A 115343-nucleotide genomic window follows, 5' to 3' on the forward strand; every position below is an offset into this window, starting at 1 on the left:
TGAAATATTATTCTCTGATTTTTTTAAATTAAAACCTATAAAAACATCAGCAGAATCGTGACTGTGAAAGCTTGAAGAAAACAGCGCAAAAAAGTAGATCCCAAACATCAGCTTAGAGATAAAAATTTTCAGATTTCTGCTTTCTTTAAAAATCATTTGGCAAAAATAAGAATAATATTTTAAAGCTTTTTAAATAAAGATTAAATTATAGTTATTTAATGCTGATTGTATTCTTTAATATACAAACGTATCGCTCCTACGGAGCTCAAATCATTGTTATACTATTTACAAACATGACGATGCTATGGAGCTTCACCTTTTTAAAATAAATCCTCACATTTATAATCTGGAAATCACTTTATTTATAAATTGGGTATGTGTAAAAAGCACAACTTATCCCAACAAAAAAAGATGAGTGATTAACCCATCTTTATTGTTTATATCGAATAGAAAATTAACCTAGTTGTGTTCCCAGATACTCCCATTCCTGCAAAGCGGCATCAAGGTCTTCTTTCGTTTTGTTGTATTTTTCTAAAGTTTCTTCAGAAGGATTTTCAGTCGTAAATGAAGCTTCCATATTTTCGATAGCTGTTTCCAACTCAGAAATTTTTTCTTCTACTTTTTTGATTTTATTCTGAATATTCTTTTGTTCTTTGCTTACGATGACAGTAGATTTAATTTCAGCTTTGGCCTGCTTTTCTTCAGCTTTAGCTTTTTCTACAACCTTAACCTCATCATCATGAAGTTTCGCTTTTTCGGCAGAGATTTCTCTAATGGATTCTTTTTGTCTGAATTCAAGATACTCATTCACACTTCCTAAGAATTCTTTCATTCTGCCATCACGGAATTCGTAAATCTTATCACAAAGTCCTTGCAGGAATTCTCTGTCGTGAGAAATCACAATCAAAGTACCTTCAAACTTCTGTAATGCCAATTTGATAATCTCTTTAGACTGAATATCCAAGTGATTGGTAGGCTCATCCATAATCAACGTATTGAATGGACGAAGCAATAATTTACACAATGCCAAACGGTTTCTTTCCCCTCCGGAAAGCACTTTGGTCTTTTTATTTACCGCTTCCCCCTGGAATAGGAAAGAACCCAATAAATCTCTTACTCTCGGTCTTGTTTCTTCGGTTGCAGAATCTTCCGCTTCTTCCAAAACGGTTTTATTTGGAGTTAAAACTTCTTCCTGATTTTGGGCGAAATATCCGATATTGACATTATGACCCAAGTTCCAGGTTCCAGAATAATCCTGAATATCTCCGGCAAGAATTTTCGCCAAAGTTGTTTTCCCCTGTCCGTTTTGTCCTAGAAGAGCAATTCTGTCGCCTCGCTGAACGATGAAATCTACCTCATCGAAAATCTGCTTTTTACCATAAGCTTTACCTAAGTGTTCAGCTTCAAAAATTACTTTCCCGGGAACAACAGATTGTACGAAACGAATATTGAATTTCGAAACATCTTCATTATCAACCTCAATACGGTCAATTTTATCTAATTTTTTAATAAGCGACTGCGCAAAAGATGCTTTGGTAGCACTTGCACGGAACTTATTAATGTTATCTTCCATTTGTTTGATCTCCGCATCCTGATTTTTTTTTGCCTGAATTAGTTTTTCACGGCGTTCTTCGCGCATCACCAAATATTTGGTGTAGTTGGTTTTATAATCGTCTACTTTTCTGTTATTCACATCAAAAGTACGGTTACAAACTGCGGTCATAAACTGTTTGTCGTGACTTACCAAAACGATTGCACCGGGATAATCTTTCAAAAAGTTTTCCAGCCAGATGATCGATTCCATATCCAGGTGGTTGGTAGGCTCATCGAGAAGCATCAGGTCATTTTTCTGAAGAAGCAGTTTTGCCAATTCAATTCTCATTCTCCAGCCCCCGGAAAATTCGTCTGTTATTTTTTGGAAATCATCTGCTTTAAAACCTAAACCAAACAATACTTTTTCAATATCCCCTTCCAGATTGTAAGCGTCATGATGCATTAAAATATCGTTCAGCTCCGTCATTTTGTTGATGATGTCTGTGTAAGCATCACTTTCGTAATCGGTTCTTGTTGCAAGCTGATGATTGACTTCTTCCAATTCATTTTTCCATGCATTAATTTGCTCAAAAGCCTGCATGGTTTCATTCCAAACGGTTCTTCCTTTTACAAAATCAAGATCCTGTTTCAGAAAACCGATGGTAATATTTCCTTCCGGAACCACCAAACCTTCATAAAAAGTAATTTCTTTGGAAAGCATTTTCAGCAAAGTGGATTTTCCCGCTCCGTTTTTACCAACCAAACCAATTTTATCATCCTTTTTAATGGTGAAATTCACGTTTTGAAACAAGTAGTTTCCCGAATGATGTAAGCCTAAACCTTGAACCGAAAGCATCTTTATGAGTAATTAATGATGAATAATGTCTACCGAATATTTTTCGGGTGCAAAAATACGGAAAATAAAGGACTTTAAATTTAATAATTCTTAACTGTGACGTGAAAACAGCTTTGCTGACGTTCTTTAATGTAAAAAATACGCCCTGCATCAGCATAATATTTCAAAACTTTTTCTAAAGCTGCCTCTAATTTTGGGTTTGTTTTAAGTTTATTATTAAACCTCACGTACGAAATATCAAAGGAGTTCCCATAATTATGCGAACTGATTCCCATTGAGGCATTAGAATTAACTTTTCTTAATCTACATTGGTCTTCGAGTGTTCTGGTGAGGGATGAAACAGTAAATGTATGTCCTTTACTTTCTTTACTGAATCTTGAACCTATTTTTTCTAAAGTCGCTTTGGCTTTTGAAACTAAATAGGGTCTGCTGTAATCCAGTTTTTGAACTCTATATCCCTTCCCTGTTTTTTTTACGGTATGGAATTTACCTTTATTAATATATTTCTGAACTTGCGAAGTATTTTTAAGAATATTCACATTAAAACTTTTGGCTGCGGCTAAATGCGGTTTGTACAAAGGAGTGGGTTCAACTTTCAAAACTTCTGTTAAATCATAGCACGATGTAGGTTTTTTTAAGACCTGACCATTAGAAAAATAATAAAAAAAGAAAAGCAGAATACAAAGCAACTTTCTCATTAAGTACAATTTTGAAATTAAATATAAAATAATTGATTGTGCAATTCCAAAGATATTAAATTAATGCATTCTCATAATATTTTATGAATAAAAGCTTTATCATAAAAAAAGTTAATAAATTACATAAATCTCACTAATTTTTAAATATCATAAATAATAATTTATTTAACATCAATTAAGTTTGAATAATTAATTTTTGTACATTCGCTGAACAATTTAAAAATACATTAAAGATGATTTCAAAAACTTCAAAATTCGTGGCTGAGATGCTCGGCACAATGGTACTTGTTCTCATGGGATGCGGAAGCGCAGTGATTGCAGGTGCAGATGGTACAACAGGAGTAGGACTCCTGGGAATTTCTTTCGCATTTGGTTTAAGCGTGGTAGCAATGGCTTATGCAATAGGCCATATTTCGGGATGCCATATCAATCCTGCCATTTCAATAGCTATGGTTGCAGCGGGAAGAATGAAAATAGATGAAGCATTTCGATACATTATTGCCCAAATCATTGGTGCAATTATCGGTGCAGGAATCCTATATGTGATTTTCACCAATCACCCGGGTGCGGAAATAGCAACCATGGGCATTGGGATCAAACGGATGGGGCACAGGATATTTGGATGCTTACAATACCACAGCTGCATTTGTTGCTGAATTTATTTTTACTTTTATTTTCCTAATGGTGATACTAGGTTCAACTTCTACGAAAAATATCAACGGTGGATTTGCAGGTTTAGCCATTGGCTTTTCTTTGGTCTTGATTCACATTGTCGGAATTAAAGTAACAGGAGTTTCTGTAAATCCGGCAAGAAGTATTGGCCCGGCGATTTTCGCAGGTGGTGAGGCACTTTCACAACTATGGCTATTTGTTGTTGCACCGGTTTTAGGAGGTGTTACAGCAGCTTTCACTTACAATGTATTAATGGAAAGACCAGAATCTACAAAATAAACTTCACAACAATATATCAAAAATAAATCCTGTCTTTCGGCAGGATTTTCTATTTCGGTTTCTTTATTTCGAAAGGATTTTTAAAAATAAGTTCTTCGTGTTTTCCTTTTATTTCTAATTTTCTCTGTAATAAATTGAGTGCCATTTTCCGGATAAAAAGATCTTTATCATTCAGTTTCCAATAAGAATCTTCGTGTACTTTTTTGGGTGAACGGATCAAATAGAATGCTGTATCCCAACTATCTGCATTGTGATAAAACTCAATAATGCCGCAGTGTTCGGGAATTTGAGAATGCTCAATCATCCCCATCGGAAGTAGAAAACTAAATGCATTACAAGGATAGTCACCACAACAAATTTTGTCATGCTTCAGAAATTTTTCTCCGGTTTTTGTATTGATGTAGGATTTTTTAAAATCGTTTTTAAAATCGCTCTTTGAAAGTTTGATTTCAATTTCATGACTGAAACCTTCAGAATCAATAATCAGCATATCTGCTTCCCAATCTGAATGAAAGTGATTGCTCAACACGATTTCCTTCTCAAAATCGCAATTCGCATGAATGTAAGCGTGAACCAATTCTTCTATTTTAAGCACGTTTTAAGTTTTTTTTATTTAAACGCAAAGTCCGCAAAGATTTTCTTAATATTATTGAGCATATTTTTCGTTCGCAAAAGCGTTGCACTTAGCAAAGGTCTCAAACCCTAAAACTCTCCTACCTTCAAACCTATTAACTCACTAACAGACTACATCCACGAATATCCGAATGATCTATCCTTCCCAACACCTGAAATTTCTTCTCATCTTCTGTCAACAATTTACCCAAATCCTGTGTTGCAATGAATGCACATGAGTGAATATTTGCCAGATCGATAATATTAATTGCTCCCGTTTTTCCGGCAGCTTCATAACTAAAAGGATCTTCTACATTTCTGATTAAAACCCTCATCCAATTTGGACATTCGTAAACATTACTGCCTAAAGAATAAGCCTGGGAAAGCAATTCGGTCATCGAATATTCCGAGTATATTTTCTCAGTTTTAAAACCGTCCTGAAGAATTTTCAACAGTTCATCTTTCGTCATTTCTTCTTTACGCCCTTTCATTCCGCCCGTTTCTATAACGGTCAGATTATTATATTGTTGGAGTATCGAGGAGTTTGATTTACAATAATCCAGAAAATCCAGAAGCGCAAAAGAAACTCCGAAAAGAATGACTTTCTTATCTTTTAATTCATTTAAAAGCTTCAATAAATCTGCGTGATTGTAAAGAAAATATCCATTTTCTGGCTTGTCTGATTTTTTCATCAGAAAATCCACCATATAAATCAATGATGAGTTTTGTTTTTCGAGATAACTTGGAAGCAAACCTAAAAATATGAAATCTTCAGGCTTTCCGATGAACCGGTCGAAGCTTTTGTAAATGCTTTCCTGATATATATTTTCGTTTGTAATGAAATGTTTAGACAAATTCATCTGCGTTGTTCCGGAGCTTTGAAAAAACAGATCTGTAGAAATATTCTGATCTACAATCTTATGATTTTTAAACATCTCTATCGGCAAAAAAGGAATTTTATCTAATGACTTCACACCTTCAATGTCGATATTCAGATAATCTACAAATTTTCTGTAAACCTCAATATTTTTGTATTGATACCGAAAAGTTGTCAGTGCCACATCCAAAAATTCTTGTTCGCTCTGTATGTCAAATATACTTTTCAATTTAATTTAAAATAACTTTATTGCCTTATTGATTCATTTTGAATCATATAGGAAATTTGATTGTAGTTTTAAGAAATAATTAATTTAAAAACTTAAAAATTGGTTAGGTTATTGCAATTCAGTCTTCAGAATATGGATTAGATATAACAGCCGTAGAAACTGTTATTCAGGAATTACCTCTTTGGAGGTAATTTTTTATTTATGCTCAAAAGTTTTCAATTCAAAGTTATTTTCAAAAACTCCGTACGTAAAATAAGAAATCCAGTCTCCAAGATTGATGTATTTTGAATTTTCATTTAAATCTAAAACCATCGGCAAATGTCTGTGACCGTAGATAAAATAATCGATTTTTTCTGTTTTCAGCTTTTCTTTTGAGTAGATGATCAGAAACTCTTTTTCCTCGCCCAAAAAGGATTTGTCTTCATCTCCGGAAATCATTTTATTTTTCTGCGACAGATACAAAGCAACTTTCATTGCAATATCGGGATGAAGCCATTTAAAAAACCATTGTGCAACAGGATTTGTAAATACTTTCTTCATTCTTTTATAGCCTTTATCTCCGGGTCCCAAACCATCACCGTGAGCCAGCAAAAACTGTTTTCCTGCAATCTCAAAATATTGCTTTTTGTAGAAAACGGTGCATCCTATTTCTTCTTCCAGATAATCTTTCATCCAAAGATCATGATTTCCGACGAAAAAATAAATATGAACACCCCTATCTTTTAACTCAGCAATTTTCCCCAGAACACGCACATACCCTTTCGGAATTACATGCTTCCATTCATGCCAAAAATCGAACAAATCACCCATCAGAAATAAAATCTGAGCATCTTCTTTGATCTCATTCATCCAACGGATAAATTTCTCCTCACGAAGTTTGCTTTCCTTGGGATTTGGCGCTCCAAAATGCTGGTCTGAAGCAAAATAGACTTTCTTTCCGGGCTCTAAATGAATGGTAGTTTTCAGCACGTCTCTAGTTTAAATCAGGAAATATTATTGATTGTCTTCTGCATACCATTCTCCGTAAGAGTTTTCTGTCTCATGAAGTTTCAGATAAGCCAAAGAAACATCAGCCGGAAGTTTTGATTTTATTTTTGCAGCGATGGCGTACAACATATTCTCGCAGGTCGGCTGAAAATTGCAGTAAATTACTTTCTGACCTTTATTTTCTAATTCTTCACCCATTTCTCTGTGTGGAGAAGCACCGTTGATCAATACAGAATGATCCCAGACATCAACAATTTCAGCTTTCACAATTGCTTTAATATCTCCGAAATCTACCACCATTCCGTTTTTGGGGTTTTCCAGATCATTGATGGGTTTTCCTTTTACGGTAACGAAAAGTTTGTAAGAATGTCCGTGCATATTTTTACATTTCCCATCATAATTGTACAAAACATGAGCAGTCTCAAATGTAAAAATTTTTGTAATACGTATCATGGTGCAAAGATAGAGAATTTGATTATAAAATTGGAATTTCAATTGTAGTGCTTATGTATTGAAATTTTTATTAATTTTATCTTTAAACACACACAAATGATTTTAGACTTATTCTTCCCAAACCGCTGCATTGACTGTAATAGAATTATCGATGGCGATCTCATGGTTTGTAACATCTGTTTTGAACAGATACACTTTACCCATTTTGCTTACTTTTCCGAAAACAGTTTAAAAGAAAAATGCAAATTGCTCTTTCCTATTGAAAATGCGTATGCTTTAATGCAGTTTGAGCAGGAAAATCTCAGCCGAAAAATCATTCACCAGTTAAAATACAGAAATCGTGAGAAAACAGGTAAAATTCTTGCAGATTGGGTAACTGAAAATTTAGATTTTAAAAATGAAAAGCCAGATTTGTTGATAAGCGTTCCGCTTCATCCAAAGAAAGAAAAAGAAAGAGGTTACAATCAACTTCATTTATTTACTGAAACATTGTCTGATTTTTATAAAATCCCTTTTGACCACAGTTTACTAAAACGAAACCATTATTCTAAAGCTCAGGCTTTAAAAGACAGACAACACCGTCTGGAAAATCAAAATACATTTTCTTTGACTCAAAACATTTCAAATCAACATGTTTTACTGATTGACGATGTTTTTACCACAGGAAATACCTTGGCTACGATTGCTTGGGAAATTTTGAAAGAAAGGAATAATAAAGTGAGTGTTCTGGTCATGGCGATGGATGAGTGATTGATCGTAACAGGGATAAAAAATGTTTTCATTTGAAATATTTTTATTAATTTTCCGCAAAACAATGACTATGAGAAACCTTATTTTATTACACGGAGCATTAAGTCACAGCGATGTATTCACTCCGAATTTAGATCAGCTTTCAAAGTATTTCAACATTTACAGCCCTTTGTTTTCGGGGCACGGAAGTAAAGAGTTGCCGCTAAACGGAATTACTATTGAAAAATACACACAAGAATTAGCAGAATTTATTGAACAGGAAAATCTTAATAACGTTGATATTTTTGGACATAGTATGGGTGGTTACGTTGCACTTTATTGTGCTTCAAAAAATCCCGGAAAAATAAATTCAATAATGACATTGGGTACAAAATTCAACTGGACGGAAGAACAGGCTTTGAAAGAAAGTACAATGCTCAATCCCGATATAATCACAGAAAAAGTTCCTAAGTATGCAGAATTATTAGAGCTTCAACATGGTACAAAATGGAAAAAACTACTTCCTGCAATTGCTGAAATGATGATTTCTTTAGGTAAAAATCCGCCTTTACAGGATGATGTTTTAGAAAATATAGAAATTCCTGTTCAGATCATGGTGGGAGATCAGGATCATATGGTCACCATTGAGGAAAGTACAGAAGTCTATAGAAAACTAAAAAAAGCAAAACTAGCCGTACTTCCCTATACAAAGCATCCTGTGGAAAAAATACGACCTGATTTATTATTTGATCTGATGAAAGATTTTTGGAATCTGTATTGATTATCTCTGTAATTTTTCACCATAACTCAAATCTCCCGCATCGCCCAAACCTGGCGTGATGTACCCTTTTGAAGTTAAATTTTCATCAATCGCTCCGACCCAAATTTTCGCCTCCGGATAAGCTTTTTCGATGGTTTCGACACCTTGTTTCGATGCGATTGCCGCAACGATGTGTAATTGGGAAGGTGTCCCATTGGTCAGCAAATCTTTGATGGCTTCAATTAAAGAAGCACCGGTTGCCAACATAGGGTCTGCCACAATTAATGGTTTTCCATCGATATTCGGACAGGTTAAATAATCCTGTTTGATAGAGAAATAATCATTCGCATCATGTTTTCTGTAGGCTGCTACAAAACCGCAATCGGCTTTGTCGAAATAGTTTAAAATACCTTCAAATAAAGGAACACCGGCTCTTAAGATTGTTGTAATGACAGGCTGTACTGCAATTTCCTGAGTTTTGATGGTGTCTAACGGAGTTCTAATTTCAACTTCTTTTGTTTCCAAATCTTTACTGATTTGAAAAGCGGCAATTTCTCCGATACGCTCCATATTCCTGCGGAATCTCATTCGGTCATGTTGAATTTCTACATTTCGAAGTTCGTTAATCCATGAATTTACTAAAGAAAAAGTTTTAGAAAGTTCTACCGTCATAATTTTGATTATTCTGATAGCAAAATTATGAAATATAAAATAAATCCCTCTCAGAAATTACTGAAAGGGATTATATTTTTATGATTTTAAATCGAGATTAATCCGATTATTTTTGTCTGAAATATACTTCAATAGGAACTCCGGTAAATCCGAATTCTTTTCTTAACTGATTTTCTGTAAACCTTTTATACGCTTCTTTCACATATTGCGGCAAATTACAGAAAAATACAAATTGTGGAGACGGCGTTGGTAGCTGTACACAATATTTGATTTTAATAAATTTTCCTTTATTTGCCGGTGGAGGTGTACGTTCGAAAATAGGAAGCATGACTTCATTTAGTTTTGAAGTTTTAATTTTCTTTTTACGGTCTTCATAAACAACCATAGCCATTTCCACCGCTTTCAAGATTCTTTGCTTCGTTAAAGCTGAAACAAAAAGAATTGGAATATCACTGAACTGACCTATTTTATCTCTGATTGATTTTTCAAAATCTCTGATGGTATTGGTATGTTTATCTTCAACCAAATCCCATTTGTTAACCACAATTACGATTCCTTTTCTGTTTTTCTGAGCCAAACCGAAAATATTCATATCCTGAGATTCCCATCCTTGAGTAGCATCAACCATGATGATCACCACATCAGAAAATTCTATCGAACGAATCGACCTCATGACAGAATAAAATTCCAGATCTTCGTTTACTTTAGATTTACGACGCATTCCTGCAGTATCTACCAATACAAACTCATGTCCGAATTTGTTGTAAAGCGTCTGAATACTGTCTCTTGTAGTTCCTGCAACATCAGTTACAATATTTCTGTCTGCATCAAGCAAAGCATTCGTCAAAGTAGATTTTCCTACGTTTGGACGACCCGCAATCGTGATTTTGGGAAGACCTTCGAATGGATCTTTGTAATCTGTCGTCGGAAAATCTCTAACTACATCATCCAGAATTTCTCCCGTCCCTGAACCGGTAGCAGAAGATAAAGTATAGTATTTTTCGATTCCTAGCTGATAAAATTCTGTAGCATCTACTTCTTCTTTAGCAGAATCTACTTTGTTAATCACAATATATACAGGTTTGTTGGATCTTCTGAGCATTTCATGAATTTCGTAATCCGTATCTGTAAGACCTTCTTCTACATTCAGCATAAAGATGATAGACGTAGCTTCATCAATTGCCAACTGTACTTGTTTTGAAATTTCTTCCTGAAAAACGTCTTCGCTATTTACTTCATACCCCCCCGTATCAATTACGGTAAAGTCTACCCCATTCCAGTCAGATTTTCCGTAATGACGGTCTCTGGTAACTCCGGAAGTAGAATCTACGATAGCTTCTCTTCTTTCAAGCAAACGATTAAAAAGTGTGGATTTTCCTACGTTGGGACGCCCAACGATTGCAACTATATTTGACATAAAAAATGTTTAATAACCCTTGAGATTGCACTCAGGATCAGATTATCAATGGGTTACTTCAACTATTGAAGCCCAATTTTTTTGCAAAGATAGGGTATTATTATTTAGCAGAAAATGCTGGTGACGATTTTATCGCCCAATTACTATCCAGCCAACGCCGTCACTCTGAATCTGATATCTCTGACTTCCGCTAATTGTTGTAATATTGGTATTGGTTACATCATCATAAATTCCCGCTCCCGAAACTGTAGTGATTGGTTTTGATGTAATTCCGTTACTGCCTATCAATATATAAATTCGTCCTTTACAAGTGCTTGCATCGGGAAGGGTAATCCCGGTATTACCTCCGTAGATTCTTAATGTGTGATGTTTATCATTAAGTAATAAATTTCCTGAATTTGGAGTTTCATAAGGAGTTGAAAATGACTTTAAAGCAAGGTTTCCGGATACTACTTTAACCCATTTATTAACAGAAGCATCTCCATCAAAATAATAATAACCTGCAGAAGTGACATCTATTGTTTGACCATTGGGTGAAGGATCTGCAACGGTAACATATACCAGCGAGCCAGATTGTGCAGCAGTGTAAAGTTTTATCTTTAATTGAGTAGCCTCAATTCTGGGAGCTATAATCCCATCTAGCTTATTTCCATCAGAAGGATACCCTACTACATCTAAAGTCGCTTTTGGATAATCTGTATTAATCCCCACCTGTGCATTAAACAAAAAACCAGAGAACAATAGAACTGATAATAGATTTTTTTTCATACATTTAATCTTTGTTATTACAAATATATATTATTTTATGAAAATAACAATATTTATGAAATAATTATTCATTTAGATCAAAATTTATGAAAAAAATACTTATTGTTTTGCTCGTTGCATTTATAATCATTCAGTTTTTCCCTATTGATAAAACCAATCCACCTGTAAATAAGGGAATGGATTTTTTGACCATTAAAAACACCCCACCTGAAATGGCAAATATAATTAGTACTTCGTGCTACGACTGTCATTCAAACGAAACAAAATATCCTTGGTATTCCAGCATTGCACCCTCATCCTGGTTTTTGAAGAATCATATTAATGAAGGACGACAGCACTTAAACTTCTCTATATTTGCAATGTATGAACCTAAAAGGCAAATTCATAAAATGGAAGAATGTATCGAAATGATTGAAAAAAAAGAAATGCCGTTAGAATCCTACTACATTGGTCATCAGGATGCTAAACTGAGCGACCAGCAAAGAAAGCAACTTGTTACCTATTTTAAAAAACAAATAAAAGACACGCAGATAAAAATGCAATAAATTTAAGAATCATGCAGGAAAACTGGAAAGATAAACACATTGTATTTTTTGACGGAGAATGTGGCGTCTGTAACTTTTGGGTGCAATGGATTTTGGAACGAGACAAAAATGACCAATTTATGTTTGCATCACTGCAATCTGATTTTGGACAAAAATTTCTCTCAGAAAGGGGTCTTGAAACCAAACAATTCAATACCATGTATCTTTGGAAGCCCGACGCATATTATTTGATAAAATCGCGAGCAGTTCTTAAGATTGCAGATTTATTAGGTGGTATTTATAAATTATCTGCAGCAGGAAAATTGCTTCCCACTTTTTTGAGCGATAAGATTTATGATAAAATATCTGAAAACAGAATGAAGCTTTCTGCTCAAAAATGTTTTTTACCCGATCAGCATCAGAAGAAAAAATTTATTGAAGTTTAATTTAAATAAAAACTGCCTCAATCATGAAGCAGTTTTTTAATTGAATTATTGATTGAGTGACCAAACCGAGTAACTGTTTGGCGGACATTGAATTTTCACCCATTTATCTCCCTGTGTTGTAGGGTACCAAGATGAATGACCTGTGAAATCTTTAATCTGTTGACTGCTCCAGTTTGTCTGAATCCATCGTTCCTGCCAATGAGAAGAACTGTTGATATAAACCACTAATCCCGGGTTTCCGTTGTATCCGTTTCTTCTGGCAATATATTCATCGTTATCTGTATAAAGAATGGATGTATTTCCTGTTGCTTTATTATTATGAATCCAAATCAGATTATTAAGCCTTTCTTTGTTCAGCCATTCCTCATAATCCCTGTAAAACATCGTAGGATAACCTTCATGAGTCAGAATATAGGAATATGCCAACATTTTATTATTAATAATATCCGTATCATGATTGGCAACGAAGGTCACAGCTTTGTAGGGATTTCTTTTCCACATCATATCATCATTTAGAACGTTTAGATTTCCATTGTCAAATGCTTCATCCATTTTGTAGTAAGCAGCAAAATCAAACACAGAACTGTTTGCGTTGTTTGCCCACCATTCTAAAGTATTAACATTAGAATCCCATAATTCACCAACAGAAAATCCACCAATGTTTGCATTCCATGTATTGACAACCCAAGGGCCAAAACCTTTAACGTAATCAAATCTCCATCCGTCAAATTTCATTACATTTTTATAATACTTACCTACAGAATCTTCACGCTCCCACAACCAATTTTTTACATAAGGATTTGCATGACAAAGATCCGGGAAACCTCCAAAAGCTCCTTCATCATTATTTCCGTAAGAATTTTTGTAAAAATCATTGTAGCTTCTTTGAAACTTACCTGATGCAACACCTGAAAAATCTGTCCACGTATTCGTTCCGGTAAAAGGATTGGCTTGAGATTGCCTGCCGCTGTTGTGATTCAGGACAATATCTGCATATACCTGCATGTTTTCCTCATGCGCTTTTGTGATGAGTCCTTCAAGTTCAGTTTTTGATCCGAAACGGGTTTCCACGGTTCCATTCTGATCGTAATTACCAAAATCAAAGTAATCAGTAGGATCATATCCCATAGAATAAGGTCCATTCTGCGCTTTTGAAACAGGCGGCAACCAAATAGCACTCATTCCTGCATTTGACCATGCTGGTAATTTATCTTTAACAGTATTCCACCATACTCCGCCATCCGGAACATCCCAATAAAAACCCTGCATCAGAACTCCTCCTCCGGGTCCTGAAATAAACTTTCCGTTTACAGAATTATTTCCTGTACTAAAAGGTCTACCATCATGATTCGTTACCAGAACGATTTTGTCATGAATGTTTTGTTGTAGTGCGTTTTCAATCTCTACCTCTTCATTACTTTGACAGGAGGTAATCAGACTTAATACCAGAAAAGAAACTAAATAATGTGTTTTTTTCATTTAAAATGTATTTAATTATTAAACTGATAACAAAAATACACTTTTCGCGAAATAAATTTCAAAATTTTAAGAAATTTATAGGTATCTAAAATTAAGGCGTATTTAATTGTTATTTTTTTGATAAAAAAACATAAACTTTTCAGTTTTTCAATTCATTATTTCTATTAATCCATATATTTGCATATTATGGAATACAATACCCAAAGAACTCAGCTTAATATGCCGGAATACGGCAGAATCATACAACAATTGGTTGAGCGTTGCAAAGAGCTTCCTTCAAAAGAAGAAAGAAACGAAATGGCAATGGCAATCATTGATTTTATGGGTCAGAGAAACCCACAACTACGAGACGAAGACAACTACAAACATAAACTTTGGGATCATTTATATATTTTAGCAAAGCATGATCTTGATATTGATCCTGTTTATCCTTTCCCTACCAAAGAAGAATTAGAGGAAAAACCCAAAAGAATGGAATATCCCAAGCTTCAAGGCGATTTTAAATTTTACGGAAAAAGTATTCTTCAATTAATAGAAAAAGCCATCGAACTGGAACCGGGAGATGAAAAAGAAGCCCTGATTGAGGTGATTGCTAACAATATGAAGAAATCTTACAATGTTTATAATAAAGAACATGTTACTGATGATGTGATTTTCCGTCATTTGAAAGAATTGTCATCAAACAGGCTCGATTTGACGAATATTGAATCTCTTGACAAGAGTAAGATTTATTACGCTACCGCCAACCGAAATAATCTGAACAAGAATAACAACAATAGAAATCAAAACAGTACTAACAATAATCTTAACAAAAGAAGATTCACCAATAACAACAACAACAACAACAACAACAATAAGAACAGAAGATAATGAGTGGGACGTTTCAAATAAGAGGAGGGAAAAGACTGCAAGGTGAAATTACTCCACAAGGGGCAAAAAATGAAGCTCTTCAAATCTTATGCGCAGTTTTATTAACAGATGAAGAGGTAAGAATAAAAAACATTCCGGATATACATGATGTCAACAGACTGATTGAGATTTTGGGAGATTTCGGGGTAAAAGTGACCAAAAACGGTCATGGCGACTTCACTTTTAAAGCAGACACTGTCAATTTTGATTATATTAAATCTGATGAATTTAAAAAAGACGGTGCAAAATTAAGAGGCTCAATCATGTTGATGGGACCTATGTTGGCTCGTTATGGTGAAGCTTACATGCCGACTCCGGGAGGTGATAAAATTGGCAGAAGAAGATTAGATACGCATTTCCAAGGATTGGTAGAATTGGGTGCAGAATTTAACTACGATGAGAACGAATATTTCTATTCATTAAAAGCTACAGAGCTTAACGGAAAATTCATCCTCCTCGAGGAAGCCTCCGTAACAGGAACTGCCAATATTGTGATGGCAGCGGCTTTAGCCAAAGGAAAAACAAGAATCTACAACGCAGCCTGCGAACCTTATCTGCAACAGCTTTGTAAGATGCTGAACAGAATGGGTGCTAATATTTCAGGCATCGGATCAAATTTATTAACGATAGAAGGGGTTACTCATTTGAACGGTACAGAGCACACGATGCTTCCCGATATGGTAGAAATCGGCTCTTGGATTGGTCTTGCAGCCATGACAAAATCTGAAATTACTATTAAAAACGTCAACTGGAGTCAACTTGGCGTTATTCCAAATACTTTCAGAAAACTAGGAATTGAGCTTGAGCAAAGCGGTGATGATATTTACATCCCGTCTCAGGAGCATTATAAAATTCAGAAATTTATCGATGGATCTATCCTTACGATTTCCGATGCGCCGTGGCCAGGATTTACTCCGGATTTACTTTCCATCATTTTGGTAGTGGCAACACAGGCAAAAGGAAGTATTCTGGTACATCAAAAAATGTTTGAATCAAGATTATTTTTCGTTGATAAACTGATTGATATGGGAGCACAGATTATATTATGCGATCCTCACAGAGCAACCGTAATCGGTTTGAATCAGGAATCACCACTTCGTGGAACTACGATGGTTTCTCCGGATATCAGAGCCGGAAACGCACTTTTAATTGCTGCATTATCAGCAGAAGGAAAATCGATTATTCATAATATCGAACAAATTGACCGTGGTTACGAAAATATCGACGGAAGACTGAAAGCGATTGGAGCGGATATTGAGAGAATTTAATAAGAAGGAAGTTGGTAAGTGGATGATGGAAGTTTTTGAAGTCTACAAAGCCCACTATACTTTTTAAACAAAATACAAAAGCGTTTAGAATTAATTTTCTGAACGCTTTTTTGATGAATTAAAACAAAAAAAGCGTTCAATAAATTGAACGCCCCTCAAACTATATGGACTTATAGCTCTAAGAATATTTTCTGCAGGTATAATCTACAGTTGTATTCAAGAGTTTGTTATTATTCAGAAAAAATTCAAGTTCCTGAGATTCTTCTATTGTAGCATTGACATGTAACTGAAATGATCCAAAATTTACTCCGTTCATATACTCCAAATTTACACTTAAAACTTTATAACAAATTCCCATTTGCTGGTAAATAGCATTCAAAAGATGGTCAAACTCCATTTTTCCATTCAGTTCCACTTCGATGATGATATCTCTTTTGAGAAGGTGTATATTTTTTGACAAAGGCTGCAAATTTGGCGTTATCATAACTACAATTTTTGATTAAGAATACTTTTCTGAATTACATATTTTAAAATATTTACTCATTAATTCCTGACAAAAATATAAAAAAATATTAGTCTACCAAATTAGTAGGGTATTAATTTTTAATTTTAACAAAAAAAGAGAAGCTTTTAAACTTCTCTTGTATATTATAATTCTTTAATTCTTTGGAGTTTATCGGAAGTCGCTAATCCATTTGGGTTGCATCCGGGTTCGCCTTCAGGAACTTTCAGATTTTTTTCAGCGTAAAACTTTTCCCAAAAAACATTTGTTTTTCCTGTTTTTGGATCAATGAACGTCATTGGTTCCAGTTTAAAAATATGATTTTCTTTAAATGATCTTTCAATATAATCTGAACAGTAATAAGAATTTTCGTCTAAAATATAATTGAAATTGTATGGTTTTCCCAACATTGAATTCGCTTTTACAATTGCATTAGGAATTGTATTTTGAAATTCAGGCTTTAATCTGTAAATCACCACTTTTTGTCCGTCACTCGCCTGATCTTTCAGAAATTCTTTTAAATTCTGCTTTTGAGATCCGCCATTCGGTGCAGCGTGAAGTACGAAAACACCCATTTTATCCTTTTGTAAAATCCCGATGTGATCAAATGATGCATTTTTCTGCTTTTGGGTAACATTATTAATCGCTCCAGATAAGCCACTTTCTTTTGCCGTCACAAAAAGCAAATCTCCATTTTTCAAATCTGAAGTTACTGAACTTTTACATCCCGATAATAGCACAAAAATATATGCGATTGCAAATATTTTTAAAGAAAACTTATTTTTTAAATTGAGTCTCATAAATCGTAATCCATTCATCAACAGTCATTTTTTTGCTTAGTTCAGCAATTAAATCAAAAGGAATTTCTTCTATTTTCTTAAAACGGATACATGATTTTCCCATATCCAGTTTTCTTTTAGAATGCTTGGGAAATTCTGCTACAAACCAATCTAAGAGTTCTGGTTTTGTATAAATTCCCATGTGATACAGTGCAATGAAATTTTTCTGAGAAGCCAGTCCCATAAACGGCAACGGAGAACCCGGCGTACAGTGGTAACCAGCAGGAAAAGTTTCTAAAGGAACATCCCATCCCACCATACCGTAACTTACGCCTTTTTGAAAACCTTTTGGTAAATTTTCGGTAATGGTATCAAACAGTTTTGTGAAAACTGCCTGTCTTTCTTCAGGAATTTTTGAGATATAATCTTCTACAGATAGAGCAGGAATTTGCATAGATTTTAATTTAGTTTTGAAAAACAAATTTAAAGTTAATCTCATTGAAATACTAATAATTTTAATATTGAAAAATTTAATCCTATTTTTGCCATACAAATTTTAGAACAATGCCGAATATCTCAAACAGAGCACAACAGATGCCACCTTCACCGGTAAGAAAACTGGTTCCATTCGCACTTCAAGCAAAGCAGAGAGGAACGAAAGTATATCATTTAAATATCGGACAACCTGATATCGAAACGCCGGAAACAGCTCTTAATGCTTTAAAAAATATTGATTTAAAAGTATTGGAATATGCACTTTCTGAAGGAAATATTGAGTACAGAAAAGCATTAACAGAATATTATCATTCGTTAGACTTTACAGATTTGACTCCTGATCATTTTATCGTAACCAACGGTGGTTCTGAAGCATTGAATTTCGCAATTTCTACATTATGTGATGATGGTGATGAAGTGATCATTCCGGAGCCTTATTATGCAAATTACAATGGTTTCACCAGCACTTTTAACGTAAATGTAGTTGCGGTACCCTCAACTATTGATACGGGATTTGCACTGCCTCCGATTGAAGAGTTTGAGAAAAAAATCACGGCAAAAACGAGAGCGATTGTTATCTGTAATCCAGGAAATCCTACAGGTTACTTATATACGAGAGAAGAGCTACAGCAATTAGCAGATATCGCTTTAAAATATGACATTGTAATCATTTCTGACGAAGTTTACAGAGAATATGTTTATGACGGAAAACAGCAAATTTCAATGCTTGCTTTTCCTGAATTGAGCGAAAACTGCATCATCATCGATTCAGAATCTAAGCGTTATTCAATGTGCGGTGTGAGAATCGGATGTCTACTCACTCGTTCAAAGAAAATTCACGATGCGGCGATGCTTTTTGCACAGGCAAGATTGAGCCCTGTTCTTCTAGGACAGATTGCTGCAACAGCAGCACATCAAAATGACGGAGCTTACATCAGAGCTGTAAGAGAAGAATATACCCACAGAAGGAATGTTTTGGTAGATTTACTGAATGCAATTCCAGGGGTGATTTGTCCGAAACCAAAAGGAGCATTTTACTGCGTAGCCGAACTTCCGGTTGACGACACCGAGGTATTTGCGCAGTGGTTACTGGAAAAATATTCTTTAAATAATGAAACCATCATGGTTGCTCCCGCAGGAGGATTTTACAGCAATCCGGAATTAGGTAAAAAACAGGTAAGAATTGCTTATGTCCTTAAAGAAGCAGATTTAAGAAAAAGCGTTGCAATATTGCAAGCCGCTTTAGAAAATTACAATTCTGATATAAGATTTTAATATAAATAATATCATGTCAACAGTAAAAACAGTCGGTTTGAAAGTATTCTTGTCTATGTTTTTACTGTTGACATTCTTTTGTTGTGGTGAAAAAACAACCGATACTAAAAACTCATCACGAGATCCTGAAGAAATCACTTTTATCGGATTATCTCATGTAGGCGGAGAATTAGGAAACTATAGCAGTTTTAAAGTAACCAAAGATTCTGTTCATTTTGAAAGCGGAACGACAGGCAACAAAAAACACAACGAATGGCACAAAGCGATCACACCAAAAACCTGGAAAAATCTTATTTCTTCATTTAAAATACAACATCTGGGTATAATTAAAAGTTCACCCAGCATTCAGCCTATTGATGGAATTGACGAAACTTTTCAAATTAAAACAACAAAAAAATCACACGTTTTTGTGAATGCTTACAGTGATGTTCATTACAAACAGTTTGAAGAATTCAAAATCAAATTAGAAAGTCTTTCTCCTGAGCAACGCTAATTCGGATCTATCTTCCAGTTAAATTAATTCTAAATATTTTCCCTTCAATGCACGAAAATTTTTCTTTAAAACCTTATAACACTTTCGGTGTAGAAGCTAAATCCAGATATTTCGCAGAAGTAAATTCTGTAGAAGAATTAATCGAAACACTCAAAAACGCACACGATCAAACTCTCCCACTCTTATTCCTCGGAGGCGGAAGTAATATTCTGTTGACGAAAGATTTTGACGGATTGGCAATTCAGCTCAATTTAAAAGGAATTTCAGAAGAAATCATCAGCGAAAATGAAGTTTTAGTAACTGCTAAAGCCGGTGAAAACTGGCATGAATTTGTGCTGTTTTGTTTACATAAAAATTATGGCGGATTAGAAAATCTTTCCTTGATTCCTGGCAACGTCGGGACTTCGCCCATGCAGAATATCGGTGCTTACGGAACCGAAATAAAAGACATTTTCGTTAACTGCCAAGTTTTAAATTTAGAAAACTCTGAACTTGAAAATTTCAATAGTGAACGATGCAGATTCGGGTACAGAGATTCTGTTTTCAAGCAGGAAGGAAAAGGGAAATATGTCATTCTGGATGTGACTTTCAGATTGACCCGAGAAAATCATTTGATCAAAACTGAATATGGTGCCATCAAATCTGAACTGGAAAATTTGGGTATTGAAAACCCAACCATTCAGGATATTTCAAGGGCTGTGATCAACATCAGACAAAGCAAATTACCCGACCCGAAAGTTATTGGAAATGCAGGAAGTTTTTTTAAAAACCCTACGATTCCTTTAGCTCAATTTGAAGAATTAAAGTTGAAATTTCCAAATATTCAGGGCTATCCCAACGGAGATTTTGCAAAAGTTCCGGCAGGCTGGCTCATCGAACAATGTGGCTGGAAAGGAAAACAAATCGGAAATGTAGCTTCACATCAATTACAGTCTTTAGTCATCATCAACGCAACAGGAAATGCAACCGGAAAAGAAATTTTTGATTTTTCTACAATGATTATTGAATCTGTGAAGGAGAAGTTTGGGATTGAACTTGAAAGGGAGGTGAATATTATTTAAAAAAATATTGTAAAATTTCAATTTAAAAATCAGAATTCACTATTTTTAATGATTACCAATCTTTAAATTTAGAAGTCACCTAAAAGACTTTAACATAAAAACAACACACAAATGAAAATCGCCATCATCGGAGCCGGAAATATGGGCTTATCTTTTTCTAAATCTTTTCTGAAATATGAACTGATAAAACCCGAAAACCTTCAGCTCATCACCAGAAACCGCTCAAAAATCCAAAAAATATCAGAAGAATTTCCAAAATCTAAGATTTCAATTTTTAATGATGTCGAAGAACTCGATGCAGATTTAATTATTATTGCCGTAAAACCTCAGGATTTCCAGCATGTTGCAGAAAATTTCAGGTTTAAGCTTAACGAAAAACAAATGGTTCTCTCCATCATGGCAGGAATCAAAATCGCAAAAATTCAGAAATTACTGAATCATCCTTTAGTTGTAAGAGCCATGCCCAATTCTCCTACTCTTTTAGGAATGGGAATCACAGGATACACGTCTGCAGAAGGAATTACATTTAACGAATTAATGAATGTTGAACGGCTATTAAACAGTACAGGAAGATCTGTATATTTGGAAAACGAGGATTTATTGGATGGTGTTACGGCACTTTCCGGAAGCGGACCCGCCTATTTTTACTACATCGTTGATGCCATGATCAAAGCCGGAACTCAAATGGGAATTGATGAAAACCTTTCTAAACTTTTTGTAAAACAAACGATGCTCGGAGCTTACCATTTAATCAATAATTCTGAAAAAAATCTTGAAGAACTCATCAAAGATGTTGCTTCAAAAGGTGGAACAACAGAAGCTGCCCTGAAAACATTTGAAGAAAACAATTTTAAAGAAATTTTACAGAAAGGAATTTTAAATGCTGAAAAAAGAGCGAAGGAACTGAACGGGTAAGATTTTAGAGTTTTAGAGTTTTAGAGTTTTAGAGTTTTAGAGTTTTAGAGTTTTAGAGAAAAATTAAATCATTAGTTACATTCACACAACTAAAAATTTAAAACGCATTTCGATAAATTTACACATTTGCCAACCCAAATAAACCCCAAAAGTATTGAGGATAACATCATCCACCTCAAAAATACCCATTCTTGAAAAATACTGAAGTGCTTCTACAATCACAATTGCAGAAACAAATGTCATAATGGTATTCTTCAGGTCTTTAATCTGAGGAAAAACCCAACCTAAAAAACCAAAAGGAATAAACATCACGACATTCCCCAAAACAATTCGAACAATATCCCACCAACGTATTGTATTCTCAATAAAACTTAATGTTGAGAATAAAGGCTCTACCCGAATCAAATTTTCGTCGTACTGAAACCTCCCCATCCCGAAAAACATCAGATAGAGCAGAAAAATTATGTACGGTAAAATAATGAATTTATAAAATTTCTTTAACATCATTTGCAAAGTTATTCATTTCAAAATCATTAAATTTGTGTGTTAAAATAATTTAATGAAATACGTTTTACTTACGCTCATTTCAGCGATGCTTTTGTCCATATCATGGCCTACATACGGAATTCCGTTTTTTATATTTTTTGCCCTCGTTCCGCTTTTAATGATGGAACATGGCGTTTCAAAATTCTCGCAGTTTAAAAGAAAAAGCTGGGTTGTTTTCGGGCTTTCCTACCTCTGCTTTATCATCTGGAATATCGTAACAACAGGCTGGTTGTACGGCTCTAAAAATCCTGACGGAAGCCACTCAATGATGGCTGTTTTGATTCCTATTTTAGCCAATTCATTTTTATATTCTTTGGTATTTCAATGTTATCATTGGTACAAAAATGCTCAGGGAAGTTATTGGGGATTAGCATTTTTCGTGGCAATCTGGATGAGTTTTGAGAAGTTCCATCTGAACTGGGAACTCACATGGCCTTGGCTGAATTTAGGAAATGTTTTTTCAGATTATCCTGAATTGATTCAATGGTACGACACTTTAGGTGCAACCGGCGGAAGCTTCTGGATTCTATTAATTAATGTTCTGATATTTTATACGATTAGAGTTTTTGAAGCAGGACGGAAAAGAAAAGATTTGATAAGAAATTCATCGATTGTTGCTTTGCTGATCATTCTTCCTATGATTATTTCGGTGGTTAAATTTAATAATTTTGATGAAAAACCTATTGGTCAGGTTAAAGTTTTAATGCTACAGCCCGCTCTTGATCCGTACGCAGAAAAATATTCCAAAGACAGCGTTACCATTGTAAAAGAACTTCTTGCACTTGCTGAACAAAATACCAAAGGAAAAATAGATTATTATATTGCTCCGGAAACTTCAATCCCGGGAAGAGGTTCTATTTCTGAATCTGCATTTGAAAAAAGCGTACTTCTGAATGATGTGAAAAGTTTTCTGGTGAAACATCCAGGCTCCGTCTTCACCACCGGAATTTCATCGCATCGATTTTATAAAAGTGATAAAAATTTACCTAAAGAAGCCTATCAGCTGAATCCTCAACTATGGGTGGAAAGCTATAATTCTGCAGTACAAATTATTCCTAATCAGAAAGTGGAAGTGTATCACAAAGGAAAACTGGTTCCCGGTGTAGAAATATTTCCATACATGAGCGTTTTAAAACCGCTTTTAGGCGATGCGATGATCGATTTAGGAGGTACTGTAGCATCATTGGGAACAGATAAAGAACGTGTAGCTTTTTCGAATCCTTTCAATAAAGGAAAAATTGCTCCGATTATTTGTTATGAAAGTATTTATGGGGAATTTGTTACTGAATATGTAAAGAAAGGAGCCAACTTCTTAGCAATTGTAACCAACGATTCATGGTGGGGCGTTACGGAAGGTCACAGACAACTTTTGTCTTATGCAAAACTAAGAGCCATCGAAACGAGAAGAGAAATAGCAAGATCTGCCAACAGCGGAATTTCTGCTCATATCAATGCGAAAGGTGAAGTTCTGGAAGACACTTTTTATGGTGATAAAACTGCCCTTTTTGCAAAAGTAAATCTTTATGATAAAGAAACATTTTATGTAAAAGCCGGGGATTTGATGACGAGATTTTCAATATTTTCTTTAGGGTTTCTTCTGTTTTATTTTTTGATTAAAAAGTTTCAGAATAAATTAGAGAAAAAGAAAGTTTAAGATACAGATCCGAAAACATTTAGAAACAGCTAAATACTGCTCTATTAAACAATTATTAAATTTAAATCGGTTGAGAATAAAAATAAAAGACAAATATTTATTACAAAAGTTTTGTAGAAAACTTGTCTGTCTAAAAAATTATTCGTTATTTTGCAACCTCAAATATTATACAAATAAGAACATCGAGATATGTCAAGAATTTGCCAGATAACAGGAAAGCGTGCAATGGTTGGTAACAACGTTTCCCACGCTAATAACAAAACGAAGCGTCGTTTTGAAATTAACTTATTGGAAAAGAAATTTTACCTTCCAGAGCAAGACAAGCATGTTACGCTTAAAGTTTCAGCTCATGGATTGAGAGTTATTAACAAGATTGGAATCGAAGAAGCTATCGCAAGAGGCATCAGAGAAGGATTGATTAAAAAGAACTAAATCATGGCAAAAAAAGGAAATAGAGTTCAAGTAATTCTTGAATGTACAGAGCACAAAGAAAGTGGTATGCCGGGAATGTCTAGATACATTTCTACAAAAAATAAAAAGAACACTACAGAAAGATTGGAATTGAAAAAATACAATCCGGTTCTTAAGAGATCTACCCTTCACAAAGAAATCAAGTAATTTATAAATATAATTTACCATGGCAAAGAAAGTAGTAGCAACCCTACAAAGCGGACAGTCAAAAAAAATGACTAAAGTGGTGAAAATGGTGAAGTCTTCTAAATCAGAAGCTTACGTTTTCGAAGAAAAAGTAATGAATGCAGACGAAGTTGACGCTTATTTGAAAAAATAATCAGTCACTTTATTTACAATACGGAAACTACTCATATTTTGGGTAGTTTTTTTGTTATCTTTGTTTGTACAAGACAAAGTAAGCTTATAAAAATCAAAATTCTAAGATGAGTTGGTTTAAAAATATTTTTAAAAAAGAAGAAAAAGAAACGCTGGATAAAGGTCTGGAAAAATCAAATCAGGGGTTCTTTGAAAAAATGACAAAAGCCGTAGTCGGCAAAAGCAAAGTAGATGACGAGGTTCTTGATGATCTTGAAGAAATACTTATCGCTTCTGATGTAGGCGCTTCTACCACCATCAAAATCATCCAGAGAATAGAAGAACGTGTAGCAAAAGACAAGTACGTGAATATAAGCGAACTTGACCGTATTCTGCGTGAAGAAATCTCCGGATTACTGCTAGAAAACCCACAGGCAAACACCGGGAACATAGACACTTCAAAAAAACCTTACGTCATCATGGTTGTAGGGGTAAACGGTGTTGGCAAAACCACAACAATAGGAAAGCTGGCTCATCAGTTTAAGTCTGAAGGAAAAAAAGTTATTTTAGGAGCAGGAGATACTTTTCGTGCAGCTGCTGTAGATCAGCTGACTATTTGGAGTGAAAGAGCCGGAGTTACAATTGTAAAACAGGAAATGGGTTCTGACCCTGCTTCTGTTGCTTTTGATACGGTACAAAGTGCCGTTGCTCAGGATGCGGATGTGGTAATCATCGATACTGCAGGAAGACTTCATAATAAAATCAATCTGATGAATGAGCTTTCTAAAATCAAGAGAGTCATGCAGAAAGTGATTCCCGACGCTCCTCATGAGATTTTATTGGTGTTGGATGGTTCAACAGGTCAGAATGCTTTTGAACAGGCAAAACAGTTTACCGCAGCAACTGAAGTAAATGCTTTGGCGGTAACAAAATTAGACGGAACAGCAAAAGGCGGTGTGGTGATCGGAATCTCTGATCAGTTCCAGATTCCTGTAAAATATATTGGTGTTGGCGAGAAGATGCAGGACCTGCAATTATTTAATGGTATAGAGTTTGTAGATTCATTCTTCAAGAAGAGATAAGTCATCTTTATTTCTTGAAAATAAACCAAATTTATTAACATTAAAAATTTAAACTATGGGAATTTTAACATGGATCATTTTCGGTCTTATCGCAGGGGCAATCGCAAAAGCATTACATCCGGGAAATGATCCTGGAGGCTGGATTGTAACAATCATCATCGGTATTTTAGGAAGTATGCTTGGAGGCTGGATCGGATCAATGATATTCGGAGTAGATGTATCAGGATTTAATCTATCAAGCTTTTTAGTTGCAATTGCAGGATCAGTTCTTTTACTGGCTATCTACAGGATGGTAACTAAGAAATAGAAACCATTAAAAAAATAAAAAGCCGGATTTGAAAATTTCAAATCCGGCTTTTTTATGAACAATATAATTTAGTTTATCTTGATCTGATAAGGCATTTCCATTTTCACCTCAGACTTCAGCTTTTTATCTGTAACCTGTTCTAAAATTTCATAATTTGCTTTACCAATTTTATTTTTAATTACTCTTGCAGAGATATCGTCTTCATTTAAATCTTCAAAAATCTGCTCAAATGCGGTCATTTTTTTAGGATAAGAAGAAACATTGTAAGATTTAATATTTGCTTTTTGTGCCGCAAATTTTACAGCATCTTGTAAACTTCCCAATTCATCTACCAAACCGATTTGTTTTGCACGAGTTCCGCTCCATACTCTACCGCCACCAATTGCATCGATATCTTCAAAAGATTTTTTTCTGTTTTGAGTAACAAAGTAAACGAATCTTTTGTAAGTTCCTTCAACACTTCTGGTCATCAGGTTTACTCCGTAAGGTGTCAATCCGTTTAATGAAGAGTAATATGCTGAATTGGCATTGGTCGCAACAATATCAGAACGAACTCCGTTTCTGTTGGCTAAATCTTTAAAATATGGCATCACTCCAAAAACTCCTATAGATCCTGTCAATGTATTGGGTTCAGAATAGATTTTATCTGCAGCCATTGCAATGTAATATCCTCCCGATGCCGCATAATCTCCGAAAGAAACCACCAATGGCTTTTTCTTTTTCAATTGCTGGAGTTCAAATAAAATTTCGTCTGAAGCATTTGCACTTCCACCCGGAGAATTGATTCTTAAAACTACAGCTTTTACTTTTTTATCATCCTGAAGTTCTTTGATGTATTTGATGTATTTTTCAGAATTAATATCACTGTACTCATCGCCATTATTGATAGAGCCGGAAGCATACAAAACTGCGATTTTCTCACCAGAAGTATCTTTATCAGTAAAAGAATCTATGTATTTTGTAAGAGAGATTTTATTTAATTTATCATTTTCCTTTAAGCTCAGCTTTGTTTTGATTATTTGATCATATTCTGTTTTCTGAATCAGTTTATCTGCCAGTTTATTTTTTAAACTTAAATCCGGAATCATGCCGTATAAACTGTCAACCACAGTTTTGAATTGATTCACATCCATTTTTCTGGATGCGGCAATTTTAGAAGCTGTATTATCCCAAATATCATTAAGAAGCGTACTTAGCTGTTCTTTGTTTTCAGGAGAAATATCATTTCTTAAAAACGGTTCAACCGCAGATTTAAATTTCCCATGACGTATAACCTCAATTCCGATACCATACTTTTCTGCAAAATCTTTAAAGAAAGTAACTTCTGTAGAAAGACCTTTCAATTCAATTCCTCCTGAAGGATTCAGATAATACTGATCAGCCACAGATCCTAAATAATAAGAAGACTGCGAAACCATATTACCATAAGCGTACACAAATTTTCCGCTTTTTTTAAAATCCTGAATTGCCGCTCTCAAGTCATCAATCTGCGTGATCCCAGCATTTAAGTTATCAACTTCAATGCTGATCCCTTTAATATTATCATCGTCTTTGGCTTTTCTCACCGCTTCCAATACATCATATATAAGTACACTGGTGTTTTTATTATTAACATTGAAAATACTTTGTTGATCTTCTGTAGGGCTGTCTATAATATCTGTCTTAAGATTAATCGTTAGTACAGAATTTTTCTTTACACTTACAGATTTCTCACTGCTCATCGATCCAAATGCAATCATGATGATGAAAAAGAAGAAAAATACAACACATAGTACCACAATAGCTACTATATTTGCCAATACATTTTTAAAGAAACTCTTCATAAAATAATCATTTTCTAATATGTCGCAGCATAAGGTCGTTTTGTTACTCGGAAGTAATATTGGTGATAAAAAAAACAATCTGGATATCGCTTTAGATAAGCTCAAAAGCTTAGGAGAAATATTAAAAAATAGTGAATATTTAACATCCGAACCTGTGGAGTTTGTCAGTTCCAATAATTTTTGTAATATTGCAACAGTAATATTTACGCATTTTTCGCCAATTCAGTTACTTAATTACATAAAAGAAATTGAAGCTGAAATGGGGAGAATTAATGATAGTAAAATATCCGGATGCTATACAGATAGGATTATAGATATTGACATCGTTAAGTATAATGATTTAAAATTCATTTCAGAAAAGTTGGTGCTCCCTCACAAAAAACATCTTTTCGAAAGAAAATTTTCTAAAATATTATTAAAAGATTTTATTTAATCGAAACATAAAACATATTGTATGAAATTAGGTTTATTACTATTGGCAACACTGCCTATTGCGTCATACGCACAGGACAGTATTTCTGTTAATACTTCAGATGAGTATCCCAATACTTTTTCTTCAGGTTCTGCAAATATTCAAAAATTTGATAATAAGGCAAGAAAATTCAATGATTGGTCGGTATCAGTAGGAGGAGGTCCAGCTTTCATGACTTTTGCAGATGTCACTTCATTCTATGGTGAAAAAATTAATTGGGGATGGAATGCTTATGCGAGTATCGACAAGCAAATATCTCATACTTTTGGTCTTAGTTTGCAATACTCGATGGGTAAAACTAACCAACAGGCAAAATTACCAAATAATCCTGCTGCAGGAGTAGGTACAGCCTGGACTGAATTTAATCAGGTATCACTATTAGGAGATGTCAACTTCTCAAATTTACTTAGAAGAGTTGATAATAAGTCACCTTACAGATGGGCATTGCATGGTTATTTAGGTGGTGGTTTTATGGGATATAAAACTGAATTAATTGATAGTGATGCATCAAGATGGAGCACAAATCCTCCAAGAATTCCTATCATGATAGATCAAAAATTAGGAATTGCATCGTTTTTCATGCAGGCTGGAGTTGGTTTAAAATATAATGTATCAAAACTTATTGATATTGAGGCAAGAATGATGTATATCAATAGCTTCGATGAAGAATTTGACGGAGGTGGCGAAGGGAGAGCTCTTGAAACGCTTGCGGGAGACAGAATCAATTATAATCTGATTAATGATAGTTATTCTGATGCGATGATGTCATTCAATTTAGGTCTATCATTTAAGTTAGGTAAGCATCAGACTCATTTGTCATGGCATGATCCTTTACAAGGAATATATTACAGAACTCATGTATTAGAAAACACTGCTACCGAACTGGTTGTATGCGAGAAAGGAGATAGTGATAACGACGGGGTTTGTGATGACTGGGACAGAGAATTAAATACACCTTCTGGAGCAAGAGTTGACGGTTCTGGTGTAGCACTAGATATGGATCTTGATGGGGTAATAGACTTATATGATAAGTGTGTTACTGTAGCATGGACCAACAGATAACAACGGTTGTCCAGAATAATCCGGTGAACAATAAATAAACAAATCATTTAATTAACTAAATAAAAAAATAATACACTATGAAATTAAGTTTAGCAATTGTAGCATTTGCTTTAGCAGTTCCTACTGTAGCGTTTGCACAAGATTCAATAGCAGTAGTTTCAACTGAAGGATATCCGAATACATTCTCATCTGGATCTGCTAATGTGTCTCCATTCACACAACAGTCTAAAAGATTTAATGATTGGGCAATCTCATTTGGTGCTGGTGTACCACTCGTTCAGTCCGGAGATTTAACATCTATAAAAAACGGAAACGGTAACGGTAAGGATCTTTTTGGTTATTCAGCTTATGTGAGTATTGATAAAGCTATTACGCATGCTTTTGGTATTAACCTTCAGTATGACAGAGGGGAAACAAGACAAGGATGGTTCAACACCAAAGATAACTCTCCGGCAGGTTCTACTTACCAGCAAGTAGGTGCAAGAACGCAATATGATGCAATATCATTATTAGGTGATGTTAACTTTTCAAATCTTTTAAGAAGAGTTGATAACAAATCTACTTTTAGATGGGCACTTCATGGATATGCTGGTATAGGTACTTTAGCTTACAGAGCTTATCAGGAAGACCTTTCAGGTCAAAGATTAGTAACTGAAGTTAAGCCTTTCAAATTTGGTTCATTCTTCGGTCAGGCTGGTGCAGGACTTAAATTTAAAGTAAACAGAAGAATTGATCTTGAAACAAGACTAATGTATGTTTACACCGGTGATGATCAATTTGATGGTGGAGGTGCACAGTATAGTGATATCAACAAAAGAGAGGATCAGATTTCTGATAACTTCTTTAATGCTACTTTAGGTTTATCTTTAAAATTAGGAAAACATGAATCTCATTTAATGTGGCACGATCCGTTGCAGGAAATTTACTACAAATTAGATGTTTTAGCTGATAAAAACCAAGATATTGAAGTTTGTAAAAAAGGTGATGCTGATAACGATGGAGTTTGCGACGATTGGGACAGACAGCTTGATACTCCTGCCGGTGCAAGAGTAGATGGTGCAGGTGTTGCTCTTGATGCAGATTTAGATGGTGTTATCGATCTTTACGATAAGTGTGTAACAGTACCTGGAACCTGTAGAAAACAATGGTTGTCCTCTTACTGCAACCACACCTGTTGGACCGGTTGACGAAACTGTAACTAATATGGAAGGAATTGAATTTGATTTAAATTCTGACAGAATTTTACCTTCAAATACACCAATCCTTAATAATGCGGTAAACTATATTAACTCTTCAAATGGTGCTTATACCGTGATTGGAGCTACAGATACCAGAGCTACAGATGAATATAACCAAAAGTTATCTGAAAGAAGAGCAAACAGTGTGAAAAACTATTTGATTAAAAATGGTGTAGATTCTTCTAAACTGAACGCTGTTGGTAGAGGTGAAAAAGACCTTAAATACCCAGAGTGTGAGCCTGCTACTAAATGTCCTGAATGGAAAAACAGAGCAAACAGAAGAGTTTATTTCGAAGCTAAATAATAAACTTATCATATATTTATAAAAGTCACGCACTGCGTGACTTTTTTCGGTAAATTAGTTTCTATATTTTTACAACATGATTTCTTCTCACGATTTTCAGGAACTGAAAAATAAAACCCTAAAACATTTTTGGGGTTATGATACATTTAGAGATTCTCAAGGCGAAATCATAGACTCAGTAATTACCGGAAATGACACTCTGGTTCTTTTACCGACAGGTGCAGGAAAATCTTTGTGCTATCAACTCCCTGCTTTGCTAAGAGAGGGAGTTTGCTTAGTGATCTCACCATTACTAGCATTGATGAAAGATCAGGTAAATCAACTTAAATTCAGAGGTATTGAAGCAGAATATCTCTCTTCAGAACTCGATGATTTTGATGCAGAAGTTATTTACAACCGTTGTAAGGACGGAATAACAAAGCTTCTGTATATTTCACCAGAAAGATTGACAAATTTTCAGTTTATTCAGCAGATTGAAGAAATACAATTGTCATTTATTGCTGTTGATGAGGCACATTGTATTTCAGAATGGGGGCAAGATTTCAGACCGAGTTATCAAAATATTAAAGATTTCAGAAAAAGCAATCCCGAGATCGCCTGTTTAGCTTTAACGGCTACGGCTACACCGAAAGTTTTGAATGAAATAAAAAATAAGCTTGAACTAAAAAAGCCCAATGTATTTCAAAAAAGTTTTAAAAGAGATAATATTAAGATTTTCTCTGAAGAAGTTTCTGATAAATACCAAAGAATTTTTAATATTTTAAAATACGCTAAAGAATCCGGAATCATCTATGTGAGAACCAGAAAAGATGCCGAGTTGCTCACCGAATTTCTTCACAAAAACAAAATAAACAATGTAGATTATTTCCATGCTGGATTAACTACGAAAGAAAAAAACGAAAGACAGAACTTCTGGAATAACAGCGATCAAAGCGTATTGATTTCTACCAATGCATTCGGGATGGGAATCGATAAGGATAACGTGCGTTTTGTCATTCACTTCTCCCCTTCTCAGTCGATAGAAAACTATTATCAGGAAATTGGTCGTGCCGGCAGAGATGGAAAAAAAAGCTTTGCTTTTATGCTTTGGGACAAACAGGAAATTTTAAATTTTGATCAGATTCTAAGGAATCAAATTCCAAATAAAGCTGAATTTTTGAAAATTATTTCCTATTTATATTCTAAATTTCAGGTGGCAGAATTTGAACTTCCTGAAAAAGTTTTTCAATTAAATATTTCCGGAATTCAAAATTTTACAAAACTTTCAAATGCAAAAATTAAAAATGTGTTGAATTTCCTGCACAATCAGGAAATCATTTATTACAACAGCAACAAAAGCTTATCATCAATCGAACTTTTAATAAAAGCAGATGAAATCGATCAGCTTCCACAAAAAGATAGTTATTTCATTGAACTTCTCCTCCGCTCCATTTCCGGAATTACTACACATAAAGTGATGTTCAGCGAACAAAAAGTGAGTGATAAAATTGGTGTGAGTATTCATTTAATTAAAGAACGGTTAAAAGAACTGCAGCAGAAAAACTATCTTGATTATATAGACGGAGCCTTGGCAAGTGTAAAATTCCTTAAGCCGAGAGATGAGAAAGTGATCAATAGTAATTACTGGAAACTTTTTGAACAAATTCAAAAAAGCAAAATTCAGAAGTGGGAAGAAATGAAATTTTACATTGAAGATTCTACATACTGTAAAATGAAACTGATTCTTGCCTATTTTGGTGAAAAAAACTCAAAAAACTGTGGAAAGTGTTCTGTTTGTGAGAAAAACAAGCAATCTATTTTCGGAAAAAACATTTCATCTGAAATTGTTAATTTATTATCCGAAAAACCCTCTACTATCGATGAACTTTCAATTCGGCTAAATTTCCATGCAAAAGAAAATATTTTAGAAAATTTGATTTTCCTTCTTGATTCAGGAAAAGTAAAAATGCTGAACTTTAGAACGTATGCGTTGACATGAGGAGGTTTGATATTTGATGTTTGATAAATAAATTAAGATTTCTGATTTTCTGATCTTTTAATTTTCTAATAAAATCAAAGACCTCTATCTTTGCAAAATGAAATCATTGAAAGTCGTTTTTTTTGGCACACCAGAGTTTGCGAAGACAGCATTGGAAGCTATTCATCAATCAAATCATGAAGTGGTTGGCGTTGTGACAGTTGCAGATAAAGCAAGCGGTCGCGGACAAAAGATCAATCAATCTGCTGTAAAAGTGTATGCTGTTGAAAATAATTTAAACGTTCTCCAGCCTGAAAAACTTAGAAATCCTGAATTTTTAGAAGAAATAAAAAGTCTGAATGCGGATGTATTTGTTGTTGTTGCGTTCAGAATGATGCCGAAAATCTTGTTTGAAATGCCTGAATTGGGAACTTTCAATCTGCATGCTTCTTTACTTCCCGATTACCGTGGTGCAGCGCCAATTAACTATGCGGTAATTAACGGGGAAGATAAAACCGGAGCTACGACTTTTTTCATCAATGAAAAAATTGACGAAGGAAATATTTTACTTCAGGAAGAAATTGAAATTTTACCGGACGAAAACGCAGGAAGTCTTCATGACCGTCTGATGGAAATGGGCGCAAAATTAGTCGTGAAAACACTTGATGGATTATGTGAAAACTCAATTACAGAAAAACCTCAGCCAAACGTTGAACATCCGAAAAATGCTTTTAAAATATTTAAAGAAGATACTAAAATAGACTTTAGTAAAAGCTCAAAAGAGGTTCATCAGTTTATCTTAGGAATGTCACCTTATCCTGCAGCTTTTACCACTTTAATAATCGGAGAAGAAGAAAAAGGACTGAAAATCTATGCAGGAAAATTTGAAGTTTCTGAGCACGGAAAAACTTACGGAACCTTAGATATTTCTAAAAACGAATTTAAAATCTACACCAGAGACGGAATTTATTATCCTTTAGAATTACAGCTGGAAGGGAAGAAAAGAATGAATGTAAAAGATTTTCTGAACGGGTTCAGAAATTTCGACGAAATAAAAATGGCTTGATAAATCAAGCCATTTTTATTTCGTCGAAGTCAATTGTCAATTGTGAATTTGCTTCAAAGTCAATTGAATGTAGTGAAAATTCACTTACGTAACAAAATAGACCATTCACTATTCATTTTAAAGCTGAACCATCTCAGTAACCTCAACTTCATAACCACCAACCTGAGGTTTTACATTAGGATTCTGAGTAATGACTTTAAATTTATTGATTCCTAAATTCTTTAAAATCTGCGTTCCGATACCGTAGTCTCTGTAATTGAATGCTGCAGTAGGATGCTTTTGCTGTCCGTCTTGATAATTCAAAAACTGTTGTAATTTTCTCAATGTATTTTCGGAATTGGATACATTATTGATAAAAATAATTGCTCCTTTTCCTTCTTCATTGATCATATTGGTTACTTTCTCCAAAAGAGGTTTTTCACCGTTATTCAATCTCGTTAAAACATCAAAATAAGAATCCGAAGACTGCACTCTCACCAAAACAGGCTCATCAACCGTCCAAGATCCTTTGGTTAAAGCAAAGTGAATCTGATCGTTAGAAGTTTCTCTGAAAGCTAAGAAATCAAAATCACCGTAAGCAGTTTTCACTTCTCTTTCTTCAATTCTGTCAATCAAATTTCCTTTTTTAAGCTGATAGTGGATCAAATCTTCAATAGAAATGATTTTCATATCATGTTTTTGTGCAAAAGCGTACAATTCCGGAAGACGAGACATACTTCCATCCTCATTCATAATCTCACAGATAACTCCACCCTCTTTCAAACCTGCAAGACAGGTCAGATCAATTGCAGCTTCAGTATGTCCGGCTCTTTTCAAAACTCCACCTTTCTTGGCACGAAGCGGAAAAATATGACCGGGACGCATAAAATCTGTAGGTTTTGCCTTGTCATCCATTAATGCTAAAATTGTTTTAGCTCTGTCTCCTGCAGAAATTCCTGTAGAAGTTCCGTCACCCAGAAGATCGACAGAAACGGTAAATGCAGTCTCTTTAGGATCACTGCTTCTGCTCACCATGATATCCAGACCAAGCTCATCACATCTTTTTTCAGGAAGCGGCATACAGATCAGCCCTCTTCCGTGGAAAGCCATGAAATTGATTAACTCAGGCGTTGTCAGTTCGGCAGCACATAGAAAATCTCCTTCATTTTCTCTGTCTTCATCGTCTACCACTATGATTATTTTACCATTTTTAAGGTCTTCAATTGCCTCCGGAATAGTATTTAATTTAATATCAGACATTTTTACTTTAAATTTTCGCAAAGATACTTACAAAATAAGCATCAGCCAATTAATATGAATGGTTTGTTAAGCTTCGGATAATGAGTCTGTAGCTCTTTTAATAATTTCGTATGATTCTAATCTTTTCTGATGGTCGTAGATGTGAGAATTAATCATCAATTCATCCACCTGATATTTTTCCTGAAAATCACTAAGTTGCTCTGCTATTTTAGTCTGATCCCCTACAAAACTGAATTTCAACATTTTTAAAACCATCGCTTTCTCCATTGGCGACCAAATGTCATCCATATCATGAACAGGTAGCGGAAAAGGTTTTCTGTCGTTTCGGATGATATTGATAAATGCCTGAAATAATGTGGTAGAAAGGAAATTCGCTTGTTCTGATGTTTCTGCTGCTACTCCATTTACACAGGCAATAATGTAAGGTTTATCTAAATATTGGGAAGGCTCAAAATGCTCTCTGTAAATTTTAAACGCCATTTCCATTTGCTCGGGAGCAAAATGACCTGCAAACGCATACGGCAAACCGAGCTCTGCAGCCAACCATGCACTGTCTGTACTCGAACCCAACATATACATCGGGATATCTAGTCCTTCACCGGGAATTGCACGAACGGGCGAATTGGAATTTTCTTTAGAAAAATACCTCTGAAGTTCAAGAATCTGCCTTGGAAATTGCTCGTTGATCATCGCAGGATTTCTTCCTAAAGCTTTTGCAGTCAAACCATCCGTTCCCGGAGCTCTTCCTAAACCAAGATCGATTCTTCCCGGAAAAAGTGATTCTAATGTTCCGAATTGTTCGGCGATAACGAGTGAACTATGATTCGGTAGCATGATTCCTCCGGAGCCGACTCTGATTTTCTTTGTTCCGTTGGCAATGAAACTAATGAGAACTGAGGTTGCAGAACTGGCAATACTTTCCATATTGTGATGTTCGGCCAACCAGAATCTTTTATAATTTAAATTTTCAGCAAAGTTTGCCAGAGACAGACTATCCTGAAATGTATCGTGAATCGTTTTTCCCTGCTTTACGGGAGCAAGGTCTAAAACAGATATTTCAAAATTTTTCATATTGATTTATTTTTTCTTCAAAAGTGATGCTTAATCTCTTTTGTCAATTTCATTTAAAATTAATTTGAAATACAAATTTAAAGCTATTAAACTGCATTAGTTACTTTTTGTAATTGATAGGAATAATGGTTGTGGTGTGGGAAAAACTATTGAAAAATAATTTCGAAATCCTTATTATGTATATTTGGCTATCCATTAATATTAAAACAAATGAAATTTCTATATACAGCAAGAGGAAAATATGATAAACACAATTATGATAATTTTTCTTGGAATGAATATAAAGAGTGGTCAAAAATTATTCATCTAGAGGAACTTGTTTCATTAGATGGAATGTTAAATGAAATCTTAGTTGAACCCGATTACAATAATGAAGAGGATTGGAATTTTATTCATACATATAAAAAGTATCAAACTGGTTTTTTCACAGATTTAGATTTTGTATTTAAGCGCTTAATTAAAAAAGAGGATTACAATCTTCTTGCAGTCGTTATTGAACCCACTAAGCCATGTGAAATTATTGAATTAGAAAATTATGAATTTATTGGATATGATTTATTGGATCAGGATTTTTCTATTAGTGCTTTAACAAATTGCGGAGGTTTTGATGAAACATTTCTGCCATTTGAGCTTAACACAAAGGGTTTGCTTAATGATTACCAAAAAGCATATTACATAAAAGAAAAATTATTAGAAAACAATCCTTACGAACATCATGCGGATACGAATGTTATTGCGGTTTGGCGTCATAAAATAATTGGGAACACAAAAAACAATTGATTAAATGGATCTATCAAAAGGTAATATTGAATTCAAAATAAAAAGCCAGAATTCTGAAATAAATCAAGAAAAACATTATTCACAATAAAAATTCATTAACATTTAGTCACATATAATTTATAAAAATATTTTTTAATTATATTTAGCCATGCAATCAAAGATAATGTACATCGAAAACAAATCTCAAGGTCATCACGGATTGGCTTGGATTGGTTTTGTAGAATTTTCAAAATCTGGTCAAACGGTTTATTTTAATGGAAAAGGATTGAAAAAACTGAAAAACTCAGGAAATAATGCCAATCATTTTGACATCGAAACAGGTGAAGAATATTGGGTTTCTGGTGTTAAAAAGAATGGACAAGATAGGCATTGGTGCGGTGGGGGAAAAATTATGATCGATAAAAGTTCGATTGATGAATACTTAAAATTGGTCGATTTCACTACAATTGACGAAAAGTATTTTACAGTCATTGAATTTATTAAAACTGATAAGATAAGATTTAACGAACTTGAAAATTCAGAGACTGAATTTAGAGACGAAAGCCGTTCTGCTAGCTTCTGGGACAATAACAAGAGAAAGTTAATCTTAGATTTAGTCTAGCTTTAATTTAATTTTCCAGCCAACTTTACATTTTTGCTTAAAAATATTTTATGAAAAAAATTCTATTCTTACTCTGTTTAATATTATTAGTAAGTTGTTCTTTCAATCAAACGTTCTCCAATAGAGAATCTGATAGAAATGAAGCAGAAGAGATTTCCAATAAATTTTATTGGGAATTATCTTATGGAGGAAATCAAGATAATCTTTACAAACTTTTCGGGGATCAGTTTTTCGAAGTAACAAGTAAGGATAAACTTAATGAAATGAATCTTACTTCTCAGAACGAAATAGGACAGGTTCAGGATTACAAGTTAGTGAAATGGGAAACTTTTGTTGTAAAAGGCAGTAATGCCAAAAGTGAGTATGTATTGACCTATGATGTAAAAAGAGAAAGAGGAAAAACGCAGGAAACATTCTCAATGAATAAAAAAGATGGGGAAATAAAAATAGTAGGTTATCGGATAAATCAGGACTTATTGGATAAATAATTGTTAGGTAATGTAAAAAAGGTTGTTATCACAACCTTTTAATATCATTTCCCTTTCTCCTTCAAAAAATTAAAATGATTAATCAAAATTCTGATTTCATTAAAATCAAAATCGTTGGGTAATGCCGTTTTCCATTCGTTTAAAGTTTCTTTTGGATCAGTTTTAAATGCTTTTTCGAAGGTTTTGATTTTATCTGAAGTGATTACTCTCGACAAATCAAGCAAACCCTGTTCGGCAAATCTTGCCAGATGTCCCAAAACCGTTTCTTTGACCAAGCCTCTTTCCAAAGCAATTTCTGAAATTGTTTTTCCCTGTTCAAACAATTGGAAAGTCAGAACTTGAGAAGGAACTTTCGCAATCTTCATGCTGACTTCTTTATCGTTTTTTTCGTCTAAAAGTTTAGTTTCCAGGAGATGAGCGGTTTTCAGACCATTCAGATATTCTTCAATATCTTCCAACCAGCTTCGTAGTTCTTCATTATAATTTTTCAGACCTTTTACGCCTTTTATTTCAGAGTAAAACTCTTTCAACGGACTGAATATTTTATCTTTCACTTCATTAAAGAAGAAATTGACGGCACCTTTGGTTTTACTTTCAATCTCGCTCCACTCTTCAGTCTGACTGATGAAATTGTTAACTTTCTGAAAAATAATTCTTTCTAATTTTTCGAAAATTTTACCAAGATTAACAATGTCACGTTTTAATTGAAGATACAACTGTTTAGATTTTGAATGGTCAATACTTTTGGTGGTTATCGAAAGATTATTCCAAAGTTCAACTTCCTTTAAAAGCCATTGAGAATCGACCGAACGAAGCACTTTTCTGATGCTGTAATCGTATTTCTCTTTATTAATAATATCTTCTACATGATCATTGGCAAAAGTATCACCCTGAAACTGAAGAATTCTATTGTCTTTAAAGATAACTTCAGGAGTGATTTTAGATTTTAAAACAATTCCTTCTAAAGTTCTGCAACGAGACAGAGCCACGTAAACCTGACCTGCTGTGAAACTTTTTCCGGCATCAATAATCACTTTATCAAATGTTAAACCCTGACTTTTGTGAATGGTAACCGCCCAGGCTAATTTAATCGGGAACTGTTCAAAACTTCCTAAAACCTCTTCTTTAATATTTTTTTCGCTGTCTAAAGAATATTTTTTCTGTTCCCAGACTTCTCTTTTTACGGTAATTTCTCTTTCGCTTCCGTCAAGAATAACCTTGATTTCTTTTTCGTCTAAAGCAGAAATTTCTCCTAATTTTCCGTTAAAATATTTTTTCTCACCAGATATATCGTTTCTGATAAACATCACCTGAGCACCAATTTTTAGTTCTAAAAATTGTTCGTTGGGATATTGGTTCTCTTTGAATTCACCAAAAAGTTTTGCTTCAAACGTAGCCGGAGAAACTTTCAGTTCCGCTAATTTTTGCTGATTGATATCGTCTGCCAATTTGTTGTGCGAACAGAGATAAATGTAAGATTCTTCACCCGCATTAAAATCAGGGTTAAATCTTTCATTTAAATGTTCAAAATCGATATTGGCAACGTCACCGTCACGGATCGCATTTAAAATTTCAAGAAATTCTTCATCAGTCTGCCGGTATACTTTCGTCAGCTCAATCGTCAGTAAAGGAATATCTTTTATGGCAAGACTGTCAAAAAAGAAAGGCGAATTATAAAACATTTTTAAAATATGCTCATCTCTCACCACGGGCGGAAGTTGATACAAATCTCCTATGAACAACATCTGAACCCCTCCAAAACGCTGATTATTTCTTCGGATAAAACGCAGAGAAAAATCCATCATATCCAAAACATCCGCTCGTAACATCGAAACCTCATCAATAATCAGAACCTCGACCTCACGCAAAAGTTTGAGTTTGTCTTTTCTGTATTTGAAATGCGACATCAGATCGGCAATATTGTTTCCTAAACTGCCATCAATTCTATCTGTCGTCGGCAAAAAAGTACGCAAAGGCAACCCAAACATCGAATGTATGGTTACTCCACCAGCATTAATTGCTGCAATACCTGTAGGTGCTACAACAATATGTTTCTTTCTGGTTTTTTTTACAAATTCGTTTAGGAATGTTGTTTTTCCGGTTCCTGCTTTTCCGGTAAGAAAAACGCTTCGGTTGGTATGTTCTATTAAGTCAAAAAAATGATTATTCATCGCTGCAAAATTACGAAAAATGAAAATAAGGAACGAAATTTGATGCCCACTAAAAAAATTAATTATGCAAAATTGGTTGATAAAATTTCCGGCAGTTATTTTATTTGCAAGTCTAACAATAGTTTCGTGTAAATCGGCACAAAGCAATGATCCTGCAGAAATGCCTAAAGATATTTCAGAAAGACCTGCAGATGAAAGCGCTCAGAAATATGATGAAGCGCAGTTTGATAAGTTAAAAGCATCAATAGAATCAACAATTTCTAAAGAAAAGTGTACCAATGCTGCAGATTGGACATTTTCACCAATAGGAACCAAAGCTTGTGGCGGACCGGTCTCTTACATTGCTTACCCTAAGAAAAATGAAACAATCATTCTTCCAAAAATTGAAGAATACACGCAGAAGATGTCTGAATTTAATAAGAAATACAGCATTGTCTCAGACTGTATGCTGGTTGCAGAACCAACAGGTGTAAAATGTCAGGGAGAAAAAGCGGTTTTAATTTATCCTTAATTTATAAGTTTTAAATATCATAAAAGCTCTGACTAAATGTGGTTCAGAGCTTTGTTTTTATTTGGCATACCTATTAAGTTTTGGCTAAAGCCGTAAGATGATTCTTTCATTGAAAATGGGCTACAGCCCATTTCTATTCAATGAGTGGAGGAATTTCTGTGAAATAACTATTCTTTATACCAAGAAGAATATTTCACATAATTATTTGCAATTCTATTCACTTCTCCCTCTAATAAAGCAGAAGAAATATCTTTTATCTTTCTGGCAGGTACTCCTCCCCAGACTTCGCCCGATTTGATATGGGTTCCCTGCGTTACAACAGAACCTGCGCCAACGATAGAATTTTCTTCAACAAGACAATCATCCATTACAATTGAGCCCATTCCGATCAAAACATTGTCTTTAATTCTGCATCCGTGAACGATGGCGTTGTGACCTATTGAAACATTATTTCCGATTTCTAAAGGGAACTTTTCGTACGTGCAATGCAACATAGCGTTATCCTGTACATTTACTTTGTCTCCCATTTTGATATAATTTACATCGCCTCTGATGACCGCATTATACCAGATACTGCATTCTTTTCCCATCACCACATCACCAATAATGGTTGCAGTTTCTGCCAAAAAAGTATTTTCTCCGATTTGCGGTGCTTTTCCTAAAAGTTCTTTTACAAGTGCCATATTTTTATTTTGAAAATTTAAATTCTTTAACTGGAAGCCAATAATAATTAGGTTTAAAATTCTGAAATTCTGATTTAAAACTAGAAACTTTATTATAGTTTTTTGCAGAGACTACAATTCCGTCTATGAATCTTTTAGATAAAAAATAGAACTTATCGATTCCCGAAACCATTGCTGCGTTTTCATCTCCTTCAGATGCATTCTTTAGAAGCCAACCAATATCCTGTGTCATTTCAGCACACATTAGATAATCTGCAGCCTCAAGCTCAAAATGAGCAAATTCAAAACCCACTTCAATATCTCTCAAATATTCATAGAAAAAATTTCTAATCCTATAAAAATTTGGTCTTTCAAACAAACTGATATCTACACCTACATTTCCTAATCCATTTATAGAAACCGATAAAACATAAAGTTTTTCTTCCAAGATTTTATTATCTGCGTGCTCACATACAAAAGAGCCAAGATTTACATTTTTCTCTGGAGACAGTACAATTTTTTGATTGATGAAATCTTTGCAACACAATTCTGCATCTTCATTATCAGTAAAAGTAATTCCAAAAGAATAATTCAATCCCATAATATCTAAATTAAGCTCATAGCTAAAATCTAACTCTTAACCTCCGACTTCTAAGTTCTAAATCCGTATTTTTGTATCTCAAATTTAAAGAAAAAATGCATACTATTCTTATAGAGCCAACAGAAAACCCGAAAGTGATGAAATTTGTAGCTGATTACAATTTGATTCCGGGATCATTAGAGCTGGACAGAAATTCAGATATATCAGAAATTCCTTTGGCACAGGAGCTTTTCAACTATCCTTTTGTCGATAGAATTTTCGTTACTGCCAATTTTGTTGCGGTTGCAAAACAAGATACCGTAGAGTGGGAACATATTGCCGAAAACCTGAAAAATGTAATTGAGGATGAGCTTTTGGCCAACCCAAGAATTTATCTTCAGAAGAAAAAGGAAATGATTCAAATCTATGCAGAGATGACTCCAAATCCTAACGTAATGAAATTCGTTTCTAGCAAAGTGCTGATGGAAGGTTTTGTAGAAGTAAAATCAAGAGAAACTTCAGAAGGAGTTCCTTTAGCTCAGGCAATTTTTAAAGAGTTTGATTTTGCTAAAGAAGTTTTTATTTCAGATAACTTCGTTGCAGTAACCAGAGATAATTCTGTAGAATGGCATCAGGTAATGATGGCGGTTCGTGGTTTGATTGCAGAATATCTTCAAAGCGGAGGAGAAATTTCAAATATTGTTGCTCAGAAACACGAAAGTCCGGTTGAAAATATCATCAACAGAGATTATACACAAAACGAGCAGAAAATTTCTGATATTTTAAATGAATATGTAGCTCCTGCAGTAGAAAATGACGGGGGAAAAATTTCATTAATAGAATATGACGAAGCCAACAAAACTGCAAAAATGCTTCTACAAGGCGCTTGTTCGGGCTGCCCAAGCTCTACTGCTACTTTAAAAGGTGGAATTGAGAACATTTTAAAACAATTTGTTCCCGATTTAGTGGAACACGTAGAAGCTGTAAACGGATAGTTTAGTTAATAGTGTTCAGTTGATGGTATTATTTTACAACTGACAAGAATAAAAAAACGAAAATTTGAAAACCAATAACCAACAACCAACAGCCAACAACCAAAAGGGAATATTATTAGTCAATCTCGGATCTCCAAGATCTACCTCTGTACCTGACGTAAGAGAATACCTTGATGAGTTTTTAATGGACGAAAAAGTGATCGATTACCGATGGTTTTTCCGTGCACTTTTGGTTCAGGGAATTATTCTCAATACAAGACCTGCGAAATCTGCAGAAGCCTATAAAACAGTATGGACAGATGAAGGCTCTCCTTTGATTGTCATCACTCAGAAAATCCAGAAAAAACTTCAAAAACTGGTTGATGTTCCGGTGGAAATCGGGATGCGCTATGCACAACCAAGTATCGAAGCGGGAATCCAGAAGTTAGTAGACCAAGGCGTAACAGAAATTGTTCTTTTCCCATTGTATCCGCAATATGCGATGAGTACAACTGAAACGGTGATTGAAAAAGCAGAAGAAGTAAGAAAAAAGAAATTTCCGGGAATTAAGATTAATTATATTCAGCCTTTCTACAATAGAGAGATTTATATCGATTGTCTTGCAGAAAGCATCAGAGAAAAGCTTCCTGAAAATTTTGATGCATTACAATTTTCATATCACGGAGTTCCGGAGAGGCATATCTATAAGACAGATCCTACGAATACCTGTAATTTGAATGATTGCTGTTCTCGTGAGAATAATCCAAGTCATCAGTTTTGCTATCGCCATCAGTGTTTTGATGTGACCAATTCTGTGATTAAAAAATTGGGTTTACCAAAAGAAAAAGTAATGGTGACTTTTCAGTCCAGATTAGGAAAAGATAAATGGATGGAACCTTATACTGATGAAACTTTGGAAACCATTGGCAAAAAAGGAATTAGAAACCTTGCCATCGTTTGTCCGGCTTTCGTTTCTGACTGTCTGGAAACTTTGGAGGAAATTTCTGTGGAAGGAAAACATCAGTTTGAACATGGGGGTGGAGAAAACTTCCACTATATTCCTTGTCTGAACGATGAAGACCGCTGGATTGATGTTGTAAAAACACTCTGCGAGGAAAAACTGAACGAGTTTTATTTCGTTTAAATTTAATTTTTAAAAATATAGAGGCATTTGAGAAATCAGATGCCTTTTTTAATTTATTTCCTAAGCACCCCCTAAAAAAAACATATTGAATCAATAAAAACATATTTATTATAAAATAAATTAAAAATTAATAGGGGTTAGTTTGGTTATTTATTATTTTTTTGTACTTTTACCCTATCAAAAGATAAGAACAATTTAAAAATTTAGAAATAATGGACTCAAGCATAGAAATTCTAAAAAGAAAAATTGAAAGTTTCACTCCCGAACTTGCAGAAGCGTTTATTAGAATCGTGGATAATTTAGATACAACTCCAAAATCTAGTGTACCACAATTTCAACTGGATGAAGTTTCTACCAGAATTCAATTTCACACAGAAAATCCTGCAACAAAGCTCGATTTCTTTGAGAACATTTCTGAATTAGAAAAAATCTGCGCCTAATGAAAGTGCTATTGTCATCAATTGCAAAAAATGACATTAGAATGCTGATGCGGGTTTTCAATGCTGAAGAACAAAACAAAGACAAGTATTTTCTGGATGATTTGAAAGAATCAATTCATACTATTTTAAGCAACTGCGAAAATCTGGACATAAAAAGCAAAGAAATTCAGGTATATAAAACCGAAAGATTTCCTGTTGATATTCATTATTTATTTGAAGATAACGACAGCCTTTTTATCACTGCAGTTTTTAAGAATTAAATAGAAAAATTAGCGACTTTTTTGACATTATTATATAGTTTGATTTTATCTGTAAAGGTCTTGTACACCTTAAGCAGCAACCTTACAAATGGAAAATTTGTAAGGTTTTTTATTTGAACCTACATTATCTCACCGGCGTTCTGAGTTCCCCATAACCCAACAATCCGTCATAATTTCTTCCGAAAGGTTTATAATACAAAAATGCCTGGTACAAATTTTCCGTCTGCCAGAAATTTCCATTAATTTCCCCGAAATTCAAAGAACCGTTTGCTTCTTTTGTAGCGAGAATGTAATTATAGAAACCTTGTTTCAGAAAAATTTTAGCCACATATTTTTTACTTTCTGCATCGTACATCATTTGAGATTCTTTGGTCGCTTTAAAATTATTAAAGCCTCCTAAAACATACAACTCTTTATCCATAGGTTCAGAATCTAATGAGAAATGCACCCAGGAATAATCTGCTTCTCTTTCTGCATTTCTTTCTTGTCCCAAATCATTTCTTCTGTAATAAAAAGCTCCGTTTACGTCGGGTTGATACTGATAATTCAACGGATATGCCCAAACCGGATGAAGAAAAGTCTGATTTACACCATCTATAATTCCTGTTTCACGAACCATGTCTGCTGCCATATCCATGTTTTTATTATCGAAATAATAAAATTCATTATTCCCAGGAAATACAATACTCATCTGCTGAAACAGAATTTGACTTCCCAACGTAGAGCTTGGTTTAAGATTATTCACCGTCATGTTCATATTGTTATTCTGCATCACGTTCAGCGACATAGAATTTACATTTGATGACAGATCTCCGCCTTTTGAAGTCGCCTGTACTTCAACTCTTTGGTTCACGTTAGGATTTCTTGCATCAGAAATTCTTGAAATATTCAATGCTAAATTTACCTGATCTTCAATTAAAGAAAATCTTTTGGTAAAAAGTGGTTTGTCCGCAGAATCTTTGTAAACAATGATTTCGAAATTTCCGGATATTTTTGGTCTTATTTTATCGTTTGGAAAATTCAGTTTATAATGCGTATAAGGCTGTATTGTATTGAAAGAATATTCAAATTGATCCAGCAATGCGTTCATGCTTCCATTGGCAATTTCGGTAAAGAAAAGATTATCATCCTGCCAGTTTCTGTCGTAATGTTTGATGGTGTATCTGTAAATGGTACTTGAGTTGGTTAAATCATCAAAACTCAACACCAACTGTTGATTCATATTAATGACCGGGGTTTCGTCATTGGTTTGAGGATTAAACAACTGAATGCTTTGAATGTTCTGACCAAAAGCCAACGAACCCAAACCGAATAAAAATATCTGCAACGTTTTCATTATGACGAAGATAACGAATCTATCAGGAATATTGTATTTTTGATAAAAAAAATATTCAGAATATGTTTCAAATACAAGCCTTCGTGTTCAATTTTGCAAGTGAAAATACCTATATAATTTTTAATGAAAACAAAAATGCCTGGCTGATCGATCCGGGAAATATGAACGAACAGGAAACCAAAACCATCGAAAGTTTCATCAGAGAAAATGAATTAAAAATTGAGAAAATCATTTTAACTCATGCTCACATTGATCATGTTTTGGGCTTACAATGGGCTTTTGACACCTTTAAAATTCCTGTAACCATGCATGAAGATGACAAAGAAGTTTTGGATATGTTCCAGATCAGCGGAATGAGATTCGGATTTCAGTTTGATCACATCAACGTAGATTTAGAATATATCAATGAAGGAGATGAAATTGATTTTGATGGCGAAAAATTTAAAATTTACCATGTTCCGGGACATTCTCCGGGGAGTGTTGTGTATCACAATGAAAATCAGAAATTCATGATTTCCGGTGATGTTTTGTTTGAAGGAAGTATCGGAAGAACAGATTTGTTTAAAGGAAATTACGAGCAGCTAATTGAAGGAATTAAAACCAAACTTTTTATTCTTGATGAAGAAACTCAGGTTTTTTCAGGTCATGGAAATCCCACTACGATTGGTTTTGAGAAGCAATATAATCCGTTTTTGAAATAAAAATTAAAAAATGACAATTAAAAAAACCGCCAGAAAAATCTGACGGTTTTGTTTTACTTTAAGATGGAAATTTATTTCCACTTAATATTACAACCTATACTGGGTCTTTGAATTTCTTCCTGTGGCTCACCAATCAATAAGTTTTCGAAAGCGATGATTAAATCTTCACCCGTCACCTCTTTGTGATTACCCGGTCTCGAATCATCCATCTGACCTCTGTAAATAAGATCTAATTTATCATCAAAAAAGAAGAAATCAGGAGTACAGGCTGCGTTGTATGCTTTTGCGATCGCCTGGCTTTCGTCGTATAAATAAGGAAAATCAAAATTTCTTTCAATCTGAAATTCAATCATTTTTTCCGGAGAGTCTGCAGGATATTTTTCTACATTATTTGAATTGATGGCAATAAACTCAATTCCTGCCTCATGATAATCTTCATACAATTCTGTCAGTTTATCTATGATGTGAAGCACAAACGGACAATGATTGCACATAAAGATAACCAAAGTACCTTTTTCACCTTTCAGATCATCTAATGACTGAACTTCGTTGCCGGTTGATGGGTTCGGAAGTTCAAAAAACGGTGCTTTTGTACCTAATGCCAACATATTTGAGGGAGTATTCATATCTTCTTATTTGACTACAAAGATAAAGATTTCTTTTAGTTGTTGCTAAAACAATAATCTATTGAGCCAGCCTATGTCACTTATTAATTTTTACAATAACTTATCTCAACTCCCACTCCGTCAACTTTTGGCAGATTACAAAAGTTTTTAAGTGTTACGTTGTAAGTTAAATTTCAAAAATCATTTGGTTGGTATAGAAAAATGTTTGTAGTTTTGCTAACACTGTTAGTAAAATAAAATCATGGGTTTACATGAACGTCGTCAAAGAGAAAAGGAATCTATCCGGGCAAATATTTTGCAGGCTGCATTCTCTTTGGCAAAAACTGACGGTTGGGCATCGCTTTCTATTCGTAAAATAGCTGATGCTATTGAGTACAGTGCTCCTGTAGTGTATGATCATTTTGAAAATAAAGAGGCTATTTTGTATGAAATTTCTATCAATGGATTTCACTGTTTGCAAATAGAATTACTGAAAGCTCAGAAAAAATATGAAACTCCGGAAGATCAGCTGACTGCAATTGTAGATGCATACTGGAATTTTGCATTTAAAAACAAAGAGTATTATCAATTGATGTTTGGCCTTGGAATGCAATGCAGTGGAAAAGGTCTTATGAAAGAAGAGTTCTCGTCTTTTCAGGATATGATTTTTGACTGTACATTTGAAATTATTAAAAAGAAAGGGTCAAACCAAGATAATGCCTGTCACTCATCTCATGCTTTGTTCTCTGCAGTTCACGGATTAATTTCTATTATGATGATGAGAAATGACGACATCCCTTCAACAATGAATAAAACAACATTAGACGAAACGGTTTCGGCTTTTATTAAATCTTTGTAAAATTTTTTTGAACCAAAAGTTAACACCGTTAGTAAAAGTAACATGGAATAATTAACATAAATTCAATCTTAAATTAAAAAACCTTCAGAATGAAACATAATTTCTTTACACTAATTCTTGCAATCTTATTTCCTTATCATTAACGCTGTTAAGAAAAATAACACTGTATTATCTTTTTCTTATTAAAATCAACATTAAAAAATTGTAATCATGGAAATTACTTAATCCGCAAATACAAATTATGTGAATTTTTTTAACACATCAATTAACACTGTTAGAAAATATAACATTATTTAAAACTTATCAACATTACTTAATCAACACTTCATTAAAAAAATAAAACTTAAAATGAAAACAACTGCAAAAACAAAAATAATCATACTTATATCGAGTATCATTTTTTTACAGAGTTGCACAAAAGCCGCAGAAGGCACGAACGCTGCTCCACCTGCTCCTGAATTGCCTGTTTATACTGTTACCACAACTCCTGCTACTGTTTATCAGGAATTCCCAACTGCGCTGGAAGGAAAAAACAATGTAGAAATCAGATCTCAGGTGGATGGATATTTAGATAGAATTTATGTGGAAGAAGGTGCTTATGTAAGAGCCGGACAACCTTTATTTAAGATAGACTCCAGAGCTTATGGTGAGCAAATGAATATGGCTCAGGCAAATTTACAGGTTGCCAATGCCAATATTCAGAAAGCTAAAGTTGAAGTTGACAGACTTCAGCCATTGGTTGCCGCAAAAGTAGTTTCTGATGTACAGTTGAGAACTGCAAAAGCAAATTATGCAGCAGCTGTTGCAGCAGGATCACAGGCAAAAGCTTCAGTCGGCGGTGCCAGAATTAATGTAGGATTTACCACAATCACAGCACCGGTAAGCGGTTACATCGGAAGAATCCCTTACAAGAAAGGAAGTCTGATTTCCAGAACAGATGCAAGTCCGTTGACTTTATTATCAGACATCAGTGAAATCTATGCGTATTTCTCTTTAAGCGAACTGGATTTTATTGGCTTCCAGAAAAAATATCCCGGAGCAACACTCAACGAAAAACTAAAGAATATGCCAATGGTAGACCTAGTTATCGCTGATAACAGCACTTATCCTGAAAAAGGAAAAATGAGTATTGTAGACGGACAGTTTGACAAAAGTACAGGAGCAATAAGCGTTCGTGCGATTTTTCCAAATGCTAACGGAGCTTTGAGAACCGGAAATACAGGACGAGTTCGTATGCCACAATTATTCTCCAACACGCTGGTTATTCCTCAGGAATCAACATTCGAAATACAAGATAAAGTATACGTGTATGTAGTCGGTAAGGATAAAAAAGTAACCTCAAAACCTATCACGATCTCAGGAAAAACAGACAGCTATTACTTTATTTCTGAAGGACTTGCTAAGGGTGACAAAATCGTTTATACAGGAATTGGAGCTTTGAAAGATGGGGTTACCATTCAGCCGAAAGCTATTTCTTCTGACAGTCTTTTAAGAGCGAGACCTTTGTAAAAAGTGTTTAAACTTTTAATACAAAAGTCAGAAAAGCGTTTAAACAACATTAAAAAATAAACTTCTTATGTTAAAAAAATTCATAGATAGACCGGTACTTTCTACGGTTATCTCCATTATACTTTTGCTGTTGGGAGCAATGTCGGTTTTTAACCTTCCGATTACGCTATTTCCCGATATTGCACCGCCGAGCGTTCAGGTGACGGCATTTTATCCGGGAGCGAACGCAGAAGTTGTTGCCCGTTCTGTCGCTGTTCCTATTGAAGAGGCAGTGAACGGTGTTGAGAACATGACCTACATGACCTCAAACTCCAGTAATGACGGATCAATGACCCTAAGCGTATTTTTCAAACAAGGTTCAGATCCGGATAATGCAGCGGTAAACGTTCAAAACCGTGTTTCAAAAGCGATGAGCCAGCTTCCGCAGGAAGTTGTACAGGCGGGAATTTCAACGCAGAAAGTTCAGAACAGTATGATTATGTTTATGGGACTTTCAAGTGATGACCCTAAGCAATATGACGAGCTTTTCTTACAAAACTATTTGAAAATCAATGTCATTCCACAAATACAGCGTATCCCGGGAGTTGCTCAGGCTCAGGTTTTCGGAACGAGAGATTATTCAATGAGACTTTGGCTGAAACCGGATCGATTGGCTGCCAACAATCTTTCTCCGCAGGAAGTTTTAGCAGCTGTAAAAGATCACAACTTAGAAGCTGCTCCTGGTCGTCTGGGACAGGGAAGTAAAGAAACTTACGAGTATATTTTAAAGTATAAAGGTAAATTAAATAAAAATGCAGACTACGAAAACATCGCCATCAAATCAAACAGTGACGGTTCGTTTTTAAGATTAAAAGATGTTGCAAGAGTAGAATTTGGTTCTTATACCTACACCGCAGCCAACAGAATGGACGGTAAACCTGTAGCCGGATTTGCAATTTTGCAAACCGCCGGTTCTAATGCCAATGAAATTTTAACTGATATTGAAAAGCAGATTGAGCAGATGAAAACCACTCTACCTAAAGGAGTTGAGCCCATCATCATGTACAATTCCAAAGACTTTTTGGATGCATCAATTCATCAGGTTGTAGAAACTTTAGTGATTGCATTTGTCCTGGTATTTATTGTAGTTTTTATCTTCCTTCAGGATTTCAGATCTACATTAATTCCTGCTATTGCCGTTCCGGTAGCAATTATCGGTACATTCTTTTTCCTTCAGGTGTTTGGTTTCAGCATCAATATGCTGACTTTGTTTGCATTGGTACTCGCCATCGGGATTGTGGTGGATGATGCAATTGTCGTTGTAGAAGCCGTCCATTCAAAAATGGAACAGACAGGAATGCCGGTTGAACAGGCAACTACGAATTCAATGAGTGAGATTTCCGGAGCGATTATTTCCATTACTTTGGTGATGTGTGCAGTATTTATTCCGGTTGGCTTCATGCAAGGTCCGGCGGGAGTTTTCTACAGACAGTTTGCTTTTACTCTGGTTATTGCAATTATGATTTCAGCGGTTAATGCATTGACACTGAGCCCGGCTCTATGTGCATTGTTATTAAATGATCCTCAGGGAGAACACGGCGAACACAGTCAGAAAAAAGGTTTTGGAGCGAAGTTTTTTAATGCTTTCAACAAAAGCTTCAACAACATGACCAGAAAATACATTTACAGCCTTAAATTTTTAATTAAAAATAAATGGGTTGCCGTTACAGGTTTAGCGTTGATCACAGCGGCTAGTGTTTTCTTAATTAATAAAGCTCCTACAGGATTTATTCCTACTGAAGATCAGGGATTTGTCTTGTACGCAGTCAACACACCTCCGGGAAGTTCATTAGACAGAACGCACAGAGCCACTGAACAGATTGACAAAATCATTAATGGTGAAAAAGCAAAAAATCACCTTTGGGTTGCAGATGGAATGAACTTCATCAGTAATTCTAATGCTTCTCCGTATGCTGCAGGTTTTATTAAACTGAAAGATTTTGAAGATCGTGGCGAAGTAAAAGATCCGGATCAGATTGCAGCCGCCTTGACAGGAAAAGTGGCACAGGTAAAAGATGCCAATGCATTCTTCTTCAACTTCCCTACCGTACAGGGATTTGGTAACGTTTCCGGGTTTGAATTTATGCTTCAGGATAAAACCAACGGTTCTTTTGAACAATTGGGTACAACCACACAGACATTTATCGGAGAACTGATGAAACGTCCGGAAATTGCTTTTGCGTTTACGACGTATGCAGCAGGAAATCCTCAATATACGATTGATGTGGACACCGATAAAGCCAATCAGTTGGGAGTTTCTGTAACAGAATTGATGCAGACGATGCAGATTTATTACGGAAGTAGTTTCGTTTCAGATTTCAACAGATTTGGAAAATATTATCGCGTGATGGCTCAGGCAGACATTCCTTACAGAACTGATGCCAATTCGATGGAAGGAATTTATGTTAAAAATAAAACCGGCGAAATGGTTCCTGTAAAAACCTTAGTTACCTTAAAGAGAACTTTCGGACCAGAAACGGTTTCCAGAAATAACTTATTCAACGCCGTGACCATTAACGGAACTCCAAAGCCTGGTTATAGTACCGGAGACGCTATCAAAGCCGTAGAAGAAGTTGCTCAAAAATCACTTCCTCGTGGATATGGTTACGAATGGACAGGAATTACCCGTGAAGAAATCAAAACCGGTGGACAGACTGCTTTTGTATTTATGTTAAGTATTTTGTTTGTGTATTTCCTATTGGCAGCTCAATATGAAAGTTATATCCTTCCGTTTGCCGTTATTTTAACGATACCAACAGGGATTTTCGGAGTATTTGCTTTCACAGGATTGGCAGGAATTGACAATAATATTTACGTTCAGGTTGGTTTAATCATGCTCGTCGGATTATTAGCGAAAAATGCGATTCTGATTGTAGAATTTGCAGTACAGCGAAGAAAAGCAGGAAAAACATTGATTGAATCTGCTCTTCAGGCTTCCAGATTACGTTTAAGACCCATTTTGATGACGTCGTTTGCATTCATCATCGGTATGCTTCCATTAGTTTGGACGCAAGGTGCAGCAGCAAAAGGAAACCATTCAATCGGAATCAGTACTGTTGGAGGAATGTTTACAGGAGTTGTATTCGGAATCTTCATCATTCCGGTGATGTATGTAATCTTCCAGTATTTACATGAAAAAATGCCAAGCAGAAAAAATAAAAGACTTCTAAAACAAAAACAGCAGGAAGAACTTTTAGCAACAGCACATTAATAAAAAAATGATTAACAAAACTTTGAGATTTGAAATTCAGACAAAATTTTTCTTCAATTTAATTTATAAGAATTTCTAAAATAAGCAAAATATTTTCTCCTACTAAAGACAACTTTGCTTAGCACTCAAAGTTTTGTGATCAATTAAATATCATATTTTAATTATGAAAAGAGTAAAAAATATAATCATGGCTTTTGGGATTGCATTAGGTGCAGTTTCCTGTGTACCGAAATTGGCGTATCAGGAAACGAAACCCGAACTTCCCGAAACATTCAAATACACTGCGACCGCAGACACCGCAAGTATAGCCAACCTGCAATGGAAACAGTTTTTCAGCGATCCCATTTTACAGGATTTAATAGAAAAAGGAATTAAAAACAACTACGATTTACAAATTGCTTTAAAACAAGTCGCTTCTTCACAGGAAAAACTGAAACAGGCAAAATACCTTCAATATCCTGATGTTGGTTTCGGAGTTTCTGCGCAGATTTCAAAACCGTCAAAAAACAGCATGAACGGACAAAGCTTAAATTTATTTTTAGGTCAGGATCATGTTGAAGATTATAATGCAGCCTTTAATTTATCTTGGGAAGCAGATATTTGGGGGAAAATAAAAAATCAGCAGGAAGTTTCTAAAATGCAGTATCTGCAGACCTATGAAGCAACAAAAGCCATTCAGACACAAGTGGTTGCTGCTATTGCTCAGGGTTATTACAATTTATTGATGCTTGATAAACAATTACAGATTGCAAAATCAAATTTAGACTTGAGCACCAGTACCCTTTCTCTTACAGAAAAATTGTGGCAAAGCGGCGATACGACTTCTTTAGGAGTTCAGCAGGCAACCGCTCAGAAGCAATCGACAGAACTTTTGATTACCCAGCTGGAACAAAATATTGCCATCCAGGAAAATGCTTTGAGTATTTTAATTGGTGAAAATCCAAACAAAGTCAACAGAACGATAGAAATGTCTGACACTTCTTTACCACAGGATATTTCAGCAGGACTTCCTGCAGCGATGGTGAGCCGTCGTCCGGATGTTCGTCAGCAGGAATTGGTTTTATTGGAATCTAATTCAATCGTAGGAATTGCTCAGGCAAATATGTATCCTGCATTGAAAATCACAGCAAACGGAGGTGTCAATTCATTTAAAATTGATAATTGGTTTCAGATTCCGGCATCATTGTTTGGTTCTGTTTTAGGAGGATTAACTCAGCCGATTTTTCAGAAAAGACAGCTGAAAACAGATTTGAATGTTGCTAAAATTCAGAGGGAGAAAAACGTTCTAGCGTTCCGTCAATCAGTTTTGAATGCTGTAGGAGAAGTTTCTGATGCATTGGTTTCTAACGAAAGCTTAAAAGTTCAGGAACAAAAAGCCAGTGAACAGGTGACAACTTTAAAAAACGGAATCAAAAGTGCCGAAATGCTTTACAAAGGTGGAATGGCAAATTACTTAGAAGTGATTACAGCTCAGGGAAATTCTTTACAGGCTGAATTGAATCTTGCGTCTGTGAAAAGACAGAGATTAAGCAGTATTGTAGATTTGTACAGAGCTTTAGGAGGCGGTTGGAAGTAGTAAATTAATTATATTGTTTGAAGTGCGGTCTTTAGGGATCGCATTTTTCTTTTGAATTATGGCGTACTTTTTCCAAATTTTTTCTGAACAGCAGAAACCGTTCCCGTAACTGAAGAGTTTTTGATCACAAATATATTGTCAAACTGAGCATCGTTGATCTTTGCATCTATGTTATTATTGCTTAATATTTTTACCATCTCAGGAATTGTATTGGAATGTCCTGCAATGACCACCACTTTTCCCCGATTCTGCGCAAGAATATTCTCAATGAGTTGTCGTGGAGTTTCTCTGGGCGAATATTCTTTAACAGAAATTTTTTTTTCTGCCGCCAACGGAGCAACTGTTTGATGGGTACGATTAAACGGAGTCGTAAAGATCGCATCTACATGTACATTTTTTAATAAATTTTTCAATTCTTCCGCTCTCATTTTTCCGTCAGCACTTAAGTCAGGATCATTTCCGACATTTTCTTTTTCAGCATGACGCAACAAAATCAATATGGTTTCGGTACTTTTTATCTGTGATTGTAGAGGAATCTCTAATAGATTTTCAGAGTTTAACGAAGCAGCAGTCTTGATCTCCTGGCCAGAAATTCTTATGCCTATTACAAAAAGGATAACCAGCAATAAACTCGAAATAGATTTTTTCTTCATGACGTAATTTGCTTAAAATTAATAGAATACTAATGTTTTCCAGGTAAATTTAATAAAGAAAAGTCGGATAAATCATTTTCTAAAAGAAGAAAAATAAAATTATTTGCTTTTTTGTGTAACAATATATTCAATCAGGTTATCAAAATCTTGTTCAGAATATCCCAACTGCAAATAACGAATATCATCTGCTTTTCGATACCATGTTAATTGGCGTTTTGCATATCTCCGGCTGTTTTTCTTGATTTCAGAAACGGCAAATTCCAGATCCCATTCTCCATCAAAATATTTGAATAATTCTGCATAGCCAACCGTGTTCAAAGCGGTCAAATGTTTAAATTTCTCTAAACTTTTTGCCTCTTCCAACAAACCATTTTCCATCATAACATCTACTCTTCTGTTGATTCTGTCATACAGTTCCTCTCTCGGAGCTTCAATTCCGATTCGGATAACATTAAAATCTCTGGAATCTTGTGAAACAGCAATCAACTCAGAATATTTTTTATCCGTTTGCCAGATGACATCAATAGCTCGTAAAAGCCTTCTGTGATTATGAAAATCTACGACTGAAAAATATTCAGGATCCAATTCTTTCAGCATTTCCTGAAGTTTCTCAATGCCTTCATGATCCATGATTTTCTGAAGTTTTTCCTGATTTTCTTCATTGGCTTCAGGCAAATCATTCAGACCTTCAATAACTGCTTTTTCATACATCATACTTCCGCCAACCAAAATGACGGTATCGTATTTTTCAAAAAGTTCGTTGAGTTTTCTTAAAGCATCTTCCTCATATTGTCCGATCGAATAATATTCCTGAACCGAAAGATTTCCTATAAAATGGTGAGTTGCTTCTGCCAGTTCTTCTACAGACGGAGAAGCCGTTCCGATGATCATTTCTTTAAAAAACTGGCGCGAATCGCAGGAAACAATTTCTGTACTGAAATATTTTGCCAAGTCAATTGCCAATCTCGTTTTTCCAATTCCGGTAGGTCACTACAACAGAAATCAATGTTTTATTTTTCACTTGGCTAATTTACGAAATTGCGTGTATTTGTATTTTAAATTTTAAATCCCAAATCGAAAACAAGTAGAGTACTTAAAAATGAATAAGTATCCTTAATGCATTTTTTTTGTATTTCGAAAATAAGTGAAACGGCTTTGTTTAACTTATTTCGGCTTCTTTTGAATAATTCTTTGTTTTTCCTTGCGTTTTTTTTAACCGCAAAGAAAAACAAAGTTGTTGGAATGAAAATGCTTTCATCAAGATATACAAAGGCATTTCATTTAACAAAGAAATACAATTATTCTGATCGTCAAATATTTGGAACTAGCTGCAAAATATCTAACGGGTTTAATAACAGATTTTCAATTTCATAATACTGACTTAAAGCAAAAAATTAATTGCTAACAGCTACTTACACTTAAATGTTTATCTTTGTACGACAATAAAAAACTATGATTTTATCAATGACCGGCTTCGGTAGAGCCGAAGGTGTTTTTGAAGGAAAAAAAATTTCGATCGATATTAAATCATTGAACAGCAAGAGCTTTGATTTGAATATTAAAATTCCTTTGCGTTACAAAGAAAAAGAATTTGAAGTAAGAAAAATTCTAAACGATAGAATCATCCGCGGAAAGGTAGATTGCTATATTAATCTGGAGAATCTTGAAGAAACCAATGATGTGAAAATCAACAGAAGTTTAATCGATTCTTACATGAATGAGCTTAAAAAAATCGCCTCAGACGGACCAGATTTTGAATACCTCAAAATGGCAGTAAGACTTCCGGATGCTATCACTTCCAGACCAGACGAACTGAATGAAGGCGAATGGGATGCTTTGGCTAAAATTGTCAATGCTGCAGTTGATAAATTTCAGGAATTCAGAAAAACGGAAGGAAATATTCTTCACGAAGAGCTGGAAAGAAATATTAAAAATATCGACAAATATCTTTCACAAGTTATCCCTTATGAAGAAGTGCGAATCAATGCGGTGAAAGAACGTTACATGAAAACTTTAAAAGAGTTTGAAAACGTTGACGAAACAAGATTCTATCAGGAAATGGCTTATTTTACTGAAAAATTAGACATTCAGGAAGAAAAAGTAAGACTGTCCCAGCATTTGAAATACTATTCTGAAGTGATGGAAAATGAAGATTTTAACGGGAAAAAATTAGGATTTATTTCACAGGAAATCGGAAGAGAAATCAATACTTTAGGTTCCAAAGCCAATCACGCAGAGATTCAAAAACTGGTCGTGATGATGAAAGATGATCTGGAAAAAATAAAAGAACAAACGTTAAACGTGTTGTAAACAGTTATAAGTTATTAATGATGAGTTATAAGTTGCTTGTTGTACACTTTTCGAATAACTCATCATTCATAACTCATAATTCATAACTAAAAAACATGAATAAAGTTATCATATTTTCAGCGCCGTCGGGAAGTGGAAAAACAACATTGGTAAAGCATTCTCTGGAAGCCATTCCTGAACTGGAATTTTCCATCTCATGCACTACGAGACAGCCGAGAGGAAGTGAGATACATTCCGTTGATTATCATTTTATTTCACCTGCTGAATTCAGACAAAAAATTTCTGAAGATGCTTTTGTAGAATTCGAGGAAGTATACACCGATAAATATTACGGAACTTTAAAATCTGAGGTGGAAAAGATCTGGAATCTCGGAAAAGTTGTTATTTTTGATGTAGACGTAAAAGGCGGAATTTCATTAAAAAAATATTTTGGTGAAAAAGCATTATCAATATTCATAGAACCACCTTCCATTGCTGAATTGGAAAGAAGACTGATCACACGAAACACTGATGATGCCGAAACCATAAAAACCCGTGTAGAAAAAGCAGAAGAAGAGCTTACCTACGCAATAGAATTTGACAAAATCGTGATCAACAGCGATTTAAGTGAAGCAAAAAAAGAAATAGAAAGTTTAATAAAAAATTTTATTGGGAGTTAAAGGCTGGATGATTTGAGTTGGAAGTTTGAAGTGTAACATCAAAATTCTAATTTCTAATTTCTAACTTCTAATTTCTAATTCTAAACACTAAGGCTGAAATGAGCACAGAAACATTAGACAAAGCAAAATCAAATCTTCCGGTAAAAGGATTTTTAGATTTGAAAGATATAGCGATTCCTCAAGGGGAAGATCTTGTGAAAGCAATTCTCCAACTGAAAGAAGAAAAAAATGCCGTTATTTTGGCGCATTATTATCAACCGGGAGAAATTCAGGATATTGCTGATTTCCTGGGAGACTCTCTTCAATTGGCAAGACAGGCAAAAGATACAAATGCTGATATGATTGTATTCTGCGGAGTACATTTCATGGCAGAAGCTGCAAAAATTCTGAACCCCACCAAAAAAGTTGTTCTTCCGGATACGATGGCAGGATGTTCTTTGGCAGACGGTTGTTCAGGAGAAGGTTTGAGGAAAATGCGTGAGCAACATCCAAATGCTTTGATTGCAACTTATATCAACTGCAACGCCGAAACAAAAGCAGAAAGTGATATCATTGTTACCAGTTCAAATGCTGAAACCGTGATTGAAGCTTTACCAACAGACCGACCGATTATTTTTGCTCCGGATAAAAACTTGGGAAGATATTTATCTCAGAAAACGGGTCGTGACATGATTCTCTGGGACGGAAGCTGTATTGTACACGAAGCATTTTCTATGGAAAGAATTGCAAAACAACTGGCAGAAAATCCTGATGCTAAATTGATTGCACACCCTGAAAGTGAAGAAGCTGTTCTTAAATTAGCACACTTTATCGGTTCGACTTCTGCTCTTCTGAATTTTGTTGAAAAGGACGACTGTCAGAAATTCATTATTGCCACTGAAGAAGGAATTCTTCATGAAATGAGAAAGCGTGCGCCGCATAAAGAGTTGATTCCTGCTTTGGTTTTTGACGAGAGCTGTAACTGTTCAGAATGTTTTTACATGAAACGAAATACAATGGAAAAACTGTATCTGTGCATGAAATATGAACTTCCTGAAATTATCATTGAAGAAGAGCTTCGACTGAGAGCACTAAAGCCTATTGAGGCAATGCTTGATCTTTCGAAAAGCATCAAATAATTTAAAAGCGGGTTTTTACTCGCTTTTTTAATTAAAAATATAGTTTCACAAAACCCATAAGTATGAAGGAAATTGACATTACTAAAGAAATTTTACCCTTAGAATTGGATTCACTTTTTGACACTGCTGAATATGAAAACTATGGGATTTTTAAAACTGATAAAATTTTATTTGAAAATAACTTTGTTGAGTTTTACTTTACAATTAAAATTTTAGAAGGATTACTAGATGAAGGAGAAGAAAATTATCAATGGAAATTAAAAATAACAAACTGTAAAGATTATCATATTGAAGACTCAACGAATGTTGAGGCATTTATAACTATTTTTTCAGACCATATTCTTTTATCGCATTACAAGAAGAATTGGAAAGATCTATATTTTAAAAATTTAGGTAGAGATTATGAAAAACTCTTTGTGGATTTTTATAACTTACATAGTTTTACATTTGATAATTTTATTTTACCTGAAAAATATACGACAAGTAAAAATTTACAGAAATTAATATGTTATGAAAATGGGTTATTTGCTCGGGGTCCAGAAGATATTTTAGATTTATACTTTAATATTCTTTCCAAATATGGAAAAGAACCTTACTACTTTCAACAAACTAAAAAAGTTGATGAAAAAATAAGCAATAATTTGAAAATTATATTCCTTGGAAATAATTATTTTATTGCTGAACAATTAGAATTTGAAAAATTATGAGCAAAATATTTTTAGAAGACATAAAAATCTACGCTTATCACGGCGTTCTTCCGGAAGAAAATATCATCGGAACATATTATATTTTAAATGCAGAAATTCATACGGATCTTTGGGATGCAGCAGCTTCTGATGACCTGAATGATACCATTAGTTATGCAGATATTAATGAAATCATTCATAACGAAATGAAGATTCAATCTAAATTACTTGAGCACGTTGCAGGAAGAATTATTACTAAAATCAACGAGAAATTTAACCAGATTTCTTATATCAAACTAAGAATTACCAAAACTAGTCCGCCCATGAAAAGTGAGCTTAAAGGCGCAAGCATTGAGCTCGAAAAAAGCTTTTTACTAGGCAGAATTACAGAAAATGAGTAATTTTTCCATTAAAAAAATTAAAAAGACAGTGAAAATATTTAATATTCTATTTTTATTACTCTGCATTGGTATTTTTGGGCAGAACGCAACGCCGAGTGCTGCTGTTTACAATTTTCCTAAGATAAAATCGAGCATTACAATGCCTGTGACAATTCCTTTGTCGGAAATCAGTAATATGATTAATGCTTCTGTGAAAGACCTTATTTTCCAGGATGATTCTTATACCGATAACGATAATGACCAATTTAAGGTAAAAGTTTGGAAAACCCGACCTATACGACTCGTTGGAGATGCCAATCAAAATATTCTGATTGAAGTTCCTTTAAAAATCTGGGCAGAAAAAGGCATCGGAACTTTGGGAGTTTATACCTACCAAGAGACGACTTTTGAAACCGTAATGTATTTTAAAACAGCATTAAGTTTTAAAAACAACTGGTCGATAAGCACTTTTACACAACCAATGGGCTTTAAATGGGTGAAAAAACCTGTTCTCGATTTCGGAAAAATTGAAATTCCTATTACTTCTTTGGTAGAAAAAAGCCTGAAAGAGCAACAATATAAATTCTGCAAAACCATTGATCAGCAGATGGCTTCACAGCTGAACTTCCAACAGTATGCAGTTTTAGCGTGGAATGCTTTTTCGCAACCTTTCAATATTTCTGAAGAATATAATACCTGGCTGAAAATTACTCCCATTAATGTCAATATTACTCCACTTAAATTCTACGGAAATCAAATTGATACCAATATTGGGATTGATATCTTCTCGGAAACCTTTACGGGAACGAAACCTGAAGCCTCACAACCTGCAAGAGCTGTAATGGATTTTAATTTTATTCCTCTTTTAGCAGATAAATTTGTGCTGCAGACCACTGCAAATATTCCTTTTTCTGAAGCGACAAATATTGCCAGAAAAACTTTTTTGAATAAAGAATTTGACATCAGAGATTCTAAGGTGAAAATTTCGGATATCAAAGTATATGGCGAAGCAAACCGAATTATGATAGAAGCTGACACAGAGGGTTATGTTAAAGGAACGGCTTTCATTTCGGGGATTCCTGTTTACGACGAAACTAAAAGAAAAATAGTACTTTCAGACACAAAATTCAAGCTTAAAACAGCCAACATTCTTCAGAAGTTAGCAATTTCTCTTTTCAAAGGAAAAATCGTGAAAATGATAGAAGACGAATATGGAATTCCTACTACGGATCTAGAAACCTCTTCGAAGAAAAGCATCGAAGAAGCCTTCAACAAAGAATATTACAAAGGTCTGAAAATGAGCGGAAAAGTATTTAACTTAAAACCTAATCAAATTTTTCTGAACCCATCCGGAATCACCGCTGTGATTGATACCAACGCAAATCTAAGATTTACGTTAAAAGGATTTTAAAATTGTTATAAAACTAAAAACCATAATTAAACCATGAAAAAACATTTAAAAATCATTGAAAACAACAAAGCTTCAAAAGGAATAAGATTCGTCAATTTTATTATCGACAGAATTTTCATATACTTATTTTTCCTTTTTGGTTCATTTTCTGTTTTGCTTTATGAGCTTTTCAACATCGAATCTTTGATTAAAATAACCAATCAACTTGCTCAAATGACCAGATTTCAAGATATTATAGTTACTTTAACTGTGTATTTACTATATATTTTTTTGACGGAATACTTTACCAAAGGGAGAACTTTGGGTAAATATATTACAGGAACAAAGGTTGTAAGTATTGACGGAACAAATCCTAGTTTTCAGGAGTACTTAATAAGAAGTGTTTCGAGAATCGTGCCTTTTGACGGTCTGTCATTTTTTGGAGAAAACGGTTGGCATGATACCTGGAGTGATACCAGAGTAATCAACATCAAAAATTATCAGGCTGAAAGACAGACGAAAAGCGAGATAGACAATCTGGGAAATAAAGAAATAGCCTAAAAAATTTGTTTAAATTAGAAAATCCTCTATATTTGCATCACTAAAAAATGGTACTTTGGCCGAGCGGCTAGGCAGTGGTCTGCAACACCATCTACAGCGGTTCGAATCCGCTAGGTACCTCACAAAAACCCTATTCTACTGATCATTCAGAGTTTAGGGTTTTTTTATCACTTTTAGAGATGCTTTATCAGAAAAGCACCGACAATGATTTGTTTTGACTGAATTACACGTTTTTCCCGTACTCTTTCTTTAATTTTTTATCCAAAATAAAAGGAATAAAAGGCAATACTGATCCAACAAGATAAATAAAAACTCTTTTCAAACTCCATTTATACTGAAAAGTTGCTATAATTAAAACCACCATGAATACAAGAAATAAAACTCCATGTATCCAACCAAAATATTTTACAGGTTCAGGAATATCAAATATATACTTCAGTGGCATTGCAACGAAAAGTAAAATAAGATATGAAACACCTTCAGTAAGAGCTATTTTGCGATATGTAATAAGCATATAATAAGTTTAAATTAGGATTCCTAATTTACTATTTTTAATGCGTCTTAGGACCCTGCAGCAATGAATTATCAAATTTTAACATTTCATTAACTAAAACTTGGCTTCATAATTGAACATACCACACAAGACAACCTTAAAGTTGCTTAATTATTAAAAAATTTGAGTTATGAAAAATATATTGTTAGCAGGAGTTTTGTCGGTGATTACACTGACTGCCTGTAAGAAAGACGATCAAGTTGCAGAAAAATCTCTCGAACAACAAAAAATAGAATTTCAGGCGAGACAACTTGAGATTGAAAAACAAAAACTCTCCATAGAGAAAGAAAGATTTGCTTACGAAGCACAAAAAAGAACTGACAGTTTAGCTGAAGTTGAGAAAGCTAAAACAGCTGCAGCAGCCAAACCCCAGGTTATTAGAGAAACAAGAACAATTTACAGAGATAATCAGTCTTCTAATAACAATGTTGCAAGTAACAGTGGAAGTTCATCTCAAGGGACGACAACACAGAAAAAAGGAATCAGTGAGGCTGCAAAAGGTACCGCAATTGGTGCAGTGAGTGGAGCTGCATTAGGAGCTATTGTTAATAAGAAAAACCGTGGCGGAGGTGCAGTAGTAGGTGGAGTTATCGGTGCTGCGACGGGTTATACTTTAGGTAGAGCTCAGGATAGAAAAAGCGGACGTGTTCAGCCAAGATAATTAAATCAATTTCATATACATAAAAAGATTGCTTATTTTTAAGCAATCTTTTTTTATGCTTTTTATTCTCTACACTACAATCATCATCATTCCAACACTTCTAGGTTGCGGAAAATTTTTTGAGATTATTTTCAGAACACAAATGTTCGAAGGTGTTTCTGCAAAAATGATTTTGGGAATTTTTGGAATTAGTATCATCTGGACTGGTCTTTCTTTTTTTACTTCCTTAAATTTATTTGTAGAAATCCCAACAATTTTATTGGGTCTGTTCTGTTTTTTCATAGAAAAATTATATTTGAAATTGTATCAATTTTCGAAAAAAGAATACATCTTTTTATGTATTAGTATAATCGTAATTTTATTTTGCAGCTCATTCTACCCATATATATTAGATCACTTTGGATATTATATTCCCAGCATACAATGGTTAAAAGAATATGGTTTGATAAAAGGAATTTCAAATTTAGATCTTGTTCTCGGACAAATGTCGGTCTGGCATATTTTTCAGGCAGGATTTTCAAATTTTGCCGATCCTTTTTTAAGAATAAATGCGGTTTTGCTTGTTGTTTATATTATTTATATTACAGAGAAAAAAAGCTGGATTCAATTGTGTTTTCTTCCCATTTTGCTTTTGTTTTCACAATCTCCAAGTCCTGATTTACCGGTGATTATTTTTTCTTTAATTCTTTTAAATGAAATATTATCCGGCAATAAAAACATTTCTCTACTGTTTGCATTTTCTACTTTCGTTTTTGCGATAAAACCAACAATGATCTGGCTACCGATTTTAGCATTCCTCTACGCTGTCTTTATAGTAAAATCTTCATTTAAAACTTTAATTTCGGGCATATTTATTCTGTCATTATTTGTTATAAAAAACATCTGGACATTCGGCTACCCTATTTTCCCGGTATCATTGATCGATTTTAATTTTAGCTGGAAACCTAATGCAGAATTATTAAAATCATCATCAGAATATGCTATTTTAAAAACCTTCGACAATCAATATTCTTACACAGAAATTCAAAAATTCACAACATTCGATTACATTAAAAATTGGTTATTTCTTAATGGAATTAAATCCTTCATCAATATTTTATTTATTTTAAGCTTAATTGTTTTTACCATTTTTACTGTCATTAACAAAAACAAAATCATCACCTTCATATGCATTTCATTAATTATAAAAAGTGCTCTGGTTCTACTTTTTTCAGCGCAGTACAGATTTTTTATGGATGTGTTTTTTGTAATAATTTTTGTCATGTTTGCCAGGTATTTTACGAAAAAAATATCAATGGCCGTTTATGCAGTTTTGAGCATGATTTTCGTAAGCTTTACAGCTTTTCCATCTTTCGTTGCCCAATTCATCCCGAGTTATAAAATGTCATCTTTTATGGGGAAATTAGAATGGAAACAATTGTACAAACCTTCTACATACGAATACAAAAAATACCATTCTTTTGAAACCGGAAATCTGAAATTTAATGTTTCCGAAAAATATCCTTTTAACTTTGACACGCCTATTCCCGCAATTTCTGAAAGTTTTATTTTTGATTATCAAAAAGCAGGAATCTTTCCCCAATTAATTGACAAAAATGACATCCGTAAAGGTTTTATTTCAAAAAAAATGACTCCAAAAGAACAAAAACAGGTTGAGAAAGTCACAGAAAAAATCAAAAACTCCTATAAATAGTATGTGTTTAAAGACTTTAATATCTGAATAAAAATCGGTAATTTTGTGCTATGTTCAATACTTTAGGGAATCTGCTCAGCCTTACGACTTTTGGTGAAAGTCATGGTTTGGCATACGGCGGAATCATCAATAATTTTCCGGCAGGTCTGGAAGTCGATGTAGACAAAATCCAATACGAACTTGACCGAAGAAAACCTGGTCAGTCGGCAATCGTTACACAAAGAAAAGAAAGTGATAGCGTAAAATTTCTTTCAGGAATTTTTGAAGGGAAAACGACCGGAACTCCAATTGGTTTTATAATCGAAAATGAAAATCAGAAGTCGAAAGATTATGATCACATTGCACAATCATATCGCCCGAGTCATGCAGATTTTACATACGACCAAAAATTTGGAATCCGTGATTATCGTGGCGGCGGAAAATCTTCTGCCCGCGAAACCATCAATTGGGTTGTAGCAGGAGCTTTGGCAAAACAGCTTTTATCTAATATTGAAATTAATGCCTACGTTTCTTCTGTGGGTGAAATTTTCTGTGAAAAACCATATCAGGCTTTAGATTTTTCTAAAACCGAAAGCAATGAAGTTCGTTGTCCAGATACAGAAATTGCCGAAAAAATGATTTCAAAAATCAAGGAAATTAAAAAAGAAGGCAATACAATTGGCGGTACAATCACTTGTGTTATCAAAAATGTTCCTGTAGGAATAGGAGAGCCTGTTTTTTCTAAATTGCAGGCAGAATTGGCAAAAGCAATGCTGAATATCAACGCATGCAAAGGTTTTGAATACGGAAGCGGTTTTTGCGGTGCAAAAATGACCGGAAGCGAACATAATGATGAGTTCAATACAGACTTTACCACAAAATCTAATCTTTCCGGTGGCATTCAGGGCGGAATTTCAAACGGAATGGATATTTATTTCCGGGTAGCTTTCAAACCCGTGGCGACCATTTTAAGACCTCAAGACAGCGTTGATAAGGACGGAAATGCCGTAACTGTAGAAGGAAGAGGCAGACACGATCCTTGCGTTGTACCGAGAGCTGTGCCGGTTGTCGAAAGTCTTGCAGCATTTGTTTTAGCCGATCTTTTTCTGATCAACAAAACGAGAAATTTAAATCATTTTTAAACATAAATATTTTAGGTAATGCAAAATTACTGGAACCAAGCAATCAACTTCGAAGAATATCTTCAAATTGCCCATCAGAGACTCAATAATCCTGACAATGAAAAAGATATTGAATACAAACCATACTACGAACTTGGCATTCAGAGAATGGACAGAACGCTGAAGAAATTTGTAATTGACGAAGAACAGCTGACCCAATTAAAATCAAAGAATTTTGACGGAAAGATTTTAATTATTTCTGAAGCCTGGTGTGGAGATGCAAGCGCAACCGTTCCTGCTTTGGTTACATTTTTTGAAGGTCAGAACGAAGTGAAAATTTTCCTGAGAGACAGCGACACCAGTCTGATTGATCAATTTTTGACCAACGGCACACAATCTATCCCGAAAGTTATTATTTTAGACGAAAATTTTAATGTAAAAGATTCTTGGGGACCTCGACCAAAATATGGTCACGAATTGCTACTGAAATACAAAGCTCATCCTGAAGAATATACCAAAGATCAGTTTTACAATGATCTGCAGGTGTATTATTCCAGAAACAGAGGGAAAGATTCTATTCAGGAAATTTTAGAATTATTATGAAAAAACTAATTACTTACATTGTTGTTCTTGTCGTTTTAGGAACTATTTTTCTTGTTCCGGGAATCAGAAATACTTTGAAAGATCTGTTCTTGCCGGTTGCAACCATAGAAAGTGCCGTACATATTGAAGCTGATGATTACGATATTGATCTTCAGGGGATTAATGTTCCGAGCACGAATATGAAAAATTTCAGAAATAAACCTGTTTTTTTGAATTTTTGGGGAACGTGGTGTCCGCCTTGCAGAAAAGAATGGCCTTCGATCCAAAGATTATATGACCGAAGAAAAGAAAATATTGATTTCGTTTTAATTGCGATGAAAGATGAAGAAGCAACGGTAAGAAAATTTTTAAAAGAAAACAATTACACTGTTCCCGTTTACATTGCTCAAAGCCCAATCTCTGAAAAATTACTTCCGAAGGTATTTCCTACAACCTTTCTACTCGATCATAACGGAAGAATTCTCATCAAAGAAGATGTATCAACTGATTGGGATGCAGAATCAATCCATCAGTTTATTGATAATATTATTAAATAACTTTAACTTAAATTTATAATTCCTTGGTACAGAATTTGTGAAGTATAAAGAGTTTAAAATTAGTCACATAAAACAAACACAAAATGAAATATTCAAAAATTAATTTAGCAAAGCAGGCAATCAGCCACAAGGGATTTGTAAAAAAAATACCGGACATCTTCAGAATGGTGAATTTGTGGAGGAAAGGTGAATATCCTGTAAAATCAATTAATCTGATACTGCCGTTAGTGGGTCTTCTTTACGTAATTTCACCCATTGATATCATTCCGGATTTTATAATCGTAGCAGGAGTTTTAGACGATATTGCGGTATTATCTTTTGCCATTCCTAAACTCATCAGAGAGGTAGATAAATTTTTACTTTGGGAAGCTGAACGAAAATATGGTACAGAAGGATCAAGAGTAATTGATGCCGAGATCATTAACTAAAATTAAAACCATTCTTAACAGGATGGTTTTTTTACATTAATTAAAATCGCTATAATTCCGTAAGAGTTAAGAGCATTGCAAAAATCACAATTGACAATTTGCACATCATATTTCTCTGTTCCCTTTCAAATCCTTAAATTTGCAACATCTAATAAAAAATAATGGAAAGTAAAAAAGAATTCTTTTTGGAGTGCTATAAACTCGGCATCATCAAATTCGGAAGATTTACCTTAAAAAGCGGGATTGAAAGTCCGTTTTATGTAGATTTACGACCTTTGGCTTCAGATCCTAAAATTTTGAAAAATTTAGCTAATTATTTATTGGAAATGCTTCCATTGGATAATTTTGATCTGATCTGTGGAGTTCCTTATGCAGCACTTCCTATGGCTACAGCAATGTCTCTGGAGAGTTATATTCCATTAATTATTAAAAGAAAAGAAGCCAAAGAATACGGAACCAAAAAAATGATTGAAGGGATTTACCAGAAAGGACAAAACTGTCTTTTGGTAGAAGACGTGATTACTTCCGGAAAATCTTTGGTAGAAACGATAGCTGAAGTTGAGCAGGAAGATCTTAAAGTTGCTGACATTGTTGTCGTTTTAGACAGAGAACAAGGCGGAAAACAGCTTCTGGAAAGTAAAGGCTACAGAGTTCATACCCTTTTCAACATTTCGGAAGTTTGTACAATTCTTCAGGAAAACGGAGAACTTTCCGATGATGAAGTTAAAAGAATTCAGGATTTTCTACAGGGAAATCACATTCAGTTCGAAGAAAGAACAAGACCTTCTTATCAGGAGAAATTTGAAAATGCACAGCATTCTGTTTCAAAAAAATTATTAGAGATTGCTTTGGCAAAAGAATCAAATCTTATTGCTTCGGCTGATGTTACAACAACTCAGGAATTGCTGGAATTGGCAGAGCATGTAGGGCCACATATTATCGCTTTAAAAACACATATTGATATTATTTCTGATTTTGATTATCAAAATACCATCGTACCATTAAAAGAATTGGCTTCAAAACACCAGTTTTTATTAATGGAAGACAGAAAATTTGCAGACATTGGAAATACGCAGGAGCTTCAGTTTACAAGTGGCGTTTTCAAAATTACAGATTGGGCAGATTTTGTGACGTCTCAGTTGATTGGCGGTTTTGAATCTTTAGACTGTTTCAAAAATGTAGGCGTAGTTGCGATCATCGGAATGTCATCAAAAGGAACTTTAACAACAAACAGCTACAGAGAAGAAGCTTTAAAAGTTGCCCTGTCACATCCCAACGTAATTGGCGGAGTGTCTCAGAATCAGCTTCCCGAAGACATGTTATTGTTTACTCCGGGCGTAAATCTTGCAGACTCCGGTGACGGAAAAGGTCAGCAATATAATACTCCGGATCATGTTTTTAAAACTCTTCATACAGACTTCATGATTGTAGGAAGAGGAATATACAAATCTGAAAATCCTGGAGAAGCTGCTATAACTTATAAAAATGAGGGTTGGAAAGCGTATTTGAATTCTTTGCAAAAAAATGCAATTTAGCCGTAAATTCATATTTAATTATATCTAAAATAAGTTATATTTGATACTTTATCATCATTTTGAAAAAGTTTAGCATTTGTCTTTTTTTGTTTTGGGGAGTTGTGCAGATTTATGCACAGAAAGACAGCATTTCGGTTGCTGCAAAATTATCTCAGGACAAAAAATTCTTAGACGTTAATCAGGAAATTATTTATCATAATCATTCTGAAAAACCCTTAGACAGTATTAAACTTCTCAATTGGGTAGCTGCGTACAATAAGAGAGAAACTTCTTTGGTCTACAGAAAACTTGAAGACCGAAATAACAGTCTTCACTTTGCAAAGCCCGAATTATTAGGTAAAATTTCAGGTTTCAAAATTAACAGCGAAAAGAATCAGCTGGTTTCTGTAAACAGTGTTTCTGAAGAAAATTTGTTTTTTGTTTTAAATCAGCCTTTAAAGGTTGGTGAAAGCATCAAATTAGAATTACAATATCAGATTCAGCTTCCTGATAAAAAATTTACAGGTTATGGAACTTCTGAGAATAATATCGCTTTAAAATATTTCTTTATTGTTCCGGATCACTTTGATCCGGGCAATATTTCTAAAAGGGATTACCTGGACATTGAAGAATCGGTGAATTTTAACACCCATTGGAAGTTTGATTTTGAAGTTCCTGTCAATTATTTCATGGCCGGTAATCTTCAGCAGACAAGTATCAATTCTTTTGATGGATATTTAGATTCTGATCCTGAATTTGTGATTTCACCCAACCAGTTTCCAACGATTAAAGTAAATACTGAAGAGATTCAGACCGAGATCAAATTCGGCTATACGATCAGTCCGCAGGAGATTCAGAATCTGGAGTTTTTCCTTCCGCTTCATTTAAAATTCATCAAAGAGAAAATAGGTTTTATCCCACAAACTCTTTTTATTTCAGATAAATTCAGAGCTAAAGAAGATTTTTTCGGAAATAATGACATCAGCTTCTGGAAATTCAGGTTTAAATTATTCACAGATGCGGAAAAGGTTGACCTCGATTATTTCGGAATTATTACCAAAAAAATTCTAGACGAAAACATCATTACTGACAAACAAGACCATCATTGGTTTAAAAACGGACTGAAATCTTATCTCGAAACTCAATATCTGAAAAAATTCTACGGAGAAACCAAACTTTTAGGCAATCTTCCCGAAACCAGTGTTTTGGGAATCAAACCTTTAAAATGGTTCCATGCATCGGATGTAAAGTTACTCGACCGATATGGTCTGGCTTATCAATATATTATGTCTCAAAATCTTGATCAGAAAATTGATGAACCTTTTTCTGAACTGAGCAATTTCAATGATATGGCGATCAGCAGCTTTGAAACGGGGAGCCTTTTCAGCTTTTCTGCTGACAAAATGGGTGAAGAAAATTTTAATAATTTAGTTAAAAAATATATTGCAGAAAACAGAGATCAGGAAATCAATCCTGAAGAATTTCTGAAACAGCTTTCAGAAAAAGAACCTTCTACGGATTATTTAACGGAGTTTTTGAAGCATAAAAAAAGAGTTAATTTTAAACTTAAAAATTTTAAGGCAAAAGATGACGCTCTGCAAATCAATATTGCAAAAAATACAGATGATGCTATTCCTGTAAAACTTGAAACCCAGACAAGACAAGGCGAGCGACAATCATACTGGATAGAAACTGAGAAAAATGAAAGAAAAAAAACTGTAAATCTTCCTGCTGAAAACATCTATAAAATCACTCTGAATAATGATTACATTTTTCCGGAATCCAATTACCGGGATAATTTTTTATACACAAAAGGTTTATTTTCAAATTCAAAAAAAATTAAATTTAAATTTATAAAAGATATTCCCAATCCTGAGTTTAATGAAATTTACCTGAACCCAAGAATCAGATTTACCAATACCTATGACAAATTTCTGATCGGTATGAATTTTAAAAACCAGTCATTGTTTGATCAGAAATTTCTGTATTCCATCACTCCCTCTTTCAGTACAGGTACTGGAAAACTTACCGGTTCCGGAGCTGTTGCCTACTCGTTTCTTCCCGCTGAAAGCATCGTACAAAACCTTACGTTCGGCGTTTCCGGATCCTATTTTCATTATGACTTTGATCTGGCGTACCAAAAAGCTTCTTTATATTCAAATTTGAATTTCAGAAAAAACCCACGGAGTACAGTGAGCCAGGGAATCAGTCTTTCATACAATTATTTTCAGAGAGATCTGAATGCCAAGATGATTGCAGAGCGTGATTATGATAAATATAGTCTTTGGGCTTTAGGTTATGGGTTTGCCGATAACCAGATGATTCATGAGAAAAGCTTCAGCATCAGTACACAGGCAATGCAGGATTTTAATAAAATTACAGGTGAGGCATTTTACAGATGGGAATTTGCCCCTAGACAAAAATTGAGTCTGAGATTATTTGCCGGATATTTTGCAAGAAACGAAACGAGAAACAATACTTTCGATTTTGGAATTGCCAGAGTTTCAGATTATTCTTTTTCTTATAATCTTCTTGGGCAGAGTGCAACGGGTGGAATATTGTCTCAGCAATTTATTTTGGCAGACGGAGGTTTTAAATCATTTATTCCGGGAACGGTTAATCAGTGGATTACCTCATTCAATGTTGACACCAGTGTCTGGAAAATTTTCCATTTGTATGCAGATGCAGGATTTTATAAAAATAAAAATAAGCCCACACAATTTATTTGGGATAGTGGCGTGAAAGTAAGGGTAATTCCTGATTTTCTTGAAATTTATTTCCCTGTACAATCTTCTTTAGGTTTTGAGCCCGGTTTTAAAGATTACGGAAAACGCATCAGATATACGTTGATTCTTAACCTGAGTACAATCATTAATGCTGCGAGAAGAGGTTGGTACTAAATAAAAAACAGCTATCCAATGACAGCTGTTTCATATGAATGTTAATTAAAATGATTAATCTTTCGAAATTTTCTGAGAAACCGGTTGGTTATTCACCATTCCTGTAACGATATAGTTACCTTTTTGCAGTTCAGCAATATTTAATGTCGCTCCTTGTTTTACTGAAGCTGTTTTCACGATCTGTCCTGACAAACTGTATATTTTTACATCTTTTACATCGGCTCCAAATATTATTTCTTCATTTTTAACCAATGAGTTTCTGATAAATTTGCCTCGTGTTGTATTATTAGACACATCAGATACAGCCAATGTTCCGGATTGCGGACTTGCTAATGAGACTGTAAAATCAATAAAATTATTATTGGTATCACCGGAAATTCTGCTAATTGAATTCAGGATAGTAGGCGAAGGAGCTGCTGCTGTTCCCTCATACTGATTTGCAAGACCATAACCTACAAAGTCTAAAACGTTTGATGCTGTTGGACCTGTAACTTGAGTATTGTTACTTGCCAAGGCCACTTTTCCTGAAGTAAGACCGATCGCCAAACCAACTCCTAACAATCGACCGGAACCATCAAAATTGACTACTACATCTACAATTAAGTTAGGATTAACCAGGTTGATCAATCCCGGAAGACCATCGGAACCTTCCTGAATTAGATAAGTCTGTCCGGGACTCAGTGTAATATTTGGTATTGTATGATATTGCGAAAAACCGCCAGTAGTTGAGCCATACTGTATTGTCGCTCCATTCAGAGACGCTGAAGTCGGACCAATATTTTTCAGTTCTATGAAATCATTTGCCAGCGTTGCTCCTAAAAGTCCGCCACCGGTATAAATTTCATTAATTACAATCTGAGCATTAGAGAATGCTGTTATCGAAACAAGTCCGATAAAAGTAAATACTTTCTTCATAATGATAATATGTTTTGGTTTGTTTAAAATTGCAGCAAATTTAATACCAATATCATAAATTAAAGTTAATATTGTTAAATATTTGTTAATCTAATTTATCTATCATTTTTAGATTTTTGTTACATAAAATTTATAATCTAATTAAAATGACTTTACAATAGGACATAAACAAAAACTGCCATTTCAATGAAATGGCAGTTTTTTATGGTTAAAGAATTAATTCAGACTAGTCTTTCAAAATTTTCTGAGAAACCGGTTGATTATTTACCGTTCCTGTTACGATATAATTTCCTTTTTGCAATTCTGCAACGTTGATTGCAGCACCTTCTTTTACCGAACCAGTTTTTACAACCTGACCTGTCAATGTATATACTTTTACATCTTTCACATCAGCTCCGAAAGTAATTTCGTTATTTTTAACGAAAGTATTCTTGATGAAGTTTGATTTTGATTTGTTGAAATCTGAAACCGCTAAAGTAGCAGATGGCGCAACTTGTGCCCATGTTGTACCTATTCTTAATTCATCAATTTCCACACTTGGGGTTTCAGTAGCACTATCTTGTCTGAACATAAATCCTGAAATAGAGGTCAAATCTGTACCTGTATGACTATCAGTAATAGTTGGTGTAGGTTCAGTAGATCCGCCAGTTACAGGATTAACCCATAATTTAACCGTATCATCGCTTGTACCTGCGCTGTTAAATGTATAAGCAACTACAACTAAATATGTTTGATTGACACTGTAATTACCTGTCCAAGTTGTATTTGCCGCAGTACCTGTTCTTACTTCTAATCCAAACTGTAAAGTATTATCATCTACTCTTTTTGTCCATAATGAACCACCAAAATTAGTAGCATTCTGATTGAAGTATGATAAATAACCTCCATTAGCCTCTGTAACTCCTGCCATAGAAATCGGCTTTATTAAAAAAGAATAATACATAGTTCCTGCACTTACAGCATTAAGAGTTAAACCTGTATCAATACCTGCACCTGCAAAACTAATTTTATTTCCTGTTGACGTAGGTAAAGAAGTAGAAGTTAAATTACCAGAAACAATTGCTATATCATCACCTGAATTTGCAGCCGTCCATCCATTTTGAGTTTGCAAGGCTGTTCCTGTGTAAGCAAAACCATCATAATACGGTAGTGAAGTCTGAGCTTTCGAAATTGTACTTAATACAATAACACCTAAAATTGTAAAGATTTTTTTCATAACTTAAATTTTTAATTATTAATAATTTACCATGCAAAATTAGAGGATAATTTTCATTTGAAACAATATTAAGGTTAATTTTCTGTTAATAATGCTAAAAGCCCTATCACTCACATTTTTTAGTTATTTTTACCAATTATTTCAAAAACTTGCGGAATTCTGTTCTGATATTCTTCGTTTTGATTATGGGCTTATCTTTTAATAATGCTCAAATTTTCTCGTGGAAAAATCCCAACACTCCCAAAGACAGCATAAAAAAAGACAGTATTCTCGCAGCAAGGCTTGAACAGGACATTTTTGCAAAAGATACTATGGATTTTGTGAAGATGAGCAACCGGGTTATCGTTGATGAGGCTGTACTTGCAAAAAATGATAAAAAGAGATTTTTAGGTGAACTTAACTCCAAAGGTTCAATTATTCGCGGGATTACTTTTGGTAACAATCAGGGGCAATCTGTACAGAGCTCGATGGATTTGCAGATTTCCGGAAGATTGTCGAAAGACGTTACTATTTTAGCGAGTATATCAGATCACAATTTACCCATTCAGGCAGATGGATATACGCAAACACTTGAAGAATTTGACAAGATTTATATGCAGCTTAATATTAAGGATAAATCAATCCTCAGAGCAGGGCATCTGGATCTTTTAGACGATAAAAATTACTTTGCAAAATATCAGAGACGAAGCATGGGACTTCAGTTTCAGACACAATTCGGGACTGAAAACAAAACCTTTGTAGATGTTTCTATGGGCGTTGCAAGAAGTGAGTTTCACAGAATCCGTTTTCAGGGGGTGGAAGGAAATCAGGGTCCTTATCGTTTGACAGGGAAAAATGGTGAACAGTTTATCACGCTGATTTCCGGATCTGAGCAGGTATTTATTGACGGTATATTAATGAAACGTGGTGAAAACCAGGATTATATCATCAATTACAATACGGGTGAGGTTACTTTCACCAGTTTCCGTCCAATTTTTCAGCAGAATTTTATTACGATTTCTTTTAATTATACCAATAGAAATTATTCCAGATATTTATTTACCGGAAAGCTGGAGCATCAGCGGGAGAAATTCAGAATTGGGCTCAACTGGTTTATGGAAAACGACAATAAAAATGCACCATTAGCTTTAAATTTATCCAAAGAAGACGAACAGATTTTAGCCGATGCAGGAAATGATCCCAATCTCATGTATGCACCTTCCGGAGTGGTCTCAGAATACGATGTAAACAAAATTCTTTATAGTCTGGTTCAGGATCCAAACGGTAATTATTATCAATATTCCACAGATGTCACTCAAACATTGTATGCTGTTTCTTTCACTTATTTCGGGGTCAATCTTGGAGATTATAAACTCACACAAACTACCAATAACGGGCGGGTTTTTGAGTATGTAGGACCCAATGCGGGAGATTACCGAGCGGTGAGAAAACTACCGTCACCACAGAAATCTCAGGTCTATACTCTAAACTCCGAATATCTTTTAAAAGACGGAAAAATAGGTGCCGATATTTCTCTAAGCAACTATGATATCAATTTATTTTCTTCAAAAGATTCTGATCAGAATTTAGGATATGCAGCAAGAATTTTCGGGAATAAAACATTTACAAAAAACAGCTGGAGAGGTACACCAAGTTTCGAATACCAATATATCGACAAGCAGTTTCACATTCTTGACCGAATCAACGATGTCGAATTTTCTCGGGATTTTAACTTAGCCCAGGAATTCAGCGGAAGAACACAGAATAGATTTATTTTTAACTTCCTGAATAAATGGAGCAATAAATCTGCCTTGAACTATCGTCTCAATTATCTTGACGAACAGGATTCTTATAAAGGAATTAAAAACGATCTGGATTTCAGCTGGATTAAAGGAAAATTTCTTACTAAAGGGAATTTATCTTATCTGGATACCAATGCAACCCTACAGGATACAAAATTCATACGTGGTGGTGCTGCAACAGAATATACCGGCGCAAAAGGAAGTTGGGCTTTAGGTGGAAGCATGGAGCATAACGAAAAGAAATTTAATGAAACTCAGTTGATGGATGTCACGAGTTTCAGCTGGAAAGAATTATTTGTGCAAAAGAAAATTGGTGACAGTGCCAGAACTAAACTTTTGTCTAAAATGTACATCCGGGATAATGACTCAGTGCGTGATAACAGACTTCAGAACATGAACAGGATTTTAGGTTTCATGGCAGAAAGTCAATTGATTAAAACCGAGAAAACCAGTTTAAATGCATTAATTCACTACAGAAAATTCTTCTACAAAAATGAGGATGTAGATATGAATCAGAATAAAGATTTTGTAGTAGGAAACATTCTTTACAATCAGCAGTTATTTAAAAACGGAATGCGTTTACAGGCTTTCTATGAATTGGGCAACGGACAGGAAGCACAACGTGAATTTCAATATATAAAGGTAACGGATGGGCAGGGAGTTTACAAATGGACTGATTATAATGGTGACGGCACACAGCAGCTGGATGAATTTGAGATTGCCGAGTATTCAGATTTGGCGCAATATATAAGGATTTATACAAATTCTGTTCGGTATATTCCGTCCAACAAAAACAAATTGCAGTTGGCATTATTTGTTAATCCTTCTATTATATTTAATTCTGAAAATAAATTTTTAAAACGCTGGAATTTCAATGTATCACTTAATTCTCAAAATTCTTATTTCAAAAGAGAGAAAGTTTTGGTACTGAATCCATTTGAGAAAAGTGAGGATCAGATTCTCAAAAATCAGAATATTTTGGCATCCGTTCAGTTTAATCCCACCGAAATATCCGGCTGGAACGGAAATTACCGTTTTATTGCCAACGACAACCTTATCAATGCCAATTTCAGTAACGAAGAGAGAAACCAGACTTCCCATTTTGTGAACCTCGGATATTGGTTTAATAAAGAATTCCGTGTTGATTGGGAAAACTCTGTTCATGATCTGCAAAACTCTTCACAGGTCTTTGCAACCAGAGACTACAGACTGAATAATTTTGAAACCAAGCCGAAAGCGACTTACAAATTTACAGATGCGATACAGGCAGAATTTTCTTCCGCTTACCGTGAGAAAAAACGTGTAGACGGCGAAGAACTTCTGAAGGCATTTGATATCACAGGAACGCTTCAGTGGGAACGTAAGAAAACTTCCATTAGAGGAAATTTCTCTTTCATTAATAATGATTTCACCGGAAACAATTTCAGCATCGTCGGAAACCAAATGCTTGACGGCTTGAAACCCGGAAAAAACCAGGTCTGGAGTGTATTTATTCAGCAAGCGATCAATTCATTCTTACAATTAAATCTTAATTATGAAGGAAGAAATTCTGGTGATCGTACCATTCATATCGGAAGTATGCAGGTGAAGGCGAGTTTTTAGTGTTTTAGAGAAAATGACTTTTTATCTTAAATAATTACTATAGAAAATTTCAAAATCTTTAAAGTTTAGAATTTCGTAAATTTGCGCCATGATAAAAATAGGCAACATAGAACTGCCGGAATTTCCGCTTTTGCTTGCACCCATGGAAGACGTGAGTGATCCGCCATACAGAAGACTGTGTAAATTGCATGGTGCAGATATGATGTATTCAGAATTTATCTCTTCTGAAGGCTTGATTCGTGATGCGATGAAAAGCCGAAAAAAGCTGGATATTTTCGATTATGAAAGACCTGTAGGAATCCAGATTTTTGGTGGTGATGAAGAAGCGATGGCAATGTCTGCAAGGATTGTAGAGACTGTAAACCCAGATTTGGTAGACATCAATTTTGGTTGCCCGGTAAAAAAAGTGGTTTGCAAAGGTGCAGGAGCAGGAGTTTTGAAAGATGTTGATATGATGGTTCGTTTAACGAAAGCCGTTGTAAGTTCTACCAGTCTTCCTGTGACCGTAAAAACCCGTTTGGGATGGGACAGTAATTCTATCAATATAGATGAAGTTGCCGAACGTCTTCAGGAAACAGGAATTAAAGCTTTAACGATTCACGCAAGAACGCGCGGACAAATGTATAAAGGTGAAGCCGACTGGGAACACATCTCAAGAATCAAACAAAATCCCAATATTGAAATTCCGATTTTTGGAAACGGTGATATCGATTCGCCAGAAAAAGCTTTGGAATACAAAAATAAATATGCGTGCGACGGAATTATGATCGGTCGTGCTGCAATTGGTTATCCATGGATTTTTAATGAGATTAAACATTTCTTTGCAACCGGCGAACATCTTGATGCTCCTACGATTTCAGACCGGCTTTTAGCAGTTCGTCAACACGCTGAGTGGAGCGCAGAATGGAAAGGCGAAAAACTAGGATTGATCGAAATGAGACAGCATTACAGCAATTATTTCCGTGGAATTCCTCATTTTAAAGATTTCAGAAGAAAATTCCTTGAGGTATATTCTTTGGTAGAAATGGATGAAGTGATCAAAGAAACTGAAGGATTTTATGCCGAATATCAAGCACAGGTTTAAGCAATATTTACATTGATTTTAAAGTTTGCATAAAAACAATAAACCCATCAAAATCTGATGGGTTTGTTTATTTCAATATTCTTCCGAAGAAGATTCATTTTTTATTAAAGCCAAAGCTGAGGAAGTCCCTATTCTTTTTACACCAAGATTGATCATCTTTTCTGCATCTTCCGGAGTTCTCACACCGCCTGCTGCTTTTACAGGAAGCTTTCCTGCATTATCAAGCATAATTTTTATGCCTTCAAAAGTCGCTCCGTTTGGTTTTCCATCTTCAGTTTCAAAAAAACCTGTAGAAGATTTAATAAAAACCTTAGATAAATCATTATCAGAAAAATTTTCTTCAGCCCAAGTGGAAATCTTTTTCGACAAATCAGCGATTTGCTCGTCTGATAAGGCGGCAGTTTCGATGATCCATTTCACAACTTTATGATTCTCAACGCATAACTGACTACACTCTACAAATTCTTTATGTATGTAATCAACATTTCCTTTCAAATATTCGGAATAATTGATTACAAAATCAAGTTCATCTGCACCGTCTTCAATTGCCTTTGAAGCTTCTGCCAATTTTTCATCCACAGAAAAGGTTCCTTCATGAAAGCCGATCACCGTTCCCAAAACAACATCTGAATTTCGCTCCTGAATATATTTTCTGATTTCGGAAACGTATTCCGGACGAATCATGACTGCCAACAAATGATGATCAATCGCTTCCTGGGCAAGATCTTTTACTTTTTGTAAAGTTTCTTCTTCAGAAATTCCGGATTGTAATGGCGTTTTTAAATACGTTGAATCTAAATATTGGGCAATATTCATGATTATACTTTCAGCTGTCGGTAAATACCTTGCTCCAAAGATATAAAAGTTTCGGTTCTTGTAACTCCTTTCATTTTTTGAAGCTTATTCAGAATTTCCATCAAATGGTCATTGTCTTTGCATATAACCTTCAGGAAAATAGTATAATTTCCCGTTGTATAATGCGCTTCTACAACTTCATTCACTTCCTTTAGTGATTTTACAACTTCAGGATAATGACTTGGCTGATCCAGAAACATTCCGATGTAAGAGACTACCTTATATCCTATTTTTCTTGGATTAAGAAATGAAATAGAGTTTTCTATAACTCCGGCATGTTCTAGTTTTTTGATTCTTTGGTGTACAGCTGTGGTTGAGATTCCTACCTGCTTCGATATATATGCCAAAGAGCTTTTAGCATTATCCATCAACATATAGATGATTTCTTTGTCTAAAGGGTCTAAATGATAGCTTGTACTGGTTGAGTTTTTCATCTGAAATTATTACTTTTTTTTAATTTACTTTTTTAAAACTATAAAGACAGGAAAATGGTCACTGTAACCACCCAAATAACGGGTTCCTGCGTAGGTTCTGAAAGGTCTGTCGCTGAACATTTTGTTTCTGCTTCTCAGTTTTTCGGGCTTGAAAATCTTTGCATCATAAAATGATAATTTCTGATGGTCTTCAAAAAAAGATTTCGATAATAAAATTTGGTCAAATAAAAGACCCGATTTATAATGAAATGCCGAATAATTTTTGTCTGAATAAAGCTCTTGAAAAGGATTGATTAAAAAGGCTTCGTTCTTATCATCAAGAAGGAGTTTTGTAAGATTTTCTCCGTCTGGATTTTCGTTAAAATCACCACAAAGTATGACATTTTCTTTTTCAACATTCACGATTTGAAGAATTCTGTTTCTAATTTCGCTCAAGATGTAATCACGTTTTGGCTGATTGATATCTTTTTCGCGTTTTGAGGGAAGATGAGCTACAAAAACATTGATGATTTCTTCTTTGTATTTTACTTTTGAATACAATACATCTCTGGTTGTATCATAGTTTTCCGGGTTTTTATCTTCTATTTCGAAGAAAAATGTGATGGCTTCAGAATCTAGAATTTCCACTTTAGATTTGTCGTAAATCATCGCTACATCCACCTTTCTTTCATCCATAGAATTGTAGTGTACGATACCGTAATTCGAATTGAATGGACTCATTTCCACAAGATCTTCCAAGACTTTTTTTCCAGAAACTTCAGAGAGACCAATCATACAGGGCAAAATGCCTGTTTCATCTTTCATAAGCTGGAATACGTGCGAAATTTTGAAAAGCTTATCTCTGTATTTTCTTTCATCCCAGTTCCTAAGTCCCGAAGTGGTGGGATCAAGCCTGTGATTAGGCAGCGGATCTGGCAAAAACAAATTTTCTACATTATAAAAAGCAAACACTTCCATCTACACGAATTTCTATTAACATTCTGAAATTTCAGATTTTAATTTCAGAATGTAAATTTATTGTTTTTTTTAGTATCATACTAGTAATCATAATTAAATTTTCACATAAAACGCTGAAAAATTACCATAATCGTAAGCTTGTTTATTTATGACAGTCAAAATTTTAAAAAAAATGAATTTACATTCACAAAAAAATTCTTAATGTTAATATTATATTTTTACAATCTTACTTTGAAAACGATTGCATTATAAATTTTAAGAATATATTTTATACATTATCATTAATTATTCAAGTAAATCAGGACGTTTTTTTTGGGTAATTCTTACGGCTTCTTCGTGTCTCCATTCTTCAATTTTAGCAAAATTTCCGCTCAAAAGAATCTTTGGAACATCCAGACCTTTGTAAGATTCTGGTCTTGTATAGATCGGTGGTGAGAGTAAATCATCCTGAAAACTATCCGTTAAAGCACTTTGCTCGTCATTCAAAACTCCGGGAACCAAACGGATGATAGAATCTGCCAGAACGCACGCTGCCAATTCACCGCCCGTTAAAACAAAGTCTCCAATAGAAATTTCTTTAGTAACATGCAAGTCTCTAAGCCTCTGATCGATACCTTTGTAATGTCCACAAATAAACATAAGGTTATTTTTTATAGAAAGCGTATTGGATATTTTCTGATTCAACGTTTCACCGTCGGGTGTTAAGTAAATAATCTCATCGTAATCTCTTTGAGATTTAAGTTCAGAAATACATTTGTCTAAAGGCTCAATCATCATGACCATTCCTGCTCCGCCGCCATAAGGCTCATCATCTATTTGCCTGTGCTTGTTGATAGACCAGTCTCTCAGCTGATGGAAATGAACTTCCACCAGACCTTTATCAACTGCTCTTTTCAAAATAGAAGTTCTGAACGGACTTTCCATCAATTCTGGAAGCACGCTTATTATGTCAATTCTCATTGCTGCGTATTATTTTTACTACTTGGCGAAATAATTAAACGTAAGGAAGAATCTTTATTAAAATAGCTCCACATCCAATTGAAAAATATGGCGAGTTTATTTCTAACGCTCAAAATAAGCATTAAATGTAAAAACATCCAAAAATACCATGCTAAAAATCCCTGAAATTTAATAAATGGCAAATCTACCACGGCTCTGTGTTTCCCGATGGTTGCTAAAGAACCCTGGTCTTTATATTCATATTCAATCCATTCTCCGGAATTTTTTTTCAGAAAATTTTTACCTAAATTTTTCGCCTGATTTATTGCAACATTAGCAACCTGCGGATGTCCCTGCGGATATTTAGGAGTCTCCATGTAGGCGATATCTCCTACGGCAAAAATGTTTTCGTAACCTTTTATTTTATTAAAACGGTCTACAATATATCGGTTTCTGATTAATTTTTCTGAAGGGAAACCGTCAATCACATTGCCTACAACTCCTGCTGCCCAAATGACATTATTAGAAGGAATTTGTTTTCCGCTTTTCAGAAAAACTTTATCTCCATCATAATTTGTCACTACTTCCCCACTCATAAAATCTACTCCGAGATCTTTCAGATATTTCTCAGATTGTTGTTGGGCTTCCTGGCTCATCACGGCCAAAGGTTTTTCTGTAGAGCTTACCAGAATAATTTTCAGGTGATTAAAATTCATATAAGGATAGTCACGAGGAAGAATTTCTTTTTTCATTTCAGAAAAAGCTCCCGCCAATTCTACTCCGGTCGGTCCGCTTCCTACGATGACGATATTCCAGTTTCCGTCATCACTACGGCTTTTTTCAAGAATTAATTTTTCGAAAGTCATCAAAACATGATTTCTGATTCTGATGGCTTCCTGGGTATTTTTCATCCCGAACGCTTTACTTTCCAAATCTTTATTTCCGAAAAAATTAGTTTTGCAGCCTGTCGCAATAATAAGCTTATCGTAGGTAAATTCTGCTTCGTCGGTAATGACTTTATTTTGAGAAGGTATGATTTCTTTAACCTCAGTCAATCGAAACTGGGTATTTCTGGATTCCTGAAAAATCTTACGAAAAGGAAATGAAATATTGGAAGGCTCTATCCTGCCGCAAGCCACCTGATAAAACAAGGGCTGAAACATATGATGGTTGACTCTGTCGAGAACAATTACTTTTTTATTTTTGTTATTTAATGTTTTCGCAAGCTGTAGCCCCGCAAAACCTCCTCCGATGATGATGATCTTTTCGCGTGTTTCCATAGTACACAAATTTACTTATTTTATTTAGTATTTTAGGGCTTAAAAAGTTAGTTTTGCAAAACTTTATGAGTCCGAAAAAGTACACCAAAAGAGCTGCCAAAAGCATCCATAAAAACCGCTGGAAAAATTATTTTTTCCGACGTAAAGTGGTGTTGGTTCTATTGATTATTGCATTGCTGGGAACAGGATTATACCTCAAACAATCAATAAGTTACTATTATGCTTTATATTTTAACAAATTTACTCACAAAAAGCTTCAAAACAGCGAGCAGGAAACTTTAAGAATCCAGAAAATTATCAGCAATAATCTTGATAAAACATATGGTTTTGACATTTCGCACTACCAGAACACAGAAGATATCAAATGGGATAGTCTGAGCATAGGAAACAAAACGATTCCGCTTGAATTTGTAGTGATGCGTGCAACAATGGGAAACCGTAGTGCCGACAAACATTTTGATGAATTTTGGCAACAGGCACAGAAACACAATCTCATTCGTGGAGCCTATCATTTTTACAGAGCTGATGAAGATCCAATTATTCAGGCAAACAATTTTTTGGAAAATGTAAAACTCGAAAGTGGTGATCTTCCGCCGATATTAGACATTGAAAAAATTCCGAGAAGAAAATCAAATAAAAAACTGGTTGAAGATCTGAAAATCTGGTGTAAGATCATTGAAGAAACGTATGGCGAAAAACCAATCATCTACACTTATTATCATTACTATAAAGATTTTTTGAAAGGTGAATTTGATGATTATCCTCTTTGGCTGGCCAATTACAATGATGTTCCTACTCCATCGCCAGATGACCGGTGGGATTTCTGGCAATTCAGTGAAAAAGGAATCGTTTACGGAATCAACACTAAAGTCGACCTGGATGTTTACAATGGCGGGATCTGGTCTCTGAAAAGCCTGACTTTGGATTGAAAATATGTAAATTTGAAAAGGGTTTAAATACTTTCTGCAATATTAAAATGTTAGATTACAAATCTTTAAACGGTTTTCGCTGAATCCATTCAACAACAGGATTTAATGAAGTAAAAATCTTTTCTATAAAGTAATTGACGAGCAGATTATTATGTTTAATCAATCCGAATATCTCAACCGGTTCGGCACCAATTGTTGATTTGATTTCCAATGCGGTTCTGCCAAAAATGATCCGACTGAATTTTTCGTTGATCCCAAATTCCACCATATCTAAAAGCATATTCAGATAGATTTGTTTTTCTTTTTGAAGCTTTTTGTCATAACCCAGAAAATAAGTATCTATATCTTTATTATTGAGAATTAAAGTATAGAAGCCAATCAGTTTTTCATTTAAATAATATCCAAAAACCCTGAAATTTTCTTTCAAAGATTCTTTCATGCTTTCAAAATGATTTTCGGTGAGAAAAAAAGTATTGAAGGGGGCATTTTCAGCAACATTTTGGTATAAAACGTTCATCTCTTTCTGATGATTTCTGATGGTGTCTAGACTCATCTCAGATTTTGTAATTCCGGTGATTTTTTTCTTTGCAGATTTAGCCCTGGTTCTGTATTTTGTTGATAATGCGTTGAGATAATCATCAAATCTCACCCAGTCTTTCTTTCAGATTTAAAATCATGTTGGGTTGTACCGAAAATCTATAAAACGATCTGTGATTTTTAGCTTGAAAATATGTAATAAAACTTGCCTGATAATCTTTGTAAATAATAAGCGATGTTTTTCCTTCCTGATTTTGCATTTCCTGAACAGCTTCATCCAAAAGCCTGATTGCATGATCAATGGTAATCTTTGAAGCATCAAAATAAAATCCGTTTTGTCCGGTCAGCATATTATTTCCCAAAATCATCACGTCTTTTGTGATTTTTTTGGTGATGAAATTTTTAATATTACAAAAGTTTTCCCTTTTCTGAAAAGTTTTATGCTGAATAAAATTTAAATGCTGAAACAATGCTCCACCCATCAGTTCTTCATCTTTAAAAAAACCTACATAAAAGCATTTCATATTTTCGGGACATGAAGTTTCTAATGTCTCAAAATATTCTTTAGACAACATAATATTATACTGTCCAATGATATGATCCCATTCATCAGGAATTTCCGCAGAAAGTCTGTATTTTTTTAAAGTAAACTTCATAAAAAAGGCTACAAATGCAGCCTATATTTTCAAAATATGTAATAACTATTTCGGAGTAACAAGATTGAACCCATCAATAGCGTACCATCCGCAGATAATCCCACCCATGATGGTGATCGTTACCGTCCAGTAACCGGTATTGATAAAAGTATATTTCCATGATTTTCTTTCAAACATTGCATTAATTGCAATTAAAGGAAATACGAAAAAAATTCCTGTCATAAAACCGTGCAAAGCGCCATGACCAAATGATCTGAAACTATTCCCATAATCTTTCATAAATTCTGTAAAAGAAGGTTTTGCTAAATTTTCATCTCCACCAATTAAACCTAATGCTCCATATTGATGAATGGTTACTATTTGCAGAAACATACCGATCATGATTGATAAAATAATCGAAACCACAAACACCACAATCATATTGGTATTCTTCAGTTTTTCTTCAGACAGTCCGGTTTCTTTCATCCAGGCATTTCCAAAAACTTTTGGATGGTACCAGATAAAACCCATTACTAAGGGAATTAAGGCTGCAAATAGAATTGCGAGAAAGTTCATTTGTATCATAATTTTATGTTTTATAATGCTCAAATCTACATTAAAAAATATTATAATGACCAATTTGATGAAAATTATTCTTAAAAACTGTTAAAGTGATTGTTCTTTTAGTATAAATAATTTGACTGCGAGAGTCTATTTTTAATTAAAAACCATAAAGACTTTATGGCTGAATTTTTGATTACTTTAATGTGTTTTTTCTTTAAAACAATAATTTCTCATTAACAATTCATCTCAGATTTTTTCAGCTAATCATATAATTTATGGATCAATATATACTTATTTTAACTTTCATAGGATTTGCGATCTTTACCATGGTCTGGATGCCAAAAATTGCGGAATTTACAGGTATATCATATTCTGTGTTTTTTGTTATTTTGGGTTTTATATTATACTTAATTATACCACAGTATTTACCCGATCCGTTGCCACAGAAAAACGAAAGCATAACGCTGCATCTTACCGAGCTCATCGTCATCATATCAATCATGGGAACCGGAATAAAAATTGACCGAGCTTTTTCCTTAAAAAGCTGGGCTTCTCCCCTAAAGCTTATTTCTATAACTATGATTCTCTGCATCTTTGCAGCAACTGTTTTAGGATATTATTTTTTAGGATTAGGACTTGCTTCTGCAACGTTGCTTGGTGCAGTTTTGGCACCTACAGATCCTGTGCTCGCTTCTGACGTACAGGTTGGCCCGCCTAATGAAAAGGGCAAATCTGAGACTAAGTTTGCTCTCACATCCGAGGCTGGTCTCAATGACGGTGTAGCATTTCCTTTTACCTGGTTAGCCATTTGTATTGGTTATTCACTTTCTGGGCAAAACGTAAGTTTCTTAGAATGGTTTACATATGATCTTCTATACCGTGTTTTTACAGGAATATTAATCGGATATTTAATAGGAAAAGCTATTGGTTATCTGATATTTAAAATAGCCAACAGATATAAAGTCCTTAAAACCCGTGATGGTCTTCTTGCCGTAGCCGCAACATTAATGGTTTATGGTATTACAGAACTGATTCACGGATATGGTTTTATTGCTGTTTTTGTATTTGCAATTACGCTACGACATTATGAAAAAACTCATGAATATCATGATGATCTGCATTCTTTTACAGATCAGATAGAAAGATTACTTCTATGCATCCTGCTTATACTCTTTGGTGGAGCTCTTGCAATGGGCGTTTTAGAAAAGCTTACCTGGAAAATGATTTTATTTGCATTCTTATTTTTGCTTGTTATACGTCCGTTATTTGGATATTTAGCATTAAGTACTTCAAAAATTAATATCCGGGAAAAATTGGCAATAGGATTTTTCGGAATAAGAGGAATGGGTTCTGTCTTTTACCTTGCTTTCGCTTTTACAAAATTCGATTTCGAATATCAAGATGAGCTTTGGGCTATCGTGGCATTCACTATTTTACTTTCAATACTAATGCATGGGTTTACTGCAAATTCTGTAATGAAAAAAATTATCCACCCGGTTCCAAAGATCTAAAAAACCTTAATAACCTGTGGCTTGTAAGTTTACAAACACCTTTAGCATACAAATACTTTTTTTAATCTACTGCGACTTTAATATTTCGTATTTTTGCACCACAAAATTTGGATATCAATGAATTACGTTGCGGCTGAGAATCTTACAAAATCTTACGGGATCAAAACCCTTTTTAAAAACATTTCTTTTAACATCAATGAAGGTGACAAAATTGCCATTGTTGCCAAAAACGGAAGCGGAAAATCTACTTTGCTGAAAATTTTAATGGGGAAAGAAATCGCAGACAGCGGTTCGGTGGTCATTAATAAAGATATTCAGGTGGTATTGTTTGATCAGGAGATTGATTTTGAATCTAATCTGACCATTGAAGAATTCATGATGACTTTAGACTCAGCTCCCATCAAAGCTCTGAAAAATTATCACAAATCACTGTTATCAGATGATCCTGATTTTATGGAAAAAGCTTTGGCTGAAATGGAAGTTCACAAAGCCTGGGATCTTGAAAATGAAATGACGCAGATACTTTCTCAGCTGAAAATCACCGATCTTGAAGCGAAAATGGGAATGCTTTCCGGTGGACAAATCAAACGTGTTGCACTGGCAAAACTTTTAACCGAAACCAGAGCAGAACACCGTCACACACTTTTAATCATGGATGAGCCGACCAACCACCTTGATGTGGAAATGGTAGAATGGCTTGAAAATTATTTGAATAAAGCAAAAATAACTTTACTTCTTGTAACTCACGACCGTTATTTCCTTGATGCAGTCTGCGGAATTATCTGGGAAATGGAAGATCAGAATCTGTACTTCCACAATGGTTCTTATGCCACTTATCTTGAGAACAAAATGATTCGTGAGGATAATATGAACTCTACCATCGATAAAGCCAACAATCTTTACAGAAAGGAGCTGGAATGGATGAGAAGACAGCCTAAAGCAAGAACTACAAAATCTAAATCCAGACAAGACGACTTTTACGAAACTGAAAAAATAGCCAAAACCGATACCCGAAAAGAATCTCTGGAGCTTGATTTTGAGATGAAAAGACTGGGTAACAAGATCTTAGAACTTAAAGACATTTCTAAAAGTTATGGTGATAAATTATTATTAAAAGATTTCAGCTATTCTTTTCAAAGAGGTGAAAAAGTAGGAATTGTAGGAAAAAACGGAGCCGGGAAATCAACTTTATTAAATATTATACAAGGTTTTGAGCCGAAAGATTCCGGAGAAATTGAAACCGGAGAAACCATCAAATTCGGATATTTTTCTCAGAAAGGTTTAAAATATAAAGAAGAGGAAAGAGTGATTGATTTCATCAAAGACATTTCTGAAAACTTCCCTTTAGCAAACGGGAAAACAATTTCTGCCTCACAGTTTTTGAGATTATTCTTGTTTGATGATCAAACGCAGTATTCTCCGATTTCTAAACTATCGGGAGGAGAAAAAAGAAGGCTGCATTTGATGTACATTCTGTATCAAAATCCGAACTTTTTGATTTTTGATGAGCCAACAAATGATCTTGATCTTCCTACTTTGACGGTTTTAGAAAATTTTCTACTGAATTTCCAGGGAAGTCTGATTATTGTATCTCACGACAGATATTTTATGGATCGTATTGTTGATCACATTCTAGCGTTTGAAGGTGAAGGAAAAATCAAAGATTTTATCGGAAACTTTTCAGAATACCGAGAAAATAAAAAGATGGAGGATGGAAGTCAAAAAAACGAAGATAAAAAACCTAAACCTGTAACTGAAAAAGTAGTTGAAAAGCCGGTTGCAGAAACTGTCTCAAAACCACAAACTTCAAAAAGGAAATTATCTTTCAAAGAACAGCGTGAATTGGAAACGATTGAAAAAGAAATTCCTGAGTTTGAAGAAAAAAGAGCAAAGATTCTTGATCAGCTCAATAATGAAGCAGATTACGATAAAATTTCAAAACTCTCCGCAGAACTGGAAAATCTTTCAGAAAAATTGGAAAACCACGAAATGAGATGGCTTGAACTTCAGGATTAGACCATTACCATATAATAAGAGCTGTTCAATAACTGGACAGCTCTTTTTTATTTCTTAAAAATTATTTATTTCTCATCATTGTAAAAATACTGTAAAACAAAAATGCAGTTCCTAATATTAGAAATCCATACCTGAGATACATATTATCATCAACCAATGTTAACCCGATTCCTACAAACAGCAAACCGATTACAGTAAAACTTGAGCTTCTTTTTTTCATGATTGTTTTTAATTTACATCTAAAACTTTCCCTTTCTTAGAACTTTCCAAAGCAGCCTCAATGATTTTCATGTTTTGAATAACTTCATTTCCGAGTGATGGCAAAGCATATCCGAAAACGATATGTTCGTAGATCTGATGATAATAATTCATATAATTTCCGGGTTCACTTGAGGTTAAAATTCTTTTCGATTCTGAATTTTCATCAAAATAATTTAGAATTCCGTCAGTATCTTTCAAAGGTTGCATCCAATCTTTTCCGTAGGCTGGAATTGTTCCTGATCCTAACTCGTTTTCCTGATCATCAGTTCGTTCCTGTAAAAAACTACCATTATCGCCAAAAATTTTGTATGCATAATGATCCTCTTTGTTGAAAACTGAAGATTTTAATCTTACTCTTAAATCATTTTTATAATAAAGCAGAATTTCAAAATAATCATTAGCAAACGCTTCACCTTTCATGGAAAATACATCCGCAAAAACTTTTTCAGGAAAACCAAAAAGCTGCGTTGCCTGATCTACAAGATGCGAACCCAGATCATGTACAGATCCTGAACCATTTTGCTCCGGATTTTCTTTGTGTTCTTTTCCACTCGCCTCGGTTCGGAAACGGTCAAAACGGATCTCAACCTCTTTGATGGTTCCTAATTTTCCATCAGATATAATTTTCTGCACCTGAAGATAATCACGATCGAATCTTCTATTCTGATAAACGCTTAAAAAAAGATTTTTTTCTTCAGCTAATCGCACCAATTCTTGTGCTTCTGAAACATTTACCGTAAATGGTTTTTCAACAATTACATTTTTTCCTGCTTCCAATGCCATTTTCACATATTCAAAATGAGTCTGAACCGGCGTATTTACGACAACCACATCTACATCAGCATTCTGAAGCATCTCTTCTACCGAACGGTAGATTATGGCATCAGGATATTTTTCCTGAGACTCATTTTTCGATCTTTCTACAATTGCAGACATGAAAAATCCCGGATGTTCTTTCAAAAAAGGAGCATGAAAAATTTTTCCGCTCATTCCAAAGGCACAAATCCCCACTTTTACCAATTGCATAATTTAAATTTTAAACAAATATATTATAAAAAGTGTTCCATTAATGATATTCTGTAATGCTCTAAACACTTTTTCAAATTAAATATGACAAAAATCAATAAATTTATTTTTAATAATTCTAAATAATAATAACTTATTTTCTACTTTTGCCAAATCATAATTCTATTCTAAATATTTAAAACCATGAAAAGAAGGATTTTCTCCTTAGGTCTTATCGCTGTAGCAGCCTCTGTAAATGCACAGATGAAAGATAATTCTGCTTCTGATACCATCAGAGTACAAACCATTGAAGACGTAAATCTTCATAAAACAGGAAATCCAAATACAGCTAGGCCTGCAACCACAAAGTCAAATCTTACAGTAATGGAAAATCCACAAGCGATTTCTATTGTTACCCATGAGATTATTGAGCAGCAACAAGCCAAACAATTAAGTGATGTTTTACAAAATGTAAACGGTGTTTATGTAACTTCTTCCAGAGGTGGTTCACAAGACAGTTTCGGAGGTCGTGGTTTTATTTTCGGAAATGATAATATCTATAAAAACGGAGCCAGAGTCAACAGCGGAGTTTTCCCGGAAGTGAGCGGACTTGAAAGAGTGGAAGTTCTAAAAGGGGCAACGGCAATGCTTTACGGAAATGCTGCGGCAGGAGGTATTGTCAACTTAGTTACTAAAAAACCAAAATTCAATTTTGGAGGTAGCTTAGCAATGAATGCAGGAAGTTGGAATTCCTATAAACCAATGGTGGATATTTACGGACCACTTTCTAAGAATGTGGCATTCAGAATAAATGGTGCTTATGAATATGCTGAAAGCTTCAGAGATGTTGTAAAGTCGACAAAATATTATTTTAACCCTTCATTTTTATTCAATTTAGGAGAAAGATCACAGTTAATTATTGAGGCCGATTATCTTAAAAATGACCTTACTCCGGATTTCGGAATCGGGTCAATCGTTAGCAGCGATTTAAGCTACAAACTCAATGATTTATTACCGAGAAATGCGTTTTTAGGAACTGATTGGCAGTATCAAAATGTACAGCAGGCTACCACAAATGTAACATTCAATCATCAGTTGAATGAGAAGTGGTCATTAAACACAAGTGCATCATATCAAAATTTCACCAAAGATTATTTCTCTACAGAAAGAGCACAATGGACTTACGAGAAAAACAGCAATCGTCTGGCTTGGGCAAACAGACCTCTTAACAGAACATACAATGAACAGAATTATACAAGTCTGCAGGCCAATTTAAACGGAGATTTTAACACTGGGAAAATTAATCATAAGGTTTTAATTGGTGCTGATGCAGATTATGGCGTTTCAGATTCTTATACTTTTTACGATCCTAATATTGCAGATCCTGCAAAAGCTATTTTCGGGACAGGATATATTTATGGAGCCAACGGAAGTACTACAGGAACATTATATCTGGATGATCCTTCAACGTGGGTTGGCGGAAATATGCCTAACTCAGAAAAATTAGAGAAAACCAGAATCAACACTAGAAGAATTGGAGTATATGCACAGGATTTCATTAGCCTTACCAAAGAATTCAAAGTTTTAGCAGGTTTGCGTTGGTCTTACATAGAAAATATGCCAACTTTGAATACTAAGTTTAGAACAAATACAAAAATAGAAGTAACAAACTCTCCAACTTCAGATCAGGCTCTTTCTCCGAAAGTAGGTTTTGTCTATATGCCAAATGATAATTTTTCAGCATTTGCAACTTATACCAATTCATTTGCAACCAATTCAGGTTATATGTCTGGTCAGATAGATAATCTTGACCTTACAGGAACAGCAGCACAGGTAAGAAGCAGAGTAAACGATTTGCCCAAAGAAGGTATAAAACCTACTACAGTAGATCAATACGAAATAGGTGTCAAAAAAAATATCTGGAATAATGCTTTAGCAGTTAACGTAACATTATATCAAATTTTATATAATAACTTTTATCAGAATTTTTTCTATGTTGATGCTGCAGGAGCAATACAAACACCAGACACAAACTTAAAGGAATTTGCAGGAAAAATGAGAAGCCGTGGTGTAGAATTAGATATTACCGGAAATCCTAACGAAAACGTTTCAATCATCGGAGGTTTTTCATATAACAATTCTGTCTATCTGGATACCCCTGAAAAAGGTTATGTAGAAAAACAAAGATTGGTAAGAACACCTGCTACAACAGCTAATGCATCGGTATTTTATAAATTCACAAACTATGTTCCAGGTTTAAAAGCAGGAATCGGCGTATATTATATCGGGGACAGAATTGCAGGCTGGAATGATTCAAAATCTACCAACATCAGCAGAAAAGGGGTAAGCAGAATGTTTGATCTTGAAGATTACACAACAGTCTCTCTATCTCTAGGCTACGACTGGAAGAAATTCTCTTTACAAGGAAAAGTGGGCAATTTATTTGATGTAGTTAATTATAATGTGCACGAAAACTATTCGGTCAACCCAATCACACCAAGAAACTATTACTTTACCCTAACATACAGACTTTAAAAATTTTACAATTAATAATTTTATTATTCTAAGTGGATGTTGCATTTTTGCAGCTTCCACTTTTGAAATTTAAATATAAACGACTATGGACAAAATTAAAGATACAAGAAGTTTTATGAGAATTGTGCACCGCTATTTAGGATTTTTTATGGCGGGAATTATGGCAATTTATGCCGTAAGCGGAATGTTGCTTATCTACAGAGATACAGATTTTCTGAAAAAGGAAAAGCTTTACGACAAAGTGATTGCTAAAAATCTTTCTGAAAAAGAACTTGAGAAAGAACTGAAAATGAAAAATCTTGAGATCAAAAAAACTGAAAATAATATTCTTTACTTTAAAAACGGAACGTATAACTCTTTAACAGGACAGGCAAAATATTCAAAAAAGGAACTTCCGTTTGTGCTCGATAAAATGACAAAACTTCACAAAGCTAAATCTGCTGATACACTTTCGCCTTTGAATGCATTTTTCGGAGTGTGCCTTTTCTTCTCTTTGTAATCTCAAGTTTTTGGATGTTTAATCCTAAAAGTAAGGCATTTAAACGGGGTATCAAATTCGCAATTGCCGGAGTAATTATATCAGTCATTTTATTATTGATATAATATGTAAGTTCTTTCATTTTATTTAATTTTTATATCAAAAAATACACATTGCTATGACATTTCCCCATGAATAAACACCTTCAGGCTTTGTGGCACATTTATTGAATTCAAACGCTTATCAAAATGATGAACATTAACTATTAAAATTATAAATTTATGAAAAAACTAATTTTTACAGGATTATTAGCTATCGCAGGATTATCATCTACAGCAAATGCACAAATTCAAGAAGGAAACTGGATGGTAGGTAGTAGTTTGCTTTCCAGCAATTTTGGATTAAATACAGGTGCAGGATACGATATTACACTTCAGCCAAGAGCAGCTTATTTTATTAAAGACAATGTTGCTTTAGGGGGTTACGTAACTTTAGGACTTTCCAAACCAGGTGCTGGTGAGTCAACTCAGTTTACATATGGTGTCGGAGCTCTAGGTCGTTACTTTTTATCTCCGGGAGAAAAAGGTGTTGACAATTTATTGAATCACGGTAGATGGTTTCTAGAAGGTAACTTAGGTGTTGGTGGATTTAATGTTGAAAATGGTATCTCAACAACAGGTTTAGATTTTGGTGTAGGTCCAGGTTATTCATACTTTATCACTCCAAATATTGGTGTTGAAGGTTTAGTAAAATATAACGGCGTAACAGGTTTCGGAAATGAAGGATTAACTTCAAGAATTAGCTTTAACGTAGGTTTCAGTATTTACTTGCCAACCTCTAAAGCAAAAGCAGTTGCTAACGATTTGAAATAATTAAATATTTCATACAACATACAAAAGCGGCTCGGAAAATTTTCCGAGCCGCTTTTTCAAATTAAAACTAAACTATATAATAAATAAAAAATTTAAAGCCTACTGATTAGGTTGTGGTGTGTACCGAAGATATGGTGTAATTTCTGTAACTCCTTTCGGGAAAATTTTTCTAGCATCTTCTGTGGAAATTGATGGCGGAATGATCACATCATCACCATCATACCAATTGGCGGGAGTTGCAATTTTGTAAGAATCTACCAATTGCAGTGAGTCTAAAACTCTGAGAATCTCATTAAAATTTCTTCCTGTTGAAGCAGGATAAGTAATTATCAATCTTACTTTTTTAGCGGGATCAATAATTAATAAAGAACGCACAGTTGCCGTTAAAGAAGCATTAGGATGAATAAAATCATACAGTTCTGAAACTTTTCTGTCTTTATCTGCAATAATCGGAAACTGCACCTCTGTATTTTGAGTCTCGTTGATATCTTTGATCCAGTTTTTATGGTCTTCTACGCCATCTACACTCAGAGCAATTACTTTTGTACCTCTTTGATCAAAATATGACTGCAATTTTGAAGTATAGCCCAATTCAGTAGTACAAACCGGAGTATAATCTGCGGGGTGAGAAAATAAAATCCCCCAAGAATTTCCAAGATATTCGTAAAAATCTATAGTTCCGGCGGTTGAATCTGCCTGAAAGTTGGGTGCGGTGTCTCCTAGTTTGATTGACATACTGTTGTATTTATTAGTCTACAAATTTAATAGACTTATTCCAACTGGCAAAATTTTTGTTGAGAAATTTATTCTTAATTTTGAAAAAATATTTTTTATGAAATATGGCTTAAGCTATGTAGACACGGTTTATAAAGTTTTAGAGAATTGGTATATCGCATTTGCGAAACTCACTCCAAAACTAGTAGTAGGAATTCTTGTTTTTATGTTTTTCTTATTCACAAGTAAGTACCTGAGTAAACTAGCAGTGAAGATCATGCATAAGGTTTTGCCTAAAAGCCAGAAGGAGGGTTCTGTAGTTACTATTATTGGCATCTTCAGATTCCTAATTATGATGATAGGAAGCTTCATCGCACTGGAAATTATGGGCTTCAGCGGATTTCTTTGGAAGTTTATTGGAAGCTTGGGAGTTGCAGGTGTGATTGCAGGTGTTGCTTTGAAAGATTTGGTGTCCAGCATATTTTCAGGAATGTTGATCGGCATTGATAAGGCCTTTAAAGTCGGAGATTATATTTCAATCGGAAATCACTCTGGAACGGTACAGGATATTGGTTTTTTAACGACGAAACTGATCACTGACGATGGGAAAAAAGCTTACATCCCGAATCAGGTAATTTTTAATGCGCCTTTTTACAATATTACGGCATCACCTCAGCGGAGAATTATTTTAGATTTTGAAATTCCTGCAGACGAAGATGTATCCAAAGCTCAGAAAGGAATTTTGGATGTCATTAAAAATATAGAAAATATTGACAAAATAGAAACTGCAGAAGTCATTTTCACAAGTTTAAAACAAGGTGTTTTTAATCTTCAGGCAAAATTCTGGATTGCCACCGGAAGCAATATGCTGCAGATAAAGAGTGAAGCTTTAGCCAAAATTAAAAAACGTCTGGATGATGATGGTATTCCTTTGGTGACGCCAACAAGCATTAACATTACCAATACTCCATCTGAAATTCTGAAGGATCATACGGATTTGTAAAAATCATAGGCAATATTGAGAAATTGTTCTTAAATCTATTTATTCGGAAATCATGATTGATAGATTTCAATCCAAATACTTTTAATACCCCTGAAAATATTTTTGTAATCATTTTAAAACATTAATAACTGACAACTAAAAGTATTTTGATCATTAATTTTTGAAATATAAATCACACAAACAGGTAATTTTTTTGTATTCATAATTTTTCAAAATTTGTGTTAATAATAATCATTAAACATTAATTCTAAAATTATTATCATGAAAAAATTATCAATTGCTGCATTTTTGTTTGTATTAGTAATGGGCTCAGCTCAAGAAAATCAAAAAACGCATGAAGTAAAACCTTACATTTCTTATCTGTCAGAATATAAGCCTTATTACAAAATGGCATATTCACAAATTCAGCTTAGAGAAGATATTCCGTTAGAAGAAAAACAAAGGTTGCTTAATGAAGAGATTATAAAGTTGAAGAATAAATTTAAACAGGAGAGAAAAACTGAATTTGAGAGCAAATTTGTAGAACTGTCAGTGAAAAACTGGTGTACAAGCAAGTCTTCAGGTGGTAAAAAAAATTGTGGTTATAGATATGTCGGAGCTCCTATACCTTCTTTTTATACAACCAGAAGCTGGACTCGTGTAGTGGGGACCAATAAAGGAATCAGCATTGCTCCTGACGGAAGTTCTGCGGGTTTAAAAATGAGTGTAGCAGGAAAAGGTAGAAATTCAGGAACTCTATTTGCAATGTTTAAATACAGACCAGATTATATAACCATGACATTAGATGAAGACACCAATAAATTGTTTAATTTAGTCATCGAATAAACAAAAAACCTTCCAAATCGGAAGGTTTCTTTATTTATAGCTGAATGCACTAATTATTTTGATAATGTAGAAGCGTGGATCAACATATCAACTAATTTGTTTGAGTAACCCATTTCGTTGTCATACCAAGAAACAAGTTTTACAAAATTAGGAGAAAGCATAATACCTGCATCTTTATCGAAGATTGAAGTTCTCTTATCTCCAATGAAATCCTGAGAAACTACAGCATCTTCTGTATATCCAAGAATACCTTTCAACTCACCTTCTGATGCCGCTTTAATCACCTCACAGATTTCGTCATAAGAGGCAGCTTTTTCAATTCTTACCGTTAAATCTACCACAGAAACGTCAACAGTTGGTACTCTGAAAGACATACCAGTCAATTTTCCGTTCAAAGAAGGAATAACTTTTCCTACCGCTTTTGCAGCACCTGTAGAAGAAGGAATAATATTGTTTAATGCAGCTCTACCACCTCTCCAGTCTTTCGCAGAAGTGACCGTCAACAGTTTTTTGAGTTGCGGTTGTAGCATGCACAGTAGTCATCAAACCTTCTACGATTCCGAAGTTATCGTGAATTACTTTAGCCAAAGGAGCTAAACAGTTTGTAGTACAAGATGCGTTTGATAAAATTTTGACATCATCTGTAAGTTCTGTGTGGTTTACACCCATTACAAACATTGGCGTATCATCTTTAGACGGAGCAGAAAGAATTACTTTTTTTGCACCAGCATTGATGTGTGCCGTAGCACTTTCTTTATCTAAAAATAAACCTGTAGATTCTACGATATAATCTGCACCGATTTCGTTCCATTTTAAGTTATTAGGATCTCTTTCTGCAGTAACTCTGATCTTTTTACCATTTACCACAAGGTCATTTCCTTCTACAGAAACTTCTCCCGGGAAAATACCATGTACAGAATCATATTTTAACATGTAAGCCATGTATTCTGCATTGATAAGGTCATTGATACCAACGACTTCGATGTTGTCTCTTTCAGTCATTGCTCTGAAAACAAGACGACCGATTCTACCAAACCCGTTAATACCTACTTTAATTGTTGACATAATTGTTTTGATTTATTTAATTATATAAAATATTAGATTGCTAAAATTTCTGAAATCAGTAAAAGATCTTTATTGATTTCGTTGTGTTTTTTGATGGCTTCTTCAATGGGTGTATAGACAATGTCGTTTGAGCGCATTCCTGCCATCACATTGTTTTGTCCATCCATCAATCCGGTCACGGCACCATAACCCAGTCTGCTCGCTAAAACTCTGTCGGCACAGCTTGGTGATCCGCCTCTTTGTATATGGCCTAAAATAGCCACACGAATATCATATTCCGGAAACTCTACCTTAGTTTGCTCAGCCAGTTCATAGATATTGGCTAATTTTTCACCTTCGGCTACCACAACAATGCTTGATGCTTTTCCTGTTTTTTCTGCATTTCTGAAGTTGGCAAACAACTCATCCATACTGTCTTTTTTCTCAGGAATCAAAATATCCAAAGCTCCGGTTGCCAATCCGCTGTTTAAAGCAATAAAACCTGCATCACGACCCATCACCTCAACAAAGAAAACCCTGTTGTGAGAAGTCGCAGTATCACGTATTTTATCGATCGCATCCATTGCTGTATTCAAAGCAGTGTCGTAACCAATCGTGTTGTCTGTCCCGAAGATATCATTATCAATTGTTCCGGGAACACCAATCACTTTAATCCCGAATTCTTCGTAAAAGATTTTCGCGCCGGTAAAAGTTCCGTCACCGCCGATACACACCAATGCTTCAATTCCGTATTTCACACAATTGTCATAAGCTTTCTGGCGACCTTCTTTGGTCATAAACTCTTTAGAACGGGCAGATTTCAGAATAGTTCCGCCTTGGTTGATTATATTTTTCACAGAACGAGGTCCCATTTTCAGGAAATCATCATGAATAAGACCATTGTAGCCTTCTCTCACTCCGTAACATTCGATATTGTAATAATTCGCAGTTCTTACAACCGCTCTTAATGCTGCGTTCATCCCCGGAGAGTCTCCTCCGGAAGTGAGAACTGCAATTTTTTTTACAGCACTTTCTTTCATTTAGTTAAAAATTTCAAACACAAATTTACAAAAACAAGTTCAGATAACGGCAGTATCTTGCTAATACTTTTCATCCTTTAGTATCCTGTAAATTTAAAATCAAATTGTTTTAGAAATCATTTACAATATTAATTTATGAAACATAAAACTACATTTTTCATCAAGTCTTTTCCGTTAAATACTTCCAATACCTTTTGGGAACATGCTGAATATGTAATTTTAAATTTTTCCTTTCCATAATATTTGTTTTTGTGAAATAGCGTTGCCAAAGTGTCTGATAGTTTTTCTCCTCGTCATGAAATTTCTGCTGATATTTATTCAGATCTATTTTCTCTTCGGGATAAAAGAAATCGCAGGTTTCCAGATCATAAAGAATTCCGTAGTTTCTTCTCAGATCATAGATCATCCATTTCTGATCCTGATAACGGTCTTTGAAATGTTTCCTGATCAAAGGCAAAACATTAAAATCCGGATCAATTTTCGCAAAAAAAACCTCATCCTGCATTTTTTCAAATCTGACGAAAGCCGTCATACGATGCCGTTCCCTACTGACCGATTTTGAAATTTTAGCTATTCTCAAAATATCCTGATCTGCATAATTTTGAAGAATATTTTCTTTGGGATGTTTAATCGACTGTCTTACGGCAGACAAAATGATTTGTTCTGAATCTGCCTCTTCCGACAAGAAAACTTTCACCAATTCATGAATGCCCGACTTGCCAATATTATCTTCTAATTTATTTAAAACTCTTTCAGATTTCTCTTGTTGTGTAATCACTTCATGAATTTCTGCAAATATATTTTCCTGATGAAATCTTACTTTTGAAAAAATCTCAACATCTTTATACTTATACTCGAAAACTTCGAATATTGCGGTAAAAAGTCCGTCGAAACTGCCGTCGTAGAGTAAGGTAGTCATTTATATATTTTTATCCACTGAATTTGTCATTACGGAGGAATCTAGCCTGTTTATTGGCTATTACAGTTGAGATTCCTCCGGAATGACAAAACAAATGTTAATTTTTTTTATAAATTTTAAAGAAGAATTAATGATTCTCTTAAAAAAAATTTAAACTTGGGTTTAAAATTCAAAAAAGCGTCAATTGCTGCGAAAACTGATCCTGAAATTTAGAAGTACTTCCTCCAATCAGTAATTTTTTCAAATTCAGATCAGTTAAATGTCTCAGAAAAACATTTCCTGCATTAAAATCTATAAAATATTTTGCTCGGTTTACCGCTGCTCCCAGTTTTTTCAAATGATCAATTGTTAAAACCTGAAAACGTCTCGCTGAAACTATTTTCAATGCAGTCTTTACCCCAATTCCTGGAATACGAAGAATCATCTGATAGTCTGCACTCTGAAGATTGACAGGAAACTGATCAAGATGTCGCAAAGCCCAACTCAATTTGGGATCAACTTCCAAATCCAGAAACGGCATATGTGGATCTAAAATCTCATCTGCTTTAAAACCGTAAAACCTCATCAGCCAATCCGACTGATACAGACGATTTTCCCTAAGCATCGGAACTGCCGTCGTCAATGCAGGCAATCTACTATCTTCCAAAACCGGAACGTAACCCGAATAATATACTCTTTTAAGATTGTAATTTTTGTAAAAATGATCGGCAACTTTGATGATCTGTAAATCGTTTTCATTGGTTGCGCCTACAATCATTTGTGTAGACTGACCAGCCGGAGCAAACTTCGGAACTTTTCTGAAAATTTTCTTTTCTTCTTTATATTGAGTAATTCCGGATTGAATATACTTCATCGGATTGAGCATATCCTGACGGTTTTTCTCAGGAGCCAATAATTTCAAACCACTTTCAGTCGGAATTTCAATATTGATGGAAAGTCGGTCTGCATACAAAGCCGCTTCCTGCATCAAAATGTCACTTGCTCCCGGAATTGACTTTAAATGAATATATCCGTTAAAATTTTCTTCCAGACGAAGTTTTTTGGCAACACGCACCAAACGTTCCATGGTTGTATCTGCGTTTTTAAAAATTCCTGAACTCAAAAACAATCCTTCAATATAATTTCTGCGGTAAAAATTGATCGTTAAATCAACCACCTCTTCTACCGTAAAAGCGGCTCTTTTAATATCATTTGAACTTCGCGAAACACAGTAAGCGCAATCGTAAATACAGTGATTGGTCAAAAGAACTTTAAGCAGAGAAACACAACGCCCGTCTTCGGTATAGGTATGACAAATTCCGCTTGCAGAACTATCTCCCAAAGCGCCTTTTTTGTTTTTCCTTGAACCTCCACTTGATGAACATGATACGTCATATTTCGCAGCATCGGCAAGGATTTCTAACTTTTCTTTCAGGCGGTCAAAATTCATTTATTGTAGTTGGAATTGATGATAAAGATACAATTTACTATACAAAACTATGTCCAAAATTGAGAAATATCACCCTTTTTTAAACAAACTTATCCACAAACTTCCAAAGCAAATTTACTATATTTACCATCATTAATTTATGCGTGAAATCGTAAACGGTCGATTCCACTTTTATCTATCAAAAATAACGTATCTATGAATCATCAACCGGTAGAAGGTTTTTCTAAACTGACCAAACAGGGGAAAATTGATTGGCTTGTCAATGAATATCTCGAAGGAAACACAGATTATCAAAATATACTCAATCAATACTGGAACGAAAATGCGGATCTTCAGAAACTTCATGATGAGTTTTCTGAAAACACCATTTCCAATTTTTATATGCCCTACGGAATTGCTCCTAATTTTCTGATTGACGGAAAATTATTGGCTCTGCCAATGGCAGTTGAAGAAAGCTCGGTGGTTGCAGCAGCTTCAAAAGCAGCAAAATTCTGGATCGATAAAGGAGGTTTTAAGACCACCATTATCAACACAAAAAAACTAGGTCACACTCATTTCATTATTGATGTAGAATCTCACAAACTTCAGCATTTTTTTAATTTTAAATTAAAGAAAAAATTATTTGAAGCCACAGAAAGCATCACAGCAAACATGAGAAATCGTGGTGGTGGAATTTTGGAAATAAAACTGGTAGACAAAACTGCGGAAATGCCCAATTATTATCAGCTTAAAGCAAGTTTTGATACAGTAGATTCTATGGGTGCCAACTTTATCAATTCTTGTCTTGAGCAATTTGGTAAAACTTTAAAAGAGCAGGTTTCATTAGAAGAAAGTTTCACGAAGGATGAAAAAGACTCTTTGCAGGTGGTGATGAATATTCTTTCTAATTTTACTCCGGATTGTATTGTGAGAGCAGAAGTTTCATGTAAAATTGAAGATCTGAAAGACGACAGCGGAATTTCTAATGAAGAATTTGCAAGAAAATTTAAACAGGCGGTAACGATTGCAGAAATTGAACCTTTCCGCGCAACGACGCATAATAAAGGAATTATGAACGGTGTTGATGCAGTGGTAATTGCTACAGGAAACGATTTCCGTGCGACGGAAGCCTGCGCACACGCTTATGCTGCAAAAGACGGAAAATATTCTTCATTAACGCATTGTACAATCGATAACGGAATTTTCAGATTCTGGATTGATCTCCCGATTTCCGTAGGCGTTGTGGGTGGTTTAACGAATCTTCATCCTTTGGTAAAATTCTCTTTAGCATTATTGGGGAAACCTTCCGCCCAGGAATTAATGAGTATTTTGGCAGTTTCAGGTTTAGCTCAGAATTTTGGTGCTTTAAGATCTTTGGTAACCACAGGAATCCAAAAAGGTCATATGAAAATGCATTTATTTAATATTTTAAATCAAATGGGAGCAACAGAAGAGGAGAAACAACATTTTGTGACTTACTTTAAAGATAAAACGGTGACGCATCATGAGGTGATTACGGAATTTAACAGACTGAGAAAGAATCAATAAATGAATTTTTATCTGTAAATTTGTAAACGATTTACAAAAACGAAATAAAAAATGATAATTAATTTCAGTGTAGAAAATTTTGGATCAATAAAAGAAAAACAGACTTTATCTTTTTTAGCCAATAAATCTGATCATTTAGAAGATTATTATATTATTGAGCCCATAAAAGGTTTGCGCCTTAATAAATTGGCTTTGATTTATGGTGCAAATGCTTCAGGGAAAACCACAGTTTTAAAAGCTTTGAACTTTTTAAGAATAATTTGTACAAAGCCATTTGATAATAAAACAGAAAAATTTGATTTTGAGCCTTTTCTTTTTGACGAAAAAACTCCAAAACAGAATACTAAATTTGAGTTGGATTTTGTTCAAAATGGAATAAGATATTTTTACGAAGTTATACTCAATAAAAATTGTATTATTAGAGAGAGGCTTCTAAACTTTAATCCTAATAAAGCAGTTGTTTTTGAAAGGAATACAAATGAAAAAAAAGAATTAACGTCAATTAAATTAGGAAGTAAAATTTCCAAAAAAAAACACATTGAGGAAAATCTTGAAATATTTACACTCTGGAACAATACAGTCGTAGGAGGATTTTTAAAAGCAAATGTTGAATTTTTTGAACTTAAAGAATTTTCAGATTGGATTAAACTTTGTCAAATGCCATTTTTTGAAACTATCATTGGTTTTGAGCATTTCACATCTAAAACTATTTCTGAGGAGCGATTTAACATGAAACATGTTTTAAAAGTTCTGAATAAAGCTGATTTTGGAATTAGTTCTATCAATTTAAATTCTCTAGAACAAAACGAAAGTAAAAGTAATTTTTATGAAATAGAATTTGTACATAATGTAAATAATAAAAACTTTATTCTTCCTTTCTCCAGCGAATCAGTTGGTACACAAAAATATTTTTCATTAATGACTTATCTTTTCATGTTATTAGAAAATTCTTACCTCCCAATTATTGCATTAATTGATGAGTTAGAAACTTCTCTACATCCAGATTTATTTAATCATTTTCTATTAACATTTTTATTAAATTCAAAAAATTCACAGCTTATTGCAACAACGCATAATAGAGAAATTTTAGATAACAAGGACATTTTTCGTGACGACGCAATTTGGTTTACTGAAAAAAACAAAGATTCTGCAACTGAACTATATTCTTTATCTCATTTTGATTCATCGGTTGTGAGAGACACTTCAAATGTTCTTAATGCTTATAAATCCGGAAAATTAGGAGGTGTTCCGAATTTAGGAGATTACTATATTGATTTAGAAGATGGGGAATAGGAAATCTTTTTTCAGCAAGGGAAAGAAGACTTTCGCAATTGTAGGAGATGGCGATTGTGAGAAATGGTATTTTCAAATGTTAAAACAAATTGAAAATCTGATTGTCAATATTAAACCTGAACTAAGCCTTAAGTCTTCTCTAAAGAAACAGTATGATTATGTTAAAGATTTGGCTGATGTTTATGATAAAGTTTTTTGGATTGTAGATTATGATGTTATTGAACGAGAATCAAGAGAATGCAAAAAAGGCGATGAAAAACGAAGTGAAGAGTTTGTAAGATATTATACAGAACTATCTAAACTTAAAAATGTAGAAATCTTGGTTGTAAATACTTGTTTTGAATATTGGCTATATCTCCATTTTAAATATTCAAAAAAGAATTATAAAGATTGCGATGAAACAGGAAAAGATTTGAAAAAAGAATTTTCTGCTTATGAAAAAACAGAGAAATTTTATAAAAAGAATAATTCTGATATTTACACTTCTTTGCAATCTAAATTATCAACTGCAATTAAACACGCAACACAATTAGGCGACTTTGATATTAAGAATCCAAACCATCCTGTTTGTGAAATTCATAAGTTGTTTAACGAAGATGGAAGTTTTAAAACCAATTGGAAATAAATCAAATTATAAAATGAAAACAATTACTTTAATCTTCGGTGCCGCTTATGGCATGTTATCCGTTATCTTGGGAGCTTTCGGAGCGCACGCTTTAAAGAAAATATTATCTGTGGAAAGACTGGAAAGTTTTGAAACTGGCGTAAGATACCAAATGTACGCTGCATTCTTTTTACTAATTGTCGGCTACATTTTAAAATTTGACACCTCATCTCAAAAATGGATTTCCATTTTTATGATTGCAGGAACAATACTTTTCTCATTCAGTATCTATGGTTTAAGTTTACAGGATTATCTGGGAGCAAACCTGAAGTTTTTAGGACCGATTACTCCTCTTGGAGGATTGTTGATGATTCTGAGTTGGCTGATGTTGATTTTTTATTTTGCAAAAAATAGAATTTAATTTTTTCATCATAAAAAAATTTTGGTTAAAATCTAAAATTCTCGTTGAGCCATTTCAATTTATTATAGCTTTTCAGGAATTTAGCTTTTAGTTCAATATTTTTTTCACGAGCTTCAATTAATTTGTTTTCGCGGGAATTGATAAGAAACAGAGAACTTTCTCCGTTGCTGTATCTTATTTCTTCGGCATTCAGAAGTTTCTGATAATTTTTGAGATTATTGGTAGCTAACTCGATTTGCAGATGGTAATTTAAAACTTCATTCTTGTAGGATTCAATTTTTGTATTGATTTCTCTCGTTTTCAGCTGTACATCCTGTTGGTTTTGTGCGATTTTCAGCTTTGCAATTTGATAGTCTGCTCTGGCTTCTCTTTGAAATATGGGAATTTCTAATTTGATGCCGTACTGAAAATTATGATCGAACAATGGCAGATATTCTGCACGGTAATTTTCTTTATTAAAAAAATTGTAGGTGAAATCTATTTTGGGAAGAAAGTTCTGCAACTTAAGCCTTCTTTCGCTTTCTAAAATATTTTGTTTCTGAAAATAGTATTGAAGTGAAGCGTGATTATTGAGCTGTTTCGTCTGTATGTCCTGCACCAAGAATTCAAAATCGTTATAGCCTTTATGCTCATCAAGACGAGTTGAAGGAAAAATGAGCTCTGAAATTTCGTACAATTCCTGATTATCTTTCCATAAAAAAAGCTGCAGATCTTGTGTGCTTTTCACAAAATTAAGATACGCATCTCTTTCCTGCAACTGGAAACTCTGAAGTTGCGAAACCGCTTCTACGGTATCTATTGCAGGTCTTTCACCGTAATTATACGTTTTTTTTGTCAGTTCTAATCTCTCAAAATTAATCTGTACCGCTTTTCTTTGAAGATCATAAACTTCATAGTTTTTCACCCATTCCCAAAACGTATTTTCTGCTTCCAAAAGTAACTCGTTAGTCAGAACAACCTGCTCCGCCTCTGTCATTTTCAAAGCAAATTTTGCCTGATCCAGCATTGCTCTGCGTTTATCATACAACAAATTTTTGGCAAGCGGAACAGTAACGCCAAATTGAGCCAAACCACCTTTTGTATCGCTGTTATTCAGTTTTTCTCCGTCCAGATAATTGTAAGCTCCATTGATGTTGATACCGTACCAGGTCGGAATATCCAGTTCTATGTTTTTTTGTTCATAATACCTCGTACCATCAATATTTTTTTCGCCCAACTTACCAGAAAGTACAGGATCAAAATTTCCTCTGGCTTTGGTAATCTCAGCTTCGGCGATTTTATTTTGAAGTTGGTATTTAAATGCCAGTGGATGGTATCTTTTTACGATTTCGAGAAATTCCTGATGAGAAAGCCTCAAAGAATCCTGTCCAAACGAAAACTGAAAAAGAAAGATTGCCACAACGGTCAGCCATACCCTATTTTGCTTTTTCATTCTCTGTAGATTTTTCCTTTTTCACTTCATAATAATCCGGTGGGAAACCATTGATGTTTCGCCATAATTCGTACCAGACCGGAACGTCATTCAGAATAGCAATACCTTGCACACCGGTTCCTATTTTTATTTTCGGAGGCCATTGTTTTTCATTTTTATCTTCTATAACCAACGCTTTGAAAAGCCCATTGGTGCTAATATTATTTTCTACGGCAATTACTTTCCCTGCAAAAGTTCCGTAGCTGGAATTGGGCCATCCGGAAAATACGATTGCCGGGAAACCGTCGAAAATACACATCACTCTCTGCCCTTCTTTTATAAGAGGCAGATCGACAGGTTTAATGTAGATTTCTACTGCATAGTCAACTTTATCAGGAACGATAGTGGCAATGTTTTCACCGTCTTTAAGAATTTCACCAATACCAGCTTTGTTGATCTGCACAATTTGTCCGTCCTGAGAAGCCAGAATAAAGTATAAACCCTGTCTTGCGCGATAATTGGCTACCTGATTTTGAAGTTTGGCAATTTCACCATCACTTCCCTCTATCTGTCCCATACTCTGAAAACGTTCGCCTTCTATTTTACTCAGTTTTTCGGTATAATCCTGAATGGTGGCATTTTGTTCAATGCTTACATTCATCATTTCCTGTCTGGTTTGGGCAACCTTATTTTCAGCAGATGTTTTTTTCGCTGCTGCATTCTGAAAAGATACGCTTCGCTGCTGAAACTGAGTAAGAGAAACAAGTCCTTCATCATACATTTTTTTTTGTCTGGCGTATTGATCTTCACTTAATTTCAATTCGTTATTGGCAGCAGCAAGCTCTGCTTCTTCACCCTGAAGTTTATTATTGAGCTGACTTATTTTAATTTTCAGCTGATTGAGTTTAAGATCTCGTGATGAGTTGATTGCATCAAGCTGACTGTTTGTAGTTCCTATTTTGGCTTCATAATAATCTCTTACCCCTTTTTTAGCATCTGCCTGCTGCTCGGTTCTTTGTACCAGAAGAGGATCCAAATAATCTTCTTTCACTTCAGAGAGTTGCATTAATGTGTCACCTTTTTTAACGTAATCTCCGTTTTTGACGTTCCATTTAATAATTCTGCCGGGAATAGGAGAATTTAATTGCTGAGGTCGCTGATCCTGATACAGTGTACTTACATTCCCTTTCACTTTTATATTTTGAGTCCAGGGTAAAAACAGAACAATGATTCCTGCCAGAAAGATGAAGAGAAACCATCTTTTTACCTTTGTTTTTTTATTGATTTGATATATTCTGTCGTATGATTGCAGTTTCATTTTTAAAATCTTTGATTAAACGATTTCTAAAGTTCCATTCTGAAGATGAAGACGCTGATCTGCAAGCTGCATAAGAGTCTGATCCTGAGAGGCTATAATAACGGTAGTATTTTTTTTAATTTTATTGAGGTACAGAAGCATTTTGTTTCTGAATTCGTCATTCATCCCATCAAGAGGATCTTCTAACACAAGTAGTCTTTTGTTACCCAACAATGCTCTGAGCAGTAAAATTTTCTTCTTCGAACTGAATGAAATTTCTGTATCTGTCTCACTTAATTCTGTGTAAAATCCTGCACTGAACTGACTTGAAATATTATCAATCCCTATTTCATCAGCGAGTTCGAGTATACTTTCCGGGCTTATATCTTTATTTCCTAAAATAATATTTTCCTGTACCGTACTTTTAATAATGGTCATATCCTCGAGATATAAACCAATTTGGTTTCTCAATTCTGTTTTATCAATATTTTTGAGGGGTATTTTATCAAAAAGCACAGATCCTGATGTTGGTTCGTAAAAGCCTGTAATCATGTTGAGTAAAAGTGATTTTCCTGCTCCTAATTTTCCGGAGATGACCGTTAAAGAATTTTCAGAAACTTTAAAGTTGATATTATTCAAAATACTTTGATGCTCATTAAAAGCAAAGTTTACCTCTTTGAATTCTAATTCTAAACCTTGATGATGACCTTCCAAAATAATCTCTCCATTGTTTTCTTCGGGCAGATCTGTCACTTTATTTAGCTTTGCAAGGGCAGCAATGACGTCATAGTAACTTTCTAAACTGATGATCAATTTTTCTACCGCTGCCATAATACTTAGAACTACAATTTCTGTTGCGATGAATGCACCAATATTGAGCTGCTGATTAACCAAAAGGTATGTTCCTATTACCAGCATCACGAGCGTAATAATTACTTTGAAGGCAATAATCGTTTTGTACTGCACCACCAAAACCCGAAAATGGGAAGTTCTGAAATTCAGGTAATCTACAACCCGCTCATCAACACCTGAAAGATGTACATCGGTTTTAGAATTGATTTTAAAAGTTTTGATCGCAGATGCAATATCTTCAATCCACGATGCTACTTCATATTTTTTTTCACTTTCTTCAAGACTGGATTGAATTCCGCTTTCCATCGTAAATCTAAAAATAATAATCACGCAAATGATTACAAGCGCCCCGAACATCAAAAACCAGGGATGATAAAACGAAAGCAGCAGAATGCCAAATAAAATCTGAATAATGGCTGTCGGAATTTCCAAAAGTATCTTTGAGATTCCTTTCTGTAAATTCTGGGTATCAAAAAAACGGTTTACGAGTTCCGGTAGATAATATTTTCTGGTATCACTTAGGTTTACTTTGGGTAGTTTTTCTGCAAAAGCAATAGAAAATTCAAAAAAAATCTTCTGCTGTATTTTCTCGATAATCTGCATTACTTTCAATTTGAAATACCCTACAAGCCAGGTTCCGATGACCACAAAAATGATCAGAATATAGATAGAGGTCGCCATTGTAGCTCCCATTACAAAGCTGACAATAGACTGTATTCCTAACGGAACACTAAGTTGTACCAAACCATTAAGTATTGCATAAAAATAGATATTCGTAACATCTTTTTTTTCTTTGGTAACGTATTTAAAAAGATTATTACCGTGTTGTTTGGGCGTCGTAGTTTCCATCAATTGTTATTTAATGATAATAAAAGTAATGTGTCTCAAATATTCTAATACATATTTTTTATGATCGATCTGATCAATATGATTGTCTGTAAGTTTTGGCAAATGCTCACTAAAAAACTGCTGATCGTGTGCAGTCTCCAAAAGGGTGCTCGCAAAAGACTTCGGATAAGGAAAATCTGGTTTGGCTTCAGAAATTACTTCGCCAAAAAAATTACAGAAACTTTTTAAAGGATTAAAAACCAACTCTTTATTAATTTCGTCCACTTCTTTTACCAAATACGATTTGCTGCTTTCTGAAATGACAATTGCGTGAAGTTTTGAAAGATTATAATCTTCAATTTTATCCTCAGTTTTATTCTGATGAGTAATGATCTCCAGAATTACTTCAATTTTTTCTTTAGGAAATTTCATTTCCGAGAGCCTGAGTTTAGAAATAAACTCAATATACGACCAGTACCAATTGAGAATATAAGTAAGCAATTTGTGTTTTGATGAAAAATATCTGTAAACTGTTGCTTCAGTTGAATTTATTTTCTGCGCCAGCTTTTTGAAGGTGAAATTCTCAAAACCCATCTCATAAATCAACTCAATCGAATGTTTCACGATAGCTTTTCCTATTTCACTATTCTCGGGATCTCTGAGATAGAGATTTTCATTGACTTTAAATTTTAATTGAAATTCCATTTTTACAGATCACTTTAGATTTTACAGCTATTAATACCGATAGCAATTATTACACCAAATATATAATTTATATTTTAAATAATAGTAATACTATCATCAATATTAATTTTAAATTGTAAATTTTAAATCTTTCTATATTTTTCAATTTTAAACAAAACCATCAATAATAAAATGTATAACTGAAATAAATCGTAATTTATATTTTTTGTAAAATGTAAAATGACTTTTATTAGGGGTATAGAAAATCTACTCAAATTTATTATCTTTGTAAATATTAAAATTTAAATAAATAATAAAATAATATGAATCTTCACGAGTATCAATCAAAAGAGATTTTATCAAAGTACGGAGTAGCAATACAACGAGGTCACGTTGCAAACAACGTAGAAGAAGCTGTAGCTGCTGCTGAAAAGCTGACTGCTGAAACCGGAGCTCAGGCTTGGGTTGTAAAAGCACAAATTCACGCAGGTGGTCGTGGTAAAGGTGGCGGTGTAAAGTTTTCTCCGAACATGGATAAATTGAAAGAAAACGCTCAAAACATCATCGGAATGCAATTGATCACACCTCAGACTTCTGCTGAAGGTAAATTGGTAAATTCTGTATTGGTAGCAGAGGATGTATATTATCCAGGAGAAAGCGAAACTAAAGAATTTTATGTTTCTATCCTTTTAGACAGAGCCGAAGGTAAAAATACAATCGTATATTCTACTGAAGGTGGTATGGACATTGAGCACGTTGCTGAAGTAACTCCTCACTTGATCCACAACGAATTAATTGATCCTACTTTGGGGCTTCAAGGTTTCCAGGCTAGAAAAATTGCTTTTAACCTAGGTCTTGAAGGTAATGCTTTCAAAGAATTTACAAAATTCATTACTTCTTTATACAATGCTTATGTAGGAATTGATGCTTCTTTATTTGAAATCAACCCTGTATTAAAAACTTCTGATAACAAAATTATCGCTGTAGATGCTAAAGTAACTTTGGATGGTAACTCATTGTTCCGTCACAAAGATCTTGAAGCATTGAGAGATACAAGAGAAGAAGATCCTATTGATGTAGAAGCTGGTGAAGCTGGTCTTAACTTCGTAAAGCTTGACGGTAACGTTGCTTGTATGGTAAACGGAGCTGGTCTTGCAATGGCAACTATGGACATTATTAAATTATCTGGTGGTAACCCTGCAAACTTCCTAGACGTTGGAGGTACTGCGGATGCTGCAAGAGTACAGACTGCTTTCGGAATCATCTTAAGAGATCCAAACGTAAAAGCAATCTTAATCAACATCTTCGGAGGTATCGTAAGATGTGACAGAGTTGCTCAGGGTGTTGTAGATGCTTACAGAGCGATGGGAAGTCTTCCCGTTCCGTTGATTGTAAGATTACAAGGAACCAATGCTGTAGAAGCTAAAAGATTAATTGACGAGTCTGGTCTTCCGGTACACTCGGCTATTACTTTAGAAGAAGCTGCTAATAAAGTAAAAGAAGTTTTAGCTTAGTTCTAAAATTTTATATAAATTTAAACCGTTTCAATTCTGGAACGGTTTTTTTATGCTTTTAAAATAGTGATGGTAAAAAATATATACATTCCAAGTCCTTGCGCTGAAAACTGGGAATCGATGTCACCAAAAGAGCAAGGAAGATTTTGCTCAGTATGTGACAAATGCGTAACTGATTTTACTGAAAAGAAACCTCAAGAAATTATTGAGATTTTAAAAGAAAAACAAAATGAAAGAATTTGTGGGAGATTTCACAATTCTCAATTAAACATCCAGAATTCACTGAATATTAAAAACCAATTTTTAAAACATATTCCTGTAAGTTCTCGAACTAATAAAATAACACTTTCTTTTTTTTCGTTGATTTTATTTTTGGTAAGCTGCAGAAAATCTAAGGAACAATGTACTACTGTAGGAGAAGTAGTAGTTGATTTAGAGATTGATACTACAGAAAATAAAAATTTTACATTAGGTAAGCCTTTGATACAAAATGATACTATATTCAAAGCAGCTAAAAGTGACAGTATTAAATTAAATGAGGGTATCAAGTAATTAATATTAAATGACAGCTGACAAATCTCATCAGGATTCCCAACTAAAACCCTTACTTTTATCATTACATGGAAAGGAAATTTTTACAACCCAGATTTAAAGATTCAACACATTTCAAAGATTTTTGGACGACAGGAAACGGAAAACAGCTGATTGACTTTTCCGGCGCTGAAGTGAGCTTTAAAAATTTTGATAATTTTTCAAAATACTTTTATCATGTTGATGCAATCGGTGACGAGGTTGTAAAAGACGTTTATTTAACTAAAAAATACAGTGAAGCATCACGAGAGATAGAAAACTACATCAGAAAAGGAGTTTCAGAAAATGATCAAATTCCGGAAAGCGTAAAAGAACTTTTCAGTCAAACCCAGACGATTCCTGATTGGCTGGATTATAATTTAATAAAAAAAGGTGCAGAACTTTGCATGCGTTGCAATATCGACTCGCTGATTTCTCTCCGGGATTATTGCCTCATTGGCGGCTACGATTATTCTTATCTCAACAAACCATTGATTGCTACTGAAGCCCTGAAAAAAGGTGCTGTAAAAAGACTTTCAGAAACTTTAGATTTTTGGGTGAATGTTACAAGATATGACGCATTAGAAATTCATAAAAAAGGCTACGAATTTGCGATTAAAACCAGATTAATACATTCTTACGCACGACTTTCTATTAAAAAACATTACAAAAACTGGGATACAGAAAATTGGGGCGAACCTATAAACTCCTGGGATATGATGGCGACATACATTGGTTTCAGTTTGGTTTTCCTGCACAGTCTTCACAAATTAGGAAACACCATTTCCGAAGAGGAAGAGAAAGGTCATTTTCACCTTTGGAAATATGTGGGTTATCTTCTGGGAATACCTTTAGAACTTTTACCAAACGATAAAAAAGAGGCAACAGAGCTTTTTTATCTGTGGACATCCATACAGCCGTCATCCGATAAAGATTCGGTTTTGCTTGCCCATTCTTTGCTGAATGAGTCACTAGAAAATCCTATTTTAAAATATACGTTTCAAAGAAAAAATCTTCGTTATCTGCACATTTGCTGCACTTGGTATTTATTAGATCACGAAGTGTGCAAAAGACTTCGGATTCCTGATGTTCCTTTTAAGAAAGGATTTCCTGTTACTAAAAGAATCATTAATAAAATATACGATTCTACAGTAAGCAGAGAAGCAAGAATTAAAAAAGGAAACAAGGATCAGATAAAAGTTTTGGAAGATTATTTGAGAGTTACTCAAAGTTCAAATTTTCATTAGATTTTAAAAAAAAAAAATAAATTAGATAAAACATTTTTCACTTTTTAAAAGGGTAAAATTTATCATTTTTTTAACGCTAAAAACTATTTCCAGAAACAAATAAAATTAGCTTTTGAAATTTAAATTCCGTAATTTTGATAAATTATAAGAATACGAAATGAGCAATTTAGACGATAAGAAAAAAGCACTTGCATTGGTGCTTGACAAACTAGATAAAACATACGGAAAAGGAACTGTGATGACTTTGGGAGATAGTGCAATTGACACTACGATTGAAGTAATCCCTTCCGGATCATTAGGATTAGACATCGCTTTGGGCGTTGGCGGATATCCAAGAGGAAGAATCATTGAGATCTACGGACCTGAATCTTCTGGTAAAACAACATTAACTTTACATGCAATCGCAGAAGCTCAGAAAGCAGGCGGAATCGCTGCATTTATTGATGCTGAGCACGCTTTTGACAGAGGTTACGCAGGAAAATTAGGAATTGATCTTGAAAATCTGATTATTTCTCAACCGGATAATGGTGAACAGGCTTTGGAAATTGCCGATAACTTAATCCGTTCAGGGGCGATTGATATTGTGGTAATTGACTCCGTAGCAGCATTGACTCCAAAAGCAGAGATTGAAGGCGAAATGGGAGATTCTAAAATGGGTCTTCATGCAAGATTGATGTCTCAGGCTTTGAGAAAACTGACCGCAACGATTTCAAGAACAAAATGTACAGTGATTTTCATCAACCAGTTGAGAGAAAAAATCGGGGTTATGTTCGGAAATCCTGAAACGACTACAGGTGGTAATGCTTTGAAGTTTTACGCTTCAGTAAGAGTAGATATCAGAAAAGCGAGTGCGCCTATTAAAAATGGTGATGAAGCAGTGGGTAGCCGTGTAAAAGTGAAGATTGTGAAGAATAAAGTTGCTCCACCTTTTAAAATGGCAGAATTTGACATTATGTATGGTGAAGGAGTTTCTAAAACCGGTGAAATTTTAGATACTGCAGTTGATTTGGGAATTGTAAAGAAAAGCGGTTCTTGGTTCAGCTATGGCGAAACTAAATTAGGTCAGGGTCGTGACGGTGTAAGAGATTTGCTGAAGGACAATCCTGAACTGGCTGAAGAGCTGGAAGCAAAAGTAAAAGAAGAAATCATCAACAACAAGAAATAATTTGTTGGATCGAAATTAACATAGAAGACAGCTTAACGGCTGTCTTTTTTGGTTTTTAACAGAATATTCAAATAATCATTA

The 115343-nt window shown here is 34.4% G+C and carries 113 protein-coding genes, 1 tRNA gene and 3 pseudogenes (1 of these 117 running past the window's edge); 70 read left to right on the forward strand and 47 right to left on the reverse strand.

The features are described 5' to 3' along the window. The 3 genes from ACZZZA_RS01120 to ACZZZA_RS01130 form a co-directional block, all read right to left on the reverse strand. Window positions 1-156, reverse strand: partial view of a hypothetical protein gene (locus ACZZZA_RS01120; RefSeq protein WP_463429431.1) — the beginning only. The gene continues 201 nt to the left of window position 1, outside the view; only the first 156 of its 357 coding nucleotides appear in the window; it begins with the start codon at window positions 154-156; its stop codon lies beyond the left edge, outside the window. 298 nt (window positions 157-454) lie between these two features. Then, window positions 455-2389: an ABC-F family ATP-binding cassette domain-containing protein gene (locus tag ACZZZA_RS01125; RefSeq protein ID WP_463429432.1), complete on the reverse strand. Its 1935-nt coding sequence runs from the start codon at window positions 2387-2389 to the stop codon at window positions 455-457. An 80-nt stretch (window positions 2390-2469) separates the two neighbouring features. Next, window positions 2470-3087, reverse strand: a complete 618-nt coding sequence (locus ACZZZA_RS01130) for a DUF5715 family protein (RefSeq protein ID WP_463429433.1) — start codon at window positions 3085-3087, stop codon at window positions 2470-2472. A gap of 266 nt (window positions 3088-3353) precedes the next feature. On the opposite strand from ACZZZA_RS01130, the gene ACZZZA_RS01135 reads away from it, so the two are divergent. Together ACZZZA_RS01135 and ACZZZA_RS01140 are read left to right on the forward strand one after the other, a co-directional pair. Then, entirely contained in the window at window positions 3354-3743 is a 390-nt protein-coding gene (locus ACZZZA_RS01135; RefSeq protein ID WP_463433711.1) for an aquaporin, read from the forward strand. A gap of 25 nt (window positions 3744-3768) precedes the next feature. Then, window positions 3769-4038 carry an aquaporin gene (locus tag ACZZZA_RS01140; protein ID WP_463429434.1) on the forward strand — a complete coding sequence of 90 codons (270 nt, stop codon included), beginning with the start codon at window positions 3769-3771 and terminating at the stop codon, window positions 4036-4038. A gap of 49 nt (window positions 4039-4087) precedes the next feature. Here ACZZZA_RS01140 and ACZZZA_RS01145 read toward each other — a convergent pair whose 3' ends face one another. The 4 genes from ACZZZA_RS01145 to ACZZZA_RS01160 all read right to left on the reverse strand — a co-directional run bounded on the left by ACZZZA_RS01145 (window position 4088) and on the right by ACZZZA_RS01160 (window position 7196). Beyond that, complete coding sequence (locus ACZZZA_RS01145; protein ID WP_463429435.1) at window positions 4088-4633, reverse strand: hypothetical protein; 546 nt, start codon at window positions 4631-4633, stop codon at window positions 4088-4090. 133 nt (window positions 4634-4766) lie between these two features. Then, on the reverse strand, window positions 4767-5756 hold the full coding sequence (locus ACZZZA_RS01150; protein WP_463429436.1) for a LuxE/PaaK family acyltransferase: 990 nt from the start codon (window positions 5754-5756) through the stop codon (window positions 4767-4769). Window positions 5757-5951: 195 nt separating this feature from the next. Continuing rightward, window positions 5952-6725 carry a UDP-2,3-diacylglucosamine diphosphatase gene (locus ACZZZA_RS01155; protein ID WP_463429437.1) on the reverse strand — a complete coding sequence of 258 codons (774 nt, stop codon included), beginning with the start codon at window positions 6723-6725 and terminating at the stop codon, window positions 5952-5954. A 24-nt stretch (window positions 6726-6749) separates the two neighbouring features. Beyond that, a complete protein-coding gene (locus ACZZZA_RS01160) occupies window positions 6750-7196 on the reverse strand; it encodes a 6-pyruvoyl trahydropterin synthase family protein (protein WP_463429438.1) in 447 nt (148 codons plus the stop codon). 96 nt (window positions 7197-7292) lie between these two features. Between ACZZZA_RS01160 and ACZZZA_RS01165 the strand changes: the two genes are divergently transcribed. Together ACZZZA_RS01165 and ACZZZA_RS01170 are read left to right on the forward strand one after the other, a co-directional pair. Continuing rightward, a complete protein-coding gene (locus ACZZZA_RS01165; RefSeq protein WP_463429439.1) occupies window positions 7293-7946 on the forward strand; it encodes a ComF family protein in 654 nt (217 codons plus the stop codon). 70 nt (window positions 7947-8016) lie between these two features. Beyond that, on the forward strand, window positions 8017-8706 hold the full coding sequence (locus ACZZZA_RS01170) for an alpha/beta fold hydrolase (RefSeq protein WP_463429440.1): 690 nt from the start codon (window positions 8017-8019) through the stop codon (window positions 8704-8706). On the opposite strand, the gene upp is transcribed toward ACZZZA_RS01170, so the two are convergent. From upp to ACZZZA_RS01185, 3 genes are all read right to left on the reverse strand, one after another. Continuing rightward, window positions 8707-9357 (reverse strand): uracil phosphoribosyltransferase, encoded by a 651-nt coding sequence (gene upp / locus ACZZZA_RS01175; protein WP_463429441.1) that lies wholly within the window; start codon window positions 9355-9357, stop codon window positions 8707-8709. Window positions 9358-9463: 106 nt separating this feature from the next. Then, the gene (der, locus tag ACZZZA_RS01180; protein ID WP_463429442.1) at window positions 9464-10774 is read right to left on the reverse strand and encodes a ribosome biogenesis GTPase Der; all 1311 of its coding nucleotides are present in this window, start codon (window positions 10772-10774) and stop codon (window positions 9464-9466) included. A 129-nt stretch (window positions 10775-10903) separates the two neighbouring features. Further along, window positions 10904-11542, reverse strand: coding sequence for a hypothetical protein (locus tag ACZZZA_RS01185; protein ID WP_463429443.1), 639 nt, complete (start codon window positions 11540-11542; stop codon window positions 10904-10906). 86 nt (window positions 11543-11628) lie between these two features. Between ACZZZA_RS01185 and ACZZZA_RS01190 the strand changes: the two genes are divergently transcribed. Both ACZZZA_RS01190 and ACZZZA_RS01195 read left to right on the forward strand, forming a co-directional pair. Continuing rightward, entirely contained in the window at window positions 11629-12087 is a 459-nt protein-coding gene (locus ACZZZA_RS01190) for a heme-binding domain-containing protein (protein ID WP_463429444.1), read from the forward strand. Between the two features lie 11 nt (window positions 12088-12098). Continuing rightward, window positions 12099-12512 (forward strand): thiol-disulfide oxidoreductase DCC family protein, encoded by a 414-nt coding sequence (locus tag ACZZZA_RS01195; RefSeq protein ID WP_463429445.1) that lies wholly within the window; start codon window positions 12099-12101, stop codon window positions 12510-12512. A 45-nt stretch (window positions 12513-12557) separates the two neighbouring features. On the opposite strand, the gene ACZZZA_RS01200 is transcribed toward ACZZZA_RS01195, so the two are convergent. Then, window positions 12558-13991 carry an alpha-amylase gene (locus ACZZZA_RS01200; protein ID WP_463429446.1) on the reverse strand — a complete coding sequence of 478 codons (1434 nt, stop codon included), beginning with the start codon at window positions 13989-13991 and terminating at the stop codon, window positions 12558-12560. A gap of 186 nt (window positions 13992-14177) precedes the next feature. Here ACZZZA_RS01200 and ACZZZA_RS01205 point away from each other — a divergent pair, with 186 nt between their 5' ends. Beyond that, window positions 14178-14861: a DUF4290 domain-containing protein gene (locus ACZZZA_RS01205; protein WP_463429447.1), complete on the forward strand. Its 684-nt coding sequence runs from the start codon at window positions 14178-14180 to the stop codon at window positions 14859-14861. After that, the gene (gene murA / locus ACZZZA_RS01210; protein ID WP_463429448.1) at window positions 14861-16168 is read left to right on the forward strand and encodes a UDP-N-acetylglucosamine 1-carboxyvinyltransferase; all 1308 of its coding nucleotides are present in this window, start codon (window positions 14861-14863) and stop codon (window positions 16166-16168) included. The genes ACZZZA_RS01205 and murA overlap by 1 nt, the downstream gene beginning before the upstream one ends. Window positions 16169-16346: 178 nt before the next feature. Here the strand turns inward: murA and ACZZZA_RS01215 are convergent, their stop codons facing one another. The 3 genes from ACZZZA_RS01215 to ACZZZA_RS01225 form a co-directional block, all read right to left on the reverse strand. Next, window positions 16347-16652: a cysteine methyltransferase gene (locus tag ACZZZA_RS01215; protein WP_463429449.1), complete on the reverse strand. Its 306-nt coding sequence runs from the start codon at window positions 16650-16652 to the stop codon at window positions 16347-16349. Between the two features lie 164 nt (window positions 16653-16816). Beyond that, complete coding sequence (locus ACZZZA_RS01220) at window positions 16817-17488, reverse strand: YiiX/YebB-like N1pC/P60 family cysteine hydrolase (RefSeq protein ID WP_463429450.1); 672 nt, start codon at window positions 17486-17488, stop codon at window positions 16817-16819. Next, window positions 17448-17903 carry a DUF1801 domain-containing protein gene (locus tag ACZZZA_RS01225; RefSeq protein ID WP_463429451.1) on the reverse strand — a complete coding sequence of 152 codons (456 nt, stop codon included), beginning with the start codon at window positions 17901-17903 and terminating at the stop codon, window positions 17448-17450. Before ACZZZA_RS01225 ends, ACZZZA_RS01220 begins: the two co-directional genes overlap by 41 nt. A gap of 110 nt (window positions 17904-18013) precedes the next feature. Here ACZZZA_RS01225 and ACZZZA_RS01230 point away from each other — a divergent pair, with 110 nt between their 5' ends. The 4 genes from ACZZZA_RS01230 (at window position 18014) to proC (ending at window position 21688) form a co-directional block, all read left to right on the forward strand. Beyond that, a complete protein-coding gene (locus ACZZZA_RS01230; RefSeq protein ID WP_463429452.1) occupies window positions 18014-19219 on the forward strand; it encodes a pyridoxal phosphate-dependent aminotransferase in 1206 nt (401 codons plus the stop codon). Between the two features lie 13 nt (window positions 19220-19232). Further along, the gene (locus ACZZZA_RS01235) at window positions 19233-19712 is read left to right on the forward strand and encodes a hypothetical protein (RefSeq protein ID WP_463429453.1); all 480 of its coding nucleotides are present in this window, start codon (window positions 19233-19235) and stop codon (window positions 19710-19712) included. 47 nt (window positions 19713-19759) lie between these two features. Further along, window positions 19760-20773 carry a UDP-N-acetylmuramate dehydrogenase gene (gene murB, locus ACZZZA_RS01240; protein WP_463429454.1) on the forward strand — a complete coding sequence of 338 codons (1014 nt, stop codon included), beginning with the start codon at window positions 19760-19762 and terminating at the stop codon, window positions 20771-20773. Between the two features lie 111 nt (window positions 20774-20884). Continuing rightward, window positions 20885-21688 (forward strand): pyrroline-5-carboxylate reductase, encoded by an 804-nt coding sequence (gene proC / locus ACZZZA_RS01245; protein ID WP_463429455.1) that lies wholly within the window; start codon window positions 20885-20887, stop codon window positions 21686-21688. 81 nt (window positions 21689-21769) lie between these two features. On the opposite strand, the gene ACZZZA_RS01250 is transcribed toward proC, so the two are convergent. Then, window positions 21770-22195, reverse strand: a complete 426-nt coding sequence (locus ACZZZA_RS01250; protein ID WP_463429456.1) for a VanZ family protein — start codon at window positions 22193-22195, stop codon at window positions 21770-21772. 52 nt (window positions 22196-22247) lie between these two features. On the opposite strand from ACZZZA_RS01250, the gene lnt reads away from it, so the two are divergent. From lnt to ACZZZA_RS01280, 6 genes are all read left to right on the forward strand, one after another. Continuing rightward, entirely contained in the window at window positions 22248-23888 is a 1641-nt protein-coding gene (gene lnt, locus ACZZZA_RS01255; protein WP_463429457.1) for an apolipoprotein N-acyltransferase, read from the forward strand. 189 nt (window positions 23889-24077) lie between these two features. Next, window positions 24078-24320 carry a 50S ribosomal protein L28 gene (rpmB, locus tag ACZZZA_RS01260; protein ID WP_463429458.1) on the forward strand — a complete coding sequence of 81 codons (243 nt, stop codon included), beginning with the start codon at window positions 24078-24080 and terminating at the stop codon, window positions 24318-24320. A 3-nt stretch (window positions 24321-24323) separates the two neighbouring features. Then, window positions 24324-24506, forward strand: coding sequence for a 50S ribosomal protein L33 (rpmG, locus tag ACZZZA_RS01265; RefSeq protein ID WP_027373683.1), 183 nt, complete (start codon window positions 24324-24326; stop codon window positions 24504-24506). A 19-nt stretch (window positions 24507-24525) separates the two neighbouring features. Continuing rightward, window positions 24526-24678: a DUF4295 family protein gene (locus tag ACZZZA_RS01270; RefSeq protein ID WP_082002123.1), complete on the forward strand. Its 153-nt coding sequence runs from the start codon at window positions 24526-24528 to the stop codon at window positions 24676-24678. Window positions 24679-24784: 106 nt separating this feature from the next. Then, a complete protein-coding gene (ftsY, locus tag ACZZZA_RS01275; protein WP_463429459.1) occupies window positions 24785-25738 on the forward strand; it encodes a signal recognition particle-docking protein FtsY in 954 nt (317 codons plus the stop codon). Between the two features lie 55 nt (window positions 25739-25793). Next, window positions 25794-26045 (forward strand): GlsB/YeaQ/YmgE family stress response membrane protein, encoded by a 252-nt coding sequence (locus ACZZZA_RS01280; protein WP_463429460.1) that lies wholly within the window; start codon window positions 25794-25796, stop codon window positions 26043-26045. A 68-nt stretch (window positions 26046-26113) separates the two neighbouring features. On the opposite strand, the gene sppA is transcribed toward ACZZZA_RS01280, so the two are convergent. After that, window positions 26114-27868, reverse strand: coding sequence for a signal peptide peptidase SppA (sppA, locus tag ACZZZA_RS01285; protein WP_463429461.1), 1755 nt, complete (start codon window positions 27866-27868; stop codon window positions 26114-26116). 19 nt (window positions 27869-27887) lie between these two features. Between sppA and folK the strand changes: the two genes are divergently transcribed. From folK to fmt, 5 genes and pseudogenes are all read left to right on the forward strand, one after another. After that, window positions 27888-28301 carry a 2-amino-4-hydroxy-6-hydroxymethyldihydropteridine diphosphokinase gene (gene folK, locus ACZZZA_RS01290; protein WP_463429462.1) on the forward strand — a complete coding sequence of 138 codons (414 nt, stop codon included), beginning with the start codon at window positions 27888-27890 and terminating at the stop codon, window positions 28299-28301. A 21-nt stretch (window positions 28302-28322) separates the two neighbouring features. Next, window positions 28323-29402: an OmpA family protein gene (locus tag ACZZZA_RS01295; protein ID WP_463429463.1), complete on the forward strand. Its 1080-nt coding sequence runs from the start codon at window positions 28323-28325 to the stop codon at window positions 29400-29402. A 77-nt stretch (window positions 29403-29479) separates the two neighbouring features. Continuing rightward, window positions 29480-30944: pseudogene (locus tag ACZZZA_RS01300) on the forward strand (OmpA family protein). A 76-nt stretch (window positions 30945-31020) separates the two neighbouring features. Continuing rightward, the gene (locus tag ACZZZA_RS01305) at window positions 31021-32922 is read left to right on the forward strand and encodes a RecQ family ATP-dependent DNA helicase (protein WP_463429464.1); all 1902 of its coding nucleotides are present in this window, start codon (window positions 31021-31023) and stop codon (window positions 32920-32922) included. A gap of 97 nt (window positions 32923-33019) precedes the next feature. Beyond that, the gene (gene fmt / locus ACZZZA_RS01310; protein WP_463429465.1) at window positions 33020-33967 is read left to right on the forward strand and encodes a methionyl-tRNA formyltransferase; all 948 of its coding nucleotides are present in this window, start codon (window positions 33020-33022) and stop codon (window positions 33965-33967) included. Window positions 33968-34084: 117 nt separating this feature from the next. Here the strand turns inward: fmt and ribB are convergent, their stop codons facing one another. Next, entirely contained in the window at window positions 34085-35206 is a 1122-nt protein-coding gene (gene ribB, locus ACZZZA_RS01315; RefSeq protein ID WP_463429466.1) for a 3,4-dihydroxy-2-butanone-4-phosphate synthase, read from the reverse strand. A gap of 66 nt (window positions 35207-35272) precedes the next feature. Further along, entirely contained in the window at window positions 35273-36277 is a 1005-nt protein-coding gene (locus ACZZZA_RS01320; RefSeq protein WP_463429467.1) for an LLM class flavin-dependent oxidoreductase, read from the reverse strand. A 210-nt stretch (window positions 36278-36487) separates the two neighbouring features. Between ACZZZA_RS01320 and ACZZZA_RS01325 the strand changes: the two genes are divergently transcribed. The 3 genes from ACZZZA_RS01325 to ACZZZA_RS01335 all read left to right on the forward strand — a co-directional run bounded on the left by ACZZZA_RS01325 (window position 36488) and on the right by ACZZZA_RS01335 (window position 38146). Further along, on the forward strand, window positions 36488-37057 hold the full coding sequence (locus tag ACZZZA_RS01325; RefSeq protein ID WP_463429468.1) for a hypothetical protein: 570 nt from the start codon (window positions 36488-36490) through the stop codon (window positions 37055-37057). Between the two features lie 148 nt (window positions 37058-37205). Then, complete coding sequence (locus tag ACZZZA_RS01330) at window positions 37206-37658, forward strand: hypothetical protein (RefSeq protein ID WP_463429469.1); 453 nt, start codon at window positions 37206-37208, stop codon at window positions 37656-37658. 50 nt (window positions 37659-37708) lie between these two features. Continuing rightward, window positions 37709-38146 carry a hypothetical protein gene (locus ACZZZA_RS01335; RefSeq protein ID WP_463429470.1) on the forward strand — a complete coding sequence of 146 codons (438 nt, stop codon included), beginning with the start codon at window positions 37709-37711 and terminating at the stop codon, window positions 38144-38146. A 44-nt stretch (window positions 38147-38190) separates the two neighbouring features. Here ACZZZA_RS01335 and ACZZZA_RS01340 read toward each other — a convergent pair whose 3' ends face one another. Further along, window positions 38191-40317 carry a helix-turn-helix domain-containing protein gene (locus ACZZZA_RS01340; RefSeq protein WP_463429471.1) on the reverse strand — a complete coding sequence of 709 codons (2127 nt, stop codon included), beginning with the start codon at window positions 40315-40317 and terminating at the stop codon, window positions 38191-38193. Window positions 40318-40381: 64 nt separating this feature from the next. Here ACZZZA_RS01340 and ACZZZA_RS01345 point away from each other — a divergent pair, with 64 nt between their 5' ends. Beyond that, a complete protein-coding gene (locus tag ACZZZA_RS01345; protein WP_463429472.1) occupies window positions 40382-40828 on the forward strand; it encodes a hypothetical protein in 447 nt (148 codons plus the stop codon). Between the two features lie 167 nt (window positions 40829-40995). On the opposite strand, the gene ACZZZA_RS01350 is transcribed toward ACZZZA_RS01345, so the two are convergent. Together ACZZZA_RS01350 and ACZZZA_RS01355 are read right to left on the reverse strand one after the other, a co-directional pair. Beyond that, window positions 40996-41511 (reverse strand): gamma carbonic anhydrase family protein, encoded by a 516-nt coding sequence (locus ACZZZA_RS01350; protein WP_463429473.1) that lies wholly within the window; start codon window positions 41509-41511, stop codon window positions 40996-40998. A 4-nt stretch (window positions 41512-41515) separates the two neighbouring features. Next, on the reverse strand, window positions 41516-42091 hold the full coding sequence (locus ACZZZA_RS01355; RefSeq protein WP_463429474.1) for a hypothetical protein: 576 nt from the start codon (window positions 42089-42091) through the stop codon (window positions 41516-41518). Between the two features lie 95 nt (window positions 42092-42186). Between ACZZZA_RS01355 and ACZZZA_RS01360 the strand changes: the two genes are divergently transcribed. The 4 genes from ACZZZA_RS01360 (at window position 42187) to ACZZZA_RS01375 (ending at window position 44888) form a co-directional block, all read left to right on the forward strand. Next, window positions 42187-43065 (forward strand): NifU family protein, encoded by an 879-nt coding sequence (locus tag ACZZZA_RS01360; RefSeq protein WP_463429475.1) that lies wholly within the window; start codon window positions 42187-42189, stop codon window positions 43063-43065. Window positions 43066-43129: 64 nt separating this feature from the next. Then, the gene (gene hemH / locus ACZZZA_RS01365; protein WP_463429476.1) at window positions 43130-44188 is read left to right on the forward strand and encodes a ferrochelatase; all 1059 of its coding nucleotides are present in this window, start codon (window positions 43130-43132) and stop codon (window positions 44186-44188) included. Between the two features lie 212 nt (window positions 44189-44400). Continuing rightward, window positions 44401-44628, forward strand: a complete 228-nt coding sequence (locus tag ACZZZA_RS01370) for a hypothetical protein (protein WP_463429477.1) — start codon at window positions 44401-44403, stop codon at window positions 44626-44628. After that, window positions 44628-44888 (forward strand): hypothetical protein, encoded by a 261-nt coding sequence (locus ACZZZA_RS01375; RefSeq protein ID WP_463429478.1) that lies wholly within the window; start codon window positions 44628-44630, stop codon window positions 44886-44888. Before ACZZZA_RS01370 ends, ACZZZA_RS01375 begins: the two co-directional genes overlap by 1 nt. 124 nt (window positions 44889-45012) lie before the next feature. Here the strand turns inward: ACZZZA_RS01375 and ACZZZA_RS01380 are convergent, their stop codons facing one another. Further along, window positions 45013-46224, reverse strand: coding sequence for a type IX secretion system plug protein (locus tag ACZZZA_RS01380; RefSeq protein ID WP_463429479.1), 1212 nt, complete (start codon window positions 46222-46224; stop codon window positions 45013-45015). A gap of 62 nt (window positions 46225-46286) precedes the next feature. On the opposite strand from ACZZZA_RS01380, the gene ACZZZA_RS01385 reads away from it, so the two are divergent. Beyond that, the gene (locus ACZZZA_RS01385) at window positions 46287-46925 is read left to right on the forward strand and encodes an MBL fold metallo-hydrolase (RefSeq protein WP_463429480.1); all 639 of its coding nucleotides are present in this window, start codon (window positions 46287-46289) and stop codon (window positions 46923-46925) included. 71 nt (window positions 46926-46996) lie between these two features. Here ACZZZA_RS01385 and ACZZZA_RS01390 read toward each other — a convergent pair whose 3' ends face one another. Continuing rightward, complete coding sequence (locus ACZZZA_RS01390; protein ID WP_463429481.1) at window positions 46997-47551, reverse strand: thioredoxin family protein; 555 nt, start codon at window positions 47549-47551, stop codon at window positions 46997-46999. Window positions 47552-47792: 241 nt separating this feature from the next. On the opposite strand from ACZZZA_RS01390, the gene ACZZZA_RS01395 reads away from it, so the two are divergent. The 4 genes from ACZZZA_RS01395 to ACZZZA_RS01410 all read left to right on the forward strand — a co-directional run bounded on the left by ACZZZA_RS01395 (window position 47793) and on the right by ACZZZA_RS01410 (window position 54724). Then, complete coding sequence (locus ACZZZA_RS01395) at window positions 47793-48389, forward strand: TetR/AcrR family transcriptional regulator (protein WP_463429482.1); 597 nt, start codon at window positions 47793-47795, stop codon at window positions 48387-48389. A gap of 348 nt (window positions 48390-48737) precedes the next feature. Continuing rightward, on the forward strand, window positions 48738-49898 hold the full coding sequence (locus tag ACZZZA_RS01400) for an efflux RND transporter periplasmic adaptor subunit (RefSeq protein ID WP_463429483.1): 1161 nt from the start codon (window positions 48738-48740) through the stop codon (window positions 49896-49898). A 67-nt stretch (window positions 49899-49965) separates the two neighbouring features. Continuing rightward, window positions 49966-53148: an efflux RND transporter permease subunit gene (locus ACZZZA_RS01405; RefSeq protein WP_463429484.1), complete on the forward strand. Its 3183-nt coding sequence runs from the start codon at window positions 49966-49968 to the stop codon at window positions 53146-53148. A gap of 163 nt (window positions 53149-53311) precedes the next feature. Next, entirely contained in the window at window positions 53312-54724 is a 1413-nt protein-coding gene (locus tag ACZZZA_RS01410) for an efflux transporter outer membrane subunit (protein WP_463429485.1), read from the forward strand. Between the two features lie 56 nt (window positions 54725-54780). Here the strand turns inward: ACZZZA_RS01410 and ACZZZA_RS01415 are convergent, their stop codons facing one another. Both ACZZZA_RS01415 and miaA read right to left on the reverse strand, forming a co-directional pair. Further along, window positions 54781-55377: a SixA phosphatase family protein gene (locus ACZZZA_RS01415; protein WP_463429486.1), complete on the reverse strand. Its 597-nt coding sequence runs from the start codon at window positions 55375-55377 to the stop codon at window positions 54781-54783. A 99-nt stretch (window positions 55378-55476) separates the two neighbouring features. Beyond that, window positions 55477-56398, reverse strand: a pseudogene (gene miaA, locus ACZZZA_RS01420) (tRNA (adenosine(37)-N6)-dimethylallyltransferase MiaA). A gap of 431 nt (window positions 56399-56829) precedes the next feature. Here miaA and ACZZZA_RS01425 point away from each other — a divergent pair. The 8 genes from ACZZZA_RS01425 (at window position 56830) to ACZZZA_RS01460 (ending at window position 62601) form a co-directional block, all read left to right on the forward strand. Further along, the gene (locus ACZZZA_RS01425) at window positions 56830-57687 is read left to right on the forward strand and encodes a YicC family protein (protein WP_463429487.1); all 858 of its coding nucleotides are present in this window, start codon (window positions 56830-56832) and stop codon (window positions 57685-57687) included. Window positions 57688-57782: 95 nt separating this feature from the next. Beyond that, entirely contained in the window at window positions 57783-58346 is a 564-nt protein-coding gene (gene gmk, locus ACZZZA_RS01430; RefSeq protein WP_463429488.1) for a guanylate kinase, read from the forward strand. Window positions 58347-58444: 98 nt separating this feature from the next. Further along, window positions 58445-59464, forward strand: coding sequence for a quinolinate synthase NadA (gene nadA / locus ACZZZA_RS01435; RefSeq protein WP_463429489.1), 1020 nt, complete (start codon window positions 58445-58447; stop codon window positions 59462-59464). Between the two features lie 62 nt (window positions 59465-59526). Then, entirely contained in the window at window positions 59527-60171 is a 645-nt protein-coding gene (locus ACZZZA_RS01440; RefSeq protein WP_463429490.1) for a hypothetical protein, read from the forward strand. Further along, the gene (folB, locus tag ACZZZA_RS01445) at window positions 60165-60551 is read left to right on the forward strand and encodes a dihydroneopterin aldolase (protein WP_463433713.1); all 387 of its coding nucleotides are present in this window, start codon (window positions 60165-60167) and stop codon (window positions 60549-60551) included. Before ACZZZA_RS01440 ends, folB begins: the two co-directional genes overlap by 7 nt. A gap of 28 nt (window positions 60552-60579) precedes the next feature. Beyond that, window positions 60580-61941, forward strand: coding sequence for a DUF4403 family protein (locus ACZZZA_RS01450; protein WP_463429491.1), 1362 nt, complete (start codon window positions 60580-60582; stop codon window positions 61939-61941). A gap of 33 nt (window positions 61942-61974) precedes the next feature. Beyond that, a complete protein-coding gene (locus ACZZZA_RS01455; protein WP_463429492.1) occupies window positions 61975-62481 on the forward strand; it encodes an RDD family protein in 507 nt (168 codons plus the stop codon). Between the two features lie 49 nt (window positions 62482-62530). Next, window positions 62531-62601 (forward strand) — tRNA-Cys (locus tag ACZZZA_RS01460). 103 nt (window positions 62602-62704) lie between these two features. Here the strand turns inward: ACZZZA_RS01460 and ACZZZA_RS01465 are convergent. Further along, window positions 62705-62995 carry a DUF3817 domain-containing protein gene (locus ACZZZA_RS01465; protein ID WP_463429493.1) on the reverse strand — a complete coding sequence of 97 codons (291 nt, stop codon included), beginning with the start codon at window positions 62993-62995 and terminating at the stop codon, window positions 62705-62707. A gap of 169 nt (window positions 62996-63164) precedes the next feature. Here ACZZZA_RS01465 and ACZZZA_RS01470 point away from each other — a divergent pair, with 169 nt between their 5' ends. From ACZZZA_RS01470 to ACZZZA_RS01505, 8 genes are all read left to right on the forward strand, one after another. Beyond that, the gene (locus ACZZZA_RS01470; RefSeq protein ID WP_463429494.1) at window positions 63165-63695 is read left to right on the forward strand and encodes a glycine zipper family protein; all 531 of its coding nucleotides are present in this window, start codon (window positions 63165-63167) and stop codon (window positions 63693-63695) included. Between the two features lie 55 nt (window positions 63696-63750). Continuing rightward, window positions 63751-65388, forward strand: coding sequence for an LIC_10190 family membrane protein (locus ACZZZA_RS01475; RefSeq protein ID WP_463429495.1), 1638 nt, complete (start codon window positions 63751-63753; stop codon window positions 65386-65388). 50 nt (window positions 65389-65438) lie between these two features. Beyond that, window positions 65439-66509 carry a chorismate synthase gene (aroC, locus tag ACZZZA_RS01480; protein WP_463429496.1) on the forward strand — a complete coding sequence of 357 codons (1071 nt, stop codon included), beginning with the start codon at window positions 65439-65441 and terminating at the stop codon, window positions 66507-66509. Between the two features lie 18 nt (window positions 66510-66527). Beyond that, window positions 66528-67091: a thioredoxin family protein gene (locus tag ACZZZA_RS01485; protein WP_463429497.1), complete on the forward strand. Its 564-nt coding sequence runs from the start codon at window positions 66528-66530 to the stop codon at window positions 67089-67091. Further along, the gene (locus ACZZZA_RS01490) at window positions 67088-67627 is read left to right on the forward strand and encodes a TlpA family protein disulfide reductase (protein WP_463429498.1); all 540 of its coding nucleotides are present in this window, start codon (window positions 67088-67090) and stop codon (window positions 67625-67627) included. Before ACZZZA_RS01485 ends, ACZZZA_RS01490 begins: the two co-directional genes overlap by 4 nt. Window positions 67628-67710: 83 nt before the next feature. Next, the gene (locus ACZZZA_RS01495; RefSeq protein WP_463429499.1) at window positions 67711-68055 is read left to right on the forward strand and encodes a YkvA family protein; all 345 of its coding nucleotides are present in this window, start codon (window positions 67711-67713) and stop codon (window positions 68053-68055) included. A 161-nt stretch (window positions 68056-68216) separates the two neighbouring features. Further along, on the forward strand, window positions 68217-69590 hold the full coding sequence (pyrF, locus tag ACZZZA_RS01500; RefSeq protein ID WP_463429500.1) for an orotidine-5'-phosphate decarboxylase: 1374 nt from the start codon (window positions 68217-68219) through the stop codon (window positions 69588-69590). Window positions 69591-69649: 59 nt separating this feature from the next. Beyond that, on the forward strand, window positions 69650-72469 hold the full coding sequence (locus tag ACZZZA_RS01505) for an aminopeptidase (RefSeq protein ID WP_463429501.1): 2820 nt from the start codon (window positions 69650-69652) through the stop codon (window positions 72467-72469). A gap of 54 nt (window positions 72470-72523) precedes the next feature. On the opposite strand, the gene ACZZZA_RS01510 is transcribed toward ACZZZA_RS01505, so the two are convergent. Together ACZZZA_RS01510 and ACZZZA_RS01515 are read right to left on the reverse strand one after the other, a co-directional pair. Continuing rightward, on the reverse strand, window positions 72524-73384 hold the full coding sequence (locus tag ACZZZA_RS01510; protein WP_463429502.1) for a lamin tail domain-containing protein: 861 nt from the start codon (window positions 73382-73384) through the stop codon (window positions 72524-72526). A 226-nt stretch (window positions 73385-73610) separates the two neighbouring features. After that, window positions 73611-74600, reverse strand: a complete 990-nt coding sequence (locus tag ACZZZA_RS01515; protein ID WP_463429503.1) for a T9SS type A sorting domain-containing protein — start codon at window positions 74598-74600, stop codon at window positions 73611-73613. Window positions 74601-74785: 185 nt separating this feature from the next. On the opposite strand from ACZZZA_RS01515, the gene ACZZZA_RS01520 reads away from it, so the two are divergent. Then, entirely contained in the window at window positions 74786-77983 is a 3198-nt protein-coding gene (locus ACZZZA_RS01520; protein WP_463429504.1) for a hypothetical protein, read from the forward strand. A gap of 88 nt (window positions 77984-78071) precedes the next feature. Next, window positions 78072-79067 (forward strand): tRNA dihydrouridine synthase DusB, encoded by a 996-nt coding sequence (dusB, locus tag ACZZZA_RS01525; protein ID WP_267607924.1) that lies wholly within the window; start codon window positions 78072-78074, stop codon window positions 79065-79067. 72 nt (window positions 79068-79139) lie between these two features. Here dusB and deoC read toward each other — a convergent pair whose 3' ends face one another. The 5 genes from deoC to ACZZZA_RS01550 all read right to left on the reverse strand — a co-directional run bounded on the left by deoC (window position 79140) and on the right by ACZZZA_RS01550 (window position 83532). Continuing rightward, the gene (deoC, locus tag ACZZZA_RS01530) at window positions 79140-79886 is read right to left on the reverse strand and encodes a deoxyribose-phosphate aldolase (protein WP_463433715.1); all 747 of its coding nucleotides are present in this window, start codon (window positions 79884-79886) and stop codon (window positions 79140-79142) included. Then, window positions 79886-80356 carry an Lrp/AsnC ligand binding domain-containing protein gene (locus ACZZZA_RS01535; protein ID WP_463429505.1) on the reverse strand — a complete coding sequence of 157 codons (471 nt, stop codon included), beginning with the start codon at window positions 80354-80356 and terminating at the stop codon, window positions 79886-79888. Before ACZZZA_RS01535 ends, deoC begins: the two co-directional genes overlap by 1 nt. 24 nt (window positions 80357-80380) lie before the next feature. Beyond that, window positions 80381-81313, reverse strand: a complete 933-nt coding sequence (locus ACZZZA_RS01540; RefSeq protein ID WP_463429506.1) for an endonuclease/exonuclease/phosphatase family protein — start codon at window positions 81311-81313, stop codon at window positions 80381-80383. 285 nt (window positions 81314-81598) lie between these two features. Continuing rightward, on the reverse strand, window positions 81599-82273 hold the full coding sequence (trmD, locus tag ACZZZA_RS01545) for a tRNA (guanosine(37)-N1)-methyltransferase TrmD (RefSeq protein WP_463429507.1): 675 nt from the start codon (window positions 82271-82273) through the stop codon (window positions 81599-81601). Further along, a complete protein-coding gene (locus tag ACZZZA_RS01550; RefSeq protein WP_463429508.1) occupies window positions 82270-83532 on the reverse strand; it encodes an NAD(P)/FAD-dependent oxidoreductase in 1263 nt (420 codons plus the stop codon). The genes trmD and ACZZZA_RS01550 overlap by 4 nt, the downstream gene beginning before the upstream one ends. Before the next feature lie 65 nt (window positions 83533-83597). Here ACZZZA_RS01550 and ACZZZA_RS01555 point away from each other — a divergent pair, with 65 nt between their 5' ends. Then, window positions 83598-84461, forward strand: a complete 864-nt coding sequence (locus ACZZZA_RS01555) for a glycoside hydrolase family 25 protein (protein ID WP_463429509.1) — start codon at window positions 83598-83600, stop codon at window positions 84459-84461. Window positions 84462-84516: 55 nt separating this feature from the next. On the opposite strand, the gene ACZZZA_RS01560 is transcribed toward ACZZZA_RS01555, so the two are convergent. Genes ACZZZA_RS01560 through ACZZZA_RS01570 form a run of 3 tightly spaced genes read right to left on the reverse strand, consistent with a single transcriptional unit; the run spans window position 84517 to window position 86209 of the window. After that, the gene (locus ACZZZA_RS01560) at window positions 84517-85110 is read right to left on the reverse strand and encodes a hypothetical protein (protein ID WP_463429510.1); all 594 of its coding nucleotides are present in this window, start codon (window positions 85108-85110) and stop codon (window positions 84517-84519) included. After that, window positions 85100-85654, reverse strand: a complete 555-nt coding sequence (locus ACZZZA_RS01565; protein WP_463429511.1) for a hypothetical protein — start codon at window positions 85652-85654, stop codon at window positions 85100-85102. Before ACZZZA_RS01565 ends, ACZZZA_RS01560 begins: the two co-directional genes overlap by 11 nt. Window positions 85655-85699: 45 nt before the next feature. After that, window positions 85700-86209 carry a DUF1761 domain-containing protein gene (locus ACZZZA_RS01570; protein ID WP_463429512.1) on the reverse strand — a complete coding sequence of 170 codons (510 nt, stop codon included), beginning with the start codon at window positions 86207-86209 and terminating at the stop codon, window positions 85700-85702. A 263-nt stretch (window positions 86210-86472) separates the two neighbouring features. Here ACZZZA_RS01570 and ACZZZA_RS01575 point away from each other — a divergent pair, with 263 nt between their 5' ends. Together ACZZZA_RS01575 and ACZZZA_RS01580 are read left to right on the forward strand one after the other, a co-directional pair. Further along, window positions 86473-87708 (forward strand): cation:proton antiporter, encoded by a 1236-nt coding sequence (locus ACZZZA_RS01575; RefSeq protein ID WP_463429513.1) that lies wholly within the window; start codon window positions 86473-86475, stop codon window positions 87706-87708. Between the two features lie 117 nt (window positions 87709-87825). Next, window positions 87826-89724 (forward strand): ABC-F family ATP-binding cassette domain-containing protein, encoded by a 1899-nt coding sequence (locus tag ACZZZA_RS01580; RefSeq protein ID WP_463429514.1) that lies wholly within the window; start codon window positions 87826-87828, stop codon window positions 89722-89724. A gap of 61 nt (window positions 89725-89785) precedes the next feature. On the opposite strand, the gene ACZZZA_RS01585 is transcribed toward ACZZZA_RS01580, so the two are convergent. After that, on the reverse strand, window positions 89786-89944 hold the full coding sequence (locus ACZZZA_RS01585) for a hypothetical protein (protein WP_463429515.1): 159 nt from the start codon (window positions 89942-89944) through the stop codon (window positions 89786-89788). 8 nt (window positions 89945-89952) lie between these two features. Then, entirely contained in the window at window positions 89953-91011 is a 1059-nt protein-coding gene (locus tag ACZZZA_RS01590) for a Gfo/Idh/MocA family oxidoreductase (RefSeq protein ID WP_463429516.1), read from the reverse strand. A 183-nt stretch (window positions 91012-91194) separates the two neighbouring features. Between ACZZZA_RS01590 and ACZZZA_RS01595 the strand changes: the two genes are divergently transcribed. The 3 genes from ACZZZA_RS01595 to ACZZZA_RS01605 all read left to right on the forward strand — a co-directional run bounded on the left by ACZZZA_RS01595 (window position 91195) and on the right by ACZZZA_RS01605 (window position 94875). Continuing rightward, window positions 91195-93525 carry a TonB-dependent siderophore receptor gene (locus ACZZZA_RS01595; protein WP_463429517.1) on the forward strand — a complete coding sequence of 777 codons (2331 nt, stop codon included), beginning with the start codon at window positions 91195-91197 and terminating at the stop codon, window positions 93523-93525. Window positions 93526-93610: 85 nt separating this feature from the next. Next, complete coding sequence (locus ACZZZA_RS01600) at window positions 93611-94024, forward strand: hypothetical protein (protein WP_463429518.1); 414 nt, start codon at window positions 93611-93613, stop codon at window positions 94022-94024. 260 nt (window positions 94025-94284) lie between these two features. Continuing rightward, the gene (locus tag ACZZZA_RS01605; protein WP_463429519.1) at window positions 94285-94875 is read left to right on the forward strand and encodes a hypothetical protein; all 591 of its coding nucleotides are present in this window, start codon (window positions 94285-94287) and stop codon (window positions 94873-94875) included. 99 nt (window positions 94876-94974) lie between these two features. Here the strand turns inward: ACZZZA_RS01605 and ACZZZA_RS01610 are convergent, their stop codons facing one another. Then, complete coding sequence (locus ACZZZA_RS01610; protein ID WP_463429520.1) at window positions 94975-95610, reverse strand: peroxiredoxin; 636 nt, start codon at window positions 95608-95610, stop codon at window positions 94975-94977. Window positions 95611-95707: 97 nt separating this feature from the next. Between ACZZZA_RS01610 and ACZZZA_RS01615 the strand changes: the two genes are divergently transcribed. Then, a complete protein-coding gene (locus ACZZZA_RS01615; protein ID WP_463429521.1) occupies window positions 95708-96592 on the forward strand; it encodes a mechanosensitive ion channel family protein in 885 nt (294 codons plus the stop codon). 261 nt (window positions 96593-96853) lie between these two features. Then, a complete protein-coding gene (locus tag ACZZZA_RS01620; RefSeq protein ID WP_463429522.1) occupies window positions 96854-97417 on the forward strand; it encodes a hypothetical protein in 564 nt (187 codons plus the stop codon). A 53-nt stretch (window positions 97418-97470) separates the two neighbouring features. On the opposite strand, the pseudogene gap reads toward ACZZZA_RS01620, so the two are convergent. The 4 genes and pseudogenes from gap to ACZZZA_RS01640 form a co-directional block, all read right to left on the reverse strand. Then, a pseudogene (gene gap, locus ACZZZA_RS01625) lies at window positions 97471-98482 on the reverse strand (type I glyceraldehyde-3-phosphate dehydrogenase). Between the two features lie 32 nt (window positions 98483-98514). After that, a complete protein-coding gene (gene pfkA / locus ACZZZA_RS01630; RefSeq protein WP_463429523.1) occupies window positions 98515-99501 on the reverse strand; it encodes a 6-phosphofructokinase in 987 nt (328 codons plus the stop codon). A gap of 160 nt (window positions 99502-99661) precedes the next feature. Next, window positions 99662-100420 carry a TIGR03915 family putative DNA repair protein gene (locus ACZZZA_RS01635; RefSeq protein WP_463429524.1) on the reverse strand — a complete coding sequence of 253 codons (759 nt, stop codon included), beginning with the start codon at window positions 100418-100420 and terminating at the stop codon, window positions 99662-99664. A 169-nt stretch (window positions 100421-100589) separates the two neighbouring features. After that, window positions 100590-101849, reverse strand: a complete 1260-nt coding sequence (locus ACZZZA_RS01640) for a putative DNA modification/repair radical SAM protein (protein ID WP_463429525.1) — start codon at window positions 101847-101849, stop codon at window positions 100590-100592. A 195-nt stretch (window positions 101850-102044) separates the two neighbouring features. Between ACZZZA_RS01640 and ACZZZA_RS01645 the strand changes: the two genes are divergently transcribed. The 4 genes from ACZZZA_RS01645 to ACZZZA_RS01660 are packed head-to-tail and all read left to right on the forward strand — an operon-like array spanning window position 102045 to window position 105694. Further along, the gene (locus ACZZZA_RS01645; RefSeq protein WP_463429526.1) at window positions 102045-103376 is read left to right on the forward strand and encodes a hydroxymethylglutaryl-CoA reductase, degradative; all 1332 of its coding nucleotides are present in this window, start codon (window positions 102045-102047) and stop codon (window positions 103374-103376) included. Window positions 103377-103427: 51 nt separating this feature from the next. Continuing rightward, window positions 103428-104669, forward strand: coding sequence for an AAA family ATPase (locus ACZZZA_RS01650; protein WP_463429527.1), 1242 nt, complete (start codon window positions 103428-103430; stop codon window positions 104667-104669). Then, the gene (locus ACZZZA_RS01655; RefSeq protein ID WP_463429528.1) at window positions 104659-105294 is read left to right on the forward strand and encodes an RloB family protein; all 636 of its coding nucleotides are present in this window, start codon (window positions 104659-104661) and stop codon (window positions 105292-105294) included. Before ACZZZA_RS01650 ends, ACZZZA_RS01655 begins: the two co-directional genes overlap by 11 nt. 13 nt (window positions 105295-105307) lie before the next feature. After that, window positions 105308-105694: a DUF423 domain-containing protein gene (locus ACZZZA_RS01660; RefSeq protein WP_463429529.1), complete on the forward strand. Its 387-nt coding sequence runs from the start codon at window positions 105308-105310 to the stop codon at window positions 105692-105694. 25 nt (window positions 105695-105719) lie between these two features. On the opposite strand, the gene ACZZZA_RS01665 is transcribed toward ACZZZA_RS01660, so the two are convergent. Genes ACZZZA_RS01665 through ACZZZA_RS01680 form a run of 4 tightly spaced genes read right to left on the reverse strand, consistent with a single transcriptional unit; the run spans window position 105720 to window position 110787 of the window. Then, window positions 105720-107126 carry a TolC family protein gene (locus ACZZZA_RS01665; protein WP_463429530.1) on the reverse strand — a complete coding sequence of 469 codons (1407 nt, stop codon included), beginning with the start codon at window positions 107124-107126 and terminating at the stop codon, window positions 105720-105722. After that, window positions 107110-108423: an HlyD family secretion protein gene (locus tag ACZZZA_RS01670; RefSeq protein ID WP_463429531.1), complete on the reverse strand. Its 1314-nt coding sequence runs from the start codon at window positions 108421-108423 to the stop codon at window positions 107110-107112. The genes ACZZZA_RS01665 and ACZZZA_RS01670 overlap by 17 nt, the downstream gene beginning before the upstream one ends. A 15-nt stretch (window positions 108424-108438) precedes the next feature. Beyond that, window positions 108439-110103: a peptidase domain-containing ABC transporter gene (locus ACZZZA_RS01675; protein WP_463429532.1), complete on the reverse strand. Its 1665-nt coding sequence runs from the start codon at window positions 110101-110103 to the stop codon at window positions 108439-108441. 6 nt (window positions 110104-110109) lie between these two features. Then, window positions 110110-110787: a TetR/AcrR family transcriptional regulator gene (locus tag ACZZZA_RS01680; RefSeq protein WP_463429533.1), complete on the reverse strand. Its 678-nt coding sequence runs from the start codon at window positions 110785-110787 to the stop codon at window positions 110110-110112. Window positions 110788-111089: 302 nt separating this feature from the next. On the opposite strand from ACZZZA_RS01680, the gene sucC reads away from it, so the two are divergent. The 4 genes from sucC (at window position 111090) to recA (ending at window position 115262) form a co-directional block, all read left to right on the forward strand. After that, window positions 111090-112280, forward strand: coding sequence for an ADP-forming succinate--CoA ligase subunit beta (sucC, locus tag ACZZZA_RS01685; RefSeq protein ID WP_229983644.1), 1191 nt, complete (start codon window positions 111090-111092; stop codon window positions 112278-112280). Between the two features lie 69 nt (window positions 112281-112349). Beyond that, window positions 112350-112832, forward strand: a complete 483-nt coding sequence (locus tag ACZZZA_RS01690; RefSeq protein WP_463429534.1) for a hypothetical protein — start codon at window positions 112350-112352, stop codon at window positions 112830-112832. Between the two features lie 68 nt (window positions 112833-112900). Then, window positions 112901-114097, forward strand: coding sequence for an oxygenase MpaB family protein (locus ACZZZA_RS01695; protein WP_463429535.1), 1197 nt, complete (start codon window positions 112901-112903; stop codon window positions 114095-114097). Window positions 114098-114254: 157 nt separating this feature from the next. Next, window positions 114255-115262 (forward strand): recombinase RecA, encoded by a 1008-nt coding sequence (recA, locus tag ACZZZA_RS01700; protein WP_463429536.1) that lies wholly within the window; start codon window positions 114255-114257, stop codon window positions 115260-115262. Window positions 115263-115343 lie beyond the last annotated feature (81 nt).

The sequence above is a fragment of the Chryseobacterium sp. AC405b genome (assembly GCF_979258685.1).

What these genes read in the sequence shown, in the direction of transcription:
- ACZZZA_RS01645 (WP_463429526.1), top strand. Translation starts at nt 102,045, where the DNA reads ATGAATCATCAACCGGTAGAAGGTTTTTCTAAACTGACCAAACAGGGG.
- ACZZZA_RS01125 (WP_463429432.1), bottom strand. Translation starts at nt 2,389, where the DNA reads ATGCTTTCGGTTCAAGGTTTAGGCTTACATCATTCGGGAAACTACTTG.
- recA (WP_463429536.1), top strand. Translation starts at nt 114,255, where the DNA reads ATGAGCAATTTAGACGATAAGAAAAAAGCACTTGCATTGGTGCTTGAC.
- ACZZZA_RS01205 (WP_463429447.1), top strand. Translation starts at nt 14,178, where the DNA reads ATGGAATACAATACCCAAAGAACTCAGCTTAATATGCCGGAATACGGC.
- ACZZZA_RS01375 (WP_463429478.1), top strand. Translation starts at nt 44,628, where the DNA reads ATGAAAGTGCTATTGTCATCAATTGCAAAAAATGACATTAGAATGCTG.
- ACZZZA_RS01455 (WP_463429492.1), top strand. Translation starts at nt 61,975, where the DNA reads ATGAAAAAACATTTAAAAATCATTGAAAACAACAAAGCTTCAAAAGGA.
- ACZZZA_RS01235 (WP_463429453.1), top strand. Translation starts at nt 19,233, where the DNA reads ATGTCAACAGTAAAAACAGTCGGTTTGAAAGTATTCTTGTCTATGTTT.
- murB (WP_463429454.1), top strand. Translation starts at nt 19,760, where the DNA reads ATGCACGAAAATTTTTCTTTAAAACCTTATAACACTTTCGGTGTAGAA.
- ACZZZA_RS01380 (WP_463429479.1), bottom strand. Translation starts at nt 46,224, where the DNA reads ATGAAAACGTTGCAGATATTTTTATTCGGTTTGGGTTCGTTGGCTTTT.
- sppA (WP_463429461.1), bottom strand. Translation starts at nt 27,868, where the DNA reads ATGAAGAGTTTCTTTAAAAATGTATTGGCAAATATAGTAGCTATTGTG.
- ribB (WP_463429466.1), bottom strand. Translation starts at nt 35,206, where the DNA reads ATGTCTGATATTAAATTAAATACTATTCCGGAGGCAATTGAAGACCTT.
- aroC (WP_463429496.1), top strand. Translation starts at nt 65,439, where the DNA reads ATGTTCAATACTTTAGGGAATCTGCTCAGCCTTACGACTTTTGGTGAA.
- ACZZZA_RS01345 (WP_463429472.1), top strand. Translation starts at nt 40,382, where the DNA reads ATGCAAAATTGGTTGATAAAATTTCCGGCAGTTATTTTATTTGCAAGT.
- ACZZZA_RS01465 (WP_463429493.1), bottom strand. Translation starts at nt 62,995, where the DNA reads ATGCTTATTACATATCGCAAAATAGCTCTTACTGAAGGTGTTTCATAT.
- ACZZZA_RS01520 (WP_463429504.1), top strand. Translation starts at nt 74,786, where the DNA reads ATGGGCTTATCTTTTAATAATGCTCAAATTTTCTCGTGGAAAAATCCC.
- pyrF (WP_463429500.1), top strand. Translation starts at nt 68,217, where the DNA reads ATGGAAAGTAAAAAAGAATTCTTTTTGGAGTGCTATAAACTCGGCATC.
- ACZZZA_RS01615 (WP_463429521.1), top strand. Translation starts at nt 95,708, where the DNA reads ATGAAATATGGCTTAAGCTATGTAGACACGGTTTATAAAGTTTTAGAG.
- ACZZZA_RS01320 (WP_463429467.1), bottom strand. Translation starts at nt 36,277, where the DNA reads ATGAAAAATTTTGAAATATCTGTTTTAGACCTTGCTCCCGTAAAGCAG.
- ACZZZA_RS01190 (WP_463429444.1), top strand. Translation starts at nt 11,629, where the DNA reads ATGAAAAAAATACTTATTGTTTTGCTCGTTGCATTTATAATCATTCAG.
- ACZZZA_RS01170 (WP_463429440.1), top strand. Translation starts at nt 8,017, where the DNA reads ATGAGAAACCTTATTTTATTACACGGAGCATTAAGTCACAGCGATGTA.
- ACZZZA_RS01640 (WP_463429525.1), bottom strand. Translation starts at nt 101,849, where the DNA reads ATGAATTTTGACCGCCTGAAAGAAAAGTTAGAAATCCTTGCCGATGCT.
- ACZZZA_RS01550 (WP_463429508.1), bottom strand. Translation starts at nt 83,532, where the DNA reads ATGGAAACACGCGAAAAGATCATCATCATCGGAGGAGGTTTTGCGGGG.
- upp (WP_463429441.1), bottom strand. Translation starts at nt 9,357, where the DNA reads ATGACGGTAGAACTTTCTAAAACTTTTTCTTTAGTAAATTCATGGATT.
- ACZZZA_RS01390 (WP_463429481.1), bottom strand. Translation starts at nt 47,551, where the DNA reads ATGAATACTCCCTCAAATATGTTGGCATTAGGTACAAAAGCACCGTTT.
- ACZZZA_RS01225 (WP_463429451.1), bottom strand. Translation starts at nt 17,903, where the DNA reads ATGCAAATTCCTGCTCTATCTGTAGAAGATTATATCTCAAAAATTCCT.
- ACZZZA_RS01540 (WP_463429506.1), bottom strand. Translation starts at nt 81,313, where the DNA reads ATGGAAGTGTTTGCTTTTTATAATGTAGAAAATTTGTTTTTGCCAGAT.
- ACZZZA_RS01220 (WP_463429450.1), bottom strand. Translation starts at nt 17,488, where the DNA reads ATGAATGGATTACGATTTATGAGACTCAATTTAAAAAATAAGTTTTCT.
- ACZZZA_RS01200 (WP_463429446.1), bottom strand. Translation starts at nt 13,991, where the DNA reads ATGAAAAAAACACATTATTTAGTTTCTTTTCTGGTATTAAGTCTGATT.
- folK (WP_463429462.1), top strand. Translation starts at nt 27,888, where the DNA reads ATGTCGCAGCATAAGGTCGTTTTGTTACTCGGAAGTAATATTGGTGAT.
- ACZZZA_RS01355 (WP_463429474.1), bottom strand. Translation starts at nt 42,091, where the DNA reads ATGGGATTGAATTATTCTTTTGGAATTACTTTTACTGATAATGAAGAT.
- lnt (WP_463429457.1), top strand. Translation starts at nt 22,248, where the DNA reads ATGAAATACGTTTTACTTACGCTCATTTCAGCGATGCTTTTGTCCATA.
- ftsY (WP_463429459.1), top strand. Translation starts at nt 24,785, where the DNA reads ATGAGTTGGTTTAAAAATATTTTTAAAAAAGAAGAAAAAGAAACGCTG.
- ACZZZA_RS01670 (WP_463429531.1), bottom strand. Translation starts at nt 108,423, where the DNA reads ATGAAACTGCAATCATACGACAGAATATATCAAATCAATAAAAAAACA.
- ACZZZA_RS01195 (WP_463429445.1), top strand. Translation starts at nt 12,099, where the DNA reads ATGCAGGAAAACTGGAAAGATAAACACATTGTATTTTTTGACGGAGAA.
- ACZZZA_RS01605 (WP_463429519.1), top strand. Translation starts at nt 94,285, where the DNA reads ATGAAAAAACTAATTTTTACAGGATTATTAGCTATCGCAGGATTATCA.
- trmD (WP_463429507.1), bottom strand. Translation starts at nt 82,273, where the DNA reads ATGAGAATTGACATAATAAGCGTGCTTCCAGAATTGATGGAAAGTCCG.
- ACZZZA_RS01475 (WP_463429495.1), top strand. Translation starts at nt 63,751, where the DNA reads ATGCTTTTTATTCTCTACACTACAATCATCATCATTCCAACACTTCTA.
- ACZZZA_RS01135 (WP_463433711.1), top strand. Translation starts at nt 3,354, where the DNA reads ATGCTCGGCACAATGGTACTTGTTCTCATGGGATGCGGAAGCGCAGTG.
- ACZZZA_RS01470 (WP_463429494.1), top strand. Translation starts at nt 63,165, where the DNA reads ATGAAAAATATATTGTTAGCAGGAGTTTTGTCGGTGATTACACTGACT.
- ACZZZA_RS01570 (WP_463429512.1), bottom strand. Translation starts at nt 86,209, where the DNA reads ATGAACTTTCTCGCAATTCTATTTGCAGCCTTAATTCCCTTAGTAATG.
- sucC (WP_229983644.1), top strand. Translation starts at nt 111,090, where the DNA reads ATGAATCTTCACGAGTATCAATCAAAAGAGATTTTATCAAAGTACGGA.
- ACZZZA_RS01620 (WP_463429522.1), top strand. Translation starts at nt 96,854, where the DNA reads ATGAAAAAATTATCAATTGCTGCATTTTTGTTTGTATTAGTAATGGGC.
- ACZZZA_RS01565 (WP_463429511.1), bottom strand. Translation starts at nt 85,654, where the DNA reads ATGAAGTTTACTTTAAAAAAATACAGACTTTCTGCGGAAATTCCTGAT.
- ACZZZA_RS01405 (WP_463429484.1), top strand. Translation starts at nt 49,966, where the DNA reads ATGTTAAAAAAATTCATAGATAGACCGGTACTTTCTACGGTTATCTCC.
- ACZZZA_RS01400 (WP_463429483.1), top strand. Translation starts at nt 48,738, where the DNA reads ATGAAAACAACTGCAAAAACAAAAATAATCATACTTATATCGAGTATC.
- ACZZZA_RS01415 (WP_463429486.1), bottom strand. Translation starts at nt 55,377, where the DNA reads ATGAAGAAAAAATCTATTTCGAGTTTATTGCTGGTTATCCTTTTTGTA.
- ACZZZA_RS01655 (WP_463429528.1), top strand. Translation starts at nt 104,659, where the DNA reads ATGGGGAATAGGAAATCTTTTTTCAGCAAGGGAAAGAAGACTTTCGCA.
- ACZZZA_RS01410 (WP_463429485.1), top strand. Translation starts at nt 53,312, where the DNA reads ATGAAAAGAGTAAAAAATATAATCATGGCTTTTGGGATTGCATTAGGT.
- rpmG (WP_027373683.1), top strand. Translation starts at nt 24,324, where the DNA reads ATGGCAAAAAAAGGAAATAGAGTTCAAGTAATTCTTGAATGTACAGAG.
- ACZZZA_RS01485 (WP_463429497.1), top strand. Translation starts at nt 66,528, where the DNA reads ATGCAAAATTACTGGAACCAAGCAATCAACTTCGAAGAATATCTTCAA.
- ACZZZA_RS01440 (WP_463429490.1), top strand. Translation starts at nt 59,527, where the DNA reads ATGAAGGAAATTGACATTACTAAAGAAATTTTACCCTTAGAATTGGAT.
- ACZZZA_RS01370 (WP_463429477.1), top strand. Translation starts at nt 44,401, where the DNA reads ATGGACTCAAGCATAGAAATTCTAAAAAGAAAAATTGAAAGTTTCACT.
- dusB (WP_267607924.1), top strand. Translation starts at nt 78,072, where the DNA reads ATGATAAAAATAGGCAACATAGAACTGCCGGAATTTCCGCTTTTGCTT.
- ACZZZA_RS01305 (WP_463429464.1), top strand. Translation starts at nt 31,021, where the DNA reads ATGATTTCTTCTCACGATTTTCAGGAACTGAAAAATAAAACCCTAAAA.
- ACZZZA_RS01335 (WP_463429470.1), top strand. Translation starts at nt 37,709, where the DNA reads ATGAAAAAAATTCTATTCTTACTCTGTTTAATATTATTAGTAAGTTGT.
- ACZZZA_RS01270 (WP_082002123.1), top strand. Translation starts at nt 24,526, where the DNA reads ATGGCAAAGAAAGTAGTAGCAACCCTACAAAGCGGACAGTCAAAAAAA.
- ACZZZA_RS01495 (WP_463429499.1), top strand. Translation starts at nt 67,711, where the DNA reads ATGAAATATTCAAAAATTAATTTAGCAAAGCAGGCAATCAGCCACAAG.
- murA (WP_463429448.1), top strand. Translation starts at nt 14,861, where the DNA reads ATGAGTGGGACGTTTCAAATAAGAGGAGGGAAAAGACTGCAAGGTGAA.
- proC (WP_463429455.1), top strand. Translation starts at nt 20,885, where the DNA reads ATGAAAATCGCCATCATCGGAGCCGGAAATATGGGCTTATCTTTTTCT.
- ACZZZA_RS01680 (WP_463429533.1), bottom strand. Translation starts at nt 110,787, where the DNA reads ATGGAATTTCAATTAAAATTTAAAGTCAATGAAAATCTCTATCTCAGA.
- ACZZZA_RS01635 (WP_463429524.1), bottom strand. Translation starts at nt 100,420, where the DNA reads ATGACTACCTTACTCTACGACGGCAGTTTCGACGGACTTTTTACCGCA.
- ACZZZA_RS01600 (WP_463429518.1), top strand. Translation starts at nt 93,611, where the DNA reads ATGGACAAAATTAAAGATACAAGAAGTTTTATGAGAATTGTGCACCGC.
- ACZZZA_RS01215 (WP_463429449.1), bottom strand. Translation starts at nt 16,652, where the DNA reads ATGATAACGCCAAATTTGCAGCCTTTGTCAAAAAATATACACCTTCTC.
- ACZZZA_RS01510 (WP_463429502.1), bottom strand. Translation starts at nt 73,384, where the DNA reads ATGAAGAAAGTATTTACTTTTATCGGACTTGTTTCGATAACAGCATTC.
- ACZZZA_RS01165 (WP_463429439.1), top strand. Translation starts at nt 7,293, where the DNA reads ATGATTTTAGACTTATTCTTCCCAAACCGCTGCATTGACTGTAATAGA.
- ACZZZA_RS01590 (WP_463429516.1), bottom strand. Translation starts at nt 91,011, where the DNA reads ATGCAATTGGTAAAAGTGGGGATTTGTGCCTTTGGAATGAGCGGAAAA.
- ACZZZA_RS01515 (WP_463429503.1), bottom strand. Translation starts at nt 74,600, where the DNA reads ATGAAAAAAATCTTTACAATTTTAGGTGTTATTGTATTAAGTACAATT.
- ACZZZA_RS01395 (WP_463429482.1), top strand. Translation starts at nt 47,793, where the DNA reads ATGGGTTTACATGAACGTCGTCAAAGAGAAAAGGAATCTATCCGGGCA.
- ACZZZA_RS01130 (WP_463429433.1), bottom strand. Translation starts at nt 3,087, where the DNA reads ATGAGAAAGTTGCTTTGTATTCTGCTTTTCTTTTTTTATTATTTTTCT.
- ACZZZA_RS01490 (WP_463429498.1), top strand. Translation starts at nt 67,088, where the DNA reads ATGAAAAAACTAATTACTTACATTGTTGTTCTTGTCGTTTTAGGAACT.
- ACZZZA_RS01160 (WP_463429438.1), bottom strand. Translation starts at nt 7,196, where the DNA reads ATGATACGTATTACAAAAATTTTTACATTTGAGACTGCTCATGTTTTG.
- ACZZZA_RS01555 (WP_463429509.1), top strand. Translation starts at nt 83,598, where the DNA reads ATGAGTCCGAAAAAGTACACCAAAAGAGCTGCCAAAAGCATCCATAAA.
- fmt (WP_463429465.1), top strand. Translation starts at nt 33,020, where the DNA reads ATGAAATCATTGAAAGTCGTTTTTTTTGGCACACCAGAGTTTGCGAAG.
- ACZZZA_RS01360 (WP_463429475.1), top strand. Translation starts at nt 42,187, where the DNA reads ATGCATACTATTCTTATAGAGCCAACAGAAAACCCGAAAGTGATGAAA.
- gmk (WP_463429488.1), top strand. Translation starts at nt 57,783, where the DNA reads ATGAATAAAGTTATCATATTTTCAGCGCCGTCGGGAAGTGGAAAAACA.
- ACZZZA_RS01650 (WP_463429527.1), top strand. Translation starts at nt 103,428, where the DNA reads ATGATAATTAATTTCAGTGTAGAAAATTTTGGATCAATAAAAGAAAAA.
- ACZZZA_RS01535 (WP_463429505.1), bottom strand. Translation starts at nt 80,356, where the DNA reads ATGAAAAACTCAACCAGTACAAGCTATCATTTAGACCCTTTAGACAAA.
- ACZZZA_RS01340 (WP_463429471.1), bottom strand. Translation starts at nt 40,317, where the DNA reads ATGAATAATCATTTTTTTGACTTAATAGAACATACCAACCGAAGCGTT.
- ACZZZA_RS01695 (WP_463429535.1), top strand. Translation starts at nt 112,901, where the DNA reads ATGGAAAGGAAATTTTTACAACCCAGATTTAAAGATTCAACACATTTC.
- ACZZZA_RS01575 (WP_463429513.1), top strand. Translation starts at nt 86,473, where the DNA reads ATGGATCAATATATACTTATTTTAACTTTCATAGGATTTGCGATCTTT.
- ACZZZA_RS01185 (WP_463429443.1), bottom strand. Translation starts at nt 11,542, where the DNA reads ATGAAAAAAAATCTATTATCAGTTCTATTGTTCTCTGGTTTTTTGTTT.
- ACZZZA_RS01610 (WP_463429520.1), bottom strand. Translation starts at nt 95,610, where the DNA reads ATGTCAATCAAACTAGGAGACACCGCACCCAACTTTCAGGCAGATTCA.
- ACZZZA_RS01325 (WP_463429468.1), top strand. Translation starts at nt 36,488, where the DNA reads ATGAAATTTCTATATACAGCAAGAGGAAAATATGATAAACACAATTAT.
- ACZZZA_RS01595 (WP_463429517.1), top strand. Translation starts at nt 91,195, where the DNA reads ATGAAAAGAAGGATTTTCTCCTTAGGTCTTATCGCTGTAGCAGCCTCT.
- ACZZZA_RS01690 (WP_463429534.1), top strand. Translation starts at nt 112,350, where the DNA reads ATGGTAAAAAATATATACATTCCAAGTCCTTGCGCTGAAAACTGGGAA.
- ACZZZA_RS01385 (WP_463429480.1), top strand. Translation starts at nt 46,287, where the DNA reads ATGTTTCAAATACAAGCCTTCGTGTTCAATTTTGCAAGTGAAAATACC.
- nadA (WP_463429489.1), top strand. Translation starts at nt 58,445, where the DNA reads ATGAGCACAGAAACATTAGACAAAGCAAAATCAAATCTTCCGGTAAAA.
- ACZZZA_RS01295 (WP_463429463.1), top strand. Translation starts at nt 28,323, where the DNA reads ATGAAATTAGGTTTATTACTATTGGCAACACTGCCTATTGCGTCATAC.
- ACZZZA_RS01230 (WP_463429452.1), top strand. Translation starts at nt 18,014, where the DNA reads ATGCCGAATATCTCAAACAGAGCACAACAGATGCCACCTTCACCGGTA.
- ACZZZA_RS01250 (WP_463429456.1), bottom strand. Translation starts at nt 22,195, where the DNA reads ATGATGTTAAAGAAATTTTATAAATTCATTATTTTACCGTACATAATT.
- pfkA (WP_463429523.1), bottom strand. Translation starts at nt 99,501, where the DNA reads ATGAAAGAAAGTGCTGTAAAAAAAATTGCAGTTCTCACTTCCGGAGGA.
- ACZZZA_RS01425 (WP_463429487.1), top strand. Translation starts at nt 56,830, where the DNA reads ATGATTTTATCAATGACCGGCTTCGGTAGAGCCGAAGGTGTTTTTGAA.
- ACZZZA_RS01330 (WP_463429469.1), top strand. Translation starts at nt 37,206, where the DNA reads ATGCAATCAAAGATAATGTACATCGAAAACAAATCTCAAGGTCATCAC.
- ACZZZA_RS01580 (WP_463429514.1), top strand. Translation starts at nt 87,826, where the DNA reads ATGAATTACGTTGCGGCTGAGAATCTTACAAAATCTTACGGGATCAAA.
- ACZZZA_RS01665 (WP_463429530.1), bottom strand. Translation starts at nt 107,126, where the DNA reads ATGAAAAAGCAAAATAGGGTATGGCTGACCGTTGTGGCAATCTTTCTT.
- ACZZZA_RS01280 (WP_463429460.1), top strand. Translation starts at nt 25,794, where the DNA reads ATGGGAATTTTAACATGGATCATTTTCGGTCTTATCGCAGGGGCAATC.
- ACZZZA_RS01350 (WP_463429473.1), bottom strand. Translation starts at nt 41,511, where the DNA reads ATGGCACTTGTAAAAGAACTTTTAGGAAAAGCACCGCAAATCGGAGAA.
- ACZZZA_RS01585 (WP_463429515.1), bottom strand. Translation starts at nt 89,944, where the DNA reads ATGAAAAAAAGAAGCTCAAGTTTTACTGTAATCGGTTTGCTGTTTGTA.
- ACZZZA_RS01675 (WP_463429532.1), bottom strand. Translation starts at nt 110,103, where the DNA reads ATGGAAACTACGACGCCCAAACAACACGGTAATAATCTTTTTAAATAC.
- ACZZZA_RS01660 (WP_463429529.1), top strand. Translation starts at nt 105,308, where the DNA reads ATGAAAACAATTACTTTAATCTTCGGTGCCGCTTATGGCATGTTATCC.
- rpmB (WP_463429458.1), top strand. Translation starts at nt 24,078, where the DNA reads ATGTCAAGAATTTGCCAGATAACAGGAAAGCGTGCAATGGTTGGTAAC.
- ACZZZA_RS01140 (WP_463429434.1), top strand. Translation starts at nt 3,769, where the DNA reads ATGGTGATACTAGGTTCAACTTCTACGAAAAATATCAACGGTGGATTT.
- der (WP_463429442.1), bottom strand. Translation starts at nt 10,774, where the DNA reads ATGTCAAATATAGTTGCAATCGTTGGGCGTCCCAACGTAGGAAAATCC.